The sequence below is a fragment of the Planomonospora alba genome (genome assembly GCF_039534085.1).
Lineage (GTDB): Bacteria > Actinomycetota > Actinomycetes > Streptosporangiales > Streptosporangiaceae > Planomonospora_B > Planomonospora_B alba.
Genome location: NZ_BAAAUT010000028.1, coordinates 1 through 100593, shown reverse-complemented (window position 1 = coordinate 100593; position 100593 = coordinate 1). Strand labels below are relative to the sequence as shown.

94 protein-coding genes are annotated in these 100593 nt (G+C 72.3%); 47 read left to right on the top strand and 47 right to left on the bottom strand.

Going from position 1 to position 100593, the window contains the following annotated elements; genetic code table 11:
* Nucleotides 1-1090 (bottom strand): zf-HC2 domain-containing protein (locus ABD823_RS18300; RefSeq protein ID WP_344861115.1); only part of this gene is annotated, 1090 nt, incomplete at its 3' end.
* Nucleotides 1091-1337: 247 nt separating this feature from the next.
* Between ABD823_RS18300 and pyrE the strand changes: the two genes are divergently transcribed.
* Nucleotides 1338-1874 (top strand): orotate phosphoribosyltransferase, encoded by a 537-nt coding sequence (gene pyrE / locus ABD823_RS18295; RefSeq protein WP_344861113.1) that lies wholly within the window; start codon nucleotides 1338-1340, stop codon nucleotides 1872-1874.
* Nucleotides 1875-1883: 9 nt separating this feature from the next.
* On the opposite strand, the gene ABD823_RS18290 is transcribed toward pyrE, so the two are convergent.
* Nucleotides 1884-2324 carry a hypothetical protein gene (locus ABD823_RS18290; protein WP_344861111.1) on the bottom strand — a complete coding sequence of 147 codons (441 nt, stop codon included), beginning with the start codon at nucleotides 2322-2324 and terminating at the stop codon, nucleotides 1884-1886.
* Nucleotides 2325-2544: 220 nt separating this feature from the next.
* Between ABD823_RS18290 and fbaA the strand changes: the two genes are divergently transcribed.
* From fbaA to ABD823_RS18270, 4 genes are all read left to right on the top strand, one after another.
* Nucleotides 2545-3567 carry a class II fructose-bisphosphate aldolase gene (gene fbaA / locus ABD823_RS18285; protein WP_344861110.1) on the top strand — a complete coding sequence of 341 codons (1023 nt, stop codon included), beginning with the start codon at nucleotides 2545-2547 and terminating at the stop codon, nucleotides 3565-3567.
* Nucleotides 3568-3813: 246 nt separating this feature from the next.
* Nucleotides 3814-4233, top strand: coding sequence for a DUF3151 domain-containing protein (locus ABD823_RS18280; protein ID WP_344861108.1), 420 nt, complete (start codon nucleotides 3814-3816; stop codon nucleotides 4231-4233).
* Between the two features lie 196 nt (nucleotides 4234-4429).
* Nucleotides 4430-5713 (top strand): adenylosuccinate synthase, encoded by a 1284-nt coding sequence (locus ABD823_RS18275; RefSeq protein ID WP_344861106.1) that lies wholly within the window; start codon nucleotides 4430-4432, stop codon nucleotides 5711-5713.
* 121 nt (nucleotides 5714-5834) lie between these two features.
* The gene (locus ABD823_RS18270) at nucleotides 5835-6761 is read left to right on the top strand and encodes a glycerophosphodiester phosphodiesterase family protein (protein WP_344861105.1); all 927 of its coding nucleotides are present in this window, start codon (nucleotides 5835-5837) and stop codon (nucleotides 6759-6761) included.
* A 93-nt stretch (nucleotides 6762-6854) separates the two neighbouring features.
* On the opposite strand, the gene ABD823_RS18265 is transcribed toward ABD823_RS18270, so the two are convergent.
* Nucleotides 6855-9989: a glycosyl hydrolase 115 family protein gene (locus ABD823_RS18265; RefSeq protein WP_344861103.1), complete on the bottom strand. Its 3135-nt coding sequence runs from the start codon at nucleotides 9987-9989 to the stop codon at nucleotides 6855-6857.
* A 401-nt stretch (nucleotides 9990-10390) separates the two neighbouring features.
* On the bottom strand, nucleotides 10391-11422 hold the full coding sequence (gene corA, locus ABD823_RS18260; RefSeq protein WP_344861102.1) for a magnesium/cobalt transporter CorA: 1032 nt from the start codon (nucleotides 11420-11422) through the stop codon (nucleotides 10391-10393).
* Nucleotides 11423-11881: 459 nt separating this feature from the next.
* On the opposite strand from corA, the gene purD reads away from it, so the two are divergent.
* From purD to ABD823_RS18240, 4 genes are all read left to right on the top strand, one after another.
* Nucleotides 11882-13117: a phosphoribosylamine--glycine ligase gene (gene purD, locus ABD823_RS18255; RefSeq protein ID WP_344861100.1), complete on the top strand. Its 1236-nt coding sequence runs from the start codon at nucleotides 11882-11884 to the stop codon at nucleotides 13115-13117.
* Nucleotides 13118-13190: 73 nt separating this feature from the next.
* Nucleotides 13191-14027, top strand: a complete 837-nt coding sequence (locus ABD823_RS18250) for a phosphoribosylaminoimidazolesuccinocarboxamide synthase (protein WP_344861099.1) — start codon at nucleotides 13191-13193, stop codon at nucleotides 14025-14027.
* Nucleotides 14028-14211: 184 nt separating this feature from the next.
* Nucleotides 14212-15480: a UDP-N-acetylglucosamine 1-carboxyvinyltransferase gene (gene murA, locus ABD823_RS18245; protein WP_344861097.1), complete on the top strand. Its 1269-nt coding sequence runs from the start codon at nucleotides 14212-14214 to the stop codon at nucleotides 15478-15480.
* A 226-nt stretch (nucleotides 15481-15706) separates the two neighbouring features.
* Nucleotides 15707-16993, top strand: a complete 1287-nt coding sequence (locus tag ABD823_RS18240; RefSeq protein ID WP_344861119.1) for a GTP cyclohydrolase IIa — start codon at nucleotides 15707-15709, stop codon at nucleotides 16991-16993.
* A 33-nt stretch (nucleotides 16994-17026) separates the two neighbouring features.
* On the opposite strand, the gene ABD823_RS18235 is transcribed toward ABD823_RS18240, so the two are convergent.
* Entirely contained in the window at nucleotides 17027-19012 is a 1986-nt protein-coding gene (locus tag ABD823_RS18235) for a DUF6596 domain-containing protein (protein WP_344861095.1), read from the bottom strand.
* Nucleotides 19013-19072: 60 nt separating this feature from the next.
* Nucleotides 19073-19396: a YciI family protein gene (locus tag ABD823_RS18230; RefSeq protein ID WP_344861093.1), complete on the bottom strand. Its 324-nt coding sequence runs from the start codon at nucleotides 19394-19396 to the stop codon at nucleotides 19073-19075.
* A 143-nt stretch (nucleotides 19397-19539) separates the two neighbouring features.
* Between ABD823_RS18230 and ABD823_RS18225 the strand changes: the two genes are divergently transcribed.
* Together ABD823_RS18225 and ABD823_RS18220 are read left to right on the top strand one after the other, a co-directional pair.
* A complete protein-coding gene (locus ABD823_RS18225; protein ID WP_344861091.1) occupies nucleotides 19540-20211 on the top strand; it encodes a DUF998 domain-containing protein in 672 nt (223 codons plus the stop codon).
* Between the two features lie 188 nt (nucleotides 20212-20399).
* Nucleotides 20400-21353 carry an EamA family transporter gene (locus ABD823_RS18220; RefSeq protein WP_344861089.1) on the top strand — a complete coding sequence of 318 codons (954 nt, stop codon included), beginning with the start codon at nucleotides 20400-20402 and terminating at the stop codon, nucleotides 21351-21353.
* 117 nt (nucleotides 21354-21470) lie between these two features.
* On the opposite strand, the gene hisC is transcribed toward ABD823_RS18220, so the two are convergent.
* The gene (gene hisC, locus ABD823_RS18215) at nucleotides 21471-22532 is read right to left on the bottom strand and encodes a histidinol-phosphate transaminase (RefSeq protein WP_344861087.1); all 1062 of its coding nucleotides are present in this window, start codon (nucleotides 22530-22532) and stop codon (nucleotides 21471-21473) included.
* Between the two features lie 61 nt (nucleotides 22533-22593).
* Between hisC and ABD823_RS18210 the strand changes: the two genes are divergently transcribed.
* Nucleotides 22594-23238, top strand: coding sequence for a Uma2 family endonuclease (locus ABD823_RS18210; protein WP_344861084.1), 645 nt, complete (start codon nucleotides 22594-22596; stop codon nucleotides 23236-23238).
* Between the two features lie 9 nt (nucleotides 23239-23247).
* On the opposite strand, the gene ABD823_RS18205 is transcribed toward ABD823_RS18210, so the two are convergent.
* The 5 genes from ABD823_RS18205 to ABD823_RS18185 all read right to left on the bottom strand — a co-directional run bounded on the left by ABD823_RS18205 (nucleotide 23248) and on the right by ABD823_RS18185 (nucleotide 30017).
* Nucleotides 23248-23910 (bottom strand): NUDIX hydrolase, encoded by a 663-nt coding sequence (locus tag ABD823_RS18205; protein WP_344861082.1) that lies wholly within the window; start codon nucleotides 23908-23910, stop codon nucleotides 23248-23250.
* A gap of 49 nt (nucleotides 23911-23959) precedes the next feature.
* On the bottom strand, nucleotides 23960-25801 hold the full coding sequence (locus ABD823_RS18200) for a DUF4434 domain-containing protein (RefSeq protein ID WP_344861081.1): 1842 nt from the start codon (nucleotides 25799-25801) through the stop codon (nucleotides 23960-23962).
* Nucleotides 25802-25847: 46 nt separating this feature from the next.
* A complete protein-coding gene (locus ABD823_RS18195; protein ID WP_344861078.1) occupies nucleotides 25848-26936 on the bottom strand; it encodes a glycosyltransferase in 1089 nt (362 codons plus the stop codon).
* A gap of 21 nt (nucleotides 26937-26957) precedes the next feature.
* The gene (locus tag ABD823_RS18190; RefSeq protein ID WP_344861075.1) at nucleotides 26958-28220 is read right to left on the bottom strand and encodes a nucleotide sugar dehydrogenase; all 1263 of its coding nucleotides are present in this window, start codon (nucleotides 28218-28220) and stop codon (nucleotides 26958-26960) included.
* Between the two features lie 129 nt (nucleotides 28221-28349).
* Nucleotides 28350-30017 carry a glycosyltransferase family 4 protein gene (locus ABD823_RS18185; RefSeq protein WP_344861073.1) on the bottom strand — a complete coding sequence of 556 codons (1668 nt, stop codon included), beginning with the start codon at nucleotides 30015-30017 and terminating at the stop codon, nucleotides 28350-28352.
* Nucleotides 30018-30074: 57 nt separating this feature from the next.
* On the opposite strand from ABD823_RS18185, the gene wecB reads away from it, so the two are divergent.
* From wecB to ABD823_RS18165, 4 genes are all read left to right on the top strand, one after another.
* Entirely contained in the window at nucleotides 30075-31244 is a 1170-nt protein-coding gene (gene wecB / locus ABD823_RS18180; protein ID WP_344861070.1) for a non-hydrolyzing UDP-N-acetylglucosamine 2-epimerase, read from the top strand.
* A gap of 61 nt (nucleotides 31245-31305) precedes the next feature.
* A complete protein-coding gene (locus tag ABD823_RS18175) occupies nucleotides 31306-33393 on the top strand; it encodes a glycosyltransferase family protein (protein ID WP_344861068.1) in 2088 nt (695 codons plus the stop codon).
* 239 nt (nucleotides 33394-33632) lie between these two features.
* Nucleotides 33633-34559, top strand: a complete 927-nt coding sequence (locus ABD823_RS18170; protein WP_344861066.1) for an RpnC/YadD family protein — start codon at nucleotides 33633-33635, stop codon at nucleotides 34557-34559.
* 58 nt (nucleotides 34560-34617) lie between these two features.
* Nucleotides 34618-34812 (top strand): hypothetical protein, encoded by a 195-nt coding sequence (locus ABD823_RS18165; RefSeq protein WP_344861065.1) that lies wholly within the window; start codon nucleotides 34618-34620, stop codon nucleotides 34810-34812.
* Nucleotides 34813-34861: 49 nt separating this feature from the next.
* On the opposite strand, the gene ABD823_RS18160 is transcribed toward ABD823_RS18165, so the two are convergent.
* Nucleotides 34862-35668 (bottom strand): SDR family NAD(P)-dependent oxidoreductase, encoded by an 807-nt coding sequence (locus tag ABD823_RS18160; protein ID WP_344861064.1) that lies wholly within the window; start codon nucleotides 35666-35668, stop codon nucleotides 34862-34864.
* A gap of 328 nt (nucleotides 35669-35996) precedes the next feature.
* Here ABD823_RS18160 and ABD823_RS18155 point away from each other — a divergent pair, with 328 nt between their 5' ends.
* Nucleotides 35997-36878 (top strand): alpha/beta fold hydrolase, encoded by an 882-nt coding sequence (locus ABD823_RS18155; protein ID WP_344861063.1) that lies wholly within the window; start codon nucleotides 35997-35999, stop codon nucleotides 36876-36878.
* 753 nt (nucleotides 36879-37631) lie between these two features.
* Here ABD823_RS18155 and ABD823_RS18150 read toward each other — a convergent pair.
* The 3 genes from ABD823_RS18150 to ABD823_RS18140 form a co-directional block, all read right to left on the bottom strand.
* Nucleotides 37632-39137: an SPFH domain-containing protein gene (locus ABD823_RS18150; protein ID WP_344861062.1), complete on the bottom strand. Its 1506-nt coding sequence runs from the start codon at nucleotides 39135-39137 to the stop codon at nucleotides 37632-37634.
* Between the two features lie 31 nt (nucleotides 39138-39168).
* Nucleotides 39169-39369: a hypothetical protein gene (locus tag ABD823_RS18145; RefSeq protein WP_344861060.1), complete on the bottom strand. Its 201-nt coding sequence runs from the start codon at nucleotides 39367-39369 to the stop codon at nucleotides 39169-39171.
* 126 nt (nucleotides 39370-39495) lie between these two features.
* Nucleotides 39496-40593, bottom strand: coding sequence for an acyltransferase family protein (locus ABD823_RS18140; protein ID WP_344861058.1), 1098 nt, complete (start codon nucleotides 40591-40593; stop codon nucleotides 39496-39498).
* Nucleotides 40594-40910: 317 nt separating this feature from the next.
* Between ABD823_RS18140 and ABD823_RS18135 the strand changes: the two genes are divergently transcribed.
* The 4 genes from ABD823_RS18135 (at nucleotide 40911) to ABD823_RS18120 (ending at nucleotide 44715) form a co-directional block, all read left to right on the top strand.
* Complete coding sequence (locus tag ABD823_RS18135) at nucleotides 40911-43343, top strand: sensor histidine kinase (RefSeq protein ID WP_344861056.1); 2433 nt, start codon at nucleotides 40911-40913, stop codon at nucleotides 43341-43343.
* A gap of 64 nt (nucleotides 43344-43407) precedes the next feature.
* Nucleotides 43408-43815 carry a roadblock/LC7 domain-containing protein gene (locus tag ABD823_RS18130; protein WP_344861053.1) on the top strand — a complete coding sequence of 136 codons (408 nt, stop codon included), beginning with the start codon at nucleotides 43408-43410 and terminating at the stop codon, nucleotides 43813-43815.
* A gap of 8 nt (nucleotides 43816-43823) precedes the next feature.
* Complete coding sequence (locus ABD823_RS18125; protein WP_425566623.1) at nucleotides 43824-44159, top strand: DUF742 domain-containing protein; 336 nt, start codon at nucleotides 43824-43826, stop codon at nucleotides 44157-44159.
* On the top strand, nucleotides 44140-44715 hold the full coding sequence (locus ABD823_RS18120) for a GTP-binding protein (protein WP_344861049.1): 576 nt from the start codon (nucleotides 44140-44142) through the stop codon (nucleotides 44713-44715). The genes ABD823_RS18125 and ABD823_RS18120 overlap by 20 nt, the downstream gene beginning before the upstream one ends.
* A 145-nt stretch (nucleotides 44716-44860) precedes the next feature.
* Here the strand turns inward: ABD823_RS18120 and ABD823_RS18115 are convergent, their stop codons facing one another.
* The 6 genes from ABD823_RS18115 to xylA form a co-directional block, all read right to left on the bottom strand.
* Complete coding sequence (locus tag ABD823_RS18115) at nucleotides 44861-45229, bottom strand: DUF742 domain-containing protein (protein ID WP_344861046.1); 369 nt, start codon at nucleotides 45227-45229, stop codon at nucleotides 44861-44863.
* Entirely contained in the window at nucleotides 45226-45636 is a 411-nt protein-coding gene (locus tag ABD823_RS18110; RefSeq protein WP_344861044.1) for a roadblock/LC7 domain-containing protein, read from the bottom strand. The genes ABD823_RS18115 and ABD823_RS18110 overlap by 4 nt, the downstream gene beginning before the upstream one ends.
* Nucleotides 45620-47911, bottom strand: a complete 2292-nt coding sequence (locus ABD823_RS18105; protein ID WP_344861041.1) for a sensor histidine kinase — start codon at nucleotides 47909-47911, stop codon at nucleotides 45620-45622. Before ABD823_RS18105 ends, ABD823_RS18110 begins: the two co-directional genes overlap by 17 nt.
* Before the next feature lie 146 nt (nucleotides 47912-48057).
* Entirely contained in the window at nucleotides 48058-48705 is a 648-nt protein-coding gene (locus ABD823_RS18100) for a DUF998 domain-containing protein (RefSeq protein ID WP_344861039.1), read from the bottom strand.
* Nucleotides 48706-48900: 195 nt separating this feature from the next.
* Nucleotides 48901-50319 (bottom strand): xylulokinase, encoded by a 1419-nt coding sequence (gene xylB, locus ABD823_RS18095; protein WP_344861037.1) that lies wholly within the window; start codon nucleotides 50317-50319, stop codon nucleotides 48901-48903.
* A complete protein-coding gene (gene xylA, locus ABD823_RS18090; RefSeq protein WP_344861035.1) occupies nucleotides 50316-51467 on the bottom strand; it encodes a xylose isomerase in 1152 nt (383 codons plus the stop codon). Before xylA ends, xylB begins: the two co-directional genes overlap by 4 nt.
* Before the next feature lie 79 nt (nucleotides 51468-51546).
* Here xylA and ABD823_RS18085 point away from each other — a divergent pair, with 79 nt between their 5' ends.
* Entirely contained in the window at nucleotides 51547-52788 is a 1242-nt protein-coding gene (locus ABD823_RS18085) for an ROK family protein (RefSeq protein WP_344861032.1), read from the top strand.
* Nucleotides 52789-52834: 46 nt separating this feature from the next.
* On the opposite strand, the gene ABD823_RS18080 is transcribed toward ABD823_RS18085, so the two are convergent.
* Nucleotides 52835-53275, bottom strand: a complete 441-nt coding sequence (locus tag ABD823_RS18080; protein ID WP_344861029.1) for a MarR family winged helix-turn-helix transcriptional regulator — start codon at nucleotides 53273-53275, stop codon at nucleotides 52835-52837.
* A gap of 44 nt (nucleotides 53276-53319) precedes the next feature.
* Between ABD823_RS18080 and ABD823_RS18075 the strand changes: the two genes are divergently transcribed.
* Entirely contained in the window at nucleotides 53320-53865 is a 546-nt protein-coding gene (locus tag ABD823_RS18075; RefSeq protein ID WP_344861027.1) for a VOC family protein, read from the top strand.
* Nucleotides 53866-53896: 31 nt separating this feature from the next.
* Here ABD823_RS18075 and ABD823_RS18070 read toward each other — a convergent pair whose 3' ends face one another.
* Together ABD823_RS18070 and ABD823_RS18065 are read right to left on the bottom strand one after the other, a co-directional pair.
* Nucleotides 53897-54616, bottom strand: a complete 720-nt coding sequence (locus ABD823_RS18070) for a response regulator transcription factor (protein WP_344861025.1) — start codon at nucleotides 54614-54616, stop codon at nucleotides 53897-53899.
* Between the two features lies 1 nt (nucleotide 54617).
* Nucleotides 54618-55991, bottom strand: coding sequence for a sensor histidine kinase (locus ABD823_RS18065; RefSeq protein ID WP_344861023.1), 1374 nt, complete (start codon nucleotides 55989-55991; stop codon nucleotides 54618-54620).
* A gap of 124 nt (nucleotides 55992-56115) precedes the next feature.
* On the opposite strand from ABD823_RS18065, the gene ABD823_RS18060 reads away from it, so the two are divergent.
* Complete coding sequence (locus tag ABD823_RS18060; RefSeq protein ID WP_344861022.1) at nucleotides 56116-57030, top strand: ABC transporter ATP-binding protein; 915 nt, start codon at nucleotides 56116-56118, stop codon at nucleotides 57028-57030.
* Entirely contained in the window at nucleotides 57027-57986 is a 960-nt protein-coding gene (locus tag ABD823_RS18055) for an ABC transporter permease subunit (protein ID WP_344861020.1), read from the top strand. The genes ABD823_RS18060 and ABD823_RS18055 overlap by 4 nt, the downstream gene beginning before the upstream one ends.
* Nucleotides 57987-58045: 59 nt before the next feature.
* Here the strand turns inward: ABD823_RS18055 and ABD823_RS18050 are convergent, their stop codons facing one another.
* The 4 genes from ABD823_RS18050 to ABD823_RS18035 form a co-directional block, all read right to left on the bottom strand.
* On the bottom strand, nucleotides 58046-58945 hold the full coding sequence (locus ABD823_RS18050; protein WP_344861019.1) for a LysR family transcriptional regulator: 900 nt from the start codon (nucleotides 58943-58945) through the stop codon (nucleotides 58046-58048).
* 112 nt (nucleotides 58946-59057) lie between these two features.
* Nucleotides 59058-60008, bottom strand: coding sequence for a DMT family transporter (locus tag ABD823_RS18045; RefSeq protein ID WP_344861017.1), 951 nt, complete (start codon nucleotides 60006-60008; stop codon nucleotides 59058-59060).
* 124 nt (nucleotides 60009-60132) lie between these two features.
* Nucleotides 60133-60657, bottom strand: a complete 525-nt coding sequence (locus ABD823_RS18040; RefSeq protein ID WP_344861016.1) for a DUF7144 family membrane protein — start codon at nucleotides 60655-60657, stop codon at nucleotides 60133-60135.
* Nucleotides 60658-60964: 307 nt separating this feature from the next.
* Nucleotides 60965-61279: a hypothetical protein gene (locus tag ABD823_RS18035; protein WP_344861015.1), complete on the bottom strand. Its 315-nt coding sequence runs from the start codon at nucleotides 61277-61279 to the stop codon at nucleotides 60965-60967.
* Nucleotides 61280-61645: 366 nt separating this feature from the next.
* Here ABD823_RS18035 and ABD823_RS18030 point away from each other — a divergent pair, with 366 nt between their 5' ends.
* Nucleotides 61646-62020 (top strand): uroporphyrinogen decarboxylase/cobalamine-independent methonine synthase family protein, encoded by a 375-nt coding sequence (locus ABD823_RS18030; protein WP_344861013.1) that lies wholly within the window; start codon nucleotides 61646-61648, stop codon nucleotides 62018-62020.
* 352 nt (nucleotides 62021-62372) lie between these two features.
* Here ABD823_RS18030 and ABD823_RS18025 read toward each other — a convergent pair whose 3' ends face one another.
* The 4 genes from ABD823_RS18025 to ABD823_RS18010 form a co-directional block, all read right to left on the bottom strand.
* Complete coding sequence (locus ABD823_RS18025; RefSeq protein WP_344861011.1) at nucleotides 62373-62594, bottom strand: hypothetical protein; 222 nt, start codon at nucleotides 62592-62594, stop codon at nucleotides 62373-62375.
* A gap of 578 nt (nucleotides 62595-63172) precedes the next feature.
* Nucleotides 63173-63577, bottom strand: coding sequence for a hypothetical protein (locus ABD823_RS18020; protein ID WP_344861009.1), 405 nt, complete (start codon nucleotides 63575-63577; stop codon nucleotides 63173-63175).
* 80 nt (nucleotides 63578-63657) lie between these two features.
* A complete protein-coding gene (locus ABD823_RS18015; RefSeq protein WP_344861007.1) occupies nucleotides 63658-64077 on the bottom strand; it encodes a hypothetical protein in 420 nt (139 codons plus the stop codon).
* A gap of 76 nt (nucleotides 64078-64153) precedes the next feature.
* Nucleotides 64154-64498, bottom strand: coding sequence for a hypothetical protein (locus tag ABD823_RS18010; protein ID WP_344861005.1), 345 nt, complete (start codon nucleotides 64496-64498; stop codon nucleotides 64154-64156).
* A 185-nt stretch (nucleotides 64499-64683) separates the two neighbouring features.
* Here ABD823_RS18010 and ABD823_RS18005 point away from each other — a divergent pair, with 185 nt between their 5' ends.
* A complete protein-coding gene (locus ABD823_RS18005; protein ID WP_344861004.1) occupies nucleotides 64684-65439 on the top strand; it encodes an XRE family transcriptional regulator in 756 nt (251 codons plus the stop codon).
* Nucleotides 65440-65450: 11 nt separating this feature from the next.
* Nucleotides 65451-65918, top strand: a complete 468-nt coding sequence (locus tag ABD823_RS18000; RefSeq protein ID WP_344861002.1) for an NUDIX domain-containing protein — start codon at nucleotides 65451-65453, stop codon at nucleotides 65916-65918.
* A 13-nt stretch (nucleotides 65919-65931) separates the two neighbouring features.
* On the opposite strand, the gene ABD823_RS17995 is transcribed toward ABD823_RS18000, so the two are convergent.
* Nucleotides 65932-67371 (bottom strand): replication initiator, encoded by a 1440-nt coding sequence (locus ABD823_RS17995; protein WP_344861000.1) that lies wholly within the window; start codon nucleotides 67369-67371, stop codon nucleotides 65932-65934.
* A 699-nt stretch (nucleotides 67372-68070) separates the two neighbouring features.
* The gene (locus tag ABD823_RS17990; RefSeq protein WP_344860998.1) at nucleotides 68071-69606 is read right to left on the bottom strand and encodes a recombinase family protein; all 1536 of its coding nucleotides are present in this window, start codon (nucleotides 69604-69606) and stop codon (nucleotides 68071-68073) included.
* Nucleotides 69607-69653: 47 nt separating this feature from the next.
* On the opposite strand from ABD823_RS17990, the gene metE reads away from it, so the two are divergent.
* Entirely contained in the window at nucleotides 69654-71567 is a 1914-nt protein-coding gene (metE, locus tag ABD823_RS17985) for a 5-methyltetrahydropteroyltriglutamate--homocysteine S-methyltransferase (RefSeq protein ID WP_344861117.1), read from the top strand.
* A 99-nt stretch (nucleotides 71568-71666) separates the two neighbouring features.
* Nucleotides 71667-72662 carry an NADP-dependent oxidoreductase gene (locus ABD823_RS17980; RefSeq protein ID WP_344860996.1) on the top strand — a complete coding sequence of 332 codons (996 nt, stop codon included), beginning with the start codon at nucleotides 71667-71669 and terminating at the stop codon, nucleotides 72660-72662.
* A gap of 30 nt (nucleotides 72663-72692) precedes the next feature.
* Here the strand turns inward: ABD823_RS17980 and ABD823_RS17975 are convergent, their stop codons facing one another.
* On the bottom strand, nucleotides 72693-73028 hold the full coding sequence (locus ABD823_RS17975; RefSeq protein ID WP_344860993.1) for a winged helix-turn-helix transcriptional regulator: 336 nt from the start codon (nucleotides 73026-73028) through the stop codon (nucleotides 72693-72695).
* Nucleotides 73029-73185: 157 nt separating this feature from the next.
* Here ABD823_RS17975 and ABD823_RS17970 point away from each other — a divergent pair, with 157 nt between their 5' ends.
* From ABD823_RS17970 to ABD823_RS17960, 3 genes are all read left to right on the top strand, one after another.
* Nucleotides 73186-74088 carry an NAD(P)-dependent oxidoreductase gene (locus ABD823_RS17970; protein ID WP_344860991.1) on the top strand — a complete coding sequence of 301 codons (903 nt, stop codon included), beginning with the start codon at nucleotides 73186-73188 and terminating at the stop codon, nucleotides 74086-74088.
* Nucleotides 74089-74255: 167 nt separating this feature from the next.
* Nucleotides 74256-75155, top strand: a complete 900-nt coding sequence (locus ABD823_RS17965; protein ID WP_344860988.1) for an NAD(P)-dependent oxidoreductase — start codon at nucleotides 74256-74258, stop codon at nucleotides 75153-75155.
* 90 nt (nucleotides 75156-75245) lie between these two features.
* Entirely contained in the window at nucleotides 75246-76088 is an 843-nt protein-coding gene (locus ABD823_RS17960) for a flagellin family protein (protein WP_344860986.1), read from the top strand.
* Between the two features lie 99 nt (nucleotides 76089-76187).
* Here ABD823_RS17960 and ABD823_RS17955 read toward each other — a convergent pair whose 3' ends face one another.
* Nucleotides 76188-77357: a phospholipase D-like domain-containing protein gene (locus ABD823_RS17955; RefSeq protein ID WP_344860984.1), complete on the bottom strand. Its 1170-nt coding sequence runs from the start codon at nucleotides 77355-77357 to the stop codon at nucleotides 76188-76190.
* A 236-nt stretch (nucleotides 77358-77593) separates the two neighbouring features.
* Between ABD823_RS17955 and ABD823_RS17950 the strand changes: the two genes are divergently transcribed.
* From ABD823_RS17950 to ABD823_RS17930, 5 genes are all read left to right on the top strand, one after another.
* Nucleotides 77594-77791, top strand: a complete 198-nt coding sequence (locus ABD823_RS17950; RefSeq protein WP_344860981.1) for a hypothetical protein — start codon at nucleotides 77594-77596, stop codon at nucleotides 77789-77791.
* Between the two features lie 123 nt (nucleotides 77792-77914).
* Nucleotides 77915-78574, top strand: a complete 660-nt coding sequence (locus tag ABD823_RS17945; protein ID WP_344860979.1) for a MerR family transcriptional regulator — start codon at nucleotides 77915-77917, stop codon at nucleotides 78572-78574.
* 191 nt (nucleotides 78575-78765) lie between these two features.
* The gene (locus ABD823_RS17940) at nucleotides 78766-79254 is read left to right on the top strand and encodes a MarR family winged helix-turn-helix transcriptional regulator (RefSeq protein ID WP_344860977.1); all 489 of its coding nucleotides are present in this window, start codon (nucleotides 78766-78768) and stop codon (nucleotides 79252-79254) included.
* A gap of 71 nt (nucleotides 79255-79325) precedes the next feature.
* Nucleotides 79326-80774 (top strand): MFS transporter, encoded by a 1449-nt coding sequence (locus ABD823_RS17935; protein WP_344860974.1) that lies wholly within the window; start codon nucleotides 79326-79328, stop codon nucleotides 80772-80774.
* 99 nt (nucleotides 80775-80873) lie between these two features.
* Nucleotides 80874-81740 (top strand): class I SAM-dependent methyltransferase, encoded by an 867-nt coding sequence (locus ABD823_RS17930; protein ID WP_344860972.1) that lies wholly within the window; start codon nucleotides 80874-80876, stop codon nucleotides 81738-81740.
* Nucleotides 81741-81842: 102 nt separating this feature from the next.
* On the opposite strand, the gene ABD823_RS17925 is transcribed toward ABD823_RS17930, so the two are convergent.
* Together ABD823_RS17925 and ABD823_RS17920 are read right to left on the bottom strand one after the other, a co-directional pair.
* On the bottom strand, nucleotides 81843-83309 hold the full coding sequence (locus ABD823_RS17925) for an MFS transporter (RefSeq protein ID WP_344860970.1): 1467 nt from the start codon (nucleotides 83307-83309) through the stop codon (nucleotides 81843-81845).
* A 277-nt stretch (nucleotides 83310-83586) separates the two neighbouring features.
* Nucleotides 83587-86433: an AfsR/SARP family transcriptional regulator gene (locus tag ABD823_RS17920; protein WP_344860967.1), complete on the bottom strand. Its 2847-nt coding sequence runs from the start codon at nucleotides 86431-86433 to the stop codon at nucleotides 83587-83589.
* Between the two features lie 162 nt (nucleotides 86434-86595).
* Here ABD823_RS17920 and ABD823_RS17915 point away from each other — a divergent pair, with 162 nt between their 5' ends.
* Complete coding sequence (locus ABD823_RS17915; protein ID WP_344860965.1) at nucleotides 86596-86886, top strand: hypothetical protein; 291 nt, start codon at nucleotides 86596-86598, stop codon at nucleotides 86884-86886.
* On the opposite strand, the gene ABD823_RS34670 is transcribed toward ABD823_RS17915, so the two are convergent.
* Nucleotides 86837-87523, bottom strand: coding sequence for an RNA polymerase sigma factor (locus tag ABD823_RS34670; protein WP_425566622.1), 687 nt, complete (start codon nucleotides 87521-87523; stop codon nucleotides 86837-86839). The two genes, ABD823_RS17915 and ABD823_RS34670, sit on opposite strands and share 50 nt — an antisense overlap.
* Between ABD823_RS34670 and ABD823_RS17910 the strand changes: the two genes are divergently transcribed.
* A complete protein-coding gene (locus tag ABD823_RS17910; protein ID WP_344860962.1) occupies nucleotides 87450-87638 on the top strand; it encodes a hypothetical protein in 189 nt (62 codons plus the stop codon). The two genes, ABD823_RS34670 and ABD823_RS17910, sit on opposite strands and share 74 nt — an antisense overlap.
* 304 nt (nucleotides 87639-87942) lie before the next feature.
* Here the strand turns inward: ABD823_RS17910 and ABD823_RS17905 are convergent, their stop codons facing one another.
* The 5 genes from ABD823_RS17905 to ABD823_RS17885 form a co-directional block, all read right to left on the bottom strand.
* The gene (locus ABD823_RS17905) at nucleotides 87943-88962 is read right to left on the bottom strand and encodes an aldo/keto reductase (RefSeq protein ID WP_344860960.1); all 1020 of its coding nucleotides are present in this window, start codon (nucleotides 88960-88962) and stop codon (nucleotides 87943-87945) included.
* 262 nt (nucleotides 88963-89224) lie between these two features.
* The gene (locus ABD823_RS17900; protein WP_344860958.1) at nucleotides 89225-89518 is read right to left on the bottom strand and encodes a hypothetical protein; all 294 of its coding nucleotides are present in this window, start codon (nucleotides 89516-89518) and stop codon (nucleotides 89225-89227) included.
* Nucleotides 89519-89527: 9 nt separating this feature from the next.
* Nucleotides 89528-89884 carry an ATP-binding cassette domain-containing protein gene (locus tag ABD823_RS17895; protein WP_344860956.1) on the bottom strand — a complete coding sequence of 119 codons (357 nt, stop codon included), beginning with the start codon at nucleotides 89882-89884 and terminating at the stop codon, nucleotides 89528-89530.
* A 95-nt stretch (nucleotides 89885-89979) separates the two neighbouring features.
* Nucleotides 89980-90723 (bottom strand): Type 1 glutamine amidotransferase-like domain-containing protein, encoded by a 744-nt coding sequence (locus tag ABD823_RS17890; RefSeq protein ID WP_344860954.1) that lies wholly within the window; start codon nucleotides 90721-90723, stop codon nucleotides 89980-89982.
* A 401-nt stretch (nucleotides 90724-91124) separates the two neighbouring features.
* A complete protein-coding gene (locus ABD823_RS17885) occupies nucleotides 91125-91880 on the bottom strand; it encodes a GbsR/MarR family transcriptional regulator (protein WP_344860952.1) in 756 nt (251 codons plus the stop codon).
* Nucleotides 91881-92123: 243 nt separating this feature from the next.
* Here ABD823_RS17885 and ABD823_RS17880 point away from each other — a divergent pair, with 243 nt between their 5' ends.
* The 3 genes from ABD823_RS17880 to ABD823_RS17870 all read left to right on the top strand — a co-directional run bounded on the left by ABD823_RS17880 (nucleotide 92124) and on the right by ABD823_RS17870 (nucleotide 94597).
* On the top strand, nucleotides 92124-92795 hold the full coding sequence (locus tag ABD823_RS17880) for a DUF4097 family beta strand repeat-containing protein (protein WP_344860951.1): 672 nt from the start codon (nucleotides 92124-92126) through the stop codon (nucleotides 92793-92795).
* 76 nt (nucleotides 92796-92871) lie between these two features.
* Entirely contained in the window at nucleotides 92872-93993 is a 1122-nt protein-coding gene (locus ABD823_RS17875) for a serine hydrolase domain-containing protein (RefSeq protein WP_344860948.1), read from the top strand.
* A gap of 421 nt (nucleotides 93994-94414) precedes the next feature.
* Nucleotides 94415-94597, top strand: coding sequence for a hypothetical protein (locus tag ABD823_RS17870; RefSeq protein ID WP_344860946.1), 183 nt, complete (start codon nucleotides 94415-94417; stop codon nucleotides 94595-94597).
* A 49-nt stretch (nucleotides 94598-94646) separates the two neighbouring features.
* On the opposite strand, the gene ABD823_RS17865 is transcribed toward ABD823_RS17870, so the two are convergent.
* On the bottom strand, nucleotides 94647-95156 hold the full coding sequence (locus tag ABD823_RS17865; RefSeq protein WP_344860944.1) for an Imm21 family immunity protein: 510 nt from the start codon (nucleotides 95154-95156) through the stop codon (nucleotides 94647-94649).
* A gap of 411 nt (nucleotides 95157-95567) precedes the next feature.
* Between ABD823_RS17865 and ABD823_RS17860 the strand changes: the two genes are divergently transcribed.
* From ABD823_RS17860 to ABD823_RS17845, 4 genes are all read left to right on the top strand, one after another.
* Nucleotides 95568-95942 carry a hypothetical protein gene (locus ABD823_RS17860; RefSeq protein WP_344860943.1) on the top strand — a complete coding sequence of 125 codons (375 nt, stop codon included), beginning with the start codon at nucleotides 95568-95570 and terminating at the stop codon, nucleotides 95940-95942.
* A 411-nt stretch (nucleotides 95943-96353) separates the two neighbouring features.
* Entirely contained in the window at nucleotides 96354-97577 is a 1224-nt protein-coding gene (locus tag ABD823_RS17855; protein ID WP_344860941.1) for a pentapeptide repeat-containing protein, read from the top strand.
* A 426-nt stretch (nucleotides 97578-98003) separates the two neighbouring features.
* Complete coding sequence (locus tag ABD823_RS17850; RefSeq protein ID WP_344860939.1) at nucleotides 98004-98684, top strand: GntR family transcriptional regulator; 681 nt, start codon at nucleotides 98004-98006, stop codon at nucleotides 98682-98684.
* Nucleotides 98685-98724: 40 nt separating this feature from the next.
* On the top strand, nucleotides 98725-99633 hold the full coding sequence (locus ABD823_RS17845) for an aminoglycoside phosphotransferase family protein (RefSeq protein WP_344860938.1): 909 nt from the start codon (nucleotides 98725-98727) through the stop codon (nucleotides 99631-99633).
* On the opposite strand, the gene ABD823_RS17840 is transcribed toward ABD823_RS17845, so the two are convergent.
* Complete coding sequence (locus ABD823_RS17840) at nucleotides 99630-100535, bottom strand: NsdA family TPR-like regulatory protein (RefSeq protein ID WP_486352085.1); 906 nt, start codon at nucleotides 100533-100535, stop codon at nucleotides 99630-99632. The genes ABD823_RS17845 and ABD823_RS17840 overlap by 4 nt on opposite strands.
* Nucleotides 100536-100593 lie beyond the last annotated feature (58 nt).

The window sequence follows — 100593 nt, the reverse complement described above, 5'->3', positions numbered from 1 at the left end:
CGGGCGGCGCGGGCGGCGTGTCGAGGGAGGGGGGCGCGCTCGGGGAGGGCGGCGCCTCGTCGGGGAGGGGCTCGGGCTGCGCGACGATCGGCGGCGGGCTCGTCGGGACCGGCACGGGGCCCGGGGCCGGCCGGATGACCGCGGGATCCCCGGACGTCATCAGCACGAGCGCCGTCGCCGTGGCGATCGCGATGACGGCCGCGCTCCCCGCGACGGCCTGCTGCCGCCCGCGGGACGAGCGCCGCGCCCAGCCCGCCGCGGTCCCCAGACCGCCGAGGCAGCCGGAGAGCCCGGCGCCCCCGGCCTTGTCCAGCGCCGTGAGGTATCCGTCCAGGACCGGTCCGGCGATGAGCGGGCCGACGATGACGCGCAGGCCCCGGTCGACGTCGGTCAGCTCCATGAACACCGACCGGCAGTCGGCGCAGCCCTCCATGTGCCGGTCGAGGACCCGGCTCTCCCGCTTGGCCAGGCCGCCCCGGACGTAGGCGCCCAGCTTCGACAGCGTCGGGCGGCAGCCCTTGCGGTGCGCCCCGGTCAGGTGCACCTTCAGGCAGGCCTGGCGGAGCCCTTCCTTCGCCCGGACGAGCAGCTCGGCCACCTCCTGGGCCGGCAGGCCGAGCAGCGGGGCGACCTCGGCGGGGTCGGCCTCCTCCACCTCCAGGTGCCAGAGCAGGAGCTGCCAGCGCTCGGGCAGCGCGAGGAAGGCCCGGGCGACCAGCGAGCGCTCCAGCCCGCTCAGCGCCGGGTCGACGAAGGGCACCGCGAGGTCGGGCGGCCCGCTCTCCGCCCCGGCCGCCGGGCCGCCGGCCTCTCCGCGGCGCTCCCGGTCGCAGGCCGTGCGGCGGACCGCGGTGAGCAGGTGGATGCGGAAGGCCTCCCTGGGGCCCCCGCCCCGCCTGGTCAGGTCGAGGATCCGGGTGAACGTCTCCGCCACGACCTCCTCCGCCTCGGTCGCGCTCCGGACGAGCTGACGGGCCAGGGCCCGGGCCGCGGGCGCGTGCCGCTCGTAGAGACCGCCGTACGCCGCCGCGTTCCCGTCGCGGGTCGCGGCGAGCAGCTCGGCGTCGCCCTGAGACGTTTCAACACTCATTGTGACCTCGCGGTTACCTTAAGCTGTCGCGCCGGTTCATTCCGCAGTAACCGCGATGGCTAAACCCTGGTCCGACCTTTACCTTCCTCCGGGGTCCCGGCCGGGCCTCGCGGAGGGCGACCCGCCGAAGGCGGGGAGACGGGCCGCGAGCGCGCAGGGGGCCGGAGAGGCGGCCCCCGGGGAGACGGGCGCGCGGGACCCGGGAGGCGGGCGGGACGCCGCCGGGTGCGGCCCTAACCTTGTTGCCATGAACGATCGTGAGAACCTGCTGGCCGAGATCAAGAGCAAGGGCGTCGTGCACGGCCGCGTCGTGCTGTCCTCCGGCAAGGAGGCGGACTTCTACGTGGACCTGCGCCGGGTGACCCTTGACGGGAGGGCCGCGCCGCTGGCGGGCCGGGTCATGCTGGATCTCACCGCGGACCTCGACTACGACGCCGTGGGCGGGCTGACCCTGGGCGCCGACCCGGTGGCCGCGGCCATGCTGCACGCGGCGGCGGCCCGGGGCCGCGCGCTCGACGCGTTCGTGGTCCGCAAGGCCGCCAAGGCGCACGGCATGCAGCGCCGCATCGAGGGTCCGGACGTCGCGGGGCGGCGGGTGCTGGTGGTCGAGGACACCTCCACGACCGGAGGGTCTCCGCTGACCGCGGTGGAGGCGCTGCGCGAGGCGGGCGCCGAGGTCGTGGCGGTGGCCACGATCGTGGACCGGGGCGCGGCCCCGGCCATCGCCGAGGCGGGCCTGCCGTACCGCACGGCCTACACGCTCGCGGACCTGGGCCTGGCCTGACGGCAGGCCCTACTCCTCCCGGCTGACGGTGAACTCCTGGCGCTCCCCCGTGCCGCCGGGCTCGCGGGGGGCGCCGTTCACCCGCACGCGGACGGTGGACGCGTCGGTCAGCACGACGTCCACCTTCGCGTCGAAGGACTGCGCCTGCTCGCCGCGGGCCATCTCCCGGTTGAGCAGCACGTCGCCTCCGGCGACCTTCAGGAAGACCGTCGGGCAGCGCTCCGCGACGCACTCGACGAGCACGGTGGGGATCTTCTCGGGCGTGTCGCCGGACGCGCCGGAGGACCCGGCCGCGGGGGCGGACGGGGCGGCCGTCTCCGCCTCCGAGGAGTCGAGCGCGCCGATCAGCGAGCGCGCCCCGAACACGATCAGGGCCAGCACTGCCAGCACCGCGAGTCCGGCGAGAGCCAGGCGGGCGATGCCCATCGGGTCAGACCTGTGGCGTCCCACACACTGGAGGGTAGCGGGAGGCGGGGCCGTCCCACGACCGCCCCGGGTTCCGACGCGCTCGCGGACGGTCACCGCGGGCGGGACGGTGATCCGGATCCGCAGGGTGGCGAAGCTACCGAGCCGGGACGGAAAAAGGAATACTGGCCGTCGGGCCGTGTCCCGCGAGGGTCCCGCCAGGCCCGGCCGATTGCACTTGTCCGTCTCCAGGGAGTTGACACCGATGCCTATCGCGACCCCAGAGGTCTACGCCGAGATGCTCGACCGTGCCAAGGCCGGCGGTTTCGCCTACCCGGCGATCAACGTGACCTCGTCACAGACGCTGAACGCCGCGCTGCGCGGCTTCGCCGAGGCCGAGAGCGACGGCATCATCCAGGTCTCCACGGGCGGCGCCGAGTTCCTGTCCGGCACCACCGTCAAGGACATGGTGACCGGCGCGACGGCGCTGGCCGAGTACGCCCGCGTCGTGGCGGCGAAGTATCCCGTCACGGTCGCGCTCCACACCGACCACTGTCCCAAGGACAAGCTGGACGGCTTCATGCGCCCGCTGATCGACATCTCCCTGGAGCGCGTGGCCAAGGGGCAGGACCCGCTCTTCCAGTCGCACATGTGGGACGGCTCCGCCGTACCGCTGGAGGAGAACCTCGAGATCGCCAAGGAGCTCCTCGACAAGTGCCGGCGCGCCAACGTCATCATGGAGATGGAGATCGGCGTCGTCGGCGGCGAGGAGGACGGCGTCGTCGGTGAGATCAACGAGAAGCTCTACACCACCGCCGAGGACGCCATCGCGACCGCCGAGGCCGTGGGCGTCGGCGAGCAGGGCCGCTACATGCTCGCCGCGACCTTCGGCAACGTGCACGGCGTCTACAAGCCGGGCCACGTCAAGCTCCGCCCGAGCGTGCTGAAGGAGATCCAGGAGGCGGTCGGCGCCAAGTTCGGCAAGGACAAGCCGTTCGACCTGGTCTTCCACGGCGGCTCCGGTTCGCTGCTGGAGGAGATCCACGAGGCGATCTCCTACGGCGTGGTCAAGATGAACATCGACACCGACACGCAGTACGCCTTCACCCGCCCGATCGCCGCGCACATGTTCACCAACTACGACGGCGTGCTCAAGGTGGACGGCGAGGTCGGCAACAAGAAGGCCTACGACCCCCGCTCCTACGGCAAGGCCGCCGAGGCCTCCATGGCGGCGCGCGTCGTCGAGGCGTGCCGGCACCTGAAGTCCGCGGGCACCAAGCTGGGCTGACCCGCGGGAGGCCCACCTGCCCCCGGGCGGTCTTCCCGGGGGCCGATCTTGGCCTGACCGCACCGATCAGGTAGGACTGTCGTACGGCTCTGCGCTCCCCGCACCCCGGGGGGCGCCCTCCCCACCCGGGGAGGCGGCGGCCCGGCGCGGACCGGCGCCGCCCGCCGCGACCAGGCGGACGAGACCTCGAAGAGGAGGGACGGCCCGCCCTCCGCTCACCGAGCGGGAGGACGGGCCAGACGACTGATGGCATCCCACGAGAACCTTCTCGCCGGCCCCCCGCCCACCCTGCTCCCCGACCTGCCCGAGGCCAGGCAGGCGCTGGAGTCCGGAGCCAAGGCGTCCGACGTCGCCGCGAGCTTCCCCGCCCACTCGGCGGCGTGGGCGGCGCTCGCGGACGAGTACTTCACGGCGGGCCACGCGGTGACGTCCTACGCGTTCGCCCGCACCGGCTACCACCGCGGCCTCGACCAGCTGCGCCGCGCCGGGTGGAAGGGCCACGGCCCGATCCCCTGGGAGCACGAACCCAACCGCGGCTTCCTGCGCTGCCTGTTCGCGCTGGCGCGGGCCGCGCAGAGCATCGGGGAGAAGGACGAGGCCGAGCGCTGCCTCACCTTCCTGAAGGACTCCAGCGCCGAGGCCTACGCCGAGCTCGCCGGCCGCTGAAGCGGGTCGTCCGGCGGCCGTCCAGCGGGCCGCCGCCGGGCCGCCCGCCCGGCCGGGAAGGTCACCGGGGCGCCGGGGATCCGCCCTCGGCCCGAGGGGTGATCCCCTTTCCGCCACCTCGTCGGGTATTCTCTCCACGCAAGAGCCCCTGTCGCGATTGCGCCAGGGGTTTTCGTTTTGCGGTAGGAGACTAACGATGCCGGCTGTCGTTCTCTTCGGTGCCCAGTGGGGCGATGAGGGCAAGGGTAAGGCCACCGACCTGCTCGGCGACAAGGTTGACTACGTCGTCAGATACCAGGGTGGCAACAACGCGGGCCACACGGTCGTGATCGGCGACCAGAAGTACGCCCTGCACCTGCTGCCGACCGGCGTGCTGTCGCCGAACGTCGTCCCCGTCATCGGCAACGGCGTCGTCATCGACCCGGGCGTGCTGCTGAGCGAGATCGAGGGTCTTCAGGCCCGCGGCGTCTCCTCCGAGCGGCTGCTGATCTCCGCCAACGCGCACCTGATCATGCCCCACCACAAGGCGCTCGACAAGGTCTCCGAGCGCTACCTCGGCAAGGCCCGGATCGGCACGACCGGCCGGGGCATCGGCCCGGCCTACGGCGACAAGATCTACCGGATGGGCGTGCGGGTCCAGGACCTCCTCGACCCGGGCATCCTGCAGAAGAAGATCGAGGTCGCCCTCGGCGAGAAGAACCAGATCCTCACCAAGATCTACAACCGGCGCTCGCTCGACCCGGCCCGGGTCCTGGAGGAGTACCTCGGCTACGCCGAGCGGCTCAAGCCGTACATCGCCGACACCTCGCTGATCCTGAGCCGGGCGCTGGACGAGGGCAAGGTGGTGCTGCTGGAGGGCGGCCAGGGCAACCTGCTCGACATCGACCACGGCACCTACCCGTTCGTCACCTCCTCCTCGCCCACCTCGGGCGGCGCCTGCGCGGGCGCGGGCATCCCGCCGACCCGCATCAGCCGGGTGATCGGCATCCTGAAGGCATACACCACCCGGGTCGGCTCCGGCCCGTTCCCGACCGAGCTCACCGACGAGATGGGCGACTGGCTGCGCACCACCGGCGGCGAGTACGGCGTGACCACCGGCCGCAACCGCCGCTGCGGCTGGTTCGACGCGGTGATCGCCCGCTACGCCACCCGGATCAACGGCGTCACCGACTTCTTCCTCACCAAGCTGGACGTGCTGTCCGGCCTGGAGAAGATCCCGGTCTGCGTCGCCTACGAGGTGGACGGCGTGCGCCACGACGAGATCCCGATGACGCAGACCGACTTCCACCACGCCAAGCCGGTCTACGAGGAGTTCCCCGGCTGGCAGGAGGACATCACCGGCGCCAAGTCCTTCGACGACCTGCCGCCCAACGCGCAGGCCTACGTCAGGGCCCTGGAGGAGATGAGCGGCGCCCCGATCTCCGCGATCGGCGTCGGGCCCGGCCGCACCGAGACGCTCCAGCTGCGTCCGCTGATCTGACCCCGCCCCGCCCCCGGGTACGGACCCGCCCCGGTGCGGATCCGTACCCGGGCGGGGGAAGGCGCGAAGAAGGCCTCGCGGGGACCCCCATCGGGCGGCGCCGCTCGGTAGTGTCCCCGGTGTGCATGCCGAGATCCACGGTCACCGAGGGGCCCGAGGGCTCCGTCCGGAGAACACGCTGCCCGGGCTCGCCCACGCCCTGGAGCTGGGCGTCGACGCGCTGGAGTTCGACGTCGCGCTGACGGCCGACCGGCGGCTCGTGCTCACCCACGACCTCACCGTCTCCGCCGTGACCAGCGCCGACACCGGTCCGGCCTGGGCGGGCGACCCCCTCTTCCCCTACGTGGGCAGGCCGATCGGCGCGCTCACGCTGGCGCAGCTGCGCACCCTGGAGTGCGGCCTGCGGCTGCCGCGCGACCCCGACGACCGCTTCGTCGCCACCCAGGTCCCGGTGCCCTGCACCCGGATGCCGACGCTGGGCGCCGTGCTGGGCCTGGTGGACGCCTACGGCGCCGACGGGGTGCGGCTGCACGTGGAGCTCAAGTCCGACCCGACCCGGCCGGACCTGACGGCCGATCCACGCGAGTTCACCGAGCTGGTGGTCGCCGAGCTGGACCGGCACGACCGGCTGGGCGGAGCGGCGATCCTCAGCTTCGACTGGCGGATCCTGGCCGTCGCGCGGGAGCTCGCCCCGCAGGCGCGGCGCTACGCCCTGATCGAGCTGGACACCCTGGACCCCGTCTGGCTGAACGGCCTGGACCTCGCGGACTTCGGCGGCGACGTCCCGGCCGCCGCGGTCGCGGCCGGGGGCACCGCGGTCTCGCCGGAGCACGTGATGGTCGACGAGGAGTTCATGCGCCGGGCCGGGGCCGCCGGGCTCCCCGTGGTCCCGTGGACCGTCAACGAGCCCGGCCGGGCGGCGGAGCTGCTCGACCTGGGCGTGGCCGGGATCGTCACCGACTATCCCGACCGGATGCGCGCCCTGTGGGCCGAGCGCGGCCTGCGCCTGCCGGACCCGGCCCGGGTGCGACGCGCCGTCACCGTGTGAGCCACCTCGGGGACCGGCGCGGCACGCCGGGTGGGGCCGCCGGAGACGGGCGGCGCCGGGCGGTCCGGGCCCGGACCGCCTGACGCCGCCGGCCTACCGCCGCATCGACTCCGGCGGGCCGAGGTAGCTCCACCGCAGGCCGCCGGTGTCGACCACCAGTTTCTGGAAGACCACGGTCGGGTCGACCATCCAGATCTTGATGGTGTGCACGCCGGGCTTGCCGATCACGTGGGTGGTGGTCGTGCGGTTCACGTTGTCGGAGGTGTTCCGCTCCCACACCTTGTTGAGGTACGTGTCGTCGGAGCCCTCGGTGGTGTCGACGACCTGCGGCGGGGCGTCGTCCACCGAGATCGCGTACTCCAGGCCCCCGCCCGGGACGGCGTTGTTGCGCGGCGACAGGTAGGCGGTGATGCCCACCTCGCCCGCCGTCGTGAACGTCGCGGTGTACTCCAGGCGCGGGCTCTTCCCGCCCGGGGTCTGCGCCGGCGCGGTGACCGGCCACGGCGTCACGCCGTTCCCGGTACGGCCGATGCCCGGGATGACCTTCCACCCGGCCCGGTCGTTCCGCACGGCCCGGCTGAAGCGGTCGGCCTCGATCGAGATGTGGCCCTGGGCCTCGACCGCGCCCTCGGCCCCGCGGAGGGCGGGGTTGTCCACGACGGCGGTGACGACGACCGTGGTGCCCTCGGAGCCGGTGACCGTGACCGGCACCTCGGTGGTCCCCCTGGGGGCCCTGCGCCAGTCGACGGAGAGCGTCACGCGGACCTGGTCGTCCACCGTGCCGGCGGGCCGGTCGGCCCGCAGCCAGGGCACGCCTGGCCTGACGGTGTAGGTGAAGGGCACCGAGCCGCGGTTGAAGACCTCGACGTACTGCGCCGGCGTCGTCTGGTAGGGGTTGAACTCCGGCAGCACCGGCCTTTCCCCGGCGGACCCGGCGGCCTGGGCGTTCGGCCACCACTTCTCGGAGCCGTCGACGCCCACGCCCATCTCGGCCCTCTGCGGCACCTGGATACGCTTCAGGTGCGGGTAGAGGGCGTCCGGCAGGGCCACGTGGTCCTTCTCCGGCTGCTGCCAGGGGGCGTTGGGACCGTACCGCTCGACGTCGCCGTAGCCGATCTTCGGCTGGAGCTGCCAGTTCTTCCACTTCCCGCCGGCGAGCCCGGTGTTGTAGTAGGCGTTCAGCGCCTGGTCGGTCGCGAACCGCTCCTCGGCGAGGTCGGCGTACGCGTTCGCAGCCGCGCGGCCCTGCTCGGCGTAGTGCAGGTTGGTCCACTGCGCCTCGCGCAGCTCGTACAGGTTGGCCGTGGCCTTGACCTGGTAGTACACGAGCTGGAAGTAGGCGTCGTCCCAGGCGTCCGGGAGCCGGGCGCGGATCTTCTCCGCCTTCTCCGCCAGGCGCCGCCACTCGCCGGTGACCCGGGCCAGCTCCCGGTAGTGGTTCAGGCTGAAGGGCCCCGCCTGGTCGTCGTAGACGACCTGCTCCTCGGTGACGGGGTTCGCGGCCGTGGTCGTGATCCGCCGGTTCAGCAGCTCCGGCTTGCGGCGCGACTGCAGCCGGCCGTACTCGTTCAGGACCTCGGCGACGGCCTCGGCCCGCTCCGGGCCGAAGTTCTGCGCGGCGTAGCGCTCCTCCCACTCGCCGAGGCGCTCCAGCGGCAGCGCGTCCGGGTCCCAGGCGTAGTCCAGGAAGAACTGCGTCGGCAGTTCCTCGTTCTTGAAGTCGCCGACGTTGACCACCCAGAGCCGGTCGATGCCGTACCGGTACGACGTGTGCAGCTGCTCCCAGGTGTTGGCCAGGTTGACGGTGTCGACCCACTTGTAGTTGCGGCCGTCGCCCACGTAGTCGAAGTGGTAGTACAGGCCGTAGCCGCCGCTCCGCTCGGGCAGCGCGGGGTCGGGCAGCTTGCGCATGTTGCCCCAGTTGTCGTCGGCGAAGACGACGGTCACGTCGTCCGGCGGGCGCAGGCCCTGGTCCCAGTAGCGCTGGACCTCCTTGTAGAGGGTCTGCACCTGCGGCACCTCGGTGAGCTCGACGCCGTCGGGCAGCTCCTCCGCCAGGATCCTGCGCTGGGTGGCGATGATGTCCTGCATGAGCTCGATGCCGTCGCCGTCGGGCAGGGAGACGTCGCCGTTGCCCCGCATGCCGAGGGTGACGACGCCCTCGAAGTCCTGCTCGACCATGCGCTCGATGCCGTCGCGCCAGTACTCGGTGATGGCCTCGCGGTTGCGGCGGAAGCTCCACTCGCCGGTCCCGCCGTACGGGTCGCTGCCCGGCGTGGTGACGTCACCCGCGCCGTCGCGTACGGCCGCCTTGGCGTGGCGGTTCCACTCCTCGATGCCGCGCATCATCGGTGCCTCGTGCGAGGTGCCCATGACGATGCCGTACTCCTTGGCGACCTTGTGGTTGTCCGGGTCGTCCTCGGCGAAGGCCCGGCCCCACACGGCCGGCCACAGGTAGTTGGCCCTGAGCCGGAGCATGGTCTCGAAGACCTTGGCGTACAGCTTGCTGTTGAACCCGCCCGGGTGGCCCTCGGCGAGGCCGGGGCCGAAGAACTGCGGTCCCCAGGTGCCGAGGTTCGGGTTCTCGTCGTTGATGAAGACCCCGCGGTACTTCACCGCCGGGGTGCCCTGGCTGTGGCGGCCGGGCTCGACGTAGAGGGCGTCGTGGCGCCGGGCCGGGACGTCGTCCCAGAAGTACCAGGGGGAGACGCCGATCTGCTCGGACACCTCGTAGACACCGAAGATCGTGCCGCGCTGGTCGCTGCCGGCGATGACGAAGGCGTTGCGCACGCCCGGCATCGGGTCGCGGACGACCGTCTGCAGGGAGGTCTCCCACTTGCCCCTGATGCCGGAGACGTCGAGCTTGCCGGCGGTGACGAGCTCGTCGATCAGCGGGCTGCGGCCGACGGTGCCGACGAGCACGACGTCGGCGGCCTTCGGGACGTCGTTCCTGCCGAGGGCGGGCTTGACGCCGGTCACGCGCTCGACGTCGGCCTGCAGGTCCCCGGCGGCGCGCACGACCCCGGCGTGGTCGGCGTCGCTGACCACGATCGGGGCCGCGGCGCCGCGGGCTGCGAGGGGGAAGCGGCCCGGGCCGGGCCGGAACGAGATGAACGACCGCGGATCGGCCCGGCCGCCCGCGCGGGCGGCCGGGCCGGAGCGGTCCGCGGCACCGGCCGGGGCTCCGAGTGCGAGCACCGCGGAGGCGGCCAGGACGGTTGAGAGCACGGATGCGGTGAGGGAGGGACGGCGCCGGCGCGGCGGCCGGCTGCGCGGTCGGAGGGTGAGGGCCATGGGCGTCCTCGGGTGTGGTCCCTCGTCAGGAGGGTGGGGGCGTCTGCTGCTGGAGGGCTGCTGCGGAACGGTGCACCACGCCCGAGCCGAAACATTTCGGAACACAGGCGAAATTTACTGGAACCGTATCCGCACCCTCCGGGACGGTCAAGATCTCAGTATGAAACGTTCACAGCCGCAGTCCGGAGCCTCTCCCCACGCCCCGGCGGCGACGTCCACCGGGCGAAGTCCTCCGCGGGCAGCACAGGATCCCGAAACGTTTCCGCCCTTCACGGGCACGGGAACGGGTCCGCGACGGAGTCGCGGACCCGTTCCCGCCGCCGTCCCGGACGGCCCTACATCCACCCGTTGCGGCGGAAGCCCCGGTAGAGCAGCGTGCAGGCGATCACCATGACGCAGAGCACGACGGGGTAGCCGTAGACCGAGTCGAGCTCCGGCATGTGCTCGAAGTTCATGCCGTAGATCCCGGCGATCATCGTGGGGACCGCCATGATCGCGACCCACGCGGAGATCTTCCGCATGTCCTCGTTGGCCAGGGCGTTGGAGCGGGCGAGCGCCGCCTGCAGCACGGAGTTGCACAGTTCGTTGGACGACTCGACCTGCTCGCACACCCGGGCCAGGTGGTCGACGACGTCGCGGAAGTACTCGCGCATCTCGGAGGGGATCATGCGGCGCTGGGCCAGCGTGGACATCGGCGACTGGAGCGGGGTCACCGCCCGCTTCAGCTCGATCATCTCGCGCTTGAGGTTGTAGATCCGGCTGATGTCCCGGGCGCTGACGTCGGCGAAGACCATGGCCTCCACCTCCTCCAGCTCGACCTGCATCTCGTCGGCCACGTGGAGGTACTTGTCCACGACGTGGTCGGCGATCGCGTGCAGCACGCCGGTGGGGCCGCGGCGGAGCAGCTTCGGCTTGTCCTCCAGCCGCTCGCGCACCTCCGTCAGCGGGCAGTAGCGGCCGTGCCGTACGGTCACCACGAAGTCGGGGCCGACGAACGCCATGATCTCGCCGGTGCCGATGATCTCGCTGGTCGCCGTGAGCTCCGGGTGCTCCAGGTAGGCGACGGTCTTCAGGACCACGAACAGCGAGTCGTCGTAGCGCTCGACCTTGGGCCGCTGGTGAGCCTTGACGGCGTCCTCGACGGCGAGGGGATGGAGGTCGAAGACCTCGGCCAGCCACTCGACCTCGGGGGCGTCGGGCTCGTGCAGGCCGACCCAGACGAAGGCGTCGCCCTTCTCCTTGGTCGCGTTGTGGGCGCGGACGAGCTCCAGGGCGTCGGGGATGCCCAGGGCCTCGATCCGCTCGCCGTCGACGTAGGCGGCGTACTCGACGAGCGAGTCGCTCGGCGGGACGCAGGTGCCGTTCAACCGGTCACGGACGGGGACAGAAGGAGCGTGCGGCGTACGAACCGCACGTACGTGCCGAATTCGGGGAAAAAGGAGCGAGGAACGCATGACATGCCTTTCCCGCCCGACCTAACACAAACAACGCGCGAAACGATGTCACCTCGGTTCAAACGGAAAGCGCGCGGAGCCGGTCGGGCACCGATTGGTGAATGGTCGAGAATGCGCACGGCAACGTGCGCGAGCACGTACTGCTGGGATCGCCAGAGGACATCCCGAACCACCTCCAATCGGTGTGAGGCACGCATAGCCGCCTGAATCTACCACAGACCGGGGGAGCGACTCCCAGCCTACTGCCCTCCCGCGCGGCCGATCATGCGTAACCGGGAGATCCCGCTCACACCCCGCGGGCGCCGCCCCGGGCCGGGCCTGTCCACAGGCTGGGGACGGGCGACGGCGGGCCGGGCCGATAGGCTCTCGCGCGTGCGCGTTCTAGTGATTGGGTCCGGCGGGCGCGAGCATGCCCTCTGCCGGTCGTTGAGAGCAGACCCCCAGGTCGCCGAGGTCCACTGTGCTCCCGGAAACGCGGGCATCGCGCAGGTCGCGACCCTGCACCCGGTGAAGCCGGCCGATCCCGACGCGGTCGCCGCGCTGGCGGTGGAGCTCGGCGCCGACCTGGTCGTCGTCGGCCCCGAGGCGCCGCTGGTCGCCGGGGTCGCCGACGCCGTACGGCAGGCGGGCGTGCCCTGCTTCGGCCCGTCGGCGCAGGCCGCGCGGATCGAGGGCTCCAAGGCCTTCGCCAAGGAGGTCATGGCCGCCGCGGGCGTGCCCACCGCCCGCTCCCGCACCTGCGCCACCCCCGAGGAGGCGGCCGCCGCCCTCGCGGAGTTCGGCGCGCCGTACGTGGTCAAGGACGACGGCCTGGCCGCGGGCAAGGGCGTGGTCGTCACCGAGGACCTCGACGAGGCGCTCCGGCACGCCGCCGCCTGCGGGCGGGTCGTCATCGAGGAGTTCCTCGACGGCCCGGAGGTGTCGCTGTTCGCGCTCTGCGACGGGACCACGGCCGTGCCGCTGATCCCCGCCCAGGACCACAAGCGGGCCTACGACGGGGACGCCGGGCCCAACACCGGCGGCATGGGCGCCTACACGCCGCTGCCGTGGGCCCCGGCCGACCTCGCGGAGCGGGTCATGGCCGAGACGGTCGTCCCGACGGTCGCCGAGCTGGCCCGGCGCGGCACGCCGTACACCGGGGTGCTCTTCGTGGGCCTGGCCCTGACCTCCGGCGGCCCGAAGGTGATCGAGTTCAACGCGCGGTTCGGCGACCCCGAGACCCAGGTCGTGCTCGACCGCCTGCGGACCCCGCTGGGCGGCCTCCTGCTGGCCTGCGCCACCGGGAGGCTGGCGGAGGCCGGGCCGCTCGCCTGGCACGGCGGGGCCGCGGTCACCGTGGTGGTCGCGGCGGAGAACTACCCCGCCGACCCGGTCAGGGGCGACGTGATCGAGGGTCTCGACGAGGAGGTCGAGGGCGCCTACGTGCTCCACGCCGGCACCGCCGCGGACGGCGACGGCCGTGTCGTCTCGGCCGGCGGGCGCGTGCTCAGCGTGGTCGGCACCGGTCCCGACGTCGCCGCGGCCCGGGACGCCGCCTACGAGCTGGTCGGCCGCATCCGGCTGCGCGGCTCCCACCACCGCACCGACATCGCCGCCCAGGCCCTGTAGGGGTCCTCGCCCCTCGCCCGGCGGGGTTCCCCCGGGCGAGGGGCCGCCGGCGGCCTGCTGGCAGACTTGGGCCGTGAAGCACCTGCACTCCGGCAAGGTCCGCGACCTCTACCAGACCGACGACGGCCTGCTGCTGATGGTCGCCTCGGACCGCATCTCCGCCTACGACCACGTCCTGACGCCCGACATCCCGGACAAGGGCACGATCCTCACCCAGATGTCGCTGTGGTGGTTCGAGCAGCTCGCCGACCTCGTGCCCAACCACGTGGTCGGCCCGGGCCCCGACGGGCGGAGCGTGCTGTGCCGGCCGCTGCGCATGGTGCCGGTGGAGTGCGTCGCACGCGGCTACCTGACCGGCTCCGGGCTGATCGACTACCGGCGCGACGGCGAGGTCTCCGGCGTACGGCTCCCGCCCGGCCTGGTGGACGGCTCCCGCCTCCCCGAGCCGGTCTTCACCCCCTCGACCAAGGCGCCCGTCGGCGAGCACGACGAGGCGATCAGCTTCGAGCGGGTGGCGGCCGAGGTCGGCGCCGAGGTGGCCGAGGAGCTCCGCCGGATCACGCTGGCCGTCTACCGGCGCGGCGCGGAGATCGCGCTGGAGCGGGGCATCATCCTGGCCGACACGAAGATCGAGCTGGGCTGGGACGCCGACGGCGTGCTGACGCTCGGCGACGAGGTGCTGACCCCCGACTCCTCCCGCTTCTGGCCGCTCGACCAGTGGGAGCCGGGCCGGGCGCAGCCCTCCTTCGACAAGCAGTACGTCCGCGACTGGCTCACCTCCCCGGCCTCCGGCTGGGACCGCGCCTCCGGCGAGGCCCCGCCGCCGCTCCCCGACGAGGTCGTCGAGCGGACCCGGGCCCGGTACGTGGAGGCCTACGAAAAGCTGACTGGCCGGCCCTTCGCCGGGTAGTGGCCCCCGCGGAGCGCCGGCCGCGCGGGACCTCCGGTCCACGGCACGGCGGGGCTCCGCGACCCGGTCGCTTCCGGAAGTGGCCGGGCCTGGGGTGTCCACCGGCTACTGTTGGGCCGACACTCCGGCTGCCGTCCCCCCGGCGCACGAGTCACACCTCCCCACCTTGCAAGGAGCATGACGCATGGTCCGTTACCGTGTGCGCGGCGGCAACGCGCTGCGTGGAACCGCCTTCATCCAGGGCGCGAAGAACGCCGTGCTGCCGATGATCGGTGCGGCGCTGCTCGCGGCCGAGGGCCGCACGGTGCTGCGCAACGTCCCCATCATCGAGGATGTCCGCCGCGCGGTGGAGCTGGCCGAGGCCATCGGCGCCAAGGTCGAGCTGCACGAGGCCGAGCGCACGCTGGTCATCGACGCCTCCACGTTGAGCAGCCCGGTGCTGCCCGCCCAGATCGCCCGGCGCTTCCGCGGCTCGGTGCTGTTCGTCCCCGCGCTGCTGCACCGCCTCGGCGAGGCCGTGATCGAGGGCGTGGGCGGCTGCAACCTGGGCAGCCGCAACCTCGACTTCCACTACCTCGGCTACAAGCGCCTGGGCGCGACCGTGGTGGAGGAGGACACCGTCATCCGCGTCAAGACGAGCGGGTTCACCGGCGCCAAGCTCTACCTGGACACCCCCTCGCACACCGGCACCGAGAACCTGATCATGGCCGCCGCCCTCGCCCGCGGCACCACCGTGATCGAGAACGCCGCGCTGGAGCCCGAGGTCCTCGACGTCATCGACATGCTGACCCGCATGGGCGCGAAGATCAGCGGCGGCGGCACCGGCTTCATCACCGTGGAGGGCGTGGACAGGCTCGCGGCCGTCGAGCACACCGTGATGCCCGACCGGCTCGACGCGGGCGTGTTCGCCATGGCCGCGGCCGTCACCGGCGGCGAGGTCAACCTGGTCGGCGCCGAGCTGGACCACCTCGGCGTGGTCCGCTACAAGCTGGAGCAGATGGGGGTGGAGTTCGCCGCCCACGGCGCGGTGCTGCACGTGCGCCGGGACCGCCCGCTCCGCCCGATCAACGTGATCACGGACACCTACCCCGGGTTCGCCACCGACCTGCAGTCGCCGATCATGACGGTCGCCTGCCTCGCCGACGGCGCCAGCTACATCCACGAGCGCATCTTCGACGGCCGGTTCGCGCTGGCCAGCGAGCTCAACAAGATGGGCGCGAACATCGAGGTCACCGAGAACCGCGCCGTCGTGCACGGCCCGACCCCGCTGCGGGGCACGCAGGTGACCGCGCACGACCTCCGCTCGGGAATCGCCCTCGTGCTGGCCGGTCTGGTAGCCGAGGGGGAAACGGTCATCGAGTCCGGCTATCTCATCGACCGCGGCCACGCATATCTGGCCGAGCGCATGCAGGCGCTGGGTGCGGACGTCGTTCAGGAGATTTCACCGTCATAATGGATGGGTTTCAACCCCTCTATAACCGTCTTGACCTGTAAGAACAGGAGGAGTCAAGGGTTTAGCGCTCCGGCCTGTCCCAGGACGGACACTGAATCGGGCGTGACATTACGGCCCTGACGCGCGATCGTTCCAAAAGAGAGCCGAAAACAAACGGACGGCATGATGGGAACGAACATTGGTCGAGCGGGCCGAAGAAGCTCCACGAGTGTCACGCACGGGTGCCATGACACCGGATCTCACCATCGGTGTGGTGGGCCCCCACGATCTCGTCGAACGAGTGATGTTGATGGGCCACGCGGCGGCGCCTCTGCCCTGCCGCCTCGTGGCCGCCGCCTACCGGGACGAGCAGGAGGCCCCTGACAAGGTCACCCGCTTGGGCGCGGGGGTCGACGCGTGCCTGTTCGCCAGCCCGGTCCCCTACGACCTGGCCCGGCGCTCCGGTGCGCTGACGATGCCCGCGACGTACGTGCAGCTCGGCGGGGCGGCGCTGATCGCCGCGCTGGGCAGGGCGGTGATGGACGAGCGGATCGACCCGCGCAGGGTCAGTGTGGACGTGTTGAGCCGGGCGGACGTCGAGGAGGCCTACGCCGATCTGGGCCTGGCCGCCGACGGCGTGCACAGCCGCGACGAGCCGGGCGCCACGGGCACGATCGCGGCCTACCACGAGCGCCTCGTCCGGCAGGGCGTCACCACGGGGGCGCTCACCTGCCTGCCGGCCGTCGCCGACCGGCTGCAGGCGGCGGAGGTCCCGGTGGTCCGGGTCCGCCCGACCTCCGCCGCCGTCCGCACGGCGCTGCACACCGCGGCGCTGCTCGGCGCGCACCACCGGCTGGAGGAGTCGCAGCTGACCGTGGTCCTGGTGGAGGTGCCCACGCTCCGCGAGCCGGTACGGCGGGCCGCCCCCCGCCACTGGCGCGACGAGCTGCGCCTGTCGCTCCACCGGCTGCTGGTGCAGGAGGCCAACCGGATCAACGCGACCGTGACGGCCATCGACGACCACAGCTACATGGTCACCGCGACCCGGGGGTCGGTGGCCACGGCCACCGAGGGCTTCCGGGTGCTCCCGTTCGCCGCGCGGGTCCGCGACGAGCTCGGGCTGGCCGTGGAGGTCGGGGTCGGCATGGGCCGGACGACCCACGACGCCGAGGCCCACGCCCGGGCGGCGCTGGCGCGCACCCAGACGGGCAAGCAGGCCCAGGGCTTCGCGGTGGACCGCGAGGGCCGGGCCCTGGTCCCGGCGCCCCGGACGCCTCCGCAGGGCGGGTCGGCCAAGCCGAAGGGCGTGGAGGTGCTGGCCCGGTTGGCGGCCAAGCTGGAGAACGGTGACACCGTGGTGGACGCCGAGGGTGCGGGCAAGATGCTCGGCGTCACCTCCCGTACGGCACGGCGGTTGCTGCGCACGCTGGTGGACGAGGGACTCGCGTGGCCGCTCCCGCCGAACCGGACCCCGCAGCCGGGCCGGCCCCGCCAGCTCTACCGCCTGATCGTGGAGAAACTCGGCAGCCGTTAGGGGATCCCGCTCCGGGCGGCGGCTCCCGGCCGGTCAGGCGCGCGGCCGCAGCCGCCGGAGGGTGTAGCCGCCGCCCGCCGGGTCCAGGTGCCTGGTGGCCTGCTTGAAGAGATACTCGGCCCGCTCGTAGGACAGGCGGCGGCGGCCCGTCTCCGGGCACAGGTCCGCCGGCGCCGGGGTCCGGGCCTGCCCGGGCCGCCGGTGGCTGAGGAAGAGAGGGCCCCGGGTCCGGCCCGCCACCAGGTCGGGGAGGAGGCGGGCGGTCCCCGACCGCCAGCTCACCCAGGAGCCGCCCGCCCGGGCCCGGCGGTCGTCCAGGTCCAGGTCCTCGACGTTCAGGGACAGGACGGCCGTCACGCCGGCCGCGGACTCGTGCAGGAGCCGCCACAGGGTCCGCTCCCGCAGCGGGAGATCGGGGCGGTTCCAGAGCGCCTCCAGCTGTGCCGGGTCGATGCATCCCGCCCGGGTGCGGGTCCCGGCGCGCCGCTCGATTCCCGCGGCGAGGTGGCCCATGGACGCCCAGGCGCCGAACGACCGGACGGCCGACCGGTGCCGGTTCCACGTCGCGGCCGCCGTCCCGTCCCAGGCCGCGGCGAACACCCGGGCCACGTGGCCGGCGGTCAGGGAGGACAGCGGTGTCCGGTCGCCCAGGGCCAGGCGGAGCCGCCGGAGGGTCTGCCCGTACGAGCGGACCGTCCCGGCGTCCAGCTCGCCGCGTTCCAGGAACTCCCGGACGGCCTGCCCGAGTGTGGGCCCCGGCACGGCGGGAGCGGCGATCTCGGCCGCGCGGCGGCGCAGGTGGGCGCGCTCGGCGGCGTTCCCGGTGAGGGACGCGGCCCGTTCGAACTCCAGCCGCGCCTCGTCGAGCCGCCCCAGCCGGGCCAGGAGATCGCCCCGGACGCTCGGCAGCAGGTGGTAGTCCCGCAGTGCGGGATCGCCGGCCAGGGAGTCCGCCAGGGCGAGCCCCGCCTCCGGCCCGTGTGCCATCCCGAGCGCCACGGCCCGGTTGAGCTGCACGACCGGTGTCGGCAGCAACCGGGCCAGCGCCTCGTACAGGGTCGCGATCCGCGCCCAGTCGGTGTCCTCGGCGGTCCGCGCCCGTGCGTGGCACACGGCGATCGCCGCCTGCAGCACGTACGGGCCGGGCGTGCCGCCGATCTCCCGCGCGCGCAGCATCGCGGTGAAGCCGCGGCGGATGAGCAGCCGGTCCCAGCGTCCCCGGTTCTGCTCGTGGAGCAGGACGGGTTCGCCCGAGGGCCCGGTCCGCGCGGCGGACCGGGACGCCTGGATCTCCATGAGCGCGACCAGCCCGTGCACCTCGGCCTCCTCCGGCATCAACCGGGCCAGCAGCCGACCCAGCCGCAGCGCCTCCAGGCAGAGCCCCGGCCGCACCAGGTCGTCCCCGGACGTCGCCGAATACCCCTCGTTGAAGATGAGGTAGACGACCTCGAGCACCGACGACAGCCGCGCGGCCAGTCCGGGGCCGCGGGGCAGTTCGAACGGCACCCGCTCCTCGGCCAGCGTCCGCTTCGCCGCGGCGACGCGCCGGGCGATCCGCGCCTCGCCGACGAGGAACGCGCGGGCGATCTCCCCGGTCGTCAGACCGCCGAGGAGCTTGAGCGTCAGCGCGACCCGCGCCTCGGTCGGCAGCACGGGGTGGCAGGAGACGAACATCAGCCGCAGGAGGTCGTCCTGCTCAGGGTCCTGCTCCGGATCCTGATCGGATCCCTGGCCGGGGCCCTGCCGCTCCAGTCCGCGGGCGAGCTCGCCGTGCTTGTCCCCGAGACGCCGGGCGCGCCGGATGCGATCGACGGCGCGGCGCTTGGCGACGGCCGTCAGCCAGGCACCGGGGTTGTCCGGGACCCCCGACTGCGGCCACTGTTCGAGGGCGGAGACCAGTGCGTCCTGGGCCAGTTCCTCGGCGAGGCCGACGTCGTGCACCATCCGGGTGATCCCGGCGATGATCCTGGCCGACTGGAGCTTCCAGATCGCGTCGATCGTGCGGTGGACGTCCGTCACCGCACGATGACAGCACCGCCCCGGTCCCGCTCGCAAGCCGGGGCGGCGCCGTCCGGCCGGTCAGGGGCCGAAGACCTGCTGGATCACGCTCTCCCCGTCGCCGACGATCCTGCGGAAGCGTCGGGTCAGCTCGATCGCCTCCTCCTTGGAGCGGACCTCGACCAGCGCGAAGCCGGCCACGGCCTCCTTGGCCTCGGCGAACGGCCCGTCGGTGACCGTGATCTCGTCACCGGAGGAGGTGACGCGGACACCGCCCGCCTCCAGGCCGCCGGTGGCCAGCAGGATGCCCGCCGCGGTCAGTTCCTCGACGAATTCGGCCATCTCGGCGTACAGCTTCTCGTCGGGGGTGGTCTCGGACGGCTTGTGCGTCATCAGGTAGCGCATGGGTCTTCCCCTTCTTCGTTCTCTTCGGTTCCCGCCCATGCGTCGGATGGCGCGATGTGACAGGGAACGGCGGCGTTCCCTGTCACATCGCCGATTCGACGCATGGGCGAGAACCGAAGAAGGATCCCGGAAAGGCACCGATCATGACCACCGCCCAGTTCCCCGCCGCCACCCCGGCCACCGCCTCCGCCCCGGCCACCACGCGCGCCCTGCTCACCTGCGCGGTCGCCGCCGCACCCCTGTGGACGGTCGTCTCCCTCGCCCAGGCCGCCACCCGCGAGGGCTTCGACCTGACCCGCCACCCGCTGAGCGCGCTGAGCAACGGCTCCCTGGGCTGGCTGCAGATCGCCAACTTCCTGATCGCCGGCGTCCTGACCGTCGCCGGGGCGAGCGGTCTGCGCCGGGCCATGCGCGGCGCCCCCGGAGGCACGTGGGCGCCGCGGCTGGTCCGGGTCAGCGGCATCGGCATGATCGCCGCGGGAATCCTCGTCATGGACCCGGGCGACGGCTTCCCCGCCGGCACCCCCCACGGGATGCCCGCGGAGCTCACCTGGCACGGCTACGGCCACCTGGCCGCCGGCTCGATCGCCTTCACCGCCCTGATCGCCGCCTGCTACGTCCTGGGCCGCCACTTCGGCCGCGCCGGACACCGCGGCCCGGCCGCCGCCTCCCGGGCCGCGGGCACCGCCCTCCTGGTCGGCAACGGCTGGGCGATGAGCGGCGGCACGGCCGGATCCCTGACCCTGGCCGTCGGCGCCGTCACCGCGATGCTCTGGATCTCCGCGGTCGCCGCCCGGTACCGCCACCGCCTCTGAACCCGCCCCCGCGAGAGGCACGCGACCTGCGGGCGCCCACCGGCGGGTGACGCGGAGGCCCGGAAGGCCCCGAGGACCCCGAGGACCCCGGGGACGAGGTGACGGCCAGGGGCGCCGGGCGGACGATGCCCTCGTCCGTCCGGGATCCGCGAGCGTTCTGTCGCATCCGACCTGTATTGTCATGTGCCATGAGTCCAAACGCTGCTGACAAGCGCACCTCGCTCCTCGTCTGGGGGGCACTGGGGATCGTCTACGTCGTCTGGGGCTCGACCTACCTCGCGATCATGATCGTCATCGAGACGATCCCGCCGCTGCTCAGCGGCGCCATGCGCTTCACCACGGCCGCCCTCGTCCTGACCGCCGTCCTGGCGGCGCTGCGGGGCCGTACGGCCCTGCGGATGACCCTCCGGCAGGCCGGCGGCGCCGCGCTCGTCGGCCTGCTCCTGCTCACCGCGGGCAACGGCATGGTCTCCGTGGCCGAGCAGCACATCTCCAGCGGGCTGGCGGCGCTGCTGGTGGCCTCGACCCCCCTGTGGCTGGTCGTCCTGCGCTTCACCGTGCGGGACCGGCCGGGGCTGCTCACGCTGGCCGGGGTGCTCGTCGGTTTCGGCGGGGTCGCGGTGCTCTCGCTGACCGGCGGGAGCGGCGCCTCGGACGGCACGGGCATCACGATCATCCTGCTCGCGTCCGTCTCGTGGTCGATCGGGTCCTTCATCTCCTCCCGGATCCCGATGCCGCCCAACCCGTTCGCGGCCAGCGCGGTCGAGATGGCCGCGGGCGGCGCCGGGCTGCTGCTGATCGGCCTGGCCGCGGGCGAGCGGCTGGACCCCGCCGTCGTCTCCGGGCGCTCCTGGGGCGCGCTGGCCTACCTGGTGGTGATGGGCTCCCTGGTCGCCTTCACCTCGTACGTGTGGCTGCTGGGCAACGCGCCCATCTCCCTGGTCTCGACCTACGCGTACGTGAACCCGGTCGTGGCGGTCGCGCTGGGCGCGCTGGTGCTGGGAGAGCCGGTGACCGGCTCGATGGCCGTGGCCGGACTGGTGATCGTCGTCGGCGTCGCGCTGGTCGTCTCCACCGAACGGCGCAGGAAGGCCGTGCCCGCCGCGGAGCCGGAGCCGGAGCCGGAACCCTCGGCGGCGTGACCCTCCGGGCCCGCGGCGCACGGCCGCGGGCCCGGACGGGAAGGCCCGGAGAGGACCTCGGCGGCCGTGCCGCCCGAGGGGCCGGGCCCCCTCCCGGGAACCCGGCGGCGATCCGTCTCAGGCGTTCCTGAAGGCCGCGGCGGCGGCCAGGAACGTGTCGTTGGCCTCGGGGGTGCCGATCGAGACGCGCGCCCCCTCGCCCGCGAAGGGCCGCACCGCGACGCCCTCGGCCGCGCACGCCTCCGCGAAGTCCAGCGTGCGCTCGCCCAGCCGGAGCCAGACGAAGTTGGCCTCGGTGGCGGGCACCGTCCAGCCCTGCGCGATGAGCGCCTCGCGGACCCGGGTGCGCTCCTTGACCACGGTCTCGACCCGCTCCAGCAGCTCGTCCTCGGCGGCCAGGGAGGCGACCGCGGCGGCCTGCGCGAGGTGGTTGACCGCGAAGGGCACCATCGTCTTGCGCACCGCGGCCGCCACCGGCTCGCATCCGATCAGATAGCCCACCCGCAGGCCCGCCAGGCCGTACGCCTTGGAGAACGTGCGCAGCACGGCGACGTTCGGCCGGTCGCGGTAGACCGTCAGGCCGTCGGTGACGTCGGCGTCCCGGACGTACTCCCGGTAGGCCTCGTCGAGCACGACCAGCACGTCGTCCGGGACCCGGTCCAGGAACGCCTCCAGCTCGGCCGCGCGCACGACCGTGCCGGTGGGGTTGTTCGGGTTGCAGACGAAGACCGCGCGGGTGGCCGGGGTGATCGCCTCGGCCATGGCCTGCAGGTCGTGGGTCTCGCCGGCCAGCGGCACCCGCACCGAGGTCGCCCCCGCCAGGTCGGCCAGGACCGGGTAGGCCTCGAACGAGCGCCAGGCGTAGAGCACCTCGGCACCCGGCTCGGCGACGGTCTCCAGCAGCTGCTGGACGAGGGTGACGGAGCCGGCGCCGAGCGCGATGTGCTCGGGCGGCACGCCGTACCGCTCGGCGAGCGCCTCGGTCAGCGCGGTCGCCGCGGGGTCGGGATAGCGGTGGATCTCCGTCGCGGCCCGCGCCACCGCCTCGACCACCGAGGGCAGCGGGTCGTAGGGGGATTCGTTGGACGACAGTTTGTAGGACCGGCCGTCGGGGGAGACCACGGCCTTGCCCGGCCTGTAGGCGGGCATCGTGTCCAGGATCGCGCGGAAACGAGGCATGGCCTTACCTTATGAGCAGCGGGCGGATGGGGCATCATCCTGCGAGACTGGAGGGACGAGCATGCCCGACCGGGAGGACGACATGAGCGCCGCACCGCCGTCCGACAGCGAGCTCCGCCCGGAGCCGTCGGTGTGGGACCCCCTGCCCGACTGGGTGTTCCCGCCGCGGCGCGGCTTCACCGCCGACGACCTGGACCGCCTTCCCGGGATCCCCCCTCACACCGAGCTCATCGATGGCAATCTCGTCTTCGTGAGCCCCCAGACCCGCTTCCACACCCGCATGCTCTCCCTCCTCGAGAGGGAACTGAGCAAGGCGGCGCCGGACCACCTCCGGGTGGAGCGGGAGATGACGGTGAAGCTGGGGCGGCGCCAGCGTCCCGAGCCCGACCTCGTGGTGCTCCACGCCCACGCGGCCGCCGACCTGATGCGGACCTTCTACGAGGCGGCCGACGTCCTCCTCGCCGTCGAGGTCGTCTCGGAGGAGTCGGAGGAGCGCGACCGCAAGCGCAAGCCGCTGCTGTACGCGGAGGCGGGCATCCCGTACTTCTGGCGGGTCGAATACGACGGCGGCCACCCCGCGGTGCACGTCCACCATCTCGATCCGGCCGTCAGCGGATACGCCCTCACCGGCGTCCACCGCGATCGGCTGAAGCTCCACCTCCCCTTCGACCTCGACATCGACCTGACGGAGGTCACCAGAGCCTGAGCGGGGCCCTCAGTCCCTGGACCGGAGCATCGGCGGGTGGAGGATCTCCGCAGGGCCGCGCCGGTAGAGCTTGGCGGGGCGGCCGCCGTCGCGGGTGGTGGTCCGGCCGGTGGGGATCAGGAAGCCCTCGGCCTTGGTGACCTTGCGGTGGAAGTTGCGCGGGTCCAGCGGGCGGCCCCAGACGATCTCGTAGACCCGGCGCAGCTCGGCGACGGTGAACTCCGGCGGGCAGAAGGCCGCGCCCAGCGAGCTGTACTCCAGCTTGGAGCGGGCCCGCTCGACCCCGTCCATCACGATGCGCCGGTGGTCGAAGGCCATCGCGGTCAGCGCCGCCACCGGCTGCCAGCTCATGTGCGCCTCCGTCGAGGCGGGCAGGTCGGGCGCGAGACCGAGGTAGGCCACGCTCAGCACCCGCTGGCGGGGGTCGCGGTCGGGATAGCCGTAGGTCTGCAGCTGCTCCAGGTGGACCGGGGCGCCCGGCAGGCCGGCCCGCTCGGCCAGGACCCGGGCCGCGGCGGCCGGCAGGTCCTCGTCGAGCTGGATGAAGCCGCCCGACAGCGCCCAGTGCCCCTCGTAGGGCGGATTGTCGCGGCGCCAGACGAGCGCGCTCAGCGCCTGACCGCGCACCGTGAGCACGACCAGGTCCACGCTGACGGGAATTCGGGGCACCACGCCAGGCACGTTACACCGCTCGGAGATCACCGCGTCACGGATCGACACGTCACGCATCGATGCGGACGTGCAGCGGCTCGGCGGCCGTGCGCCCGTCGGGGGCGGCGACCTCGATCCGCGCCCAGGCGCCGGCGGGCACCTGGGTCCAGTCGAACGGGACCCAGGCGGTCATCATCCGGTCGGGTGTGCCGGGCGGCGGCGAGGACAGGCCGACCCCGGCGATCTCGACGGTCCGGGGCGCGTCCTGCCCCTCCCAGGTGATCGTCACCTTGCCGCCCATCACCAGGTCGTAGCCCCGGATCTCGATGCCGTCGCGGATGTCGCGCCCGGACCGGACCGCGTCCACCGGGATCGGGCGGCCCGCGTCGGCGGCGATCTCCTCGGCCAGGGACGGGGAGCCGCAGGTGAAGAAGTCGCTCCACATGTAGGAGACGACCTTGGAGACGTAGCGGCCGACCTGCGTGACGGCCCGGTCGAGCCGGTCCTTGTCGGTGCGCCCGCGGGTGCCGGTCCGCGAGCCGCACGCCTCGCCGGACGGCTCGAACGCCTCCACGTTGGCCCACAGCTGCACGTCGTGGCCCTGCTCGGCCATCCGGGCCCGGGCCGCGTCCATCTCCCGGTAGTAGTCGCGCGTCGAGCCGTGGTACGCCTCGCCGTTCGTGGTCTCCCCGACCACCGGGCGGAGCCGCTCCTCCACCGGTTCGTCCCGCTCGTCCGGCCAGAACAGCCCGACCTTGCCGGTCCCCCGGCTGTCCTGCGGCGCGATGATCCCGACCCCGGTCCTGGCCATGGCCTCGAAACCGGCCGCCACCTGCGCGGGCGTGGCGCTGAACGCCTTGCCCTTGCGCGCCTCCAGATAGGGGCTGACCAGGACGGGCTTGTCCGGCATCACCTGCTCGACGATGCGGTGCTGGGAGGCGTAGACCTTGAGCGTCGGGTGGTCCCGCTCCGCCGCCTCCGTCCCCTCCGAGGCGCCCGTGTAGACCATGTCCCGCATCTGCAGCTCGAACGGCTGGTAGAACCCGCCGAGCGACGTACGGCCCGCGAAGCGGTCGCCGTAGTCCGTCAGGATGCGCCGGGTGAGGGTGGTGAGCGTGTCGATGCCCCGCTCGGAGGCCCGGGTGGCCTGCGCCGGGTCGCGGGGGGCGAGCGGGAGCGCGGGGAAGACCTTCAGCCGGAACCGGTCGCCGAGGTCGAGCAGCTCGGTCAGGCTGTCCTGCTCCGCCCCGGCGATCAGGATCACGTGGTAGCCGCGGCCCCGGGCGCCGAGGTTCCCGCAGTCGGCGTCGTCACTCCCGTCGTCGGGCGCGACGATCCGGTAGAAGACGGTCTTCCTCGTGACGATCTTCTTCTCCACCTGCGGGCAGCGGAACAGCTTCGGCCCGAACGCCTCGTCGGTCCGGTAGACGAACGTCCAGCTCACCCGGTTGCCGGGGTTCAGGGCCTCCAGGTCGCGCTCGGCCGCCGCCATGCACGGCACGCCGTCCTCCTCGCACGCCTCGTAGCGGGGGTCGACCTCGCCGTCGGAGGTCAGGACGCGGCCGTCCTCGTCGAGCCGGCGGGCCTGCAGGCCCCAGCCGACCCGGATCACGGTGTCGCCGCCGACCTCGTGGATGGCCGACAGCTGCCGGCGCCAGGTGCAGTGGTCGCTCGTCGGCATGAGCCAGTAGCCGGTCACCGCGTACGGCACGCGCATGGCGGTGTCGAACGTTCCGCACGGGTCGGTGAACGCGCTGGACGCGGCCGTCGGGGAGGGGGACGAGGAGGAGGTCGCGGAGGCGACGTGCGCCCCGTCGCCGGCCGCACCGGGGTCACCGGAACGCAGGACCAGCACGACCGCCGCCACCGCCACGAGGATCGCCACGCCGAGGAAAGCCGTGAACCAGCGCACGTTCAGGACACTACCGCTCTCGTGATCAGCCGGGCATAAACCGCCGTCAGGCCTTGACCCCCGCCCACTCCTCCAGCTGGGCGACGAACCGGCGGGCCGAGTTCGGCCAGTGGTGGTTCGCCCGGGCCGCGGCGTACCCGCGGGCGCCCTGGGCATGACGCTCCGCGACGTCGTCGCGGAGCGTCAGCACGGCCTTGGCCACGGCCTTGGGGTCCTGCCAGGGCACGACCATGCCGCTGTTGTAGCGCTCGACCAACTCCACCGCGCGCGGCGACGGAGTCGTGATCACCGGGATGCCGTGGGCCATGTACTCCACGATCTTCGTGGGCATGGAGTGCCGGTAGTTCGGCTCGTCCCGCAGGAGCGACAGGCCGGCCAGCGCCCCGTCGAGCCGCTTGAGCGCCTCGTCGTTCGGCATGAAGTCGCGCCACTCCAGCACGCCCTCGGTCACGGCCTGGTTCAGCGCCGGGCGCGACTGCGGGTCGGCGTAGCCGATCAGCTCGACCGAGACGTGGTACGGCCGGAGCAGCCGGGCCACCTCGATGGCCTCCTTCACGCCCCGTGCCTCCGACAGCCAGCCCAGGTAGACGACCCGGTCGTCGCCCGGCGCGACCACGTCGTCCGGCACCCACGTCTCGTTCGGCACCACCAGGTGCTCCCTGCGGAAGCGGCCGGCGTAGGCCGACTCGGCCAGCAGCAGGTGCAGGTGGCGCTCGGCCGTGCCCTCCAGCAGCCGGGCCAGGAAGCGCACCGGCGGCCGCAGGAAGGCGGGCAGCCAGGGCTTGAGCGAGAGGGTGGCCGGGGTGTCCTCGTGGACGTCCCAGACCACCGGCGGGCGCCCGCGCACCCCGGCGACCGCGAGCAGCAGCTCGGGGTCGTGGATGACGGCCAGATCGACCTGGTCGCGCATGCGCTTGAACACCTTGCGGGCGGCGAACACGGCGGCCAGCCGCCTGCGCTCCGCCGCCCGGGGCAGGTCGATGCCGTTCACCCAGGACCGGGCCATGACCCCCCGGGCGGTGTACGGCGCGGCATACGTGACCTCATGACCGGCGTCCACGAGCGCCCTGATCTGCCGGTGCAGGATACGGGCGTCCTCGGGGTGATGCACCACCGTCATGACGAGCACGTGCACTGCGCGCAGCCCTTCCGTCGCCTAGAGGCGCTCGACGCGTTCACCCTCGGCGAGCACGCCGCGGGTGTCGAGCACGAGCCTGGCGTGGTCCTCGACGATCGACAGGTCGAAGGCGGCGTGCTGCTGGAGCAGCAGCGTGACGTCGGCCTCGGCGACCGCTTTGGCGAGGTTCTCCTCCCGCGGCACCGGGGTGCCGTCCACCTGCCACTGCTTGACGTGCGGGTCGGCGAAGACCAGCTCGGCGCCCAGCTCCAGCAGGCCGCGCGCGACCGGCAGGGCCGGGGTCTCGCGCTCGTCGGCGATGTCGGGCTTGTAGGTGACGCCGAGCAGCAGCACCTTGGAGCCGTTCACCGCCTTCCTGTGGCGGTTGAGCAGCCGCTGCACCCGCGTCACCACGTAGGACGGCATCCGCTCGTTGATCTCCTGGGCCAGCTCCACGAACCGGAACGGGTAGCCCAGCTTGCGCACGGTGTAGGACAGGTAGGACGGGTCGACCGGGATGCAGTGGCCGCCCACGCCCGGTCCGGGCAGGAACTTCTGGAAGCCGAACGGCTTGGTGGCCGCGGCCTCGATGGCCTCCCAGAGGTCGACGCCGAGCTCGTCGCAGAAGATCGCCATCTCGTTGACCAGGGCGATGTTGACGTGCCGGTAGGTGTTCTCCAGGAGCTTGGCCATCTCGGCCTCGCGGGTGCCGCTGACCGGCACGACCTGCTCGATGAACTGCCCGTAGAAGGCGGTGGCGACGTCGCGGCAGGCGTCGGTGTAGCCGCCGACGACCTTCGGCGTGTTGCGCAGGCCGTACTTGGGGTTGCCCGGGTCGATGCGCTCCGGCGAGAAGGCCAGGTGGAAGTCGGAGCCCGCGACGAGGCCGGAGGACTCCAGCAGGGGGCGGGCCACCTCGTCGGTGGTGCCGGGCCACGTGGTGGACTCCAGCACCACCAGGGTGCCCGGGCTCAGGTTCCTGGCGACGGTCGCGGTGGCGCCCTCCACCGCGGACAGGTCGGGGCGGTGGTCCTCGTCCAGGGGCGTGGGAACGCAGATGACGATGGTCCGGCTCTTGGCCAGCACGCTCTCGTCCAGCGTCGCGCGGAAGCCGCCGGCCAGCATGTGCTCCAGGTCGGCGTCGGTCAGGTCGTCGATGTAGGACCGGCCGTCGTTGAGGGCGTCCACCTTGCGGGGGTCGACCTCGTAACCGACGACGTTCAGCCCTGCCGCGGTGGCCTCCTTGGCCAGCGGCATACCGACGTATCCCAGACCGATCACGGCCAGGTCGTAGCCGGTCACTGGGAGACCCTGGGGAGCCGGAAACAACACTTCATGGTCGCAAAGGTTATCTCAACTCGGCACACGCCACGCCTGATGCGATTAAACGCATCGCGAACACCGCGACCGCTCGCTATCCTCATCAGATCATCAACCGCTGATCGAACGATAGAGGTCACGGTAGGTCTCCGCGACCCTGCTCCACGTGCGTTTCGCCGCCACCTCGGCCCGTCCCGCCTCGCCCATCAGGGCCCGCCGCTCCGGGTCGTCCCGCAGTCCGGCCACCGCCTTGGCCAGTTCCTCCGGGTCTCCCGGCGGGACCAGCAGACCGGCGCCCCCGGTGCCCACGAGTTCCGCCAGCGCGGGCAGATCGCTGAGCACGACGGGCTTTCCGAGGGCCATCGCCTCCACGGGTTTCAATGGCGTAACGAGTCGGCAAACCCGCAGGTCCTCACGGGGGCAGACGAAGATGTCGATGGCCGCCTGGGCCTGCAGCGCCTCGTCGGGGCCGACCCGGCCGGGCAGGATCGCGACGTCCTGCAGGCCGAGCTCCTCGACCTGCTCCAGCAGGGCGGGGCGCTCCGCGCCGTCGCCGACGAGCAGCACCTTCACCGGGGTGCCCGCGTCCCGCAGGAGCGCGGCGGCGGCGATCATCGTCCGGAAGCCCTCGTAGGCCACGATGCTCGAGACCGAGCCCATGACGATCTCGTCGTCGGCGATGCCGTACGCGGCGCGGAAGGCGGCCCCGTCGTAGGAGGCGGTCAGCAGCGAGTCGTCCACCGCGTTCGGCGCCAGGTAGATCTTCTCCCGGGGCACCCCGCGCTCGACGATCTCGGCGGCCATGGTCTCGGCCAGGGTGACCACCGCGTCGGCGGAGCGCATGATGAAGGCCTCGCGGTCGCGCTGGAGCACGTGCCGCTGGCTGCCGACCCGCTTGGGGTCGCGCGAGGCCCAGGTCTCCTCCAGGAAGCCCCGCACCTCGTAGACCATCGGCGTGCCGGTCCGCTCGCGCACGGCCAGCGCCACCGAGCCGTTGCGGTGGTCGGTCGCGGCGTGGATCACCTGCGGCCGGAGCGTCCTGACCAGCTCGGTCACCTCGCCGGCGCCGCGGATCATCCGGCCCCGGCTCTCGAACGGCACCTCTCCGCTGGGCAGCAGCCGGTGGTAGGGGATGCCGTCGATCTCCTCGTACGGCGTGGCGTCGGCGTGGCCCTGCATCATCGGCCAGCCCCAGCTGGTGACGACGTGCGGGTCCAGGCCCGCCGCCTTCTGCGCCGTGACGATCCGGTGCGTGCGCACGGTGTAGCCGGCCTGCGTGTACGGCAGGGCGTTGGTCACGCAGTGCAGCACCCGGCCCTCGACCCGCTCGCCCACGATCACCTTGGACTTGGGCGGGATCGGGTTGGGCTGGATGGCGGCCAGCTCGCCCGCGTAGTAGGCGGCCCTGCGCTTGATGAAGGGGTACTTCGTGTGGCCTTCGAGCACCGCGACGGCCTCGGTCATCCGGCCGGCGTCGAAGTGCTCCTTCGCCTCGTTCCAGGGGCCCTTGACCATGCGCATGCCGAGCTTGCGCACCGCGACCCTGGCGCGGCGCGCCATGGGCCAGGCGACCCGGCCCACGACGGGGCGCAGGCTGGGCGGGAGCGTCTCCGCGGCCGCCTGCGCGACGCGGACGGGATCGGTCTTGACCTTGGTCGCGACGACCCGGGAGACGATGATCGGATGCTGCGCGAACCCCTTGAGAAGGCCGCGGAGACCGGCACGCGCCGACTTCGCGGAAACCTTTCGGGACTCCGGCGGACTGGCGTCAGGTACCACGGTCGTGACCGTACCATAGGCAACGTTTGCCCCACTCCCACATGAAAGGCGAGGTCAATGCGGGACTCCGCCCCTTCGCAGGCGACGCCGGCCCCTGAGAATCCCCTCGTCCTGCACGTGCTCGGCGCCCGGCCGAACTTCGTCAAGGCCGCCCCGGTGGTGCGCGGCCTGGCCGAGCTGGGGGTGCGCCAGGGCATCGTCCACACCGGCCAGCACTACGACGCGCTGATGTCGGACGTGTTCTTCGCCGACCTGGGGCTGCCCGAGCCGATCGCCAACCTGGGCGTCGGCTCCGGCTCGCACGCCCGCCAGACCGCGGCCCTGCTGACCGGCCTGGAGGAGGTCGTGCTGGAGCACGGCCCCGCGCTGGTCGTCGTCTACGGCGACGTGAACTCGACCCTCGCCGCGATCCTGGTCTGCGCCAAGCTCCACATCCCGACCGCGCACGTCGAGGCGGGGCTGCGCTCCTTCGACCGCGGCATGCCGGAGGAGGTCAACCGGGTCGTCACCGACGCCCTGTCCGACATCCTCTTCGCCACCTCGCCGGACGCCCTGTCCCACCTGGCGAACGAGGGCGTGGACCCGGCCCGGGTGCACCTCGTCGGCAACCCGATGATCGACAGTCTCTTCTCCGCGCTGGACCGCCTCGACCCGGCGCCGCTCCGCGACCGCCTGGGCCTGCCCGGCCGGTACGGCGTGGCCACCCTGCACCGGCCCGCCAACGTCGACGACCCGGCCGCCGCGCAGGAGCTGGTCGACGCGGTGATCCAGGTGAGCGAGCGGCTGCCGGTCGTGGTCCCCGTCCACCCGCGGGGACGCGCGCGCCTGGCCGAGGCCGGGCTGGTGACCGGCGGCAACCTCACGATCATCGACCCGCTGGGCTACGTGGACTTCCTCTCCCTGGTCCGGGGTGCGTCCCTGGTCGTCACCGACTCCGGCGGCGTGCAGGAGGAGACGACCATGCTCGGCGTGCCCTGCCTGACCGTCCGGCCCAACACCGAGCGGCCGGTCACCGTCACCCACGGCACCAACCGCCTGGTCACCCCGGCCCTGCTCCCGGCCGCCGCCGACAAGGCCCTGGCCGACGGGGCGGCGACCCCCTCCGGCGAGCTGCCCCCGCTCTGGGACGGCAAGGCCGGTCCGCGGATCGCCCGGGTGATCGCCTCCTGGCTGGAGGGGGAGAACCTGTCCCCGGCATCGCAGGCCGTACCGCCTAAATCCGCTTAAAACCACCATTCAGGTACGGCGCAGGCCGTACCCTGGCACGACCCGGACGAAGGCGACCCCCATGAGCTCCACCTCCCCCATGAGCGACGAGACCCCCGACGAGGTTCCCGGCGAGCCGAGGTTCCAGCGGCTGGGACCGGTCAACTGGCTGCCCGAGGAGCGCAAGGTCATCGAGCGCTTCGAGGAGCGCGTGCGGGACCTGGAGCGGCGCCTGGCCATCGCGGAGGCCCGCGCGGACTACGCCCAGTGGAAGCTGGAGTCGACCAAGGTCCAGCGGCCCTACCGGGTGGCCGAGGCGCTCACCGGTGCCAAGGGGCCGGGGGTCGTCCGGCTGCCGGGCAAGCTCCGCATGGCGCTCAAGCCCCGCAAGGGGCCCACCGCGCCGCGCCCGGTCGCCGAGGTGGTGGCCGAACTCGACGGCCGGGGGCCGTCGGTGGACGTGCCGCAGGTGAAGTGGCCGGACGGGCCGGTCGTGCGCCCGGACCTGAAGGTCGCGGTCATCCTGGACGACTTCTCCCGGATGGCCTTCAAATACGAGTGGGACCAGATCGAGTTCGGTCTGCGCGACTGGCCGGAGATCTTCGCGGCCAGGCGGCCGGACCTGCTCTTCGTGGAGTCGGCCTGGCACGGCAACCAGGGGCGCTGGCGCTACCAGATGACCGGGACGAACGCCCCCAAGCCGGAGCTGCGGGCGCTCGTCGACTGGTGCCGCGAGGAAGGGATCCCGACGGTCTTCTGGAACAAGGAGGACCCGCCGAACTTCGACTTCTTCATCGACACGGCCAAGCTGTTCGACTACGTCTTCACGTGCGACGGCGACATGGTGCCGAAATATCGCGAGATCCTGGGACACGACCGGATCGACGTGCTGCAGTTCGCGGCGCAGCCCCGGGTGCACAACCCCGTCCAGGACAGGCAGGGCCGCATCCACGACGTCGTCTTCGCCGGCATGTACTTCCGGGACAAGCACCCCGAGCGCCGCGAGCAGATGGAGACCGTGCTCGACCCGATCCGCGAGCTGGGCCTGCACATCTTCGCCCGCAACGGCACGGTGGACGAGAAGTACGCCTGGCCGGAGAAGTACGTCCCGCACATCGTGGGCGAGCTGCCGTACGACCGGATGCTGGCCGCGTACAAGATGTACAAGGTCTTCCTCAACGTGAACTCGGTGCTCGACTCGCCGACCATGTGCGCGCGCCGCGTCTTCGAGCTGTCGGCCTGCTCCACCCCGGTGGTGTCCGGCTGGTCCCGGGCCATCGAGGAGACCTTCGGTGAGCTGGTCCCGATCGCCCGCGACCAGCTGGAGTCCTACAACAAGGTCCTCCACCTGCTCAACAGCCCCGAGCTGCGCGCCCGCCAGGGCCACCTGGCCATGCGCGAGGTCTACGACAAGCACCTGTTCTCGCACCGCGTGGACCAGATCCTGCGCTTCCTCGGCCGGCCCGTCGAGCCGCGGACCCGCTCCGTCTCCGTGGTGCTGCCGACCAACCGCGCCGCCCAGATCGAGCACGCCATCTCCTCGGTGGCCAAGCAGGTCCACCGGCCGCTCCAGCTGGTGATGGTCCTGCACGGCCTCGACATCGACCCCGTCGTCGTCGCCGACAAGGCCCGCATGGCCGGGATCACCGACGTCGTGGTGCTGGCCGCCGACCCGTCGATGTCGCTGGGCGCCTGCATGAACATGGGCATCGACGCCGCCGAGGGCGAGCTGATCGCCAAGATGGACGACGACAACCTGTACGGCGAGCACTACCTGTCGGACCTGGTGCGCGCCTTCGACTACTCCGACGCCGAACTGGTGGGCAAGGGCGCGCACTACGCCTACTTCGAGTCCACCAACACCACGATGCTGCGCATGCCGGGCCTGGAGCACCGCTACGCCTGGCTGGTGCAGGGCGGCACCTTCCTCGGCAAGGCCGACATGTTCCGCCACTACCGCTTCGAGGACGTCACCCGGGGCGAGGACACGCGGTTGGTCAAGCGGCTGAAGGAGGACCGGGTCAAGATCTACTCGGCCGACCGGTTCAACTTCGTCTACTGGCGCAGCGGCGACCCCGCCATGCACACCTGGCAGCCCGACGACCACAAGCTCACCCGGGGCGCCCAGTTCTCCTTCGTCGGCCGCCCGGACGACCACGTCATGATCTGACCCGTACGGCAGGCGGGTCCCGTGCTCCCGCGCCGGGCCCGGGTGGCGGGAAGGAGCGCACGGTCGCCCGCCGCAGGGAGCCCTGCCGGGAGCGGGCAGGGCCGCTCTGCGGGTCGCCCGCTCGTCTCTCGGCAGGGATGCCCGGCCTGACGCCGGAGGACTGCGGTGATGCGGTTTCCACGTGCCGGTTCACCAAAAGCACCGACACGGTCGGTGTTCAACATGTGACAATCTGTGTCATGCCGTCCCCCCGACACGACTCCCTCATCCAGTTGTTCCGCGACCGCCCCCAACTGGTGGTGGAGGTCCTGCGCGACCTGCTGGGATGCGACCTGCCCGCCACGCCGCTGGTCCGGCTGGAGAACACCACCTTCAACACCCGGCCCTCCGATGACATCGAGGCCGACCTGGTCGTCGCCCTGGGACCGCCGTCCGCTCCCGCGCACGCCGTCATCGTCGAGATCCAGCAGGACCGCTCCAAGGACCCCCGGCAGCTCGCCCGCTACGCCGCCGCGCTGTGGCTGCTGCTGAAGTGCGACGTCACCGTTCTGGTCGTCTGTCCCGACGCCCGCACCGCCGGGCACTACGCGCGGCCGATCGACTCGGGCCTGACCGGTTACCGGCTGCAGGCCCAGGTGCTGGGGCCGGACGCCATCCCCGCGATCACCGATCCGCAGCAGGCCGCCGCCCGGCCCGAGTTGGCGGCCATGGCGGTCATGGTCCACGGCGGTGATCGCAAGGTCGTCGAGGCGTTCGCCGCGGCTCTGGCGGAACTGCCCGACGATCACGCTCCGAAGTACTATGAATACGCCTACAGCATGTCCGCGCCCGAGATCCGGCGCCTCCTGGAGGAGATCATGACGTCCACCACCTGGCCGGTCTACAGCCCCTTCGCGCGTGAGCACTACAGCCGCGGCCTGGAAGAAGGCCGGGCAGAGGGGAAGGCCGAAGGGAAGGCCGAGGGAAAGGCCGAAGGCAGGGCGGAGGAGGCGGCCCGGCTGGTGCTGCTGGTGCTGACCGCCCGCGGCCTGGACGTGCCGGACGAGGCCCGTGCCCGGATCACCGCGTGCACCGACCTGGCCCGGCTGGAGTCCTGGGCGGCCCGCGCGGCGACCGCCCGGACCGTGCACGACCTGTTCGACGGAGCCGACGAGGCGGACCGCTGACGAATGCCCGGTCGCCCGTAATGGGAGACACAGGCGAGTCCGCCGAAGGAGTGGCGCGGTGCCCACCGCCGACCTGAGCGCAGCCGCACCCGAGGTGCTGGACGTGCCAGACAAGCGCATCGGCGCGGCCGGCACGGCGCTCTGCATGACCGGCCTGGTGGCCGGCACCACCGTCCTGCTCCCGGCGCGCGAGCGGGTGCAGGGCGCCGAGCACCCCGGCACGCGGAGGACCCGGCGCCGGCTCGCCCGCTAGGCGGGGGAGCGGTGAGTCCCCCACCGCGGGAAACGCACGGGCTCGCGGCTCAGACGGCCTTGAGGAAGCCGCCGTCGACGGCGAACTCCGCGCCGGTCGTGCCGGCCGAGCGCGGGGAGGCCAGCAGGGCGACCATGTCGGCGATCTCCTGCGGGTCCACGAGACGGCCGATAGTCAGGTTCATCATCTCGGGCGCCACGTTCCGCAGCACGCTCTCGCGGTCCGTGCCCGCCTGCCCGGCGATGACGTCGGCCGCGCCGCCCTCCTCGGTCCACCACGCGGTGAGGACCGGGCCCGGCGAGACCGTGTTCACCCGGATGCCCTGCGGGCCGAACTCCTCCGACAGCGCCTTGGTGAGGGTGTTCATCCCGGCCTTGGCCGCGTTGTAGTCGACGTTCATCGGGGCGGGCTGACGGGCGGAGCCCGAGGAGACGTTGACGATCGCCCCGCCACCCCGCTGGAGCATCACCGGGACGGCGGCCCGGACCGCGCGGACGGCCGAGAAGAGGTTGAACTCGAACATCTCCCGCCAGTCGGCGTCGGTGGGGGCCATGAACCCGAACCGCGGCAGGGTCACCCCGGGCGGCGGGCCCCCGGCGTTGTTCACCAGGGTGTCCAGCCCGCCGAACTCCTCCACCGCGCGCTCCACGACCCGGCCGGGGGCCTCCGGGTCCATCAGGTCGACCGGGACGTGCACCAGGTTCGTTCCGGCCAGCGCGTCCAGCTCGGCGCTGCTCTTGCGGGAGGCCGCCACCACGCGGGCGCCCTCCGCGAGGAAGGTGCGCACGACGGCCAGCCCGATGCCCTTGGAGGCTCCGGTGACGACGGCGACACGGCCGGACAACTGCAGATCCATGAGAACTCCTTCGCCAGATGACACGGCCCGATCCGTGGGCCGCATCCCGAAGGTATGGCGATCACCGGCTCCGCCTCCGGCGGTGGGCGGACGCACAACTCCAGCGGATTCCGGACATGGATGGCGGCCCTCGGCCACTGCTCATCCTCCGCTTCCCCGCCTCTGGTCCTTCCCCTCCGGCCCCGCTCGACGAGAGGTTCAGCCGGTGCCGGAGCACGCATCGCAGCCGGAGAGCGGGGATGTGACCTCGCGCGGAGGCACGCCCGGAAACGGCGCGACCGGAAATGGGGATGCGGTCCCCGGGCCGAGCCGGAGAGAATCCCTCCTCGTGAACGTGGCGATCGAGGAGCCGGAGCGGCTCGGACGGACCGAACTCCCTGACGGGCGGATGCTGGGCTGGGCGGAGTGGGGACCCCAGGACGGCACACCGGTGCTGCTCTGCCCGGGAGCGGCCACGAGCCGTCGGCTGGGCTTCGGGGCGGAGACCATCAGCGATCTGGGCGTCCGCCTCATCTCGGTGGACCGGCCCGGGCTCGGTGCCTCCGACCCCATGCCGGGCCGGACGCTGAACGACTGGGCGCACGACGTCCGCCATCTCGCCGAAGCACGCGGGCTGGAAAGACCGGCGGTCGTCGGCTACTCGCAGGGGGCGCCCTTCGCCCTGGCGTGCGCGGCAGCGGGCGTCGCGAACGGTGCCGCGATCGTCTCCGGCACGGACGAGCTGGCCGCACCGGAATTCGCCGACGCCCTGATCCCCCAGGTCCGGGGGATGGTGGAGGCCGTGGTGGACGACCCCGCCGCCGCGGAGGCGTCGTTCGCCGGGTTCGGCGACCCCGAGACCATGTGGGAGATCGCCGTCGCGGGCAGCTCCGACGCCGACCGGGAGGTCTACCTCCAGCCGCCGTTCGAGCGCGCCTACCGCCGGGCGATGGCCGAGGCGTTCTCCCAGGGACCCGCCGGGTACGCCCGCGACACGGTCCTCGCCACGGGCCGCTGGCCGTTCGACCCCGCCGGCATCACCGTCCCGGTCGACCTCTGGTACGGCTCGCAGGACGCCAGCCCGGTCCACTCACCGGACTTCGGCGCCACACTCGCCGGGCGCATCCCCACCGCCCGGCACCACGTCGTACCCGACGCCGGCGCCTCCCTGCTCTGGACCCACGCCGAGCGGATCCTCCGCTCACTGCTGCACCGCACCACCGGCGGCTGAGCGCACCCTCGCCAACCGCGCACCACCGGCCCCCTTCGTCCGCCTGCCGCCCCCACCCCGGCGGAAGCGATGCCGCTTCCGCCCCCCGGCGGGACCCCGGTGAGAGGGACCGTCGTCCTCGGTGCGACATGGCGGGCTCCCCCGGTCCGACCGTGTCACCGTCCCCACCGGACACCCGGTGTCCCGGCAGGGCACCCTGCGGCGGCCGGCCGTGCGCTCCTTCCCGCCAGGATGGCCGCAAGGCGGCGGCGGGCAACCCTGAACCGGACCGGAACGGATCGCTTCAGCGGCGGCGAGACCGCTGGGCGGCCGGAAAGGAAGCGACTACGGCCCGCATGAGTACGGCCGTGCCAGGGGTGCACGGAGGCGGGCCGGTGCGCAGGCCGGCGTGAAAGGGCCCGCAACCCCGCGCGCCCGGCGGACGCCGGAGGCGAAGACCCACCAGAGAGCGACTGCGACGGCCGGCCGGAGCACCGGCCCGCCGCAGTGCCTGCGGCGACCCGCCACCGAAGTTCGCAACCCGCCACCGGGAAGAACCCGGAAGGAAGGCGGCCGGTCGCCCGCCACCCGCACCCTCCGCCCCGGGCCGGGCAAGGGACCCGTCCCGCGCGCAAGGAAGCGGCCGGTCGCCCGCCACCCGCACCCTCGGCCCCGGGCAAGGGACCCGTCCCGGGCACGAGGCGTCCCGTGCACGAGGACCCGTTCCGGGCCGTGGCCCGGCCGCGCACGAGGACCCGGCCGGGCCGCGGAGCGTCAGACGACGGGGTCGGCCTCCTTCGGGGGGATCGGGGTGCCGTTGGCGGCCGGAGTGACGCCGCCCGCGCCGGCGGGGCCGCCGGCCAGCAGGGTGCGGGCGAGGCCCAAGCCAGTGCCGCCGAGGGTCAGGGCCTTGGCGAGCATCTCCTCGATGCCCTGCGCTCCGTTCAGCACGACCATGTGGTCCACGTTGCCGAATGCCTTCGAACCGGCCTCGACGATCTTCGGCCAGTTCTCGGCGAGCTGCTGGGCGATGACCGCCTCCTGGTTCTCGGCGAGGGCCTCGGAACGGGCGCGGATCGCCTCGGCCTCGGCCAGGCCCTTCGCCCTGGCCGCCTCCGCCTCCGCGAGACCCCGGGCCTTGGCCGCCTCGGCCTCGGCCAGGCCGCGTGCCTTCGCGGCCTCCGCCTCGCCGAGACCGGTCGCCTTGGTCGCCGAGGCCGCGGCCTCACCGCGCAGCCGTACGGCCTCCGCCTCGGCCGCGGCGGTCTGCTTGACCTGGGAGGCCTGCGCGGCGGCGCGGAGCTCGGTCTCCCTGGCCTCCGCCTCGGCCTGCGCGATGCGGGCGTCGCGCTCGGCCTGGGAGAGCGTCACGGTCTCGTAGGCCTTCGCGTCGGCGGGCTTGCGGACCTGCGCCTGGAGCCGCTGCTCGGCCAGGGCGGCCTCCAGCTCGGCGGCCCGGGTCTCCTGGACCACGACCTCCTGGCGGGCCGATGCCTCCGAGAGCGGTCCGGCCTGGCGGGCCCTGGCCTGGGCCTGGTCGATCTCCGCCTGGTAGGCGGCCTGCTTGATCTGCGCGTCCCGCCAGGCGGCGGCCTTGTTGGCGGCGGCGATCTGCTCGGCCTCGGTGGCCTCCTGGTCGCGCTGGGCCTCGGCGATGCGCGCGGCGGAGGCGATCTTGGCGGCGTGCGGCTTGCCGAGGTTGGTGATGTAGCCGGTCTCGTCGTCGATCTCCTGGATCTGCAGGGAGTCGACGATCAGGCCGAGCTTGATCATCTCGTCGGCGGCCGAGGCCCGGGTCTCGCCGGTCAGCCGCTCGCGGTTGAGGATGAGGTCCTCGACGGTCAGGTTGCCGATGATCGAGCGCAGGTGGCCGGTGAACAGCTCGTGGATCGCGCCGTTCATGGAGTCCTGCTGGTCGAGGAAGCGGCGGGCGGCGTTGGCGATGGAGTGCAGGTCGTCGCCGACCTTGTAGATCACCACACCCCGCACGACGACCGGGATGCCCTGCTGCGTGACGCAGGAGACCTGGAGGTTGGCCGCGCGGCTGTCCAGGCGGAGGCGCCGTGCGGTCTGGAAACCGGGGAGCACGGCGGTGCCCTTACCCGTGACGATCTTGAATCCGAGGCTGTCGGCGAGGTCGCCGCTGCCCCGGGCGCCGAGGCCGGAGATGATCAGAGCCTCGTTGGGCTCGGCCACCCGCCAGACGGCCTTGAACAACAGGATGATGACGAGGAGGGCGACAAGGGCCGCGCCTCCGATGACGAGGTACTCCGTCGGCATCCGTGCCTCCGAGATGAGGGAGAGGGATCGGTCAGGCGAGCGCGCGGGCGACGTAGACGGTCCGCGGCGGGAAGTACTCCACGACGACGACGATCGAGCCGACGGGGATCTCCTCGTCGGGGACGGTGGGATGCGCGTAGAACGCCTCCACGCCCCCGCGGATCGACACCATGACCTCCCCGACCAGGCCCGGGCCGATCCTTCCGGTGACCCTGCCCTGCTTGCCGATCACGCGCAGCTCCCCGTCACGTCGTGGAACAGTGGTGGAACGGACCCCCGGATGCGGACGCTACTCCGTACGGCCCCGTCCGCACCACTGGCCGCGGGACGACAGGGGCGTGGCGGGCCCCGGCCGGTCTCAGGCGGGTCGCCGCAGCCGGGTGAAGGCCCAGTCCATGCGGGGTTCGACCGCCCAGCGGGTGACCCGCCGCACCGGCGGGGTGCACAGCAGCGCGGCGAGCCCGACGCCGGAGGCCGCGACGGCCGCCACCCCGGGCGGGGTCGCGGCCCAGTCGCCGTACAGGTGCTCGGCGGCCTTCACCACGAAGCCGTGCAGCAGGTAGGCGTACATGGTCGCCGCGCCCAGCCCGGAGTACCAGGTCCGCCTCGACGGCGTGACCGCCAGGAAGGCGGCGACCAGCAGCGCGCCGGCGGCCAGCATGCCCAGCCGGATGAGGCTGCCGGTGAGGTCGTCCACCCCGATCGCCTCGTTCGCGTGCCGCCAGCGGATCCACTCGGTCTTCACGTCGTCGTGCAGGACCAGGGCCAGCGCGGCCCCCGCCGCCAGCGTGACCGCCCCGGCGATCCGCGCTCCGCGCCGCCGGAGCAGGGCGAGGTGCTCGGGCCGGAGCATCAGGCCGAGCACGTAGAACGGGAGCAGGCCGAGCGTGCGGTTCATGGACAGCTCGTCGGGGAGCGCGCTGGTCCCCGAGAGCAGCGAGAGCCCCACCGCGACCACCAGCGGCCACCGGAGCTGCTGCCAGACCGGGGTGGACAGCCGCCACAGGAACAGCGACATCAGGAACCAGGTCAGGTAGTACGGGTCGAGGAGGCTGATCTCGAACTTCCCGTACAGGACCAGGCGGGGCAGGGAGTAGGCGACCTCGAACACCGCGTACGGCACGGCGAGCGCGCTGATCAGCTTGCGCGCCTTGCCGGAGGAGAAGGTGAAGTTCCGCGACAGGTAGCCGCTGAGCACGATGAACAGCGGCATGTGGAAGACGTAGACGTAGAAATAGGCCGCGTGCGCGATCCCCACGTCCCGGAGGTCCTCGATCAGGTGGCCGGAGACGACCAGTGCGATCGCCAGGAACTTGGCGTTGTCGAAGAAGGGGTCACGGCCGGTCCGCCCGGGCGGGGCCGTCCGGGCGGGGGTCCCGGCACGGGCAGAGCCCTCCTCCACCGGCCCCGCGAGCGCGCCGCCGCGCCCCTCGGCTCGCCCGCCGCGCCCGCTCACGGGCCCTCCTCCACCGGCCCCGCGAGGACACCGCCGCGTCCGCCGGCTCGCCCGCCGTACTCGTTCACAGGTCCGGGACCCTAGCGGGAGGGCGCGAAATCCCCGGCAACGGCGGATGAAAGGCCGGGGAACTCCCTCAGCCGGCAGCCCCGACAACTGTCACAGTTTTGACACTCATCTCGGTAATTGCACTAATCACCAGATCCGCACACTGCGCCGGAACCGTATCAGTGCTAGTCTCCTGTCCGATATTTCGGAGGCGTATTCATCCCCGAACCGCCGCAAGCCTCCGCACGCCGAGGTTGGGACGAGTGGGCATGGGCTCTGAAAACCGCTCGATTCGGTTCAAGCTCTTCCTGCTGCTGCTCCTGCCCCTGCTCTCCCTCAGCGCCCTGTGGGGCTTCGTGCTCAACCTGACCGTCGGCGAGGGGACCGCCCTGCTCCGGTCGAACTCCCTCTACGAGACGGTCGGCGTCGCCTCCACCGAGCTGGGACGGCAGCTCCAGGCCGAGCGGACCCGCTCCGCCGCGGCGATCAGCTCGCGGGAGCTCACCAGCGGCTTCGGCGAGCAGCGCGGCCGTACCGACCGGGCCTTCGAGGAGTTCGGCGACGCCGCCCGGACCGTCGGCTCGGACGACCCCGAGCTGCGCGCCGCCCTGGACGGCGTGCTCGACCGGCTCGACGCGCTGCCGGAGGTCCGGGCCGGGATCGACTCCGGCCGGTTCACCCGCCTGGAAGCGCTGACGCGCTACAACGACATCCTGGACGCGGTCTTCCTGCTGTACGAGCAGCTGGTCTCCGTCCCCGACCTGAAGCTGTCCCAGCAGTCCATGGCGATGCAGACGATGGGCCACTCCCGCGAGATGCTCGCCCGGGAGGACGCGCTGATCAGCGGCGCGCTGATCGACCGGCGGTTCACCCCCGAGGAGCGCACCGCCTTCGCCGAGTACGCCGCGGCCCGCCAGTTCCTGCAGGCCCGCGGCCTGTCGGGGCTCGACGCCGAGCTCAGCAGGCCGTACCGGGAGGTCTTCACCTCCACCGGCTTCGAGAGGTTCACCACGACGGAGGCGGCCATCGTGTCCGCCGACTCCGGCCTGCCCGCCGAGGCGCTGCAGTGGCAGGCGACCGTCGCTCCGCTGGCCGACCGGCTCGACCGGCTCGGCGTCTCCTCGTCCGAGACCCTGGCCGAGCGGTCCCGGTCGCTGGCCGCCGGCGTCGTCGCCCGGATCGCCCTGGCGGGCGGCGCCGGCCTGGCCGCCGTGGTCGTCTCGATCATCGTCTCGGTCCGCTTCGGCCGCCGCCTGGCGGGCGAGCTGGCCTGGCTCCGCACCGCCGCGCTCGACCTGGCGAACACCCGGCTCCCCCGCCTGGTGGCCCGGCTCCGGCGCGGCGAGGAGGTGGACGTGGCGGCCGAGGCGCCGCCGATCGAGGCCGGCGCCGCGGGCGGCTCGGCGGAGGTCCTGGACGTGGCCCAGGCGTTCGGCGCGGTGCAGCGCACCGCGGTCGAGGCCGCCGTCGGCCAGGCCAACCTGCGCCGCGGCGTCAGCCAGGTCTTCGTCAACCTGGCCCGCCGCAAGCAGGGGCTGCTCCACCGCCAGCTCGCCCTGCTCGACAGCATGCAGCGCCGGGCCACCGACCCCGACGCCCTCGACGACCTGTTCCGGCTGGACCACCTCACCACGCGCATGCGCCGCCACGCCGAGAGCCTGGTCATCCTGTCCGGCGCGGCGCCCGGCCGCGCCTGGCGCAACCCGGTGCCGGTGGTCGACGTCGTGCGGGCCGCGATCGCCGAGGTGGAGGACTACAAGCGGGTCACCGTGACGCCGCTGCCCGACGCCCTGTTCGACGGCGCCGCGGTCGCCGACATCACTCACCTGATCGCCGAGCTCATCGAGAACGCCACGCTCTACTCCCCGCCGCAGACCACGGTCACCGTCCGCGGCGACGTGGTGGCCAACGGGTTCGCCGTCGAGGTCGAGGACCGGGGCCTGGGCCTGAGCGACCTGGAGTACGACGAGATCAACGCCAGGCTCGCCGACCCGCCGGAGTTCGACCTGGCCGACAGCGACCGGCTGGGCCTGTTCGTGGTGGGCCAGCTCGCCGCCCGGCACGGCATCCAGGTCGTACTGCGCGCCTCGCCGTTCGGCGGCACCACGGCCATCGTGCTGGTCCCCCGCGCGCTGCTCGCCGAGAACCCCTCCCCGCTCTCCGTCACCGTCGAGCGGATCGCGGATCGGCCGGTCGCCGTCGAGCGCATCCCGGAGCGGCCGGACGGCTCCGCGCCGCCCGCGCCCGCCCGCCGGGGCGGCCTGCCGCGCCGTACCAGGACGGTCCCCGCCCGGCGCGTCCCGGACCAGCCCCTGGCCGCGCCGGCGCTCACCGTGGTGCCCGGCCCGCCGGGCGCGGAGGCCGCCGACTCCGGTAATCTGCCGGACCGCGAGATCACGGAGCCCGGTGCCCTGCCGGACCGCGGGACCGCGGAGCCCGGCAGCCGGCCGGACCGCGAGACCACGGGCCCCGGTGCCCTGCCCAGGCGCGTACGGCAGGCGAACCTCGCTCCTCAGCTCCGCAAGGACGCCCCGGCGACCGCGGACGCGGCTCCGGCGGACCCGCCGGGCGGCGGGCGCTCGCCGGAGGAGGCGCGGGCGCTGCTGACCGCCTTCCAGGCGGGCGTGCGGCGCGGGCGCGAGGAGCAGGACGGCCCCGTTGACTTCGCACACCAGACGACAGGCGAGAAGGAGGACAAGTGACCGGGCACAGCGAGGGCATCGGCCGGCATGACGCCGGGGTCACGCGTCCGACGGAGGAGGTCCCATGGCCGGCAAAGTGAACGGCACCGGCGAACTCAACTGGCTCCTCGATGACCTGACCAGCCGGGTCGGTGCGGTACGGCAAGCGGTGATCCTGTCCACCGACGGGCTCGCCGTGGGCTTCTCCACGGGGCTCAGCCGCGAGGACGCCGAGCACCTGTCCGCCGTCGCGGCGGGCTTCCAGAGCCTGGCACGCGGCGCCGGCCGCCACTTCGGCGGCGGGGAGGTCCGCCAGACCATCGTGGAGATGGAGTCGGCCTTCCTGTTCGTCACGGCCGCCGGGCAGGGCACCTGCCTGGCCGTGCTGAGCGACGCCGACGCCGACGTCGGCCACATCGCCTACGAGATGGCGATGCTGGTCAAGCGGGTCGGCCAGCACATCTCGGCGAACCCGCGCCAAGGCCTGTCATGACCCACTGGATGGATGAGGACGCCGGTCCCGTGGTCCGGCCCTACGCGCTCATCGGAGGCCGCACCCGGTCCTCCGGCGACGCGCTGGACCTGGTCGCGATGATCAGCGCGACCGGCGCTCACCCTTCCGGTGGATTCGTCCCCGGACCGGAGCAGGAGCGGATCCTGGCCCTGGTCACCACCCCGACCTCGGTCGCCGACATCGCCTCGGAGCTCGACCTGCCGCTCGGCGTGGTCCGGGTCCTCCTCGGCGACCTGAAAGACCACGGTCTCATCTCGATCGGACGCGCCTCGGCGAGTGAGCGCATTCTCAAGGAAGTGATCAATGGACTTCGAGCCCTCTGACGAACCGGTCGCGCTCAAGATCCTCATCGCGGGCGGCTTCGGTGTGGGCAAGACCACGCTCGTCGGCGCGATCAGCGAGATCCGCCCCCTCCGCACCGAGGAGGTGCTCTCCGACCGCGGCATCGGCATCGACGACACCGACGGCGTGGAGGGCAAGACCACCACCACGGTCGCGATGGACTTCGGCCGCATCACGATCCGGGAGGGACTGGTCGTCTACCTGTTCGGCACGCCCGGCCAGGAGCGCTTCTGGTTCATGTGGGACGAGCTGTCCTACGGTGCCCTGGGCGCGGTCGTGCTGGCCGACACGCGGCGGCTGACCGACTGCTTCCCCTCGATCGACTACTTCGAGCAGCGCGGCACGCCGTTCATCGTGGCCGTCAACTGCTTCGACGACGCCGACCGCTACGACGTCGAGGAGGTCCGCTCGGCCCTCGACCTGGACCCGGACGTGCCCGTCCTCATGTGCGACGTGCGGCGGCGCGCGTCGGCCAAGACGGTGCTGATCACACTGGTGGAGCACTCCCTGCGGGTGCTGACCGCGAGCCAGGCCTGAGCGCGGCGACGGGCCGGCCGTACCGCGTCCCCCTGCGGGGAGTGAGCCCGGTACGGCCGGCCCGTCGGCGTCCGCGGGCGGGACCCGCCGCGGACGCGGCCGCGGGACCGTTCCCGGACGCCGTCCCGGGAACGGTCCGGGGCGGCTAGAGCGCCCGGATGCCGTTGATCACTTCCAGGAGCAGGCTCTGCGCGGGCGAGGTGGCCGCGGGGATCGGCTGGCGCACCAGGATCAGCCCGTGGTCCAGCAGGTCGCCCAGGAGCACCTTGACGACGCCGAGAGGCAGCCCGGCGTCCGAGGCGACCTCCACGATGGGGCGGGCCCTGCCGACCAGGGCGAGCAGGCGCCGGTGCTCCGAGCCGAGGTTGGCGCGGGGGGTCACGGCCGCGCCCGTCGCCACCACCATCGACAGCAGCTCGAAGGACGCCGAGGAGGGCGTCGTCCGCCCGCCCGTCAGGGCGTAGGGCCGCACGACCGGCCCGGCCTCCTCGTCCACCCACTCGACGTCGCTCATTGGCCCGCCGCCCTCGGACCGGTGGCCAGGTGCTGGCCGACGCGGTTGACCAGCCGCGCCATCTCGTAGGCGATCAGGCCGACGTCGGCCGCCCCCGTCGTCATGACGCACAGGCAGCTGCCCTGGCCGGCCGAGGTGACGAACAGGAAGGCGGAGTCCATCTCGACCATCGTCTGCCGTACGGACCCTCCGCCGAACTGCAGGCTCGTCCCCTTGGCCAGGCTCTGGAACCCGGAGGCCACCGCCGCCAGGTGGTCGGCGTCCTCCTTGCTCAGGCCCCGCGACGAGGCCATCATCAGCCCGTCGTTGGACAGGATCAGCGCGTGCGAGACGTCCGCCACGCTCGTGACGAAGTCATCCAGAAGCCAATACAGCTCACCCGGCACGTGGTCAAGCCCCTTCCCCACCGTTGTCTTCGCTCTCCGACCTGCCGCGCCGCCACCCCGACTGGAGCGAGCTCAGCAACGCCCTCGCCTCCTCCGGCGATCTCTCCTCCATCCTGGAAACACTGGTCTCGTCCGGGGTGGCCGCCTCGGGCTCCCCCTGCCGCAGCTGCGGCGTCAGATTGGCCTGGCGCACCCTGCGGGGCAGCCCGCGCCGCTGCGGCGCCCTGCGCCCGTCCAGCGCCGAGTGCGCCCGCGCCGGGACAGCGGCCGCCTCCTCGCCCGCTCCGCCCTCTCCCAGGGCTCCGGCGTGCTCGGTGAGCCCGGCCGGTCCGGTGAGCACGGCGGGCTCCCCGGTCCCGGCGGACTGCGCGGGCACGGCCGTGCCCGCGGCAGCGGCCGGTCCGGCGGCCTGCGGGCCGGGCTCGCCCAGCAGGCTCTCGGGGACCAGCACGACCACCGTGGTCCCGCCGTACGGCGAGGGCCGCAGCGTCACGGCGACGCCGTACCGGGCGGCCAGCAGGCCGACCACCGAGAAGCCCAGCCGGTCGGTCTCCGCCGGGTCGAACTCCGGCGGGCTGGCCAGCCGCACGTTGATCTCGTCGCGCTTCTCCTTGGTGAGACCGAGGCCGCGGTCCTCCACCTCGACGGCGAAGCCCCGCGCCGCCTTCGCGCCCCGGACCGAGACCTCGCCGCCGGGCGGGGAGAAGGCCGTCGCGTTCTCGATGAGCTCGGCGAACAGGTGCATCATGTCCGCCACCGCACTGCCGGACAGGGTGGCGGGCGGCATGGGGTAGATCCGGACCCGGGCGTAGTCCTCGACCTGGGCGGCGGCGCCGCGCAGCACGTCCTCCATGGGGATCGCCGAGCGCCACTTGCGTCCCGCCGCCCCGCCGGACAGGATCACCAGGCCCTCGGCGTGGCGGCGCATGCGGGTGGTCAGGTGGTCGAGGGTGAAGAGCTTCTCCAGCGTCTGCGGGTCCTCGGCCTCCTTCTGCATGCCGTCGAGCAGCTTGAGCTGCCGCTGGAGCAGGCCCTGCTTGCGCCGGGCGAGGTTGCGGAAGGCGTGCGCCACGCCCTCGCGCAGCCTGGCCTGCTCCACGGCCGCGTCCAGGGCGCGGTGCTGGACGCTGTCGAAGGCCGCGGCGACGGCGCGGACCTCGGTGGTGCTGCCTCCCAGCTCCAGCGGGGGCGCCGCCTCCTCGGTGTCCACCCGCTCGCCCCGCCGCAGCTTCTCCATGACGCGGGGGAGCCGCACCTCGGCCAGCTCGGTGGCCGCCCGCCGCAGGCCGGCCAGCTCGCGGGTGAGCCCGCGGCCCACCCGGTAGGAGACGAGCACCGAGACGACGACCGCGGCCAGGCCGAGCACGCCGGCGCCGCCGGCCCGGGCGAAGATCCCCGTCGCCATCGGGATGCTCCGGTCGCCCAGGGCGGCGCTGCTCTTGTTGAGGGCGACCTGGAAGGCGGCGTCCAGCTGCTCGGTGACCGAGCGCCAGTCGACGGCGGAGACGGTGCCGCCGGACAGCAGCCGCTCCTCCATGTCGGTGAAGCGCTCGTGCAGCCGCGAGGCGGTCACCTGGTCGACGGGAGCGCGCAGCTCCTTCTCCAGCTCCGCCAGCCCGTGCTCCATCAGGAAGCCCCGCTTGGCGGAGAGCTGGCCGAACAGGACCAGCTCCGCCCCGGTCATCGGCCGGTCCTGCATGAGCACCGCGGTGCCGAGCGCCCGCTGCCGGTTGAAGAACTCCTTGGCGTAGTTGACCTGGAACAGGGCGCGTGCCCGCTCGTAGAGCTCGGGGGGGACGTCGCTGCCCATGCTGTTGTCGAGCCGGTGCGCAACGTCGGCGACCCGGCCGAACTCCGCGGAGAGCGCGACGAGCCCGATCCGGCCCCGGTCGACCTCGCCCCGCAGTTCGTCGAGCTTCTCGACGCGGGTCATCAGCTCGGCGAAGTGCCCCCTGGCCCGGTCGCTCATGAGCGACTCGGTGGCGTCCGCGACCTCCTCCCCGCGGAGCCGGTCCCGGGCCTGGTCGGCGATGACCCGCTGGGTGGCGAGTCCGCCGCGGTCGGCGCTCGAACGGGTGACGAGGTACTCGGCCGAGAGCAGGTGCTCGCGCTGGAGGGCGATGACGAGGTCGTCGACGGGTTTGCTGACGACCGCGGAGAGCCGGTCGACGTTGACGATGTCGAGGGCGTCGCTCACGGTGAAGAAGGCCCCGGCACCCCACAGGACCACGAGCGAGGCGACGGGAGCCGCCAGAAGCGCCGAGACCTTGAACCGGATGGACCTGCTGGATGCCATGTCACCTCGACGGTTCAGCCCGGGCGCTCCGGAGGGGAGGACCCCACCGGGCGATCTCTAGATCGGCGACGAGGATAGCACTCTCTGTTCCCGATATCTGTGTCCTATTTGTGATAAGTCAGGAAAGAGTCATGGAGTGTGACAAGTCAGCCCAGAACGGCGTGTGATGCGCGTGCGCTCCGAATCCATGTCAATTGGAGCAATCTGCCTGCCAGCACCGCGACCAGCGCGACCTCGGTGACCAGCAGGATCCGCTCCACCAGCCCGATCAGCACCCGGTCCCCCGGCAGCGCCACATAGGTGATCGCCAGCAGGCCGAACCCGCCGGCCAGGGCGAGCCACTCCACCGGCCCGGCGGCGGGCCGCCACCGCTCGTCCCCGGCGAGCCGCCCCGCCATCGAGATCCCCGCCACGGGCATAGCGGCGAACGCGGCGATCGAGACGTAGCGGTGGACCTGCGCCCCGAGGTCCAGGGCCAGCCCCGGCGCGGTGGTCGGCACGACCGCGATGAGCACCAGCGCCGCGCTCCAGACCAGCATCAGCCGCTCGGCCAGGCCCCCCACCGGCGCCCGCACCGCCCGCAACCCCGCGACCAGCGCGAACGACGCGATCCCCAGCGACACCATGGCGAACTCGGTCGCCCCGCCCCGGTCCAGCACGGCGTACTCGCTGACCGTCAGGTCGAGCGGGTCGAGGTAGGGGTCGGGATCGGCCTGCCCGACCACGGCCGCGACGGCCGCGATCAGGATCCCCGCACAGGCGACCAGGGGATAGAGCATCTTCAACCGGAGCATGTCACCAGACTGTCCCCCGGACCCGGCAGGGGGCATCGGGATCGGCCCCTGATCCGACCCTGACGCGCCCCTGAGAACCGGCCGGCCGCCCCCCGAGCAGGCGACCGGCCGGTCTCCGCGGTCGGCCCGCTTCCGGGCGACCCCGTTCGGGAGGCCACCGGCTCCCGGGCGACCTGCGCCGAGGTCGCGCGGGCGTCAGCCGCGCCCGCGGACCTCGGCGTAGCGGGCCCGCACCTCGGGCAGCGGGTCGGCCTCGTGGCGGGCGGCGGAGCCGGTCTCCCACGCGGGCGGCTCGTCGCCCCCGGCGAGCAGCCAGGCGGCCTGCCGCGCCGCCCCGTCGGCGACGTACTCCCCCGGCTCGGGCACGACCACCGGCCGCCCGAAGACCGCCGGGGCGATGCGCCGTACGGCCTGCGACCGGGCCCCGCCCCCGATGAGCAGCACGCGGGCCGGGTCGAGCCCGAGCGCGTCGAAGGCGTCGGCCAGGTGGCAGAGCATGCCCTCGACCGCCGCCCTGGCCAGGTGGGCCGGGGTGGAGGTCTCCAGCGTCAGCCCGTGCAGCGACCCGGTGGCGTCGGGCAGGTTCGGGGTGCGCTCCCCCTCCAGGTACGGCACGCAGACCAGCCCGCCGGCCCCCGGAGGGGCGGACAGGGCCAGCTCGCCCAGCCGGTCCAGGTCCACCCCGAGCAGCCGGGCCGCGGCGTCCAGCACCCGGGCGGCGTTCAGCGTGCACACCAGCGGCAGGAAGCGCCCGGTCGCGTCGGCGAACCCGGCCACCGCCCCGCTCGGGTCGGCGCTGGGGGCGTCCGCCACCGCGAACGCCGTCCCGGAGGTCCCGATCGAGACCACCACGTCGCCCGGGCGCGCGCCCACCCCGAGGGCGGCGGCCATGTTGTCCCCGGTCCCGGGCGCCAGCCGCAGGCCGCCCGGGACCGGGGTCCCCCATTCGGAGGAGAGGCGGGCGTGGTCGACCTCGCCCGCGCCGTCCCGGGGGCCCAGCACCTCGGGGAGCTGCGGGACGGATCCGAAGGCCGCCCGGAGCAGGTCCTCGCGGTAGGACCCGGTCGCCGGGGACCAGTAGCCGGTCCCGGAGGCGTCGCCGCGGTCGGTGACGAGCCCGGCGCCCGCCGCCGCCCCGCCGCGCAGCCGCCACGTCAGCCAGTCGTGCGGCAGGCACACCGACGCGGTACGGCGGGCGTGCTCCGGCTCGTGCTCGGCCAGCCAGCGGAGCTTGGTCACCGTGAACGAGGCGACCGGCACGCTGCCGACCGCCCCGGCCCAGGCGGCGGGGCCGCCCAGCTCGGCCACCAGGTCGGCGGCGGCCTTCGCCGAGCGGGTGTCGTTCCAGAGCAGGGCGTCGCGCACGACGGCTCCGGAGGAGTCCAGGCAGACCATGCCGTGCTGCTGGGCGGCCACGCTCACGGCCGCCACGTCGTCCAGCCCGCCGGCCGCGCGGACGGCCTCGCCGAGCGCCGCCCACCAGGCTTCGGGGTCGACCTCGGTCCCGGCGGGGTGGGCGGCCCGGCCCTCGCGGACCAGGGCGCCCGTCTCCGCGTCCCGGACGACCACCTTGCAGCTCTGGGTGGAGGAGTCCACCCCGGCCACGAGGGTCATCCGCGCACCCCGAGCAGGTGCTCCAAGGCGAGCTGGTTGAGCCGGGTGAAGTGGAAGCCGCGCTCGGCGGCGGCGTCGAGGTCGAAGTCGTCGCGGGCCAGGTCATCGAGGGTCTCGCCGGGGGCGAGCGTCGGCTGCGCCAGCTCGCCGACCCGGCTGGCGGCCAGCGCCTGCTGCACCTCGGGGTCGGCGCGGAAGGCCTTCGCCTTCTCCTTGAGGATGAGGTAGGTGCGCATGTTGGCGGCGGCCGACTCCCACACGTCGGCGGCGTCGTCGGTGCGCAGCGGCTTGTAGTCGAAGTGCCTGGGGCCGTCGTAGCCCTCGTTCTCCAGCAGGTCGACGAGGAAGAACGCGCTCTTGACGTCGCCGTGGCCGAAGATCAGGTCCTGGTCGTACTTGGGACCGTGCTGGCCGTTGAGGTCGATGTGGAAGAGCTTGCCGTGCCAGAGCGCCTGGGCGATGCCGTGCACGAAGTTCAGCCCGGCCATCTGCTCGTGGCCGACCTCGGGGTTGAGGCCCACCCGCTCGGGGTGCTCCAGCTCGTTGATGAAGGCCAGCGCGTGGCCGATGGTCGGCAGCAGGATGTCGCCGCGCGGCTCGTTCGGCTTGGGCTCCAGGGCGAACCGGATGTCGTAGCCCTTGTCGATCACGTAGGAGGTCAGCAGGTCGAGCGCCTCCTTGTAGCGGGCGAGCGCGGCCTTGACGTCCTTGGCGGCGTCGGACTCGGCGCCCTCCCGGCCGCCCCAGCAGACGTAGGTGGTGGCGCCCAGCTCGGCGGCCAGGTCGAGGTTGCGCATCACCTTGCGCAGCGCGTGGCGCCGCACGTCGCGGTCGTTGCTGGTGAAGGCGCCGTCCTTGAAGACGGGGTGGGTGAACAGGTTGGTGGTGGCCATCGGGACCTTCAGGCCGGTCTCGGCCAGCGCGCCCTTGAAGCGCTCGACCGCCTTGTCCCGGTCGGGCTCCACGGCGAGCAGGTCGTCGTCGTGGAAGGTCACGCCGTAGGCGCCGAGCTCGGCGAGCTTGTGCACGGTCTCGACGGGGTCGAGGGCGGGGCGGGTGGCGTCGCCGAACGGGTCGCGGGCCGACCATCCGACCGTCCACAGGCCGAAGGTGAAGCGGTCCTGCGGGGTGGGCGTGTAGGCGTTCATGGGCCGGTCCTCCGATTTAATCCATTTAATGGACTTAATATGCGTCCTGGAAGTGGGATCGTCAAGAGGTGGGGTGTCCATGACGCAGGCCGTACGCCATGACTCGATGCGCGCCCGCAACCTCGGCGTCGTCCTCGCCGAGGTGCGGCGGAGCGGGCCGGTCACCCGCGCCGCGCTGGCGGAGATCACCGGGCTGACCAAGACCACCGTCTCCAAGCTGGTCGCCGACCTGCTGGAGGCGGGCATGGTCGCCGAGACCGGCGCCGCCTCCCGCGGCGAGCGCGGCCGCCCGGGCACCGCACTCGCGCTGAGCGGCGAGCGGGTGGCGGCGCTCGGCCTGGAGGTCAACGTCGACTACCTGTCCGCCTGCGTCGTGGACCTCACGCTCTCAGTGCGGCTGCGCCGTACACAGGCTGTGGACAACCGTGCGGCCTCTCCTGTGGAAACCCTCGACAACGTGCGGAGACTCGCCCGCGAGGCTGTGGACGAAGCCCGCTCCCTGGGCCTGGTGATCGCCGGATCCACCCTGGCGGTCCCCGGCCCCGTGGACGACGGCCTGGTGCACAGCGCCCCCAACCTCGGCTGGCGCGACGTGCGCGTCGGCGACCTCCTCGACGACCTGCTGGCCCCGCCCGCTCCTCCCGTCCGCGGCGGTCCCTCCCCGCAGGATCCGGCCGCCACCGCCCCGCCCCCGCTGCTCACCGTGGACAACGAGGCCAACCTCGCCGCGCTCGGCGAGCTGTGGTTCGGCTCAGGCCGCCGCGACTTCCTGCACGTCTCCGGGGAGATCGGCGTCGGCGCCGGCCTGGTCGTGGACGGCGCGCTCTTCCGGGGCGCGCACGGCCTCGCCGGCGAGCTGGGCCACGTGATCGTCTCCCCGGACGGCCCGCCCTGCCGGTGCGGGGGCCGGGGCTGCCTGGAGCAGTACGCCGGGCAGGAGGCGCTGCTGCGCGCCGCCGGCGCCGGGACCGTCGAGGAACTGGTCGGCCGCCTGCGCGGCGGGGACATCGCGGCGCTGGCCGCCTGCGAGCGCGCCGGGCACGCGCTCGGCCTCGCGCTGACCTCGGCCGTCCACCTCTTCGACCCCGGCACGATCGTGCTGGGCGGCGTCTTCGCCCCGCTCTTCCCGTGGATCTCCGGCCCGGTGCGCGAGACCACCGCCGCCCGGCTCACGGCGATCCGCGACGCCGTGCCCGAGCTGGCCGTCTCCCGGCTCGGCGCCGACGCGGCGACGCTCGGCGCGGCCGGGCAGGTGATCCACCGGATCGTCGCCGACCCGGTGGCCCACCTGGCGGCCGGCGGCGCCCCCGCCCCGCGCTGACCGGCCGGACCGGGACCTCCCCTCGGCGAAGCGGCCGGGAGCGGTGTCAGCGGCCCAGCACGGCCGCGCAGATCTCGCCGAGCAGGCGGACCTGCTCGGGGGTGAGCCGGTCGAACAGGCAGCGCCGCACCGCCTCGACGTGGCCGGGCGCCGCGGCTTCGAGCACCTCGAAGCCGGCGTCGGTGAGGACCGCCCAGCTCACCCGCCGGTCCTCCGGGCAGGGCGCGCGCCGCACCCAGCCGCGCTCCTCCAGCCGCGCGACGGCGTGGGAGAGCCGGCTCTGCGAGGAACCGACCGTCGCGGCCAGCTCGCTCATCCGCATCCGGCGCCGCGGCGCCTCCGACAGGCGCACCAGCACCGCGTAGTAGGCGTGCGGCATCCCGGAGTCCCGCTGCAGCTGGCGGTCCAGCTCCTCCTGGACCGCCTGGGACGCCGCCAGGAAGGACCGCCACACCCGCTGCTCGTCGTCGCTCAGCCAGTTCGTCACGCCACCAGTTTAGTTGAACTCTCAAGTTTTGTGGGTTAAAGTACTTGAGAGTTCAAGTTCTCTGCCCCGAGGGGGTCACCATGCCGGTCCAGCGGCTCAACCACGCGGTCCTGTACGTGCGCGACGTCGAGCGCAGCGTCGCCTTCTACCAGGAGGCGCTCGGCTTCCGGGTCGTCATGGGGATGCCGGGCGCGGCGTTCCTGCAGGCCGAGGGGTCGGGCAACGACCACGACCTCGGCCTGTTCCAGATCGGCGCCCAGGCCGGCCCCTCCACCGCCGGGCGCTCGACCGTCGGGCTCTACCACCTCGCCTGGGAGGTGGACACCCTGGAGGAGCTGGAGCGGATCGCGGTCAGGCTCGGCGAGCTCGGCGCCCTGGTGGGGGCCTCCGACCACTCCACCACCAAGGCGCTGTACGCCCAGGACCCCGACGGCCTGGAGTTCGAGGTCTCCTGGCTGGTCCCGGCCGACCTGATCACCGAGGAGACCCTGGCGGGCCGCTCCCGCATCCGGCCCCTCGACCTCGCCCGGGAGAAGGAGCGGTACGGCGCGCACACCCGCGGCGGCCTCGGCGTCTCCACCCCGGCCTGACCGGCCCGGTCCCGGGCCGGAGCGGCCGGGGTCAGGGGGCGCGGCGCGCCCCGCGGGGACCGGCGTCGCGGGCCAGCAGGGCCGCCTGGACGCGGTTGGCGCAGCCGAGCTTGGCCAGGATCCGGCTCACGTAGGTCTTGATGGTCGTCTCGCTCATGCTCAGCCGCTGCCCGATCTCCGCGTTGGACAGGCCCTCGGCCACCAGGTCCAGGACCTCCGCCTCCCGGGGCGCGAGCGCCGCCAGCCGCTCGGCCGCCTCCCTGCGCCGCCGGGCCTGTGCCGGCGTGACCATGCCCAGCACCAGCCGGGTCACCGAGGGGGACAGATAGGCGTCACCGCGGTGCGCGGCCCGGACCGCGGCGATCAGCTCGTCGGGCGTGCAGTTCTTGAGCACGAACCCGGAGGTGCCGCTCTGCAGGGCGCGCAGTACGTTCGGCTCGGCGCCGAAGGCCGTGAGCACCACGGTCCGCAGACCCGGCACCCGGCGGCGCAGCTCCTCGATCGCGCCCAGCCCGTCCAGCACCGGCATGTTGAGGTCGACCAGCGCCACGTCGGCGCGGTACCGGAGCGCCCCCTCCACCGCCGCCCGGCCGTCACCCGCCTCCGCGACGACCTCGATGTCCGGCGCCGACTCCAGCACGGCGCGGATGCCCGCCGTGATCAGCGGCTCGTCGTCGGCGACCAGCACCCTGATCACGCCGGCCGCTCCGGTCACGCCGCCGTCCGCGCCGCCCGCCGTCCCGCCGTCCACCTCAGCCCACCCCCAGCAGCATGCCCGCGGGCAGCACCACGAACATCAGGGCCGCGGTGGCGAGCCCGACGGCGGCCGTGCGGATCCGCCCGGCGGGCGGATCCCCGTCCCCGGCGTCTCCGGCGTCCCCGGCGTCCCCGGCGTCCCCGGCGGGCAGCATCGCGAAGAGCCGGAACCCGCCTCCGGGGAGGGGGCCGTGGTCCAGGAACCCGCCCGCCTCCCGCACCCGCTCGGCCAGCCCGGCCAGGCCGTACCCGCCGGCGGGCCGCTCCCGCCCGCCCGGGCCGCCCGGGCCGCCCGGTGGGAGCCCGGTGCCGTCGTGCGGGATTCCCGGACCGGGACCGGCGACGCCCCGCTCCCCGGAGGAAGGACCTGCGATCCGCTCCCCGGAGGAAGGACCTGCGATCCGCTCCCCGGAGGAAGGACCTGCGACCGGGAGGGGGTCGGCGACGGTGAGCAGCAGCGCGTCCTGCTCCCACCCGACGCCCACCTCGACCGGCCTGCCCGGTGCGTGCCTGGCCGCGTTGGTCAGGCCCTCCTCGACCACCCGGTAGGCCGCCCGCCCCGCCGCCGCCGACAGCCTCCTGACCCGCCCGCTCCGCCGCAGCTCCACCGGCACCCCCGCCGCCCGGAACTCCGCCACCAGCGCGTCGATCGCCTCCACCCCGGGCGGGCGCGCGGCCGCCCCGTCCTCCGTGCGGAGCGCGCCCACCAGCTCGTGCAGCTCGTCCACGGCACCGCGCGCGGCCTCCGCCAGCCGCCGGACGGCCCGCCGCTGCTCCGCCGGGAGCGGCGCCACCTCCAGGGCGGCCGCCTGGACGGTGACCAGGCCGAGCCTGTGGCCGAGCGAGTCGTGCATCTCCCGCGCGATCCGCAGCCGCTCCCGCAGCCGCTCCCGCTGCGCGAGCAGCTCCCGGTTGCCGCGGAGCTCCCGGTTGTGCCGGTCGAGCGCGGCCACCAACCGCTCGTGCTGGGCGAGGTAGCGCCCGGCCAGCAGCGGCAGCGCCACGAACACGAGGTGGACGAGGACGAGGTGGGGGATCTGCCGCGGCTCCACGGCCCGGGGCACCGGCTGTACGGCGAGGCCGCCGAGCGCGACGCCGGCGAGCACGGCCGTGCCCTGCCGGGACAGGACGGAGCGCCCGGCCTGGTAGGAGGCCCACAGCAGCAGGACGTGCACGCCTCCGGTCAGCGCGGCGAGCGCCACCGCGGCCGTGAACGCGGCGAGCGGGGACCGGCGGCGCACCACGACCACGGCCAGCGCGGCCAGGACGTACGCCGGCCCGGCCCACGGCGGGAGACCACCCGGATGCCCGGCCGCCAGGAGGGCGGTGTCGGCCACGACCACCGCGGCGGCGAGGAGATGTCGGCCCATGCCCAGCAGGCTACGTTCCCCGCCCCGCCCGGGTCCCCCGCACGTCCCGGTGTCGACTTTCGTCACCGGGGACGGCGACTTCCGGGGACTGCCCGCGAACGCGCCGGTCCGTAGCGTCGGCCGGGTGATCGACGTACGGAACCTCAGCAAGAGATACGGCGGCACGGTCGCGGTCGACGGGCTGTCCTTCACCGTGCGGCCCGGCCGGGTGACCGGTTTCCTCGGGCCCAACGGCGCCGGCAAGTCCACCACGATGCGGATGATGCTGGACCTCGACCGGCCCAGCGCGGGCCGGGTCCTCATCGGCGGCCGGCGCTACCGGGAGCTGGCCGAGCCGCTGCGCCACGTCGGCGCGCTGCTGGACCCCGGGGCGGTGCACGGCGGCCGCAGCGCCTACCACCACCTGCTCTGGCTGGCGCGCGCCAACCGCATCCCCGCGACGCGGGTGCGCCGGGTCCTGGAGCTGACCGGGCTGGAGGGCGCGGCCGCCAGGCGGGCGGAGGGCTTCTCCCTGGGCATGGCCCAGCGGCTCGGCATCGCCGCGGCGCTGCTCGGCGACCCGCCGGTGCTGCTGTTCGACGAGCCGACCAACGGGCTCGACCCCGAGGGCGTCCTGTGGATCAGGAACCTGATGAGGGACCTGGCCGCGCAGGGCCGTACGGTGCTCGTCTCCAGCCACCTGATGAGCGAGACGGCCCTCACCGCGGAGCACCTGGTGGTGATCGGCCGGGGGCGGCTGCTCGCCGACACCACCGTGCGGGAGTTCGTCGCGGCCCACGCCCGCTCCCGCGTCCGGATCCGCACGCCCGAGCCGGAGCGCATGCGCGACGCGCTGGCCGCGGCGGGCATCCAGGTACGGCAGGCGGCGGACGGCGCGCTGGAGGCCCACGGGACCGAGGCGGCGGAGGTCGGCGAACTGGCCGCGGCCGGCGGCCTGACCGTGCACGAGATCGGCACGGAGTCGGCCTCCCTGGAGGAGGCGTTCCTGCGGCTCACCGGACAGGCCGCGGAGTACCGGGCGGGAGGTGCGTCCCGATGAACGGCATCCCGGTGAACCCGGGAGCGGCGGTGGAGACGGCAGGCGCGGTGCGCGCCGGGACCGGCGCCCCCCGGGCCGGCACCCCGGCGGACGGCACCACCGGCGTCCCGGCGGACACCGCGGCGGCCGGGCCGGACATCCCGGCGGGCACCGCGGCGGGCGGGCCGGGCGTCCTGTCCGCGCTGCGGGCGGCGGGCGCCGCCGAGTGGGTCAAGCTCCGGACCGTGCGGTCGACCTTCTGGCTGCTCCTGGCGGCCTTCGCGCTCAGCGTGGGCCTCGCCTGGCTGGCCGGGTCCGGCTTCCGGAACGGTTTCTCCGACCTGCCCGCCGAGCAGCGGGAGTCCTTCGACCCGCTCTTCGCCGCCTTCTACGGCCTGACCCTCGGTCAGCTCCCCCTGGTGGCCCTCGGGGTGCTCGCGATGGGCGGGGAGTACTCGGCGGGGACGATCCGCCCCTCCCTGGCGGCGGTGCCCCGGCGCGGCGTGTTCTACGGCGCCAAGCTGCTCGCCGAGGCGCCGCTGCTCCTCGGTGCCGCGCTGGTCACCGTCCCGGCCTCGTTCCTCGTCTCGCAGGCGGCGCTCGGCCCGTACGGCGTCTCCTTCGGCGCGGACGGCGCGGTGGAGGCCTCGGCCGGCGCCTGCCTGTACCTGGTGCTGATCGGGCTGTTCGCCACGGGGGTCGCGGCGATGCTGCGCGGCTCGGCCCTCGCGCTCGGGATCCTGCTACCGCTGCTCTTCCTCGGCTCGCAGGGGATCGGCAACGTCCCGGCGCTGAAGCCCGTCGCGCAGTACCTGCCGGACCAGGCGGCCATGGTGGTCATGCACCTGACCGGCCCGCCGGGCGATCCGAGGTTCGGCCGGCCGTACGACGGGTGGACCGGGATGGGCATCCTGCTGCTGTGGACCGCCGCCGCGCTCGCCGGCGGCTACCTGGTGCTCCGGCGCCGCGACGCCTGAACCGGCGGGGCCGGAGCCCGCCGCGACGCCTGAACCGGCGGAGCCGGAGCCTGGTGGCCCTACCGGGTCCAGAGCGTCTCCTGCACGGCCTGGACGAGGGCCATCAGCTCGGGCGAGACGCGCTCGGGCGGCCACGCCAGGCCGTACGTCATGCGCAGGTCGGCGCCGTCCAGCGGGACGAAGCGCACGTCATCGCGGCGGACCGTCCGCACCAGCGGGTCGGGTGCCGCCAGCAGGCCGCTCCCGGCCGCGACCAGGTCCAGCGCGGCCGCGAAGTCGTCGAGGTCCTCCGCGACGACGTGGTGCCGGTGCGGGCCGGGCAGCAGGGCGGCGAGTCTCGCCCACATGCCGCCGGGCGGCCGGTCGCGCGGCAGGAGGAGCCGGTGCCGGTCGAGCCGGTCGAGCCGGAGCCGCGCCGCGCGGGCCAGAGGGTCGTCCGCGGGCACGGCCAGGTGGCCGACCGCCACGTGGAACCGGGCCGCGGTCACCAGGTCGCGCGGGAACGGCGCGCCGATGACCGCCGCGGACACCTCACCCGCGGCCAGCGCCGCCGCCGCGGCCCTCCGCCCCGCCGGGCGGAGTTCGACGCCGACCGGCGGCCTGCGCCGGGCCAGCCTGCGGGCGGCCCGCGCGGCCAGCGCCCCGGCGAGCGGCGCGTAGGCCAGGCGCACCGGGGGCCGCCCCGGCACGGCCAGCCGCGCCGCCTCCTCCGTGAACGCGGCGGCCGCCTCCAGCAGCGCCTCGGCGTACGGCAGCAGCGCCTCGCCCACCGCGGAGAGCCTGACCTCGCGGCTGGTCCGGTCGAACAGCCGCACCCCCAGGGACCGTTCGAGCCGGCCGACGGCCTGGCTCACCGCCGGCTGGGACATGCGCAGCTCGGCCGCGGCGCGCGAGAAGCCGAGATGGCGCGCGACGAACGCGAAGCAGCGCACGTCGCGCAGCACCGGTCCGGAATCCACACGCCAGTATGGTCATCCCGCCCCCGGAGGCCGCCACCGGCCGGTCCCGTGCGTTCCCCGGTCTCCCCGGCGTGCTCGCGCGGGTCCGGAACGGGCTTCGCGGCCGCGCGGCTCAGGCCCGCCGGGCCGCCTCCACCGGGGTGCCCCGCCCCCGGAGCCGCCGGAGCAGCGGTCCGGTCTCTCCCCGGGAGACGGCCACCCCGGCCAGGCAGAGCGCGCCGCCCGCCACGGTCAGCCACCCGGGCACCTCGTCGAGGACGAGCCAGGACATCAGGACCACCAGGGCCGGGACCACGTAGGTCGTGGCGCCCATCTTCCCCGCCGTCGTCCGGGCCAGCGCGTACGCCCACGTGGTGAAGGCCAGGGCGGTCGGGAAGACGCCGAGGTAGACCATGTTCAGTGTGGCGGGCAGCGGGGCCCGGGCGGCCTCGGCCGCCAGCTGCCCCGCGAACGGCAGGCACGCCGCCGTCCCGACCGCGCAGCCGAACGTGGTTACCTGGAGCGCCGAGCCGTGCCGCAGCGCGGGCTTCTGGCAGACGACCCCCGCGGCGTACAGGACGGCCGCCGCCAGGCACAGCAGCACGCCGAGCACGGAGGACCCGTCGTCGCCACCCGACATCGAGACGCCCACCACGACCGCTCCGGCGAACGACACGGCCATGCCGGCCATCAGGCGCGGCGGGAAGCCCTCCCCGAGCAGCAGGCCGCCGAGGAGCGCGATGAGGATCGGGCCGATGTTGACGACCATGGCGGCCGTCCCCGCGTCCACCTCGCGCTCGCCCCAGTTGAGCGCGACCATGTAGAGGCCGAACCAGAGCACGCCGGAGCCCAGGATGCCGGGCCAGGCCGCTCGCGGCGGCCATCCCTCGCGCCGCGCCACCAGGATGGCGGCGAGCACCAGGGTCCCCACCAGCAGCCGTCCCAGTGCCAGCGCGCCCGGTGAGTAGTGCTCGCCCGCGCTGCGGATCCCGACGAAGGCCGAGGCCCACAGCAGGACGGTGACGCCTGCCGCGGCGAGGGCCAGGCGGCCGGCCCGCGGCCCGCCCGTGGTGTTCTGCTCCATACCCGGGACCCTACGGGCCGGACGTTTCGTTCCCCACCGAAATTTCCGGACCTGGAACCCTGCCGCGTCCCCTCGTTCACCGCGGTCACCCGTCCACCGCCTCCCCCCGGGGAGCCGGCGGCGTCTACGGGGTGCCGCCTCCGCCGAAGGCCTTCATCTCCCCGCCGTGGACGGCCAGCGCGTGGATGACGAGGACGTCGACGGCGATGACGATCGCCGACCAGAACGGGTAGGCGGGGAGCCAGGCGAAGTTGACGAGCGCCTGGAGGGAGGCGAGGACGATCCCGACCACCCGCCCCCAGGTCCTGCCCGCCATGACGGCGGCACCCACGAGGAGGACGACCACGCCCATGATCAGGTGCGCCCATCCCCAGGTCGTGTAGTCGACCGGGATCGCCAGGTCGTCGGGGGTGACGAGGTAGAAGTCGGTGTTGAAGACCCCCACCAGGCCCATCAGCGCCTGGGAGCATCCCACGAGCATCATCCCGATGCCGGCGAACATCACCCAGCCGACCCGGCCCGTGGACCGGGGCTCCTCTCCCGGGAGCGCCGTCCGCACCCCGTCCGCCCCCTGACGCGTCCGGGGCGCCGTGTCCGGGATGTGGTCCCGGGAGGCCTGCCGGGTGTGCCCGTGGCGCGGTTCTTCCATGGTCGGCTCCCTCCGCGCGGTCCGGCGCCCCCGGCGTCGCAACCCTCCGGCGGCCGTCCGCGCGCCGTCCGGCGTTCGGCGGGCCGGGTGGCCGCGACGCACGCCCGTCACCGCCCTGTTCCTCCCTCCGTACCCGAAGCCCTCCGCTCCCTTCTCCACATCCCTCGCCAAAGATGCATGAATCAGGCGTGACTCCGGTTTGGCGCCGAGCACCCCCGGCCCGGCGAGGGTCCGCCCGTCCCGGGATCGCCGCTCCGCCGACGCGGGTCACCGGACGGTTCACCGCACCCGGACGTCACATGCCCGCTCAGGCGGAGAAGGGGCCCTCGGTGTAGTCGGCCACGCCGTCGCCGTCCAGGTCGACGAGCGTCTCGTCGATCACGCCGTCGCCGTCCAGGTCGTTGTAGGTCACGTCGGTGCGGCCGTCGCCGTTGGTGTCGTAGTTCTCCTGGTCGGCCACGCCGTCACCGTCGGTGTCGATCCACTCGACGTCGGAGGCGCCGTCGCCGTCGGTGTCGTAGTTCTCCACGTCGCTGTAGCCGTCGCCGTTGGTGTCCGCCCACTGGGCGTCGGTGTAGCCGTCGTTGTTGGTGTCGAAGAAGGTCGCGGTGAAGTCGCTCATTTTGTTCCCTTTATCCCCGTGTTGTGGTGTTCGTCAGGTAAGAGTGGCCGGCGCGCGGTTTTGTTACGGCGAACTCCAAGATTTTTTCCTCCGGGCCGCCGACTCCCGGGAAAAGGGCTCCCCACCGCCCTCGAAGGCGCGGCCCCGCACGGCGGGCCGCACGCGGAGCCCCGCCGCACGCCCTGCCCCGCGACCGGCCGATAAGCACGGTCGATCGATTCCCCCGGCGGCGCGGCCGCGGACAGGCGGCGGTGCCGGAGTCCGGCCGTCGAGCCATAAGCGGCGTCGATGGATCCGGCCGGCGGCCCCCCGGCGCGGGCAGGATGCCGCGCATCCGCACCCCGCCTCGACCCATCGGGAGCACGCATGACCGCCGCACACCCGCAGCCCTTCCCCGCCGCCACGATCCTCGGCTATCCCCGGATCGGGCCCCGCCGGGAGCTGAAGCGGGCGCTGGAGGCCTACTGGGACGGCCGCTCCACCCTCGACGAACTGCGCCGCACCGGCGCCGAGCTGCGCGAACGGACATGGCGGCGGCTGGCCGGGCTCGGCCTCCAGGAACCGCCGTCCAACACCTTCTCCCTCTACGACCAGGTGCTCGACACCGCGCTGCTGCTCGGCGCCGTACCCGACCGCCACCGCGCCGGCACCGACGAGGACACCTGCTTCGCCATGGCCCGCGGCACCGACGGCGTCGCCCCGCTGCGCATGACCAAGTGGTTCGACACGAACTACCACTAGTTCATCAACAAAGGCAACTATTAGCCGGAACGCCGCCAGAGTAGGTAGTGGACCCTGTGATCAGCTTTGTGAGCTGTTAGAACCCCCGCACAGCCAGTCATCCAGGCACCCGAATCTCATGATCGAGATCGCTGAAGCGAACCGATCCGCGAGGAGTTTCACTACAGGGTCAAGGGCGGGGGCGCGTTGCGCCGCCGCCACGGCTCCCGCTCTGCGGGATCCGTCCGGGCATGCGGCCTGGGGGCCGGTCCCGGCCGGACCCGCTCGCGGGGCCGCCCGCCGTACGACCGCCGCGCCGTACCCGACCAACTCGCCACACCGGGGTCCGCACCGCCGCCTCAACAGCTCATGCCTACGAGGGCTTGCCGTTCTCGACAGGCTCAACCAAGTCAGATTCCTCGTTTCCCTCACCCTTGACGGCCTGCTTCCGCCGCTGGCGCTCCGCAACGATCACGGCAACGCAGTAGCTCACACCAGTTGCGAACGTAAGCCCAAAGACATTCGACCAATCGAAGCCTGAGTTCCAAAACCAAAGATCGTTCTTTTGGAGCCACAGCATGACGACGCTTCCCACAAAGCCTCCAACGGCACCCCGTAGAAAGCCTTGAAGGCCCAATCGCCGCAGGGAAGTGGGTTCATCTCGCACGCTGGACTCCTATGACCGCCGAAGGAACTCGATCCCAAGGTGATCGTAATAGCTGGATCCAGACCATGCGGGAAGGAATCGGTCAGACGGTCCACGCCGGGATCGCCCTCACGATCGCCTGAGATGGATGATCTTGGTACGGGGTTGGGGGCGATCGGCGGTCCGGGACTTCGTTCCTCAGCCCCGGCCCATCGAAGATCGAGGTGACGCGAGCAGCAGGCTTTCCGTGCCATCCGCGTGCCAGTACGGACGGGAACCGCGGGGAATCACGGGGAGTCTCGGATACGGCGAGATCGTCTCCGGGCTGGGCCGCAGCAGATCAGCGAGCCGAGCGTCCAAGTCTTTCAAGCTGGTTGTCAGTGGCCGCGGTTGGCCATCTCTTCGATGAGCGCTGGCCGTAACCGATACAGGCGGGGTCCGAGGAGTGGAGGTCTGCACAGCACACCGGCTTCAGGGATTACTCAACGCAGCTCGTCACCCTGCCATCAGATGATCGCGCTCCTGCCTCAGCCGCTGAACCAGGACCGTGCGGCCGGACGGGTGAACCAGAAGACCACTGCGATTCCCAAGGCCAACCCCGGAAGCGCGCCGAGGTAGGGGTTGGGACCACGCAGGAAGAGAAGGCTGAACAAGATCACGATGCCTTCGAGCGTGAACACGGTGATTCGCACCCACCGCTTGCACGAGCCATACCTCGTCGTCAGCCCGGCGAGCAGTCCGAGAGGCACCAGGATTAAAATGCTCGATGGCGGTAGCAACAGATACAACCAGAGCGGAAGGCCGCCTATATCGACGATGAAGCTGATCAACGGTATGAACCCCAGAAGGCCGATCGCTGCTTGAACTCTCGTGAGGAGGCGGGCCGTTCTCACTTCCTGCGGTATCTGCCGGGTCACGTACGCCTCTGCCATTGGTGTCCTTGGGGTAGATGGACCGACTGTCGATCTCAATCGAGCATAGGGGCCCGATGATCAGAGGTCACCCGTCCCGCCTATGAATCGGTTCCGTCGTTTCCGGCAAGGTGGACGCAGGCAGGACACACGTTCTCCACTGTGGGCAGGAACGGCGGCGACCATGAGCCGATCAGCACGGGCCGCACCGCCTTCCCGCACAATCCCTCTCGCTGCCCCGGTGACCACGCATGCCGCACGACCTCACGGCCGGTACCGGACAGGCCGACGCCGTAGGAGCCGTTCCCCTCGCTTGGAGGTTCGACAGCATCAACAAGCAGGTCATCCAGGTGCACATGCCAACGCCGCGCCCCGCCCAGGAACCGGGAGGGCTCGTCGTCGAGTTCGACCAGGGCGAAGGCCCCACCCCGCAGCAGACGCACGATGGTCCCGTGCCGGCCGAGCAGCCAGGAGGCATACGCGCGGGTACGGGCGTGACTGTGCAGGAGTTGGACGATCACCGTGCGGTCCCCCGCCCGTGGTGGTCGCCATCGCGCCCGACGTGCCGCGTCCGGCGAGGGCCGCGCCTTCAGTTGCTCAGTGCGCGCCATCACCGGCCGCCGCCACAGGGTCGGCGAGCACCGACCGCGAAGAGCCCGCGCGCAGCGCCGCGTACCGGAACGCGATCCTCCGAGCGGCCCGGACCGGATCGACCGCCGGATGCCACGCGTAGGTGAAGCGCTGTCGCCGGTCATCCCAGCCGGTGCGCCACCAGTAGCGTTCCCCGTCGCACCAGACGACCAGGCCCACCCAGACCGACACCAGCGCCAAGCCGTAACCGTCGTGAACGTCAGCCGTGATGCCGTGCCGCTCCAGTTCAGTCCGAAGTTCTCCGGCGACGTCGAGCGGAGTCACCGATGCGCAGCCCGAATTGATCGCCAACCGACTCATACACTCGGCCTCCGATTCGTCACGACGTGTAGCGGCTTGACCTGCATGAACAAGTGAACCGAGACGGGCGGGACCTTTGAACTTCGCCGAGGCCCGTTGTGAGGACGTGTTGACGAAACCTGAAACGTCCCAGGAGGGCCTTGAAACGTCCTGGGACGTCTTGTGCACTGGGGGACGTGAACGAACGCCTACGTACGGCGATGCTGCGTCACGGCGTCGCGTTGGAAGATCTGGCCGAGGCGTGCGGAGTCGAGGCCAAGACCGTTGAGCGGTGGGTCAACACCGGCCGGGTTCCGCACCGTCGTCACCGATGGGCAGCGGCCAAGCTGCTCACCGCCGATGAGACCTATCTCTGGCCGGACGTGCTGAAACAGAGCAGCACCCGCAAGGTTGAGGCCAACCGCTCCGAACTGCTGGAGATCTATCCCGACCGGGCGAGCGTGCCGCGCGAGCTGTGGTTGCGCCTCCTCAGCGAGGCTCAGGAGCGCATCGACGTCCTCGTCTTCTCCGGGACGTTCTACGCGCAGACGCAACCGAAGGTGGCCCGCATGCTCGCCGAGGCGGTGGAGCGCGGCGTGACGGTCCGCCTGTGCTTCGGCGATCCCACCTCCCAGGCGGTGGAGATCCGTGACCGAGAGGAGCGGTTGGGCCGCACGCTGGCAGCCAAGATCCGCTCATCCCTCACCTACTACCGGGAACTCACCGACCTTGACGGGTGTGAGGTACGGCTCCACGGGACGACGCTGTACGCCTCCCTGTTCCGCTACGACGACGAGATCCTTGTGAACCCGCACGCCTACGGCGAGCCCGCATCGGCCAACCCGACCTTCCACTTCCGCCGACTCGACGGCGGGACGCTCGCCGATCACTACATGGCATCATTCGACCGCGTGTGGGCTGAGGCCGTGCCGTGGTCCGGTACGGAGATCTGAGGGGAGCCCTGATGGGACGAGTCGAGTACTGGAACGACCCGAGTGCGCCGAAGGCCAACACCCTCGTTCCCGCGTGCGGGACGGTCACCGTTGACGACACCGGCCGCATCCTGCTCCAGCGCAGACGCGACACCGGGCAGTGGGCGCTGCCGATGGGGAAGATGGAGATCGGAGAGACGCCCTCTCAGTGCGCCGTACGGGAGACGCAGGAGGAGACCGGCGTCACCGTCGAGCCGGTCGGGATGCTGGGGATCTACTCCGATCCCGGGCACATCGTCGCCTACACCGATGGGGAGGTCCGCCAGGAGTACGAGGTGATGTTGATCGCCCGTCCGGTCGGAGGTGAGCCCGGAGCCAACGACGAGGCGAGCGACGTCCGATGGGTGGCCCCCGAGGAGCTTCACGCGCTCGACATCCATCCCACCCAATGGCGGCAGCTCAACGACTACCTGAACGGCGCTTATCCCCACATCGATTGAGCCTCTGACGGTGTCACTCCGCGTCTCCCCGTTCCCTGGCGATACGGCGCGCGGTGGCGATGCGCTGGCGGGCGAGTTCGGCCCAGAAGGCCTCCCCGTGCCGGTGGCCGCTCCCGGCGTACCGCCATTCCCCTACCGTGACCGTCTCCGGCCCTTCCGTAGGGTCGGCCAGCCCGAGCGCCTGCCGTGCCTCTTCGGCCCGGTGGTCGGCCCGTACCCGGCGGAGATCGCCGAGGGTGACGGAGTAGCGGCGTGACTTGGTCGAGAAATGCCCACCGTAGCCGAGCGTGTGAGCCCACTTCCGCAGCGGAACGTCCCGGTACTCCGGAAGGTCACCGAGGCTGAAACAGGCGTAGATCATGCGCCGTACGTGCTCGGTCACGTCGAGGCGGGCGACCTCCCACGCCTGCCGGATCGGCCGGTCCACGCCCCCGCCCGACTCCGCTCCCTTGGTCGCGTACTTGGCGATATAGCCCGCCACCCGCTTGTCCGAGACGCCGTCGAGGTCGGCCGAGACGTAGACCGGTTCCACGTCGAGCTGCCTGCCCCAGCGCAGCACGAGCGGGGCGGATTCCTCCGCGTTCTCCGCCTCCCTGCCGGCCAGAGCCGGGGAGGGGACGGGAACGGCGACCTCTCCCGCAGCCTGCCGGATCGCCTGATCCAGCATCGGGACCGTGGCCCAGTCCGGGGGAGGCGATTCCGGCCCGTCCGGACCATCGAGGCGGATCACGGCGTGGAAGTGGACCAGGCCCCGCGCCTGGTATTCGGCGACCTTGGCATACGACAGCCGCAGCCGCCGCCGCAGTTCGGTACGGCTGACGCCGAGCAGCCGGGCGAAGACCGCCGGAAGCCCGAGGGTGAAGCGCCGCCAGAGTTCGCCCGCATGGGCGTTCCACAGCACCGCGCCCGCGTAGTCGTAGCAGTCCGCGCAGAGCGGTTCCCCCACCTGGGGGTCGTCTCGGTCGTGACGCGCCCTGCAGCCTGCCCGGAGCCCGTGCGGACAGACGGGATCGTCCCGCCGAGGACGGCAGGGCAGGACCTTGCCGCTCTTCTCCCGGTGCGCGTGGACCGCGCCGAAGGACGGAGCCGTGAAGGTGGCGAACACGCGGGGATGCGCGCTCACCTCCTCCGGGACGCCCTTGCCGCCCCGCAGGCCGGACAGGATCAGATGGAACGTGTCGTCACGGTAGGTCTGCGAGCAGGAGGGGCAGACCGAGGCCCGCCGGTTGCCGCACGCGGTGAGCAGGAACCCGGTGGGTTCGTCGGCCGTCCGGTAGACGTCCAGGACCTCACCCGTTCCGGCGTCCACGGTCAGCCGTTCACCGTGGAGCCGGATCGGATGAGCGCAACCGCCCGTTGCCCGCACCATCTGTTGCCACCGGGCGAAGTCGGGCATGGCCGCCCGCTGCATGGCGGCCATCAGATCAGGGGACAGGGAAGGGACGTTGCTCACGCGGCATCCCTCCCGTCCTCGCGGGACGGGGATTCGGCACGAGTCGGCCCGTCGGCCAGCTCTATGCCGTGAATGGCAGCGATGCGCCGCCATTTCTCGGGCGACCACCGAGGCGACTCGGCGATCTTGCGCTTGGACCACTCCCGTACAAGCGCGGCATGGGGTACCAGTTCCGGAGGTACCAACAGACTCCTTTCTTCGCAGGGAGCCGCCGCCTGATTCGGAAAAGGGTGCGCGCCATCACCAGACATGCCGACGTTGCATGCCTGTGGCTGTGTTGGCGCTGATCAGCGAGGGAGATGGAGTGTCTTCATGCGACGGTGAACCAGTGAGCGCTGCCAGTTGTGCGGCCTACCGCTGGCCGGGTCCCCCCAGCGGAACGGCTTTCTCTCTTTTTCATGCCCGGTGGCTTTGTGCGCTCGAATCTGTCGCTGCTGGTTTCTCGCTGTCTTCCCGAATGACGAAGGCTTTTCGGTACCTACGTTTCTACCACCGACCAACGGAATTACGCAGGTGCGAGTTCCGCAGGGTGCCATTCCCCGCGAGTCCCCGTGAGCGTCCGTGGACGTCCACAGGCGTCCGGGAGAGTCCCATGTCGTCCCGTCCAGTACGGCCTTCACGGGCAACAAGTAAGGGAGCTGTCACCCGGAGGTCAGGTGCCCAGCTCCCTTGGTGATCCAAGGACGTCTTCGGACGTCCTCACTCCACCCACACCGGTTCGAGGAGGTCAGGGTTGAAGGCCGCCCTTCCCCGGCCCGCCGGATGAACGATCACCGCGTGCAGCATCTCCCGGACGTGCGCCCGCTTCCGGGAGAGCGGCAATCCGCCCTCCTCCTCCGTCAGGTACCAGCGCCGCCGGATCTCCTTGATGTCGGTGGCCCGGCTCACCCGCTGGCGCTCAGCCCTACCCGTGATCCTGTTCTTCTCCGCCCGCAGCCGGGCGATGTCGCCTTCCAGCGCCGCAGCGTTGCCGAAGTAGAGGCTGTTGGAGATCTTGCGCGCCCGCCACTGCCGGGTCAGCTCCTCCAACTGCTCCTCCGTGTCGGTGAGCTCCTGCTCCTTCGTCCACTCGGGAGCGTCGTCCGCGTCCATGTACTGGGCGAGTTCCATCTGATCGAGCACCAGTTCCGAGATGGCGAAGTCCACCAGGTCCCCGCGCCGGCCGACGCCGCCGCAGCCGCCCACGTCCTTGCCGGGGCAGAAGTAGATGTGCCGCTTGCCGTCCTTGGTCTTCTTGGTCCTCAGCAGTGCGTTGCAGACGCCCCCGCCCTCCACCGGACGGCCGCAACGCAGCACGCCCGTCAGGAGGTAGCGGTGCTCCCGGTAGTCCTGCGGAAGAGGAGCCCCCACGGCACCGCCCCGCTTCACCGTGTGCCCCTTCCGGCCGTCCACGACCTCGCACACGGCCAGCCACTCGGCCGGGGTCAGGACCGGTTGCCACTCCCCGATGACCGGGTCTCCGTCCGCGTCGCGCACCAGTTCCCCCCGCAGCTCCCGGTACCCGCACATGCGCGGCTTGACCAGAGCCGCCCGGAGCGTACGCGCCTGCCAGTCGTTGCCCCGAGGGGTCTTGATCCCCCGCCGCTTCCAGTCCATGACGATGCCGTAGAGCGACGTGCCCGCCGCGAAGTCCCGCGCCGCCTGCCGCAGGAGCGCCGCCTCCTCCTCGTCCAGGGTGACCCGGTCCTCCTTCCAGCCGAACGGCCGAGGACCGCCCACGGCCTTCCCCTGGAGTGCCCGCGCCTGGTGGGAACTGCGCATCCGGCGCTGCATCTTGCGGACTTCCATCCTGGAGATGACCACGCCGAACAGGCCCATGCTCTCCACGTCCTCGCTGTAGAGATCGGAGCGCTGCTTGGCATCGGCGAACACGAAGCCGTCGTTGTAGGTGAACGCCTCCACGAAGCGCTCATAGTCACCGGGCCGCCGGGCGAGCCGGTCATTGGCGACGACGACCACGCCCCGCACCGCCGCACCACCCGGCAGCCTTCCCGCCTTGAGGGCCTTGAGCATGTTCTCGAACTCGTCGCGGTAGACGTCGGCCTTGGCCGCGGACTTGTCGTTGTCGGTGAACTCGTGGACCACGGTCCAGCCGTGCCGCACGGCCGTCTCCCGGTTCACCCGGTGCTGATCCTGCACACCGTGTTCGTCGCCCCGGATGTCGGCCGAGATGCGAGCGTAGGAGACGACGGGGACCGGCTCCGTTCCCTCGGTCGCCGCAGCCAGCTTGAGCACGGGCACCTCCCGGTTTAATAGGGGCTCTGTGCATGTTCTAGCACTACATCGTCCCGGAGATCGGCCCGGACACCGCCTTCGCGCTCCACGCCGCCAAACCCCTCTCGGAGGTACGGCAGGCACGCGCACTCGGCCTGCGGACACGTCCCGTGGTGGTCGGCCCGGTGACGTTCCTGCTGCTGGCGCAGGCGGCCCCCGGCAGCCCGGCCGGGTTCGCCCCGCTGGACCGGCTGGCCGACGTCCTGCCCGTGTACGAGCGGCTGCTGGCGGACCTGGCCGCCGAGGGCGTCGCATGGGCGCAGCTGGACGAGCCCGCGCTCGTGACCGACCTCGGCGAGGCGGAGCTCGCCGCGGTCCGGGCCGCCTACGAGCGGCTCTGCGCCCCGGCCGACCGGCCCGCGCTCTTCGTCGCCTCCGCCTTCGGGGGTCTCGGCCGGGCGCTGCCGGTCCTCGCGGGCACCCCGGTCGAGGCGATCGGCGTGGACCTGGTGCGCGGAGGTCTCGACGACCTCGCGGGCGTCGAGGCCCTGGCGGGCAAGACCGTGGTCGCGGGGGTCGTCTCCGGCCGGGACGTGTGGCGCACCGACCGGGAGCGGGCGCTGGCCGCGCTGCTCGCCGTACGGGAGCGGGCCGGGCACGTGGCGGTGGGCACCTCCTGCTCGCTGCTGCACGTGCCGTACGACCTGGAGGCGGAGACGGGGCTCGATCCGGAGCTGCGGCGCCGGCTGGCCTTCGCGGACCAGAAGGTGGCCGAGGTGGTGGAGCTGGCCGCGCTGCTGGACTCCGCCCCGGGCGCGGCGGCGTCCACGGCGTCCACGGTGCCCGCGGCCCCCGGGCGCACCCGCGCCCACGCCTCCCTCCGGACCCGTGGCCCGGCACCGGCTCAGGCCGCCCGGAGCCCGTACCCGGTGCGGGCCGCGGCGCAGGCCGCGCACCTGCGGCTGCCGCCGCTCCCGGTCACCACGATCGGCTCGTTCCCGCAGACCGGGGAGCTGCGGGCCGCCGGCGCGGCGCTGGCCGCCGGCGAGCTGGGCGAGGAGGCGTACGAGCAGCGGGTCCGCGCCGAGATCGCGCACGTCGTCGCCCTGCAGGAGCGGCTCGGGCTGGACGTTCTCGTGCACGGCGAGCCGGAGCGCAACGACATGGTGCAGTACTTCGCCGAGCACCTCGACGGCTTCGCGGTCACCCGCCACGGCTGGGTGCAGTCGTACGGCTCGCGCTGCACGCGCCCGCCGATCCTGCACGGCGACGTCCGCCGCCCGGAGCCGATCACCGTGCGGTGGACCGCCTACGCGCAGTCGCTGACCGACAAGCCCGTCAAGGGCATGCTCACCGGGCCGGTCACCATCGTCGCGTGGTCGTTCGTCCGGGACGACCTGCCGCTGCGCGACGTCGTGTTCCAGGTCGCCGACGCCGTCCGCGCCGAGGTGCGGGACCTGGAGGCCGCCGGCGTCTCCGTCGTCCAGGTGGACGAGCCGGCGCTGCGGGAGCTGCTCCCGCTGCGCCGCGCCGGGCAGGAGGAGTATCTGCGCTGGGCGGTGGACGCCTACCGGTGGGCCACGTCCTCAGCGGGCGACCGCACCCAGATCCACACCCACCTGTGCTACTCGGACGCCGGCCAGATCCTCGCCGCGGTCGACGCCCTCGACGCGGACGTGACGAGCGTCGAGTCGGCCCGGTCGGGGGCGCGGCTCCTCGGCGAGCCGGCGGTGAAGGGCTTCGAGCGCGGGCTCGGCCCGGGGGTGTACGACATCCACTCGCCGCGGGTGCCCACCGCCGCCGAGGTCGGGGAGTCGCTGGAGGCGGCGCTGCGGGTGCTGCCCGCAGGCCGCCTCTGGGTCAACCCGGACTGCGGGCTGAAGACCCGGACCTACGAGCAGGTCGAGGCGGCCCTGGCCAACCTGGTCGAGGCCGCGCGGCGGCTGCGCGGGACCGCGGGGGCGGCCGGGTCCGGCGCCTGACCGGGCATCCCGCGCCACCTCGGCGCGGGCCGCGGACGGCGCTGTGAAACAGTTGAGATGAGCCGCGGCCGATCCGAGCCGACCTGGAGGGAGCCCGTCATGCCCCGGCAGATCAACCTCGCGTCACGCCCGTCGGGCTGGCCGACTCCGGACGACTTCGACCTGGTGGAGGTGGACCTGCCCGCCCCCCAGGAGGGCCAGGTCCTGGTCCGCAACCTGTTCATGTCGGTCGACCCGTACATGCGGGGCCGGATGAACGACGTCAAGTCGTACGTGCCGCCGTTCCGGCTCGGCGAGCCGCTGGACGGCGGCGCGGTCGGCGAGGTCGTCGAGTCCCGCGCGCCCGGGCTGAAGACCGGTGATCTGGTGCTGCACGGCTTCGGCTGGCGCGAGCAGGCCGTCCTCGACGCCGCCCGGGTGCGCCGGGTCGAGCCGATCGAGGGCGTCTCACCCTCCGCCTACCTCGGCGTGCTGGGCATGCCGGGCCTCACCGCCTACGTGGGACTGCTGGACATCGCGGAGTTCAAGGAGGGCGAGGCGGTCTTCGTCTCCGGCGCCGCCGGCGCGGTGGGCAGCCTCGTCGGCCAGATCGCCGAGCTGAAGGGCGCCTCCTGGGTCGTCGGCAGCGCCGGCTCCGACGAGAAGGTCGCCCACCTGCGCGAGATCGGCTTCGACGCCGCCTTCAACTACCGCAACGGCCCGGTCGGCGAGCAGCTCCGGCAGGCCGCCCCGGACGGCGTCGACGTCTACTTCGACAACGTCGGCGCCGAGCACCTGGAGGCCGCGATCGACTCCCTCCGCACCGGCGGCCGGGTGGCCATGTGCGGCGCGATCGCGGTCTACAACGCCACCGAGCCGCCGTGCGCCCCGCGCAACCTCTTCCAGGCCGTCGGCAAGCGGCTCACGCTGCGCGGCTTCATCGTCGGCGACCACTCCACGCGCATGCCCGACATGATCGCCGAGGTCGGCGGCTGGCTGAGGGAGGGCCGGATCACCGCCGACGAGACCGTGGTGGAGGGTCTGGAGAACGCGCCGGAGGCGTTCATCGGCCTGCTCAGCGGGGCGAACACCGGGAAGATGGTCGTCCGCCTCTGAGGCTCCGGCGCCCGACCCGGCCGGCCCTCCTCAGTCGCGGGGGATCGCCTCGATGGTCGCCATGTGCTTGTCGCCCCACTCGCCCAGGGGCAGGAGCGCGGTGTTGAGCGACTGGCCGAACTCGGTCAGCGAGTACTCCACCTTCGGCGGGACCTGGTGGTAGACCTCCCGGTGCACCAGGCCGCAGGTCTCCATCTCCCGGAGCTGCTGGATCAGCATCTTCTCGCTGATGCCCGAGATCGACCGCTTCAGCTCCCCGAACCGGAGCGGCTCGTGGTGCAGCGCCCACAGGATCAGCGCCTTCCACTTGCCGCCCACGACGTCGACGGCGGCGTCGAGCCCGCAGCTGTATGTCCGCTTCTTCACCCTGGCCTCCACACTTACGAAAATGTAAGTACCTGAAGAAATAGTAGGTACTTGAGGAAAGTACACCGGGAAAGCAGCATTGGGAACACCCCGGCCGGGACCGCGAGCGGTTTCCGGCGCGGGTCCGCCTCTCCCTGCGAACGAACCGGAGCACGACATGACCGACAACGCCCGCCCGCCGGTGACCGTCATCGGCCTGGGCGACATGGGCCGGGCGCTGGCCGGGGCCCTCCTCGACGCCGGACACCCCACGACCGTCTGGAACCGCACGGCCTCCCGGGCCGACGCCCTCGCCGCCCGGGGCGCGGCCGTCGCCGCCACCCCAGCCGAGGCGGTCGCCGCGAGTCCCCTCGTGATCGTCTGCCTGCTGGACGACGGCACCGTGCGGAAGGTCCTCGAACCGGCGGCCGGCGCCCTGGACGGCCGGACCCTGGTGAACCTCACCAACGGCACGCCCCGGCAGGCACGGGAGACCGCCGCCTGGGCGGCCGGGCAGGGCGCGCAGTACGTGGACGGCGGCATCATGGCGGTCCCGCCGATGATCGGCCGCCCCGAGGCGCTCGTCCTCTACAGCGGGTCGCCCGCCGCCTTCGCCGCCCACGAGGCGACCCTCGGGGCGCTGGGCGCCGCCAGGCACCTGGGCGCGGACCCCGGCCTGGCCGCGCTGTACGACGTGGCGCTGCTCAGCGCGATGTACGGGATGTTCGGCGGGTTCCTCCACGCCGTCGCCCTGACGCGCTCGGAGAAGGTCCCGGCCGCGGAGTTCACGCCGCTGGTGGTCGCCTGGCTCGGCGCCATGATGGAGAGCCTGCCCGCGATGGCGGAGGCGGTCGACTCGGGCGACCATCCGGCCACCGGATCGAACCTGCGGATGCAGGCGACGGCCTACGTCAACCTGCTGGAGGCCGCCAGGGACCAGGGCGTCGGCACCGAGCTGATGGAGCCCATGCGGGCCCTGCTGGACCGGGCCGTCGCCGCGGGCCACGGCGACGACGGCCTGTCGAGCCTGGTCGACCTGCTGCGCACGGCTCCCGCGGACGGCCCGGCGCCGCAGCGCTGACCGCCCGGCCCGCACACCGTCCCCCCGCTCAGCCTGATCCCCGCACCCCTCATCCCCGCACACCCTCGTCCCTGTGCGCACCCTGATCCCCGCACACCCGCACACTCTGGCGCCGGACCGTCCGGCACACCTGACGCCGGATCACCCGGCCGGATCGGAGAGAAGACATGACCGACGGCACCCCCTCCCCGGTGACGGTCCTGGGCCTCGGCCCGATGGGGCAGGCGCTCGCCCGTGCCTTCCTCGACGCCGGACACCCCACGACCGTCTGGAACCGCACGGCCTCCCGGGCCGACGCCCTCGCCGCCCGGGGCGCGGCCGTGGCCGCCACCCCCGCCGAGGCGGTCGCCGCGAGCCCGCTCGTGATCGCCTGTGTGATCGACTACGACGCCGTGCACGCGATCGTCGATCCGGCGGCCGCCGAGCTGAAGGGCCGGACCCTGGTGAACCTCACCGCGGACACGCCGGAACGTGCCCGCCGTACGGCCGCCTGGGCCGCCGAGCACGGCATCGACTACCTCGACGGCGCGATCATGACGCCGACGTCCACCATCGGGGGGCCGGAGGCCGTCGTCCTCTACAGCGGGCCGGAGGAGGTCTACCGGGCCCACCGGCAGGCCCTGGCGAGCCTCGGCGGCACTTCCGCCCACCTGGGCGCGGACCCCGGACGGGCAGCGGCGCACGACGTGGCCCTGCTCGACCTCTTCTGGACCTCTATGAGCGGGCTCGTGCACGCCTTCGCCCTGGCCTCCGCCGAGGGCGTCGCGCCCCGGGACCTCGCCCCGTTCGCCAAGGGCATCGGCGCCCTGCTGCCCGCCATCATCGACGAGTTCGCCCAGGACATCGAGAGCGGCCGCCACCCGGGCGACGAGTCGACCATCCTGTCGGCGGCGGCGGGCATGGAGCACATCGTGCACGCCTCCCGGGCCCGCGGCCTCGACACCGGGGTGCTGGAGGCCGCCCGGTCCGTCGCCCGGCGGGCGATCGACGCCGGGCACGGCACCGACGGCTTCTCCCGCCTGGTGGAGACGCTCCGGACGGATGTGCTTTCCGAAGATTTCCGGTGAAATCCTCAGGTCCTCCTCTCCTCTGCCGACCGTGAGGAAAAACCCGGACCAGGGAGGGTCCGGTGGACCCGATCAGGGAGGAGAGGGGCCATGGGTCTGCGCATCGACCAGAGCCGGCCTGCGGACGACTACCGGTACGTGCCGCCCGCCGACCGGGCGGCCGACACCTTGAGGATCTTCGCGCTGCGGGCCGCCGAGCCCACGACCGACGGCCTGCGGAACAGGGGATCGACCGGCGGCACCCCGGGCAGCGACGAGCTGAAGGCCGCGGTCCGCGGCGCGCGGAGGGACCTGTCCGCCATCCGGAGCGCCGAGGACGCCCTGGAGGAGACCCGGTCCATCCTCCAGAGCATGCGTGACCTGACCGTTCAGGCGGACCGCTCCGGCACCGGCGACCCGGACGCGCTGGCGCGCCTGCAGACCAGGATCGCCACGCTCGGCTCCCGGCTCGGCCTCGTCTCCGGCACGCACGCACCCGGCTCCGCGGAGGCACCGGGCGGTCAGCCCGGGAGCGGAGGAGACCGGTCCGGCCGCACCGCGGCCCCCGCCGTCCTCCCGGCGGACCTCGGCGGGCTCGGCCCGGCGGTTCTGGGCACGGCTGCCATCGACCTGACGACCGACGGGGGCGCGGCCGCGCTGCTGACCGCGCTCAACGCCGCCATCCAGAAGGTCTCCACCGCCCGCAGCAGCCTCCACGCCCTGCGCACCCGCTTCGAGGACGTCGTCGACCTCTCCCGCCCGGCGGCGGAGACCCGGGCGGCCTCCGGACCGGCGGCGGAGCCGCAGGCGGCCCCCGGCTCCGTGATCCATGACCCCGGCGCGGCCTGGGAGGTGATGCGGTCCGTGCGTTCCGGGATCCTCTCCGGGAGCGCCGCCGCGACGGCCTCCCACCGCGAGCGGAGCCCCGCAGCGCTCCTGCGGCTGCTGAGCTGAGCGGTGCCGCCGCCGGGACGGGCGAGGTCCTTCGCGGCGCCGCGGGCGGGACGGGCGAGGTCCTTCGCGGCGCCGCGAGCGGCGGTGCCGCAGAAGGGGTCAGCCGCCGCCGGTGAAGCGCTCGCCCGCGGCCTCGATGCGCCGGATCTCGGCGCGGAAGAAACGGGCGAGCCCGGCGCAGGCGGCGGGGTCGGCCGGGCCGCCCTCGCTCGCGGGCAGGTCGGGATAGGGGCTGCCGATGACGAAGATGTTCTCGTCGTTGTAGTTGTTGGCGGGGGCGGTGTAGTTGAAGGACCCCGCGATGACCACGGCCTCGTCGATGACCATCAGCTTGTGGTGGAGCTTGCCGAAGGCGGGCTCGCGCCGGGGGAAGTACAGCTCGATCCGGGCGCGGTCCAGGTCGTGGGTGGCCGCCCACCTCTGGGCGCCCTGGCCGGGGTCCATCGCGCCGGTGACGGTCCGCCCGGCCTCCGCCAGTGCGATCATGGCGTCGTCGATGCCGGAGGAGCCGGAGAAGGTGAAGACGGCGAAGTCGACGCGCACGGCGGCCTTGAGCATCTGCTTCATGATCTCCAGCTCGGGCGCGTGGTCGGGCGCGAACAGCACCTTCACCGGCACCCCGCCGAGGTTGTAGGCATCGGGGACCCTGCCGTGGGCGCCCCGCCCGAACAGGCCCGCGCGCATCCGGTCGAACTCGGTGGCGTACTCCCGGCAGATCCGCGGATCGTGGAAGACCACGACGTGGTTGAGGTTGCGGTGGCAGTCGGTGCCGGTGAAGTTCGCCGAGCCGGACAGGATCGCCGCGGTGGGCAGGGCGCGCTCGCGGCGGCTGCGCACCCGGTGGTCGCGGATGATGAACTTCTGGTGGAAGATCGCCGGGTTGTAGTCCGCCTTCACGTCGACGTTGCAGCGCAGCAGCGCGGCGAGGATCCTCCGGTTCGGCTCCAGGCTCCGGCGGCCCGTCTCCTCTCCCCACTGGACGCGGCGGCGCGCCGCGGCCTCGTCCTCCCCCTCCCGTACGGTGACCGCCGGCGGCTTCGGGGAGACCAGGTAGTCCTGCTCCAGCACCATGCGCACGCTGACCCCGCGGAAGCGGGCGTCCAGGACGGCCTGGGCTATGGGCTCGGAGTCGAGCTCCTGGACGGCGATGTCCAGCGAGTGCCGGGCACCGCCGATGAAATCGATGATCACGTGTTCGAGGTCGTCGGCCGCGCCCAGCTCCCGGGGGCCGACGAAGGCCTCGATCAAGCCTCCGGCGAATGTCGCCATAAGCCGAGCGTTTCACCGCAGAAGGCGACATACAAGCATTGGATCGTAAATCCGCTCCATGCCGGCACATCCGGACACCCACCCGGTTCCGCTCACCCCGATTTGATGCTTTCAGTGCATCCTCCCTGATAGTTCTGCACCACATCATGAAAACCCTCAAAAAGGAGTTCAATGAGATGATTGAAGCGGTGTCGGCGGCCACGTCACATCGATCGGATCAGACAGGGGAGACGAGGATGAAGTTCCTTCTCGAAGTCGATATGGGCGACACGGCGTTCGACGGGAAGGCCGTCGAAGAACTGGGCCGCATCCTGCGCTACTGGGGCGGGAACCTCCGCCACTACGAGATGAAGCCCGGTGACGGCTCGGTCATCTACGACTCCGGCTACCGCGAGGTCGGCCGGTGGACCATCACCGAGGCCGACGCCTCCTGACCGCGCCCGGGGGAAGGGCGGACCGAGGGGTGAGCGGCCCCCGCCCCGGCCGCGGGCGACCGTGCCCGCGCCTCCGGCGGAGCGGGCCTGAGCCTCCATCAGGGGAGACGGAAGGGTGAGGACATGAACGGGGACACGCTCTACTCGATCGGCGACCTGGCCCGGCGGACCGGCCTGACGGTCAAGACCATCCGGTTCTACTCCGATCGCGGGATCGTGCCGCCGAACGCCCGTAACCGGGCCGGCCACCGCCTCTACGGCATCGACGCCGTCGCACGCCTGGACCTCGTGCGGACCCTGCGCGACCTGGGACTGGACCTTCCCACGATCCGGAAGGTCCTGGACCGGGAGCTCTCGCTCCCCGAGGTCGCCGCGGCGCACGCCGGAGCGCTGTCGGCGCAGATCCGCACGCTGCGCCTGCGGCGTGCGGTGCTGACGGCGGTGGCCAGGCGCGGCTCCACCCCTGAGGAGGCGGCTCTCATGCACCAGCCGGCCAGGCTCTCCGAGGACGAACGCCGTCACCTGATCGGCGACCTCCTCGGCACCGTCTTCGGCGAGCCGGACACCGATCCCCGCTTCGCGGCGGTCACGCGCTCGATGACTCCCGGGCTTCCCGACGATCCCGAGGCCGAGCAGGTCGAGGCGTGGGTGGAGCTGGCCGAGCTGGCACGCGACCCGGACTTCCGTACCGTCATGCGGAAGGCGGCCGAGCAGTACGCGGCCGACCGGTGGAGAGCGCGGGCGACCCCCGCCGGGAGCGGTACCTCCGGCTGCTCACCGTGATCAACGGCTGGCCCGCCCCGGAGAGCCTGGCGCCGGCGCTCGGCCGGTTCGCCCGGGCCCTGCGCGCCCGGACACGGGATTGACCCGCTCCCCGGCCTGAAGGCGGAGCGGCGCGGGCGGTCCGGCGGCGGGCGCACCCGAGAGGTCCGTTGCGGATAATCCGGCACGGAACCGGTTGCTACGCTGGGGAGATGGTCTCCATGGCACCCACCCGCACCGAGACGGATCTGTCGTTCCTGCTGGACCACACCGGCCACGTCCTGAGGACGCGGATGGCGGCGGCGCTCGCCGAGATCGGCCTCACCGCGCGCATGCACTGCGTGCTGGTCCACGCCCTGGAGGAGGAGCGCACGCAGATCCAGCTCGCGGAGCTCGGTGACATGGACAAGACCACGATGGTGGTCACGGTCGACGCTCTGGAGGAGGCCGGTCTGGCCGAGCGCCGCCCGTCCGGCACGGACCGGCGGGCCCGGATCATCGCGGTCACCGAGAAGGGCGCGGAGGTCGCGCGGCGGAGCCAGGAGATCGTCGACGGCGTGCACCGGGCCGCCCTGGAGACCCTGCCGGAGGACGAGCGGGAGGTCCTCGTGCGCGCCCTGAACCGCCTGGTGACGGGCCACCTGGCCACCCCCGTCGAGGCCCCGCAACCGGTACGGCGGGCACGGCAGCGCAAGAAGTAGGTCCGATAAGGATCGTCTACAACAAAACTATCTGCTACGGTCTCTCCTGTTCCCTCAGAACAGGAGAGACCGTGTCGCGCACCGCACCCTTCCCCCGCCCGCCCCGCGCCGGGACCTTCCGGTCCCGCCGGTCGGCGCTCGTCGCGCTGTCCGCCGCGTCGCTGATGACGATCCTCGACGGCAGCATCGTGACCGTGGCGATGCCTGCCATCCAGCGGGATCTGGGCTTCTCGCCCGCCGGGCTCAGCTGGACCGTCAACGCCTATCTGATCGCCTTCGGCGGGCTGCTGCTCCTGGCCGGCCGGCTGGGCGACCTCATCGGACGCAGGGCGATGTTCCTGGCGGGCAACGCGGTCTTCACCGCCGCGTCCCTGCTGGCCGGTGCGGCAACCGGGCCCGGCACGCTGATCACCGCCCGCTTCCTCCAGGGCGTCGGCAGCGCCATGGCCTCCGCGGTCGTGCTGGGCATCCTGGTGACGATCTTCACCGGGCCAGCGGAGCGCGCCAAGGCGATCGGCGTCTTCAGCTTCACCGGCGCCGCCGGGGCCGCGACCGGGCAGGTCCTCGGCGGGGTCCTCACCGACACTCTCGGCTGGAACTGGATCTTCCTGATCAACCTGCCGGTCGGGCTGGCCGTGATCGCGCTGGCGGTCCGGGCGCTGCCCCAGGACCGCGGGACCGGGCTCGCCGCCGGAGCCGACGTGCTCGGCGCCGCGCTCGCCACCGGCGGGCTGATGCTGGGCATCTTCACCGTGGTCGGAGTCGAGCAGCACGGCTGGCTCTCGGCGCGCACCCTCGGCCTCGGCGCGGTCGCGCTCGCCCTGCTGGCCGCGTTCACCGTCCGCCAGGCGACCGCCGCGACCCCGCTCATGCCGCTGCGGATCCTCCGCTCACGCAACGTCGCCGGCGCCAACCTGGTCCAGATGCTGACGGTGTCGGGCATGTTCGCCTTCCAGGTCATCGTCGCCCTCCACATGCAGAAGGTCCTCGGCTACGGCGCGCTCGCCACCGGCCTGGCGATGCTCCCCGCGGCGCTGGCCATCGGCGGCGTGTCCCTGTTCGTCTCGGCCCGGCTCAGCACCCGCTTCGGCGAGCGGGCCGTCCTGGTGGCCGGCCTGCTGCTCCTGCTCGGGGCGATGGGCCTGCTCACCCGCATCCCGGTGGACGCGGACTACGTCACCGACCTGCTGCCGGTGATGCTGCTCATCGCGGGCGGCGGGCTGGTGCTCCCGGCGCTGACCTCGCTCGGCATGTCCGGCGCCCGGGCCGACGACGCGGGCCTGGCCTCGGGACTGTTCAACACCACCCAGCAGGTCGGCATGGCCGCCGGCGTCGCCGTGCTGTCCACGCTGGCCGCCTCGCGGACCGGGGAACTGCTGGCCGCAGGCGCCGGCGGGGCGGCCGCGCTGACCGGCGGGTACCGGCTCGCCTTCAGCGTCTCGGCCGCCCTGCTCGCGGCAGCCCTCGCCGTCGCGCTCCTCGTGCTGCGGCAGCCCCGGCCGGAATCATCTCTCAATTGATCCGAGATTCGAAATTTATCTTCATTTGATATGATGGGAAACATATATGTTCTCCGCATTTAGCATTGTCGTTCCCGCACCGAGAAAGGAACGACGCCCATGCACGGAGAACAGCCGAGCCAGACCGCGATGATGGCGGCGGCCGCCCGCGCGGCCCACCTCGTGGTGGACCGGGAGCCCTTCATCCTCCGCGACACCGTCGCGGCGGCCCTGCTCGGCGAGCGCGCCGAGGAGCTCATCGGCTACCACCGCGCCTACGGCGACCACCTCATCCTGTCGGGCACCCGCGCCCAGGTGACGGCCCGCAGCCACTACACCGAACGCCGCCTGGCCGCCCTGGCCGGCGACGGCCCGGCGCAGTACGTGGTGCTCGGCGCGGGCCTCGACACCTTCGCCCACCGCTCCGGGCCGGCCGGCCGCATCGCGGTCTTCGAGGTGGACCACCCCGCCACCCAGCGGTGGAAGCGCGGCCTGCTCGCCGCCGCGGGCATCGCCCACCCGGACGGGGCGGCCTTCGTGCCCGTGGACTTCGAGAACGGCGACCTGCTGGCCGGCCTGGCCGAGGCGGGGTTCGACCCGTCCAGGCCGGCCCTGGTGAGCTGGCTCGGAGTCTCCATGTACCTCACCCGGGACGCGATCGACGCGGTGCTGGCCGCCGTCGGCCGCCTCGCCCCCGGCACGGAGCTGGTCATGGAGTACGCCCTGCCGCCGGGCCTCCGCGACGAGCCGGGCAGCGCCTACGCGGGCTTCGCCCTCCCCGCGGCCGCCGAGCGCGGCGAGCCCTGGCTGACCTTCTTCGCCCCCGAAGACCTGTCGGCCGCGCTGGAGCGGCACGGCCTCGGAACGGCCGAGCACGTACGGCAGGCGGACTGCGTCGACCCCGCGCTCTGGCGCCGCTCCGACGCCCTGCGCCCCGCCGACCTGTGCCGCCTGGTCCGCGCGGCCGTGCCCGCACGCCGTACCTGATCACCGTATCCGCGCGGCCGTGCCCAGCCGCCGTGCCCAGCCGCTGTATCCGCCCGCCGTACCCGAGCGCCGTACCCGAGCGCCCACCCGCGGGTCGCGGCGTCAGGCGGACGCGGGCCGGGAGCCGTCCCCGGCCCGCGCGGCCTCCCCTCCGTCCGGCGCGGTCTCCTCCGCTCTCCGCGCGGACGCCGCTCCGGCTCCGCCCGCGGGGGCCTCCTCCCCGGTGAAGCCGCGCAACTCCCCGCTGCGCGCGGCCACGACGGCGGTCAGGCAGAGCAGCCCGCCCAGCACGACGAGCGCCGCCGCGCCGCCCAGCGCCGCCGCGAGCGCCCCGCCGAGGACCGGCCCGAGAGGTTTGAGCGCCGTCCCGCCCGTGCTCAGGACCGCGCCCATCCGGCCCAGCATCTCCTCGGGCACCATCCGCGCGACGACCACGTTCATCACCACGTTGAGCGAGGGCGTCGACAGCGTGATGAACACCAGCGGGACCATCGGCCACCACGGCCCCCACGGCAGCGCCGTGGCCGCCAGCGCGGCACCGAAGACCGTGACGACGGCGAGCAGCAGCCTGCCGGGCGGCAGGAGCCTGCCGATGCGGCCCGACAGCAGCGCACCGGCCAGTCCGCCGACGCCGAGGCCGGCCAGGACCGTGCCGGTGGTGAGCGCGTCACCGCCGCGTTCGCCGACGAGCACGATCAGAGGTATCAGGAACGCCCCGCCCAGCAGGTTGAGGACCATCACCGCCGCGGTGACCTCCCGCAGCCCCCGCCGGCGCCACAGCCAGGCGACGGCCTCGCCCGCCTCCGCGCGCATGCCGCGCCCGCCCGGTCGCCGATCCGCACCGCCCGCGCGGCCGTCCACACGGTCACCCGCACCGCCGTCCGTGCGCCCGTCCCCGCCGCCGCCCTCCCCGCCGCCCGTGCGCCCGTCCCCGCCGCCGTCCGTGCGGCCGTCCGTGCGGGCCGGGTCGTACGGCCGGCCCGCCGGGCGGCGCGGCACCTTCGCCAGGACGTAGAAGAGCGTGGCGGCGAGGAAGGTGAGAGCGTCGACGACGAAGGGCACGGCCATCCCCAGGCCGTACAGCAGACCGCCGAGCGGGGGCCCGATCAGCGCCGCCGCGTGGGTGCGGGACTCCTCCTGCGCGTAGGCGGCGTGCAGCTGGCCGGAGGGGACGATCCCGCGGATCGCCGTGTCCCGGAGGGGGCCGACGAACGCGGCGCACAGCCCGTCGAGCACCGCCAGCGCGACGAAGTGCCAGGCCCGCACCTGGCCGGTGGCCACCAGCAGCGCCAGCAGCGCCGAGACCGCGGCCTGGAGTCCCTGGGCGGTGACCAGCGTGCGGCGGCGGTCCCACCGATCCACCCAGACGCCCGCCGGCAACTGGACCAGGAGGAAGGCGACGGTGCGGGTCCCGGCGACGACGCCCGCCAGCCCCGGCGATCCGGTGAGCGCCAGCACCAGCAGCGGCATGGCGAGCCGGGTGAGCTCCGATCCCAGCTGGGAGACCGCGCTGCCGAGCCACAGCAGCTGGAAGCGCACGTTTCCGCGCAGCGGGACGGTTTCGGTCACGGAACGTCTTCTTTCGGCGGGGGCGTCTCTCCGGCGGGCGGCTCCGTCCGCCCGCCGGCGGCCGCCGGGACCCACCGGCTCCTCGGGGGCACCGGTCCGGCCGCACCGCTGCCGGCACGCGGATCGGCGGAGAGCCGGAGAAATATACCCGACCGCGCCGCGCCGGCGGACCGGCCGAGCGCCCGGACCGGCTCGCCGGCGCCGGGCGCGGGGTGCTCCCGCGGACCGGCACCTCTCCCGGCCGGGCGCACGTCCCCCGGCGGGGAACCACCCGGGCTCACGCACTCCCGAGGAGGGCGCGCACCTCGTCGGTCTCGGGGACGCCGAGCTCCTCGTAGAGCCGCAGGGCCGCGCGCCCGTGCTCGCGCGCCCGGTCGTCCCGGCCGAGGCTCAGGTGGGCCCTGGCCAGGCCGTCGTGCGCCCGGGCCTGCTCGGGCCGGTTGCGCGCCGCATCAGCCAGGGCGAGCGCCGCGGCGTGCTCCTCGATCGCCCGCGCCGCCTCGCCCAGCGCCAGGGCCGCCTCGCCCAGCCCGTTGAACGCCGAGGCCTCGTCGCCGCCGTTGCCCATCGCCCGGTAGAGCTCCCCGGCCTCGCGGTGGCGGGCCATCGCCTCCTCCGCCCTGCCCTGGTGCCGCAGGACCGAGCCGATGTGGTTGAGCACCCGGGCCTCGCCCAGCGGGTCGCCCTCCTTCCGGTGGAGGGCCAGCGCCAGGTCGAGATGGCGCCGCGCCTCCTCGTGGCGGCCCGTCTGGTCGAGGATCATGCCGAGGTCGCCGAGCACGAAGCCCTCCCTCGACCAGTCGCCGGCGATCCGGGTGAGGTCGAGCGCCTGCTTGAGGTAGCGCTCGGCCTGCGCGCTCTCGCGGCGGCGCCAGGCCACGTTGCCGAGCGCGTTCAGCGCGAGCGACCTCTCGTGCGGGTCCTCGCTGGCCTCGAGCGCCTCGCGGGCGAAGGCCGCGGACCTCTCGTAGTCGCCGCGCCGCCAGTGGGTCCAGGCGAGGTCGGCGAGCGCGCGGCCCGGCGGCATGGCGTGCTCCCCGAGCGCGCGGCTCCTGCGCAGCGCGACGGTGTGCAGGGTCAGGGCGTCGTCGTGGTGGCCCTGCCGGTCGAGATAGGGACTCAGGGCCACGGCGAGATGGCTGATGCACACCTCGGGCCCGTGGACCACGGTCGCGATGATGTTGGCGCGCTCGGCGTCGAGCCAGCCGATGGCCTCCGCCGCGCCGCCGATGGGCTCCACCGGCGTGATCTCGGGCGGCATGTTCGGCCGGTCGGGGACCCGGTGCGGGAACAGCTGCTTGACCGCCGAGCGGGACCGGTGCAGGTAGTGCAGGAGCAGGCGCATGAGCGCCCCGTCGTCCCCGTCGTCTCCGGCGAGGGAGCGGGCGTGCTCGCGCAGCAGGTCGTGGAGGGTGTAGCGGCCCGGCTCGCGCTGCAGGAGCATGTGCGCGTCCAGGAGGTTCTCCAGCAGGTCCTCGGCCTCGGGCACGGGGACGCCGGCGAGGGCCGCCGCGGCGTGCGGCTCGATGTCCGGGCCGGGGGCCCGCCCGAGCAGCCGGAACATGCGCTGCTCCGCCGTACCGAGCTGCTCGTAGGAGACCGTGAACGCCGCCGCGACGCTCCGCTCGGACGTCGCGAGCTCGCCGAGCCGCCGCCGCTCGTCGTGCAGGCGACCGGCCAGGTAGGACACCGTCCACCGGGGCCGGTGCTGCAGACGCGCCGCGGCGATGCGGATGGCGAGCGGCAGGTATCCGCACAGCTCCAGCACCTCGCGGACGGCCTCCGGCTCGGCGACGGCCCGCTCGCCCACGACGCTCTCGAAGAGCGCGGCGGCGTCGCGGGACGGCAGCGCCTCCACCGACAGCGCGTGAGCGCCGTCCAGGTCGACCAGCCGCCGCCGGCTGGTGATCAGCAGCAGGCTGTCGGAGACGCCGGGGAGCAGCGGACGCACGTGCTCGCCGTCCGCCGCGTTGTCCAGGACGGCGATGAGGCGGCGCCGCGCCAGCTCGGCACGCCACAGGGCGCTCCGCTCGGACTCCGCCACCGGGATGTCGGTCAGGCCGAGCTGCCGCAGCAGGATCTCGAGCGCGGCGGAGGCCGGGAGCGGCTCCTGGCCCCCGGTGTGCGCCCGCAGGTCGATGAAGAGCTGGCCGTCCGGGAAGCGGTCGGCCAGGCGGTGGGCGGCGCGGACGGCGAGCGTGGTCTTACCGATGCCGGCCATGCCGTCGATCGTCACGACCGTGTTCCGGTGGTCCGCGAGAAGCCGGTCCAGCTCGGCGGTACGGCCGGCGAAGTCGGGGATGTCATAAGGCAGGAAGTTCGACCGGGCCCTGTCCGTGGCCCTGTCCGCCGCCCCGTCCGTGGCCCCGCCCTGCTCCGGGGTGTCCGCGGCCTCGACTCTGAGCGCGGGGGAGTCGGCCAGGACCGCCCGCTCCAGCTCGGCGAAGTCGCGGCCGGGGTCGAGGCCCTGCTCCTCGGCGAGAGCCGTACGGTAGGACCGGGCCGCGGCGAGGGCGTCCGCCTGCCGTCCGGAGCGGTGCAGGGCCAGGACGAGCTGGCCGACGAGCCGTTCCCGCAGCGGGTGTGCCGCCACGTGGCCGGCCAGCTCGTCGAGCACCCGGCCGTGACGGCCCGCGTCCAGCTCGGCCTCCACGAGGCGCTCGATCGCGGTCAGCCGCCGGTCGTCCAGCAGCGCGCGGGCGCCCTGCGCGTAGGCGGCGTGCACGTCGGCCAGTGCGTCGCCGTGCCACAGCTCCAGCGCGTCCCGGAACCGTCCCGCCGCGACCAGCTCGGCGAAGTCCTGCACGTCGAGCCGGCCGGGCCCGGGGAGCGCGACGTAGCCGCCCGGCCGCGTCTCGATGACGTGGTCGGCGCCGACACCGCGGAGCACCCTGCGCAGGGCGGTGATCGCGGCGTGGATCTGCGACCGGGCGGTGTCGGGCCGGTCGTACCCCCACAGGGCGTCGATCAGCTTCTCCATGCCGATCACCCGGCCGGCGTTGAGCAGCAGGTAGGCGAGCACCGCGCGGTGCCGCGGGGCGATGCCCCGGACCGCCTCGCCGTCGGCGAGCACCTGCACCGGACCCAGCAGCGTGAAGCGTATCTCCACGTATCGCCCTTCCATCGCCGACACATCGCGAACCTATCAATCCGGGTGGAGATCCTCATTCCTGTCAGCAGGACGGCGACCCGCCCCGGTCCTCCCGGCGGTCGCCGTGACCGACCTGTCCGACCGCCTCGACGCCCCCGTCCGGCAGATCGCCGGCACCTGGTGAAGGAGTCCTCCATGTCCGTCGTCCGATCCCATGCCTACTCCGTCGACCCCGCCGATCTCGAGGAGTTCCTGGCCCGCCGGGCCTCGCTGATCGGCACCGTCCGAGAGACGCATCCGGGGCTGACGAGGACCCGGCTGGTCGAGTTGGAGGACGGCACGTACAGCGACACCTGGCACTGGGAGAGCGACGCCCAGATGGGCGCCGCGCTCGCCGCCATCTCCACCTTCCCGGAGGCCCCGCTGACCATGGCGCTCACCAGGAACGCGACGGCCCTGAACGGCCGGGTCGTCGACGAGCGCTGAGCCCCCGCCGGACCCCGCCACGGCATCCGGGCCCCCGCCACGGCATCCCCCGGTGGGGGCCCCGCGGGCTCCCGGACGACGTGCCGGACACGCCCCTTCGCCGGAGACCGCAGCGGCCCGAACGTGCCGCCCGCGGTCTCCGGCGCAGCGGAACCGTCCGCACGGCCCGGTAGCGGCCAGGGCCGCCCCCATGCCGCACTGCCGCTACGGCTTCCGCAGGTCGAAGGCGATGTCGGCCACCCGGACCGTCGTGACCCGCGGGTCCTCGATCACCTGCGGTTTCGACTGGCGCGGTGGACCGGCCGGTCATCGCGGCCACCTCCACCGGGGAAAACCCCTCGAAGTAGACGAGGACGAGCAGCCGCCGCCGCTGTTCGGGCAGCCGGTCGAGCACGTCGGGGACCGCGACGGCGTCGGTGGCCGACTCCGGCGCGCCCCGTTCCTCCGGACTCGGCAGCGGCAGTCCGGTACGGCTGCGCCGCAGGTGGCCGACGAGCACGTTGCGCGCGATGGTGAGGAGCCACGGGGTCGGGGACTCCCCTCGCCGGCCGAGCATGGCCCGGGTGGCCTTGACGAAGGCCTCCTGGGCGAGATCTTCTGCGAGGCGGGGGTCGCGGGTGCGGCACCACGAGATCACCGGACTGCGCGCCCTGCTGTCCGGGTTCGACCTCGTGCAGGAGCGCCGGACCTCCGTCGCCACGATGAACGGCCACCCGTCGCAAGCGGTGCAACTGCTGGCCCGCAAACGGTGATCGGTGCCGGGGAACGGAGCGTGCGTCACAGACCGTTCCCGGCCGTCCACAGCGACCGGCCCTGCTGCGGCGATCACGATGACCGGCCTCTGGACCGGTGAGGACCAGCCGGGGCGCCGAGACCGGCATCCCCGTCCCTTCCGCCGACGAGACGGCGGAGCGGGGCGAGTGGGAGGACACCTGGGGAAAGCGTCCCGTCTCCTGAGCCTCGTCTCCGTCCGTCACGCTCCGGGTCGGGGACGGACGGGATGAGCAGGCCCCCACCGCCGAGGTCGCCTGTGATTCCCGGACGGGCATCCGCCGGTCAGGGTCGCCCGTCGAGCCTTCGGGAGGACTCGCCGAACACCCAGGGACTCGTCTCGGCGATGAAGTCGGCGGGAAAGCCCACGGTGAACTCCGCCGCCGCCTCCAGGCGCCGGACGGTCTCTTCCGGCAAGGTGACGTCGATCGCGCCCAGGTTGTCGTTGAGCTGCTCGACGCTTCTGGCTCCGATGATCGGATGGATCACGCGGGAACGCGCCCGGGTCCAGGCGATCGCCACCTGGGAGGGGGTGGCGCCCGACTCGTCGGCGACCTCCTGGACCGCCCGGGCGACGGCGTGCTCGCGCGGCCCGAGGGACTCGGGTGAGATGCGCGTGCCGGACTCGGGGCCACCCGGTCGGGTGAACTTCCCCGACAGCACGCCGCCCGCGAGCGGTCCCCAGGCCGCGACGCTCATCCCGGACGCCTCCGCCATCGGCAGCAGCTCTCGTTCGATGTCGCGCTTGAGCAGGCTGTAGGGCACCTGCAGGCCTGCGAACGGGGTCCAGCCGCGCCACTCGGCCAGTGTGTTGGCCCTGGCGACCACCCATGCGGGAGCGTCGGAGATGCCGACGTACAGGATCTTCCCGGAGCGGACGGCGTCGTCCAGCGCCCGCATCGTCTCCTCGATCGGGGTGTGCCGGTCCCACAGGTGGACCCAGTACAGGTCGATGTAGTCGGTGCGCAGCCGCCGCAGGCTCGTCTCCAACGAGAGCGCGAGGTTCTTGCGGTGGTTACCGGCGGCGTTGGGATCGCTTCCGTCCCGGGAGACGGTGTATTTGGTGGCGAGCACGAAGCGGTCGCGGCGGCCTTGCAGGAGCTCGCCGACGATGGCCTCGCTCTGTCCGCCGCGGTAGTTGATCGCGGTGTCGACGACGTTGCCGCCGGCATCGGCGTACAGGTCCAGCATGCGGCGGCACTCCTGCGGCGGCGCGCCCACCCCGCCCTGCTCGCCGAAGGTCATCGCCCCCAGGAACAGCTCGGAGACTCGCAGCCCGGTGGGGCCCAGCAGTCGGTAACGCATCGACTCTCCCGTGTCTTCATGCCGTGGTCTTCGTACCGTGCCGTGCCTTCGTGCCGTGTCTTCGTGCCGTGCCGTGTCTTCGTGCCGTGCCGTGTCTTCGTGCCGTGCCGTGCCTTCGTGTCACCTGCGACCGCGGCCAGGCGCCGAACAGTTCGGCTGCCTCACCGGGCGACCTCCCCCACGGGCACGTCGCGCGGATGCTGCGTCGACCGCCGTCCGCACCCGAACGGGTCGATGATCTGTCCGCGCCGCGCCGCGGGCATCACTCAGGACCCGGAACGCCTCGATCCGCGCCTTCCCCCGGATGATCCGCCATGCCTCGACGGCTTCGGTCACGCGACCGCGATCGACGGCGCATCAGTGCCCAGGTCATCACCGCTGCCGAGACGAGGCCGGGCCCGCAGTGCACTGCGAGCACGCCGGCGAGACCGGGGCCGCCCCAGTCGTCCCGGTACGTCGCCGGGTCGGAGACGTCGATGACGAACGGTTCTGCGACGGCGCGGACGACCAGGTAAGTGCCCAGGACGAACCCGAGGACCCGGATGACCTTTCGCATGCCTCTCCTTCACGAGTCGCGGCGGCAGGAGCCGGGGCCCGCCGCCCCAGGGCCAGGACCACGTAGAACCTCAGGACCGCCGCGGCCGTTGACCAAGGCCACACGGGACGTCGCCTCATGCGGACCGACGATGACGCCCGAGGTCGTGGACTTCCCCGCGCCGTCGGGCCCCAGGAAGCCGGTCACCTGCCCGGGGGGAACGTGGAAGGACGACCGGTCCAGTGCCAGCGCCGAGCCGTGCCGCTTCGTCGGTTCTCTTACTCCGATCACGTGAACACGGTGCCGGATTCCCCCTGGCGGCACATCTGACCGTGGTCGGAACTTCCGCCTCCGACCACGGTCACAAGTGATGTCTCCGGCTGGCATGTCCGCCGGCCCCCTTGTGGGACCGTCCGGTTCTGCGGGGTGGAGTCGCCGGCATGTCCTCCGGGGACGCGACCGACCGAGGCCTCTCGGCGTCTCTACAGGCTCGGTCCGGGCGTCCAGTACCGGGCGGGAAGAGCCTTCTCACGGTGCCCCGCGCCGTCGCGCTCGACGGACCAGGCCCTCCGTTCGGGCAGCACGCTCACGACCTCGTGCAGCCGGTCCCCCACGTAGTGGAGGGCGACGCCGTCCTCCGTCGCGTACCCACCCGGCAACTCCCCCGCTCCGACGAGTTCGCGGAAGCGCCGGCGGCGGGGCTGGTCGGCCAGGTCGTCGTGGACCCCGTTGCTGTACGGCAGGAAGCCCAAGCCGTCGGTGACGGGATCGAGAGCGTCCCCGAAGGAGTCGGTCACCCCGCCCAGGTGCCAGCACAGACTGCCCGCGCTCTGCCCCGCCAGGACCACCCCCGCCTCCCAGCATTCCCGCAGCACGGCGTCGAGGCGGTGCACACGCCAGACCGCCAGCAGGTTCACCACGCTGCCGCCCGACACGAAGATCACATCCTGGGCCAGGAGATGGGAGCGGATGTCGGTGACGTTCGGCCGGACGAACAGCTCCAGGTGCGACGTCTCCCCGGCCCCGAAGAATCCGGCCCGCTCGTACCAGCGGTCGATGTACGCCCGGGAGTCGCCGACCGCGGTGGCGATGAGGCAGATGCGCGGACTGCGGACGTCGGCGAGCCGGAGCGCCTGCCAGATCTGGGCGCCCACGTGCTCCGGGGGAAAGCCCTCGGGAGGATTCAGGACGCCCGAACACGCCAAGATCTGTCGCTCTCTGGCCACGTACGCATCCTCTTGTCCCGCAGCGGGCGCCGGCAAGATCGGATTCTATCGCCGTGGGAACGGCGGGCTTGATCGGACTCCGCGGGTGTACACCGGCGTCCGGGGACGTCGCCGGTGACAGCGTCAGCGGGATCGGTCAGACGTCGGCTGTCCCGGGACGCCGGCCGATGCCGCCGCTCGGCGGTCACCTGTCCCGCTGCACCGCGGGCACGGACCCGCCCCGGGCCTTCCCGCCATCGGCCAGGGCGGCCCGGTCGTCCGCCGCACCGTGCGAGTCGACGACCAGCACGGCCGCACCCCCGGCCCGGTCCACGGCCTCCAGCCAGGCGAAGCGCTCCTCGATCTCCTCGGGACGGGCGGCGCCTTCGACGCCGCCGCCCCCGCCATACCCGCGTTCGCCCTCACCGGGATCCGGATGTCGTTCGGGCAGGGCTGTCGGAGGCCGCTTCGGGTTTCGTGTGGAGGACCTCGCGGGCCTGGTCCGCGGCGCGGGCGATGCTCTCGGAGACGAAGTCGACGAAGCGGGCGATGTTCTCCAGGCGGGCTGCGGCCGGGGTGCCGGGGCCGAGGACGGCCACGCCCTGGCGGGCGATCTCACCGAGGTGGGCGGTGGACCGGGCGCTGGCCATCGTGGATTGGTACATGACGTCGTCGTCGACGACGTAGCGTTCGCGGCGGCGTTCGTCGCGTTCGCGGCGGATGAGCCCCTGGCTTTCGAGGAACGCGACCGCTTTGGAGACGGACGCCGGACTGACCTGGAGGCGTCCGGCGAGTTCGGAGGCGGTGAGGCTGCCGGTGTCGGTGGTGTAGAGGCCGGCCAGCACCCGGGCCGTCATCTTGGGCAGGCCCGACTGCATGAAGACGGTGGTGAACGTCTCCTCGTACTCGCGTACGGCCTCGGCGTCGCGCCCGTAGGTCTGCGGGGAGGTACCGGGGTCCCGGGGTGCCGCTTTCCTGCGGCGGTGGGCGCGGCGTTCGGCGGCGCGGTGGGCGAGGTCGGCGCGGTAGCCGGTGGGGCCGCCGTTGCGCATCACCTCGCGCGTGACCGTCGAGGTGGGGCGGTCGAGGCGTCTGGCGATCTCCGCGTAGGCGAGACCGTCGGCCAGCCCCAACGCGATCTGCTGGCGTTCCTGCTGGGTGAGTCTGCCGCCCGGCATCGAGGTCTCCTTTGTGTTCCGTGACGCCTCCACCATAGCGTTCACCCTCAATCATTGCAACGAATGAGGTCGAGATCGTTGCTTTGAATCCAACCCTGTTGCAATGATTATCTGGCTGTCACCTGCGCTTATATCTGATATTCGCAATGACCATGTTGCCTTCTACACAAAGGCAACGTAGCTTTTCCCTTGTCGGAAACAAGACGCCGACGGAGAGACACGAGACAGACGAAGGAGAGCACCATGCAGAAGTTCGACACCCCCGCCCCGGTCGCAACGGTCCTGGACATCCCCGCGGGCCACATCCGCCTCATCGCCGCCGACCGGACCGACACCACGGTCGAGGTCCTGCCCGCCGACGCCTCCAAGAGCCGCGACGTCAAGGCGGCCGAGCAGACCGTGGTCACCTACGGCGACGGCGTCCTGCGGATCCACGCCCGCGAGCCCAAGAACCAGCTCTTCGGCCCCTCCGGGTCCATCGAGGTGACCGTCCAGCTGCCCGCCGGCTCGCGCATCGAGGCGAAGGCGGCCAGCGCCGAGCTCCGGGGCGTCGGGCGGCTCGGCGACGTCTCCTTCACCGGCGCACAGGGCACGGTCAAGCTCGACGAGGCCGCGAGCGCCCACCTGACCCTCCAGTCCGGAGACGTCTCGGTCGGCCGCCTGGGCGGCCCCGCCCGGATCAGCACCCAGAAGGGCGACCTGCGCGTCACCGAGGCCGTGCACGGCACGGTCACCCTGCGCACCGAGCACGGCGACATCTCGGTCGGCGCCGCCCGCGGAGCCTCCGCGTCCCTGGACGCCGGCACCACCTACGGCCGCATCCACAACGCGCTCACCAACACCGACGGCGCCGCCGCCGGCCTGAACATCCACGCGACCACCGCCTACGGCGACATCACCGCCCGCAGCCTGTGAGAGGGGCGTCCCTCAAGGCGCAGCGATCCCGTCCGTCCAGTCGAATCCCGCAACGGTTCCGAAGGAGCACACCATCATGTCCACCACCCGTTCCGTCCAGGCCCGTCCGCAACTGCAGGAGGCCATCGAAGAGATGATCGATTCCGGTTTCGTCGGCGTGACGCTGCGCGTGCACGACGAGCGGGGTGAATGGGCCGGCAGCGCCGGGACGGCAGAGCTGGGCGGGAGCGCCGGGCCGCCGGTCGACGGGCACGTGCGGATCGGCAGCAACACCAAGACCTTCGTCGCCACCGTGGTGCTGCAACTGGTGGCCGAGGGCCGGATCGGACTGGACGACCCGGTCGACGACCACCTGCCGGAGCTCGGACTGGACCGGCGGATCACGGTGCGGATGCTGCTGCAGCACACCAGCGGGATCTTCAACTTCACCGGCGAGTACTTCGAGGACGGCACGTTCGCGCCGGGGATCCCCGCCACCACGGCGGGCAAGGAATGGGTGGAGGGCCGGTTCAGGACCTACCGGCCCGAAGATCTGGTCCGGCTGGCGCTGTCGAAGCCGGCGCGTTTCGAACCGGGCACCGGCTGGAGCTACTCCAACACCAACTACGTGCTGGCCCGGCTGCTGATCGAGAAGGTCACCGGCCACCCGGTCGCCGAGGAGATGCACCGGCTGATCCTGGGACCGCTCGGCCTGACGGGCACCGTCCAGCCGACCAGCGAGCCGGACATCCCCTCCCCGCACGCCCGCGCCTACTACCGCTACGAGGACGCCGGCGAGCACAAGACGGTCGACGTCACCCGGCACGACCCGTCCTGGATCTCCAGCGGCGGCGACATGGTCTCCACCACCCGGGACCTGCACACGTTCATCTCCGCCCTGATGGGCGGCAGGCTCCTGCCGGACGCGCTGCTGGCCGAGATGCGCACCCCGCACCCGACGGGCGTTCCGAACATGGGCTACGGCCTGGGCGTGTTCGTGCTGACCACGGACGGCGGCGGCACCGTCATCTCCCACAACGGCGGCATGGCGGGCCACGCGGCGCTGATGTACAGCACGCCCGACGGCGGCACGACCCTGACCGCCGCGCTGAACTACGTCGACGACGCCGCGCTGTCCATGGGCGAGGTGTTCCAGAAGGCGACGCAGCGCCTGGTCGCCGAGGTGTTCGACGGCGGACAGGCCGGGCCGGCTCGGTAGAAGGCCGGGTCACACGGACCCGCACGGGCCGGGTCGACTCGTCCGTCCCGGCCGGCACCCGCCGGCCTGGACGACCGGCCCCACCCGGACCGCACACCGCGGCAGGCCGACGCCGAAGGGCGACCCCGGCCCGGAGCAGCCACCACGGACGCGCGCCCGGCATGCCAAGGCGGCGTACTCCGACACCGCGTCGGAGTACCCCGCCTCGTCCGTGCGCAGGACGGCCTGGGGCCACGCCCAGCCCCCATGTAACGGCGGACCTCGGTCCGCTCGTCAGTCTGCTCCACCAGCACCGCACCGACCGCCTCCACGGGGCCGCAGCGGACGTCCGCCGTCTCCGACCTGCTCCATCCGGCCGGCGCGCTCACAGCCGTCCCCGCGCAGACTGGCGCTGTCGCGCCTGCTGGGCGCTCTCCCCCGCATGGCGATTCCTGAGGTCATCCCCATCGGATACGAGTCCGACCACCACAGCGACACGATCAGCCACTGGGACGGCGGGCAGTTCCTCGCCGTCACCGAGGTCTTCGAAGGCGACCGGCACGCCGAGCTCCACCCGGAGGGCATCGGCTTCTACGAGCCCTGGGACGGGTCCTACGACACCTGAACCCCCCGATCCGCATGCAGGCGCACCTGAGCGTGGTGTGTCCAGGGATTCAAGGTTCCGGTTGAAGGTGGACGAGGATCATCCGGTGGTCCTCGTCCACCACGTGGGTGGATCGGACCCTGTACCGGCCGGGTTCGAGATCGATGGTGAACCGTTCGTCGGGATCCAGCTCAGCGCCGGGAACCGCGGAGTCGAAGAGGACGGCCGCCTCCTGGACCTGCCAGATCAGGTCCTCGTCATCGTCATCGTCCGGTCTCCCCGCGAGGGCTCGCCTGGCCGCCGCGACCAGTTCGGTTTCGGAGTATGCGGCGGCCCAACGCACGAAGAGGCGCTCGTTCGTCAGGTAGGTCGTCATGACCGGTTCGTCGCCGAGGACGAGGGCCTGTTGCGCGCCGACAGCCACGAGGCCGATGTAGCCCTCGACCGCACAGGCGCGGCCGTAGTCACCCCAGGTCTCCACGGAGCCGTCGTTGTCATCCACACCCGCCCAGCCGTCCAGCTCGGACTCAGGGACGGCGATCAACGGGCCTCCCGCGCTCTGGACCCAAGTGTGGATCATTGACGACCTCGCTCTCATCGGCGTACCCGCGGAAGGCAGCGACCCCGGCAGGACCGTTCGCCCATGATCACATAGCCTCTCTCCGTCGGAGGAGCCCCGAAGAGGGGCTCCGATGTCGCAGCTCTGATCGGCCACCGGCCGCGACCTGCGGAGACCGGCCACCAGGGCGAGTGAGCAGACCTCTCCCCGCACGCCGGTCCTCGTCGTTTCGTATCGCTTCTCGTACCCCTGCGCCCCGGATGCGCCCTGTCCTCGCGGATCTGGATGATCTCCTGCACGGTCCCGGCCGCCTGTGAAGACGACTCGGTCATGGCACTGGCCAAGGGTTACGCTTGCGGGCGTCTTGGCTGGCCCTCGCTGCTCTCCGTACGCCTGCGGAACAGTGACGGAATGAAAGCAGGAGGCCGCTCCATGGCGATCCCCAGGAAGGGCTCGCGGCTCATCACGGTCGACGGCGTCGTCTACCGCTGGCGGATCCGCCGCAGACCCACCTACTGCCAGGGGAACGGCTGGGGACCGCTGACCTTCGCCGTCGAACCAGCCGACAGGCCGGGCCGCGTCCTCCTGGTGGCGCTGCCCTGTTCCCGGCCGGACGCCTGGCTCGGGGAGCGCAGCATAGCCGTACAGCCGGCACTCGTGGCAGCGGTCATACAGACGGCTCTGAAGCGCGATTGGGATCCGCGGCAGATGGGAAGCGCCTTCGTCCTCGATCTCAGCGAGGACGGCCTGGCCGACCTGATGAGCGGGCAGCCGCCTTCCTACGGAGTCCCGTTCATGCGGAGATAGCGGACTCCGGGGAGTATGCAATGAACCGAGACTCGAGAAAGCAGGAAGGCCCTGAACAGGGCAATGCCTGCTCAAGGGCCTTCTTCGGGTGGCGCGGCCGAGAGGACTCGAACCCCTAACCTTCTGATCCGTAGTGGAAGCCTCACATAGCCACCGCGCATCCTCTGACCAGTGAGAATGCTCCGACCGCTACGCCGGTAGCCTGGATTTCGGCACGCATTCGGCATGACCAAGGTCTGAGTGTCACGCCAACAAGAGCATCGGCACCTCAGGCCCCCTCTTGCCGCACCCGAGAACGGCCCTCTACGCGGTGCTCAGCATCATCGTTCGTAATCAGCAGTACTGAACAGGGAGGGCAGTCCTGAGCCGTTTTCCAGCAGAGATTGCAAAGCAGGCTCCACTATGGGAGGCGTGAAGGTTTGGCAGATGTTGTCACGGATCACCCTGGCTATCGCTGCGGTGGCCGTAGCTCTGGCGTTGGTGTGGGTGTTAGGGCCGGGCGCGGCCTGGGTTCTGGAGCACTTCGACGGGGTCAGGGGACTGGCCGGTAAGGACCTGGCGGCGGCGCTGGATGCGATTCGTGGCCGAGCGCTAGCCATTGCCACTGGGTTGATCGCGCTGGTGGCGGTGTACTACACCGCGCGTAACGCCGCCACCGCGCGCCGCACCTTTGAACTAGGCGAGCAAGGCCATGTCACTGACCGTTACACCAAGGCCATCGAGCAACTCGGCTCTGACAAGCTCGACATTCGTCTCGGTGGCATCTACGCCTTGGAGCGCATCGCCCGCGACTCCGTTCGTGACCATCCCACCGTCATGGAGGTATTGGCAGGCTTCATCCGGGAGCACTTACACGATGATGTTGAGGTGGACGAAGCAGGAGCGGTGAAGCCTCGAAAACATCCGTTGCGGACGGATCTACGGGCTGCCCTGACGGTGATCGGGCGACGTTTAGTCGAACAGGACCTTCCCGGTGGGATCGACCTCACCGGCGCAAACCTCGGCCGCGCAAACCTAACCAACGCAAACCTCTCCGGTGTGAACCTCATCGGCGCGAACCTCACCCGCGCCGACCTCACCGAGGCGAACCTCCACCTCGCAGACCTCACCGACGCAAACCTCACCGAGGCGAACCTCCACCTCGCAGACCTCACCGACGCAAACCTCACCCGCGCCGACCTCACCAACGCGAACCTCCACCTCGCAGACCTCACCGACGCAAACCTCACCCGCGCCGACCTCACCAACGCGAACCTCCACCTCGCAGACCTCATCGGCACAGACCTCATCGACGCTAACCTCATTGGTATAGACCTCACCGGCGCGAACCTCACCCGCGCGAACCTCACCCGCGCGAACCTCACCCGCGCTGACCTCAGCGACGCGAACCTCACCGACACGGATCTCATTGACGCGGAGCTCACCGACGCGGAGCTCCGCCTCACGGAACTCACCGACACGGACCTCACCCGCGCGAACCTCACCCGCGCTGACCTCACCGGCGCGAACCTCACCCGCGCGAACCTCACTGATGTTCGCTTCCCGGGAAGACGCCCGACGGAGGCAATCCTCGGTGGCGTGGTCGGGCTGCCAGCGGATTGGAACGGATCGGAGGAGGAGTTCACCCTGGAGTGAGAATGCTCGGTCCACAAGAGAATGACCCAGTTTCGGAGCGCGCTAAAAGCATCCGCACGCTTGCGTTTCGACAGCATGCCTACGAGCCGCCGCAGAATCCGCAGAACCCCGAGATTGAAACTGCTCCCGCTGGTCAGCACCGTGTCACAGCTCAGCGGAGGATCCGCCGCAGAATGTCGCAGAATCCCGCTCGACAGCCGGGGCACGGCGCCGCTCCCAGATTCTGCGGGGTTCTGTGAAATTCTGCGGCTGACAGACACTGGCACAGATGCAACCTGCTGAACTGGGAAAACGTGCGTCCGCAGGGGTTCTGCGGATTCTACGGCGGCTCCCTAGGACCGGGGAGGATCGCTCACCAGGACCCCGACGGGCGCCAGCGCTTACCGTCGTAGCCTGGAGGGCAATGTTCCTCAGCGAGGGAGCACGATGAGTCAGAGCAACGAGCAGCCCGCTTACCTCCGGATCGCGGATGACCTCCGCGCCCAGATTCAGGCCGGCGACCCACCGCCGGGCGGCATGCTGGGTTCCGACGCCGTCCTTGTGCGAACGTACGGCGTTGCCCGGGGCACCGTTCGACAAGCGGTCGCCGAGCTGGAGCGTCTGGGCCTGGTAGTAAGCGAGATGGGCAGGGGCCGGCGCGTCGTCGGTGGAACGTCCGGTGAGCCCCCTTCCCCTTCGACGCGGTACGAGACCGTAGCCGCGGCTCTTCGTCAGGACATCGCCAGTGGCAAGCTCTCACAGGGCAGTCAGCTTCCCCGAGAGGCAATGCTGGCTGAGCAGCACGGGGTGTCCAAGGGAACCGCACGCCAGGCGCTCCAGATGCTGGCCGCCGAAGGGCGGATCACAGCGGTTCACGGTAAGGGATGGTTCGTGGGTGACGCGCAGGGCGCGCTGACCCGGACTGAGGAGGTTGCGGAGTCCATCCGGAAAGCGATTCTTGCGGGCGACTTTCCGAGAGAATCACGCATTCCCGGAGAATCCGCGCTTGCTGAGCAGTACGGCGTAGCACGAGTTACCGTAAGACGTGCCATAGCCCTTCTGGAAGCAGAGGGAATCGTAGAGAGCAGAAGAGGGGTCGGGCGAATCGTCACCCGTTCTCCTCAATAAGTGATAGACCGTGGACCGCTCAACGAACAGGCAGGTTCCATTGAACGAGTCACAGACAACCATCCTGCCCTTCACTTCCTCCGCAGCACGCGAGACTCTCGATGCAGCATGCCGGAAAGTCGGGCTCCACGCAGAAGACGCAGCACTCCTCCGCCTGGGAGAGAACGCCATATTCCAGCTCTCAACAGAGAAGGTGATTGTTAGAATCGCCCGCAGCGCCGAGGTCCTTCCCGATGCGAGGAAAGAAGTCGCCGTCGCCGAATGGTTACGTGAGTCAGGTCTACCCGCGGCAGAGCCTGCGGACTATGAGCAGCCCCTGATAATTCAAGGTAGGCCGGTCACTTTCTGGCGCCTGATCGAGAATAACGGCGACAAGGCAAGCGTGAGAGACCTTGCCCGAATTCTCCGGCAGCTCCACAACCTGCCGGTCCCTTCAGATCTCCCTCTGCCTGATTTTGATATCTTCGGCCGCGTTTCCGAGCGCATCGCTAAGACAGAGGCACTCTCGGATCAGGACCACGAGTTCCTTACGGCCCGTCTCATTGAACTGCGCGAGAAGTACGAGAGCCTCCGCTACCCGCTAACTCCGTGCGCGGTGCATGGGGATGCTCACCAGCAGAACCTGATCGTTGCGCTCGACGGCACGGTCTTGCTCATCGACTTCGAGCGGTTCGCCTTCGGTCCGCCAGAAACGGATTTGGCAGTCACCGCGACAGAACGCCTCATAGGCTGGCACACCGCCGGAGAGTATGAGAGCTTCGCCGATGCTTACGGCTTCGATGTCATTTCCTGGGAGGGATTCCCCGTACTCCGCTCGATCAATGAGCTGAAGATGACCACTTGGCTCATGCAGAACGTAAATGAGAGCGAAAGGGTTGCCCAGGAATTCAGGATGCGCTTCGCCTCCCTTCACGACGATGAGGCACCGCGCTCGTGGACACCGTTCTAGGCGATTGACGGATACTTGCCGCTTACCAGCTCCCGAAAGCTCTCGACTTCGCGGTTTCCCCGGTATTCCTTCAGATCGGCGCAGAGATCGGAGACGTACCGGAGATAGCGCATCGACTTGAGAGAACCCGCAAGCTCGACAGCTTCGGTAGCCAAGACAGCAGCTTGGCACGGCTCGCCCTGGTGGACGTACGTAGCCGCCTGCACCAGACGGATGAACGCGAGGGTGCGAGCGTAAACGGGATCAGTGAGTTCGAGGCAGCGACCGACGAATTCTTGCGCGATAAGCGGTTTCCGTAGATCCCGGAAACAGTGCGCTCCCTCTCCCGCCAGTTCAGCGTCATCGAAGTAGCTGATCCACTCGGGATCGTCGGCAACGTTCCGGCTCTCGAAGAGCTTTTCGGCCTCGCGAAGTGCCTGGGAGCATGCCGCATCGTCGCCGTTGCCCGCGTGGGCTCTCGCTTCCATGGCAAGGAAGCTCGCCATGGTGGTGCCGCTCGCGACTCCCTTCGAGCCTTCCTGTGCCGCCCTGGCAAGCTGTATCGCCTGCTGAAAGTTCCCCAGATAGTTCGCCTGGTGGCTCATGTTGCCGAGTAACCGTCCCCCGAGCATGCGATCACCCGCGGCCTGGGCGAGGCGGAGCGCCTGGATCATGTAGCGCTGAGCAAGCCCGTGACGTCCCAGGTCGTAGGCCGTCCAACCGAGAAGTTGGGCAACTTCGGCAGCAGCGGAGAACAGCTCTCGCCCAACGGGTTCGGTGAACTTTCCTTCCAGGAGCGGGCTCACATCGCGGACGTAGTACTGCGCCAGGGCCGCGCGAGCATGCCCGCCACCGAACTGAAAGTCCAGCTTCATGAAGAGCTGAGTGGTCATGCGAACGGCCCGGACATCGGACTCTCCCACATTGAGGCTTTTTCATCCTGATGGCCCAGGTCACGACGGACCTGCAGAAGGCGGTAGC

What these genes read in the sequence shown, in the direction of transcription:
- pyrE (WP_344861113.1), top strand. Translation starts at nt 1,338, where the DNA reads ATGAACGATCGTGAGAACCTGCTGGCCGAGATCAAGAGCAAGGGCGTC.
- fbaA (WP_344861110.1), top strand. Translation starts at nt 2,545, where the DNA reads ATGCCTATCGCGACCCCAGAGGTCTACGCCGAGATGCTCGACCGTGCC.
- ABD823_RS18280 (WP_344861108.1), top strand. Translation starts at nt 3,814, where the DNA reads ATGGCATCCCACGAGAACCTTCTCGCCGGCCCCCCGCCCACCCTGCTC.
- ABD823_RS18275 (WP_344861106.1), top strand. Translation starts at nt 4,430, where the DNA reads ATGCCGGCTGTCGTTCTCTTCGGTGCCCAGTGGGGCGATGAGGGCAAG.
- murA (WP_344861097.1), top strand. Translation starts at nt 14,212, where the DNA reads ATGGTCCGTTACCGTGTGCGCGGCGGCAACGCGCTGCGTGGAACCGCC.
- ABD823_RS18240 (WP_344861119.1), top strand. Translation starts at nt 15,707, where the DNA reads ATGACACCGGATCTCACCATCGGTGTGGTGGGCCCCCACGATCTCGTC.
- ABD823_RS18230 (WP_344861093.1), bottom strand. Translation starts at nt 19,396, where the DNA reads ATGCGCTACCTGATGACGCACAAGCCGTCCGAGACCACCCCCGACGAG.
- ABD823_RS18225 (WP_344861091.1), top strand. Translation starts at nt 19,540, where the DNA reads ATGACCACCGCCCAGTTCCCCGCCGCCACCCCGGCCACCGCCTCCGCC.
- ABD823_RS18220 (WP_344861089.1), top strand. Translation starts at nt 20,400, where the DNA reads ATGAGTCCAAACGCTGCTGACAAGCGCACCTCGCTCCTCGTCTGGGGG.
- hisC (WP_344861087.1), bottom strand. Translation starts at nt 22,532, where the DNA reads ATGCCTCGTTTCCGCGCGATCCTGGACACGATGCCCGCCTACAGGCCG.
- ABD823_RS18210 (WP_344861084.1), top strand. Translation starts at nt 22,594, where the DNA reads ATGCCCGACCGGGAGGACGACATGAGCGCCGCACCGCCGTCCGACAGC.
- wecB (WP_344861070.1), top strand. Translation starts at nt 30,075, where the DNA reads ATGCGGGACTCCGCCCCTTCGCAGGCGACGCCGGCCCCTGAGAATCCC.
- ABD823_RS18175 (WP_344861068.1), top strand. Translation starts at nt 31,306, where the DNA reads ATGAGCTCCACCTCCCCCATGAGCGACGAGACCCCCGACGAGGTTCCC.
- ABD823_RS18170 (WP_344861066.1), top strand. Translation starts at nt 33,633, where the DNA reads ATGCCGTCCCCCCGACACGACTCCCTCATCCAGTTGTTCCGCGACCGC.
- ABD823_RS18160 (WP_344861064.1), bottom strand. Translation starts at nt 35,668, where the DNA reads ATGGATCTGCAGTTGTCCGGCCGTGTCGCCGTCGTCACCGGAGCCTCC.
- ABD823_RS18150 (WP_344861062.1), bottom strand. Translation starts at nt 39,137, where the DNA reads ATGCCGACGGAGTACCTCGTCATCGGAGGCGCGGCCCTTGTCGCCCTC.
- ABD823_RS18135 (WP_344861056.1), top strand. Translation starts at nt 40,911, where the DNA reads ATGGGCTCTGAAAACCGCTCGATTCGGTTCAAGCTCTTCCTGCTGCTG.
- ABD823_RS18130 (WP_344861053.1), top strand. Translation starts at nt 43,408, where the DNA reads ATGGCCGGCAAAGTGAACGGCACCGGCGAACTCAACTGGCTCCTCGAT.
- ABD823_RS18125 (WP_425566623.1), top strand. Translation starts at nt 43,824, where the DNA reads ATGGATGAGGACGCCGGTCCCGTGGTCCGGCCCTACGCGCTCATCGGA.
- ABD823_RS18120 (WP_344861049.1), top strand. Translation starts at nt 44,140, where the DNA reads ATGGACTTCGAGCCCTCTGACGAACCGGTCGCGCTCAAGATCCTCATC.
- ABD823_RS18115 (WP_344861046.1), bottom strand. Translation starts at nt 45,229, where the DNA reads ATGAGCGACGTCGAGTGGGTGGACGAGGAGGCCGGGCCGGTCGTGCGG.
- ABD823_RS18105 (WP_344861041.1), bottom strand. Translation starts at nt 47,911, where the DNA reads ATGGCATCCAGCAGGTCCATCCGGTTCAAGGTCTCGGCGCTTCTGGCG.
- ABD823_RS18100 (WP_344861039.1), bottom strand. Translation starts at nt 48,705, where the DNA reads ATGCTCCGGTTGAAGATGCTCTATCCCCTGGTCGCCTGTGCGGGGATC.
- xylB (WP_344861037.1), bottom strand. Translation starts at nt 50,319, where the DNA reads ATGACCCTCGTGGCCGGGGTGGACTCCTCCACCCAGAGCTGCAAGGTG.
- xylA (WP_344861035.1), bottom strand. Translation starts at nt 51,467, where the DNA reads ATGAACGCCTACACGCCCACCCCGCAGGACCGCTTCACCTTCGGCCTG.
- ABD823_RS18085 (WP_344861032.1), top strand. Translation starts at nt 51,547, where the DNA reads ATGACGCAGGCCGTACGCCATGACTCGATGCGCGCCCGCAACCTCGGC.
- ABD823_RS18065 (WP_344861023.1), bottom strand. Translation starts at nt 55,991, where the DNA reads ATGGGCCGACATCTCCTCGCCGCCGCGGTGGTCGTGGCCGACACCGCC.
- ABD823_RS18055 (WP_344861020.1), top strand. Translation starts at nt 57,027, where the DNA reads ATGAACGGCATCCCGGTGAACCCGGGAGCGGCGGTGGAGACGGCAGGC.
- ABD823_RS18045 (WP_344861017.1), bottom strand. Translation starts at nt 60,008, where the DNA reads ATGGAGCAGAACACCACGGGCGGGCCGCGGGCCGGCCGCCTGGCCCTC.
- ABD823_RS18040 (WP_344861016.1), bottom strand. Translation starts at nt 60,657, where the DNA reads ATGGAAGAACCGCGCCACGGGCACACCCGGCAGGCCTCCCGGGACCAC.
- ABD823_RS18035 (WP_344861015.1), bottom strand. Translation starts at nt 61,279, where the DNA reads ATGAGCGACTTCACCGCGACCTTCTTCGACACCAACAACGACGGCTAC.
- ABD823_RS18030 (WP_344861013.1), top strand. Translation starts at nt 61,646, where the DNA reads ATGACCGCCGCACACCCGCAGCCCTTCCCCGCCGCCACGATCCTCGGC.
- ABD823_RS18020 (WP_344861009.1), bottom strand. Translation starts at nt 63,577, where the DNA reads ATGGCAGAGGCGTACGTGACCCGGCAGATACCGCAGGAAGTGAGAACG.
- ABD823_RS18000 (WP_344861002.1), top strand. Translation starts at nt 65,451, where the DNA reads ATGGGACGAGTCGAGTACTGGAACGACCCGAGTGCGCCGAAGGCCAAC.
- ABD823_RS17980 (WP_344860996.1), top strand. Translation starts at nt 71,667, where the DNA reads ATGCCCCGGCAGATCAACCTCGCGTCACGCCCGTCGGGCTGGCCGACT.
- ABD823_RS17970 (WP_344860991.1), top strand. Translation starts at nt 73,186, where the DNA reads ATGACCGACAACGCCCGCCCGCCGGTGACCGTCATCGGCCTGGGCGAC.
- ABD823_RS17965 (WP_344860988.1), top strand. Translation starts at nt 74,256, where the DNA reads ATGACCGACGGCACCCCCTCCCCGGTGACGGTCCTGGGCCTCGGCCCG.
- ABD823_RS17960 (WP_344860986.1), top strand. Translation starts at nt 75,246, where the DNA reads ATGGGTCTGCGCATCGACCAGAGCCGGCCTGCGGACGACTACCGGTAC.
- ABD823_RS17955 (WP_344860984.1), bottom strand. Translation starts at nt 77,357, where the DNA reads ATGGCGACATTCGCCGGAGGCTTGATCGAGGCCTTCGTCGGCCCCCGG.
- ABD823_RS17950 (WP_344860981.1), top strand. Translation starts at nt 77,594, where the DNA reads ATGAAGTTCCTTCTCGAAGTCGATATGGGCGACACGGCGTTCGACGGG.
- ABD823_RS17945 (WP_344860979.1), top strand. Translation starts at nt 77,915, where the DNA reads ATGAACGGGGACACGCTCTACTCGATCGGCGACCTGGCCCGGCGGACC.
- ABD823_RS17940 (WP_344860977.1), top strand. Translation starts at nt 78,766, where the DNA reads ATGGTCTCCATGGCACCCACCCGCACCGAGACGGATCTGTCGTTCCTG.
- ABD823_RS17930 (WP_344860972.1), top strand. Translation starts at nt 80,874, where the DNA reads ATGCACGGAGAACAGCCGAGCCAGACCGCGATGATGGCGGCGGCCGCC.
- ABD823_RS17920 (WP_344860967.1), bottom strand. Translation starts at nt 86,433, where the DNA reads ATGGAAGGGCGATACGTGGAGATACGCTTCACGCTGCTGGGTCCGGTG.
- ABD823_RS17915 (WP_344860965.1), top strand. Translation starts at nt 86,596, where the DNA reads ATGTCCGTCGTCCGATCCCATGCCTACTCCGTCGACCCCGCCGATCTC.
- ABD823_RS17905 (WP_344860960.1), bottom strand. Translation starts at nt 88,962, where the DNA reads ATGCGTTACCGACTGCTGGGCCCCACCGGGCTGCGAGTCTCCGAGCTG.
- ABD823_RS17900 (WP_344860958.1), bottom strand. Translation starts at nt 89,518, where the DNA reads ATGCGAAAGGTCATCCGGGTCCTCGGGTTCGTCCTGGGCACTTACCTG.
- ABD823_RS17895 (WP_344860956.1), bottom strand. Translation starts at nt 89,884, where the DNA reads ATGCCAGCCGGAGACATCACTTGTGACCGTGGTCGGAGGCGGAAGTTC.
- ABD823_RS17885 (WP_344860952.1), bottom strand. Translation starts at nt 91,880, where the DNA reads ATGCCGGGCGGCAGACTCACCCAGCAGGAACGCCAGCAGATCGCGTTG.
- ABD823_RS17880 (WP_344860951.1), top strand. Translation starts at nt 92,124, where the DNA reads ATGCAGAAGTTCGACACCCCCGCCCCGGTCGCAACGGTCCTGGACATC.
- ABD823_RS17875 (WP_344860948.1), top strand. Translation starts at nt 92,872, where the DNA reads ATGTCCACCACCCGTTCCGTCCAGGCCCGTCCGCAACTGCAGGAGGCC.
- ABD823_RS17870 (WP_344860946.1), top strand. Translation starts at nt 94,415, where the DNA reads ATGGCGATTCCTGAGGTCATCCCCATCGGATACGAGTCCGACCACCAC.
- ABD823_RS17865 (WP_344860944.1), bottom strand. Translation starts at nt 95,156, where the DNA reads ATGATCCACACTTGGGTCCAGAGCGCGGGAGGCCCGTTGATCGCCGTC.
- ABD823_RS17860 (WP_344860943.1), top strand. Translation starts at nt 95,568, where the DNA reads ATGGCGATCCCCAGGAAGGGCTCGCGGCTCATCACGGTCGACGGCGTC.
- ABD823_RS17850 (WP_344860939.1), top strand. Translation starts at nt 98,004, where the DNA reads ATGAGTCAGAGCAACGAGCAGCCCGCTTACCTCCGGATCGCGGATGAC.